The sequence below is a fragment of the Salinicola sp. DM10 genome (genome assembly GCF_017306975.2).
Classification (GTDB): Bacteria; Pseudomonadota; Gammaproteobacteria; order Pseudomonadales; family Halomonadaceae; genus Salinicola.
Genome location: NZ_JAFLEN020000001.1, coordinates 986,563 through 1,101,905 on the forward strand (window position 1 = coordinate 986,563; position 115,343 = coordinate 1,101,905).

Sequence of the window (115,343 nt, forward strand, 5' to 3'; positions counted from 1 at the left end):
GCGCGAGGGCTAGGCCTTCTTGATCTTGGCCACCACCCACAAAAGGATGATGGCACCGATCGTGGCCACCACCAACGAACCGATCAAGCCGTTGGAGGAGAGCCCCAGCAGACTGAAGATGAAGCCGCCGATCACGGCGCCGACGATACCCACGCCGATATTGCCGAGGATGCCGAAGCCGCCGCCGCGCATCACCTTACCCGCGATCCAGCCGGCGATACCCCCGATGATCAGCCACAAGATAAAGCCCATAGAGTCACTCCTTGATTCCGATGAGGGGTGTCGAGGCGGCGCTTGCCGCCGTCGCCTCAAGAATAGACACCCCGGGCACAATCTTCACGGTCGCGACCGCCCATCAACGCAATGGGCCGACGATCGTCGGCCCATCCTGGCGTTCGCCCTGCATCCCTAGCTCAGGCGAACACTGGCACCCGGGTCGACTCGCGCGACGGCATGCCGGATTCGAACCACTCCCGGTGCGCCTGCTTATCGCTCCAGACGCGGAAGTGCAGCTGCGACATCATCACCGGATCGTCGAGAAACGCCAGCCGTTCGAGATTGCCCATCGCCGCGGGCCCACGGGTCGCCGCCGCCGCCACGCGCTCTGCCCGGCGCCGGCGCAGCGGTTCCGCCGTGGCGTGACGCGAGGTGCCCAGCGCCGTGGCCAGCGCATTGGCGACCGGGTCGACCACCACCTGCACGAAGTGCGGAGTGGCCGCCGCCGCATTCATCCGCCCCAGATGGCGCACCATCCGCCGCAGCACGCGTGGCGGATGGGTCTCCTCGGGAATGCGGAACAGCCGCGCGCGGAAGCAGGCGCTGCCCAGGCCCACCCGGCTCGACAGCGCCGAGACCGGGATCGACAGCATCATCGCGCCGACGATCGGCGACAGCCACCACAGGAAGGTCGGCTCCATGAAGTAGACCCCGGTCGCCCACACCGCGCCGATCAGGGTTTGACTCCAGTGGTTGCGGATCGCGTCACCCCAGGTGGTGTCGCTGTTCTCGCGCGATGGCGAGCGCCACTGGATCGCCCAACCCATCAGCGAGGTGAGCACGAAGCGGGTATGGAACAGCATCCGCACCGGCGCCAGCGCCATCGAGAACAGCGACTCCAGCACCATGCTGACGAAGACCTTGAACGGCCCGCCGAACTGCCGGCTGCCCTGGATCCACACCAGCACCACGCTCAGCACCTTGGGCAGGAACAAAAGCGTCGCGGTGGCGCCGAACAGGCCCACGGCCAGGGTCGGATTCCACTGCGGCCAGACCGGGAACATCATCCCCGGCTCGGGGAAGTAGTTCGGCGTGCTCAGGGTATGCACGGCCAGCAGCGCCGTCGACAGCACCAGGAACAGACACCACAGCGGCGCCGAGATGTAGGACATCAGGCCGGTCAAAAAGACCGCACGATGGACCGGGTGGATCCCCTTGGAGAGGAACAGCCGGAAGTTCATCAGGTTGCCGTGACACCAGCGACGGTCGCGATTGAGCTCGTCGAGCAGGTTGGGCGGCATCTCCTCGTAGCTGCCCTCGAGCTCGTAGGCGATCCAGACACCCCAGCCGGCACGCCGCATCAGCGCCGCCTCGACGAAGTCGTGGGAGAGGATCTCACCCGACATCGAGCCCTTGCCGGGCAGCGGCGCGAGCATGCAGTGGCGCATGAACGGCGCCATGCGAATGATCGCGTTGTGGCCCCAGTAGTGCGACTCGCCTAGCTGCCAGAAGTGCAGCCCGGCCGTGAACAGCGGGCCGTAGACACGGGTCGCGAACTGCTGCATGCGCGCATAGAGATTGAGACGCCCCGAGGCGCGCGGCGCGGTCTGCACGATGCCGGCATCCGGATGTGCCTCCATCATCTGCACCAGGCGCGTCAGGCAGGCACCGCTCATCACGCTATCGGCATCGAGCACCAGCATGTAGCGATAGAGCGCGCCCCAGCGACGGCAGAAGTCGTCGAGGTTGCCGCTCTTGCGCTTGACCCGGCGCTGGCGCCGGCGATAGAAGACCTGGCCGAAGGCATCGAGATCGCGACACAGCGCCAGCCAGGCGTGCGTTTCGGCGATCGCCGTGTCGGGATCGAAAGTGTCGCTCAGGATGAACAGATCGAAGTGACGATCATTACCACTCTGGCGCAGCGACTCCAGGGTCGCGCGCACTCCCGCGAACACCCGCGGCACGTCCTCGTTGCAGATCGGCACCAGCAGTGCGGTACGCGCACTCGGGTCGATCGGCTCGTCGCCTACTTCCGAATCGATGGCGTAGCGGTCGCGCCCGCGCAAAAGCTGGAAAAAGCCCATCAGCGCGGTCCAGAAACCCGCCGACACCCAGGCGAACAGCAGCACGAACAGCCCCAGAATGGCCATCTCCAGCCACTGGGCGCCCTGCCCCGGCAGCACCGTGCGCATCTGGTTGGCGGCGATCACGCTCTGGCCAAAAATCAGTACCAGCAGCACCCAGCGACGCCCGGTGGCGACCCACTGCCAGCGCGGCTTGGGCTTGGCCGGGCGCACCCGACGGCGGAAGCCGCGCCCCACCCAGTTGCGAAAGCGCTGCCCGAAACGCACGAACGGGTTGGTCGACCACGCCTCCGGTGCCAGCGGCGTGCGCTGCATCGGCGGTGCGGTCTGCAAGCGGGTGATCCCCGCCGCGTCGGTGGTGAGCACCTCCGGTGGTGCCAACGGCGGCTCGGCATAGGCCAGCGCCAGCCGCCGCCCTACCGATTGCGCCGCAGGGTCCTCAGGGTCCGGCTCGTGCCCACCCAGGGCCGCATGCAGCGCCGCCATGTCGTGAGTATCCAGATCGCTCGCCAGCAGGCGACGGCGCGCGTCGCGGTCCTGGGCCTCGAGCGCCAGGCGCTCGAGGTACTGGTCAGCCGATGCGATCCGCTGTGAGGGAGTCGCATCAGCCATTGGCGGGCAGCCTGTAGTACCAGGTTTCGGAGAGACGCTGGTCGCCCTTGTTGAGGTAGGCGCGGATATCCAGCGGCTTGCTGTTGTCGCTGCGCTTGACCTTGACGAACACGCGCCAGCCGCCGGTGGCCGGGTTGGGCTCGGCGCGGCTGCCGACCAGCTCGCCATTGTCACCCACGCTGGCCTGGACGCTGATATTGGCGTCGTCACCAAGCCCGGAGAGCGCGGCACCGTCGAAATCGATCACGAAGGCCAGCGAGCCATCGGCTTCACGCACCAGATTGTCCTTGAGCACCTCACCGCGCGAGCGGCGGGTCTGCTCGACCCAGGCCAGCGACGGATCGGCGTAGCGGCTCTCGTTCTTGGTCACGGTGAAGCGGTAGTCGTAGTCCAGGGGCGTACCCGGCTCGGGCGCGGTCTCCGGCAGCCACATCGAGACGATGTTGTCGTTGGTCTCGTTGGGGGTCGGAATCTGGATCAGCTCGATCTTGCCCGCGCCCCACTCGTTCTGCGGCTCGACCCAGGCACTGGGACGCAGATCGTAGCGGTTGGCGATATCCTGGTAGGCGGAAAAGTCATGGTTGCGCTGCATCAGGCCGTAGCCACGCAGCCGCGGGGTCGCCTGCTCGTTGATCATCAGCTTGGCCGGGTTGGCCAGGGCACGCCAGGTCCAGCCGTTCTGCGAGTCGCTGATCAAAAGACCGTTGGAGTCATGGATGGCGGGGCGATAGTTGAGCTCGGAAGAGGGCTGCGCCGGGCCATAGAGATACATGCTGGTGAGCGGCGCGATGCCGAGTTTCTCGATCGGACGGCGCAGATAGAGCCGCGACTTGACGTCGACCACGGTATCGGCGCCGGGGCGCAGCACGAAGCGGTAGGCGCCGGTGACGCTGGCCGAGTCGAGCAGCGCGAAGATGGTCAGGTACTGGCTGCTCTTGCTCGGCTTGACGACCCAGAATTCCTTGAAGCGCGGAAACTCTTCACCCGAGGAGAGACCGGTATCGACCGCCAGGCCGCGCCCGGAGACACCGTAGACCTGATCCTTGCCGACCACGCGAAAATAGCTCGCGCCGAGGAAGACCATGGTCTCGTCCTTGCGCGGATTGTCGTTGAGCGCGTAGTTCACCTTGAAACCGGCGATGCCCAGGTCGGTGCTGTTCTTGACCTTGTCCGAGAGCTTCAGGTCGCCGTAGGTGAAATCGTCGGGCTTGTAGGCGAAGTCGTGCACCTCACCCTGCTCGTCGACGCTGTGCAGCTTGATCGCGCTGTCGTAATGCATGCCTTCGTGGAAGAAGCTCAGCGTGAACGGCACCCCGTCGCCGCTCCAGACATCGCGATCGCGCTTGAACTGGATCTGCTCGTACTGGGCGAAGTTCAGGTTGCGCAGCTCATCGGGCAGATTGCGTTCCGGTTCGCTGTAACCCTGCTGGGAGAGCTCTTCGGCCTGCTTGGCGACGTCGTCGAAGCCGAAGGCCAGCACGTTCTGGGCGATGCCGCCAAGCAGCAGCCCGGTCAGGGCCACCGCGGGTATCAGCCCCTTGCGTCGTTCAAGGTTACCTTGCCGGATCGATGCACTCACACTCACACTCCTTTCAAAACTATCTTGTCCGGTAACAACACGCTCATCCGGCGCCACCACGGACACCGGGCCGAACCTGCCGCGGCAGGCGGCAACGAAGCGCGCCGACGACACCTCGCCTTGCCATGGCAAGGGCGACGCGATGATAACTGGCGACGAAAAACGACGGGATAGCGAAGCATCCGTGCTTCTATGACAGCCGCAGTCTAGCATAGGCGCCGCCGCCAAGCCGTGCCGACGTCTCGAGCGCGCCGCCTCGGGCACGCGGCGTAGTGACTGCCACCAGCCTCCGACAAGGTACCCATGGAGGCCGGTATCTGACGTCATGCTGCCATCCCGGCGATGCCGCTGGCTGGGCATAATGGCGTATCTGGCCGTTTTCAGCTACCCCCGGGGCTGTCCCGCCGGGCGCCCGAGCCGCCTGCCACCGCCCTTTTCGGCACGCCTACCGTGCAGCTCTCGTTGCTCGACTCACCTGTCTATCCCCCTGGTCACGCCGACTCCGCCGAGCCCGTGCCCATGCCTAGACATTGCAAAGGCTATGTCAGACAAATGGCGAATAGCGCTTTCCGCCCACTTACCCGACACTCCGCAGCGTAATGCGGCAAGCCCGAGACGGCGCCGCCGGGATGCATTCAACCAGGAACTGCCCCAATGCACGCATGGACTCTGATCTCGTTTCTCTTTTTCACGGGGCTGGTCGCCTTGATCACATGGCGTATCACCCACCGTGACGATCTCAGCAACACCCGCGGCTACTTTCTCGCCGGACGCAGCCTGACCTTCCCGCTGATCGCCGGTTCGCTGCTGATGACCAACCTCTCCACCGAGCAGATGGTCGGGCTCAACGGCGCCGCCTTCGCCGACGGTCTCAGCGTGATGGCGTGGGAAGTGGTCGCGGTGGTTGCGCTGGTGCTGCTGGCGCTGTTCTTCCTGCCGCGCTTTCTGCGCAGCGGCATCACCACCGTGCCGCAACTGCTGCTGGAGCGCTTCGGCCCGACCACCCAGTTGATCTGCAACGTGATCTTCCTGATCGCCTACGCGGTGATCCTGCTGCCGATCATTCTCTACTCGGGCGCCGTGGGCCTGCAGGGGATGCTCGACCTGCCGGTGCTGACCGGCATCGACTCGAGCACGACCCTGCTGTGGCTGACGGTCTGGGGCGTGGGTCTGATCGGCGCGATCTATGCGCTGTTCGGCGGCCTGCGCACGGTCGCGGTGTCCGACACCATCAATGCCATCGGCCTGCTGGTGGGCGGCCTGCTGATCGTCTACCTGGGGCTCGACGCGGTGGGTGGTGGCAATGGCATCGCCGCCGGCTGGCACGCGATCCAAGAAGCTCAGCCGGAGCGTCTGAACTCCCTCGGCGGGCCGGACCAGCAGGTCCCGTGGCCGACGCTGTTCACCGGTGTCTTCCTGATCAACCTCTTCTACTGGTCGACCAACCAGCAGATCATCCAGCGTACCTTCGCCGCGCGCAGCCTCGCCGAAGGCCAGAAAGGTGTGCTGCTGACCGGCTTCCTCAAGCTGCTCGGCCCGCTCTATCTGGTGCTGCCGGGGATCATCGCCTTCCAGCTCTACGCCGGCGACGGTATCGCCCAGGACCAGGCCTACGGCCATCTGGTGTTCCACCTGCTGCCGCCGTGGCTGACCGGCTTCTTCGCCGCGGTGATGGTCGGCGCCATCCTCTCCTCGTTCAACTCGGCACTCAACAGCACCACCACCCTGTTCAGCCTGGGCCTCTACAAGGGCGTGTTCCGCAAGGACGCCAGCGAGGCCGAGGTGGTCAAGTCGGGCAAGGTATTCGGCTGGATCATGGCGGTGGCATCGATGGCGATCGCCCCGCTGCTGGCCGGCCAGGAGAGCCTGTTCGACTATCTGCAGACGATGAACGCGATCTACTTCATCCCCATCCTGGCGGTGGTGATCGTCGGCCTGCTGACCAAGCGCGTCCCCGAGAGCGCCGCCATCTTCGGCCTGATCGGCGGTATCGTGCTGATCGCGCTGGGCTACTTCGTACCGCCGTTCAACGCCATCCTCGACCTGACCAACCAGTACCACTTCGTCGCCGGGGTGTTCGTGCTGCTGATCCTCGGCATGCTGCTGATCGGCAAGATTGCGCCGCGGCGTGAAGCCTGGATCCAGGAAGACGTCAAGGCAGTCGACCTGACCCCGTGGAAAGGCGCGGTGCCGGTGGGCATCCTGCTGCTGGTGCTGGTGTTCGCGATCTACCTCACCTTCGCCAACTGAGTGCGTCGAGGCCGGCCGCATTCAGCGCCCGGCGACGATACGGACTCATCCAGAACGCCCCGCCCTGTGCGGGGCGTTCGCGTATCCGAGCGTCCTTTTTCCGCGCGGCCCTTGCCTGAACAGCGGTTTACCCACACATTTCAGCTACCCTGACGGCGAATGCGTGCGGATAACGAGGCGATGCCCCGAGACCTGACCCAAGAGATTCACAACCTGATCGAGCGCGGCCGCGATCGCCAGCTGCGTCTGGCGGTGACCGGGCTCTCCCGCGCCGGCAAGACCGCGTTCCTGACCTCGCTGGTCAACCAGCTGCGTCATGCCGGTATCGATGCCCGGCTGGACCTGCTCAAGCCGGCCCGCGAAGGCCGCCTGCTGGGCGCCCAGCGGATGTCGCAGCCTGACCTGGGCATTCCGCGCTTCCCCTACGACGAGGCGCTCGCCAGCCTCTCCGGCGAGCCGCCGCGCTGGCCCGAGCCGACCCGCGGGATCAGCGAGCTGCGCCTCAAGCTGCGCTTCAAGACCCGGCGCGCCCGCGGCCTGCTCGGCGATACCGCCAATCTGACCCTGGATCTGATCGACTATCCCGGCGAGTGGCTGCTCGACCTGCCGCTGCTCGGCCACGACTTCCTCGGCTGGAGCGAGACCCAGCTCGCGGCCATGGGCCCCGAGCGCCAGCGCTTCGCCGAGCCGTGGCGCCGCGCGGTCGCCGCCCATCGCCCCGACGAGACGCTCGACGAGACCCGCCTGGCCGAGCTCGCGGGGCTTTATGCCGACACCCTCCGGCAGGCCCGCGAGGCCGGCTTCTCGCATCTGCAGCCGGGGCGCTTCCTGCTCCCCGGCGAGCTCGAAGGCGCGCCGGTGCTGCAGTTCTTTCCCCTGCCCGGCATCGCCGAGGCGGACCGCCGCCAGCTCGAAGCGCTGCCCGCCGAGAGCCTCTACAAGACCCTGACACGGCGCTTTCGCCACTACCAGCAGCACGTGGTCAAGCCGTTCTACCGCGAGCACTTTCGCCGCTTCGATCGTCAGATCGTGCTGGTCGACGTGCTCGGTGCGCTCAACGCCGGCCCCGAACGCTTCGAGGATCTCGCCGCCGCCCTGACCACGCTGATGCAGAGCTTCGACTATGGCAAGCGCGGCCTGATCAACCGGCTGTTCGCGCCGCGTATCGACCGGCTGGCGATCGCCGCCACCAAGGCCGATCACGTCACCCCGGATCAGCACCCCCATCTGGTTGCGCTGCTCGAGTCGCTGCTGGCCGAACCGCTCAAGGATCTGCGCTACGCCGACGTTCCAGTTCGCGCTTTCTCGCTCGCGGCGATCCGCGCCACCGAGAATCGCGAGGTGGAGAGCGACGGCCAGCGCCAGCCAGCGCTGCGCGGCCACGGCCTCGACGACGCCCCACTGCTGCTCTATCCCGGTGATGTCCCCGCGCGGCTGCCCGACGCCGGTTTCTGGCAGCGCCAGGGCTTCACCTTCACCGCCTTTCGCCCGCCGCGGGCCGATGGCGGCGCGCTGCCGCACATCCGTATGGACGCAGCGCTCGACTGGCTGCTGGGAGACAAACTGCGATGAGCGATCCACGCCCCGGCCGCCGCTTCGACCAGCCCGCCGCCAGCGACGAGCGCACCGGCGACGAAGCGACGCTGCGCGGCGCGCACGCCTACCTGCCCGAGCAGGCCTCGACCCCGGCGCCCGAGGAGGAGATGCCCTCGCCGGCGCTGGACGCCGCCCTGGCGCCCCCGCGCAAGCGCCGCTGGGGGCTGCTGGTGCTGTTCAGCGCCAGCCTGGGGTTGGGCACGCTGGAGGCGGGCCAGACCCTCTACCACGCCACCCTGGGCGGCGACTGGCTGGCCGGCGCCTGGAGCGCGCTGGGACTGCTGGCCATCGGCCTCGGCGGCAAGGCGCTGCTGGGTGAGCTGTGGCGACTGCGCAAGCTGCGCCGCCACGCACGCCTGCGCGAGCGTCTCGACGACACCTGGCCGGCCAGCGGCGAAGGCGTCCGGGAAAACGCCGAACCGCTGGCGCTGGCCGAGGCGCTGCGCACCCAGATGGGGCTCGCGCAGGGGCATCCACACTGGCAATCCTTCATCGCCGCGCACGAGGCGCATCACAGCGCCGCCGAGACCCGTGAACTGCTCGCCTGGCACCTGCTGCGCCCGCGGGATCAGGCCGCGCGCCGGCTGATCACACGAATGTCGGGAGAGACCGCAGTGATGGTCGCGGTGAGCCCGCTGACCCTGGTCGACATGGCGCTGATGGCGTGGCGCAACATCGCCATGCTCGATCGTATCGCCGCGCTCTACGGCCTGCAGCTCGGCTACGCCAGCCGCCTGCGCCTGTTCCGCGAGGTGCTGCGTAACATGGCCTTCGCCGGCGCCAGCGAGATGGTCACCGATGCCGGCATGGATCTACTGTCGATGAACCTCGCCGCCAAGCTCTCCACCCGCGCCGGTCAGGGGCTGGGCGCAGGCCTGCTGACCGCGAGGCTCGGCCTGCGTGCCATCGCCACCACCCGCCCGATCGCCTTTACCGCCAACGAGCGCCCGCGCCTGGCCGATCTCCGCCGCGAGGTATGGCAGCAGCTGCGCCGGCTGGACGATTCGGCCCAGAGCGGCCGCGAAACACCCGACCGTTGACATCCACCGCGCCAACCGGCGATGTCGAGCGCGGGCCGGTACCTCCAGAGTGCCTTCAGAGGGCGAAGAAACGCCGCAGCGTATGCGCTACCGCCGCCTCGTGATGGGCGCCGATGCGCTCCGCCCGGGGCAGCCGCGCGATCACCTCGGGATGGGCATTGGCGACCACGAAGGCGTTGCCTGCCAGCGTCAGCATCTCGATGTCGTTGAAGTTATCGCCGAAGGCCAGCGCCTGGGAAGCGGGCATCGCCAGCGCCGCCAGCGTCTGCGCCAGCGCGCTGCCCTTGTCGACCCCGCGCTGCATCACCTCCAGCGAATTGGCCGCCGAATAGGTAATGTGCAGGGCCTCGCCGTAGCGCCCGCGCAGCGTGCGCTCGAGCGGTGCGAGCAGCGCCGGCTCGCCGATATAGAGCACCTTGCTCACCGCCTCCTGACTCAGGTCACGCAGCTCATCGACCTGGTAGGTGAAACCGGTCATCGCATGCAGCGGCAACAGCTCCGGCGCCTCGGCGTCGATCAGCCAGCGCTCGCGGGTATACAGATTGAGCCGCACCGCCGCCGGCCGCGGCAGCGCCACCAGCGCCTCCACCAGCGCCGGCGGTACCGGGCGTTCACTGACCACGCGGTCGTCGGCATCGAATACGCAGGCGCCGTTGCTGCTGATGATCCAGGCGGGGAGTTCGAGCTGGCGCCGGATCGCGGCGATATCGAGGTGATGACGCCCGGAGGCCAGCGCCAGGGTATGGCCGCGCGCGACCAGTTGCGCCAGGGTCTCGCGGGTCAACGCGGCGACACGGTGCTCGGCGTCGAGCAGCGTGCTGTCGAGATCGCTGGCAATCAGATAGGGGGGCATGAGCGCTCCTGTAGCTCTGGCAAATGGGACTCGGGCGAATGGGACTCGGGCGGATGGGACTGGATGCGAGCGCAGCCTGCGCTCGCCGACTCTTACGACGCGCGAACAAAGCGCCGCACCGAGGCGCGGGTGATGCAAGCATCGTCCGCGCCCCAAGATACCACTGTCGCGCCGCGCGTGAGGCTCAGTCAGCCAGACTCCTGGCCACGGCCGCCGCCTGTGGCCCCATCACCACATGCAGGGTACCGTCGGCGAAGCGCTGCACCCCGGCGGCGCCCAGTCCGCGCAGCGTGGCCTCGTCCAACTGCCGACGGTCGGCCAGTTCGAGGCGCAGCCGGGTCGTGGCGACCACGCTCACCTGGCGCAGGTTGTCGTGTCCGCCCACAACCGCCAGCCACGCCGCCCGGGAGTCGGCATCGAGCTCGGCGGTGGCCAGCGCGGCGTGCTCCGCGTCCCCCGCCGCGGGCACCGGCGCGGCATCGACAGCCGCTCCCTGCTGGCGCAGCGCGCTGCGGATGTCGTCGGCCACGGCGTCGGCGATCGGCCCCAGGATCACCTGCAGCCCGCCGCCGCGCAGCCGCAGAATGCCACGCGCGCCGAGCGCTTTGAGCGCCGCCTCGTCGATGGACTCCGCCTCTTTGGTCACCAGGCGCAGGCGCGTGGTGCAGGCGCCTACGCTGAGCAGATTGGCCGCCCCGCCGAGCGCCTCGACGAACGCGGGTCCGCGCGGACCGGCCTGGGTCGCCGCGGTCGCGCTCGCCGTCTCGGGCTCACGCCCCGGCGTGGGCAGATCGAAGCGCACGATGGCCCAGCGGAACACCAGGTAGTAGAGCGCGAAGTAGGCCAGCCCCACCGGGATCATCATCCAGCCGTGGGTCGAAAGCCCGTAGGAGAGCGCGTAGTCGAAGGCGCCAGCGGAGAAGGTGAAACCGAGCTTGACCCCGAGCAGATCCATCAGCGCCATCGACAGGCCGGTCATCAGCGCATGGAAGGCGTAGAGCAGCGGCGCCAGGAACATGAACGAGAACTCGATCGGCTCGGTCACCCCGGTGAGGAAGGCGGTCAGCGCCAGCGACAGCAGCAGCCCGCCGACCTGGGCGCGGCGGCCCCGCGGCGCAGCGTGGTACATCGCCAGCGCCGCTGCCGGCAGCCCGAACATCATCACCGGGAAGAAGCCCGCCATGAAGCCGCCGGCACTGGGGTCGCCGGCAAAGAAGCGGTTGAGGTCACCGGTCGCACCGTCGTAGCTGCCGAACACGAACCACACGAAGCTGTTGAGCACATGGTGGAGACCGGTGACGATCAGAATGCGATTGAGCACGCCGTAGACGAAAAGCCCCAGATCGCCGGCATCGATCAGCCACTGGCCGAGCTGGTCGATGGCGTGCTGGATCGGCGGCCAGATCACCCCGAAAAGCCCGCCGAGCGCCACGGCGGAGAGCCCGGTGACGATGGGGATGAAGCGTCGCCCGCCGAAGAACGCCAGATAGTCCGGCAGCTTGATCGCCTTGTAGCGGTTGTAAAGCAGCCCGGCCACGCTACCGATGATGATCCCGCCGAGCACGCCCATGTTGATCTCGGGGTTGAGCGTCTCGAGCACCGCCTCCAGCACCAGGTAACCGACCACTCCGGCCAGCCCGGCGGCACCGTTGTCGTCATCGGCGAACCCCACCGCCACGCCGATGGCGAAGATCAGCGCCAGGTGGGAGAACACCGCGTTGCCGGCATTGGCGATGAACCCGATATCGAGCAGGTCGGGCTGGCCCAGGCGCAGCAGCAGCCCCGCCACCGGCAGCACGGCAATCGGCAGCATCAACGAGCGCCCGAGTTTCTGCAGTCCGGCCATCAGCCGGATACCCATCTTCTGGAGCATGACCCTCTCCTGGCTATTGTGCTTGTACTAGTGTTGGTGCGTGTGAATATGGCTTCGGCGCGGGGTCACGCCGGTGTCGTGGGCGCCGAGGCATCGAGCCACGCCGCCAGCGCCGCGCGCACCGCCGCACCGTCGTCCAGCGCCAGCAGCTCCGGCACCCGGGCGGCCAGAGCCGCGGCGTCGAGCTCGCGCAGCCAGGCCTTGATAGCGGCGATGCCGGCGGCTTCCAGCGACAGCTCGTCGACCCCCATTGCCACCAGCAGCGCCGCCGCCAGTGGATCGCCGGCGGCCGCTCCGCACACCCCGACCGGGCAGCGGCCTCGGGCCCCCTCGAGGGTGGCCTGGATCAGCCGCAGCACGCCGGGATGGAGCACGTCGCAGTGCGCCGCCAGCGCCGCCACCTCGCGATCCATGGCCAGGGCGTACTGGGTCAGATCGTTGGTGCCGATTGAGAAGAAGTCGGCCTCCCGGGCCAGACTTGCGGCGCACAGCGCCGCCGACGGCACCTCGATCATCACCCCGAGGGCCGGCAGCCGGTCGACCCCGAGTGCGGCGGCGCGCGCCGCCAGGCGCTGACGCACCCAGCGCAGCTCGCCGACATCGCTGACCATCGGCAGCATCAGCTGCAGCGGCGTCGCCGCGTCCGCCGCCGGCGCCTCGTTGCCCGCCAGCAGCAGCGCATCGAGCTGAGTCTCGAACAGCTCGGGGAAGGCCTGCCACAGGCGGATACCGCGCTCGCCCAGGGCCGGATTGGGAGCCGCCGGCAGGCTCAGATAGTCGAGCTGCTTGTCGGCGCCGATATCGAGCAGGCGCACGATCACCGGCTTGCCGCCGAGCGCGGCCAGCGCGGCGGCGTACTCTTGGCGCTGAGCCTCGCGGGTCGGCGCTGCGCTGCGCCCCAGAAACAAAAATTCGCTGCGCAACAGGCCCACGCCATCGGCTCCCGCGCGCGCGGCGGCCTGCGCCTCCGCCGCCGAACCGACATTGGCCGCGACCTGCACCTGGCGACCGTCGCGGGTGATCACCGCCGCACCGGCCTGCTCGGCCGCGCTGCGCGCCTGTGCCTGGCGGCGTTCACGTTCGGCCACGAACGCCGCCAAGCGCTCGGCGTCGGGCGCGCGCTCGAGCACGCCGCGGGTGGCATCGAGTACCGCCTGCTCGGCGTCGAGCTGGAGCAGCGCCTCGCCCAGCCCCATCACGCAGGGGATGCCCCGCGCCCGGGCGAGAATGGCCAGATGCGAAGTGGCACCCCCGGCGGCCAGGCACAGCCCCTGGATGCGCCCGGCCACGGCCACGAACTGCGACGGCGTCATCTCGCGGGCGATCAGAATCGCCCCATCGAGATCGTTATCCGCGGCTTCCGCAGCGCCGTTGTCCGCCGCCAGCACCACCATTACCCGCCGCTGCAGGTCACGCAGATCGTCGACGCGCGCCGCCAACAGCGCGCTGTCGCTCTGGCGCAGGCGCTCGACCTCCGCCTGCAGGGCCGCGTACCAGCCCTGCCCGGCGCTCTGACCGGCGGCGATATGGCGCTCGGCCGCCGCACGCAGCGCCGGGTCTTCCAGCCACGCCAGGTGGGCGTCGAAGATCTCCGCCTCCTCCTGTTGCCCCTGGGTCTCGGCCGAACGTCGGGCAGCTTCCAGCGTCGCGGCGACCGTTTCCAGCGCCACCGCCAGCGCCTGACGCTCCGCCGCCGGGTCGGCGGCCGTCTCGGCGACCCGCGGCAGCGGCGGGTCGTAGCGCCGCAGCGGACCGATCGCGATCCCGGCGCTGGCGCTGATGCCCCGCAGCAAGCCCTCCTCCAGTTGGCGCACGCCGCTCACCGGCGGCGCGGTCTCGGGCGCCGTGGAAACGTTCCCGGTCGGCGCGGCGTCGGGCGCCGTGGACACAGCCTCGGGCGCCAGGGACACATCAGACGCCTCCTCGGCGCCCAGCAGCGCGCTGGCGGCGGCGAGTGCCGCCTGGCGCTGCGCACCCCGGGCCACCAGGGTCACCCGACTGCCCTGAACCAGCCCCAGGTTGAGCAGCGCGCTGACACTCGCGGCGTCGGCCTCACGGCCATCCGCTGTCACCAGCCGCAGGGCGACGTCGTGCGCCCGGGCAATGGCACGCAGACGCGCCGCCGGGCGTGCATGGATACCGCTGGCGGCGGCGACGGTCGCCTCGACGCGGGCCTCGGCGCCTTCGTCGGTACATTCGCCAGTACATTCGTCAGTACATGCATCGGCGCTACTCGCCGCATCACGCTCCGCATCGCTCACCGCCTCAGCGCGGCTCGTGCTGTCTGTGCCCTCGCCGCCGCTAGCCTCGCCACCTTCTCGCTCACCACCCGCACCATGACAGAGCAACAGCGCCTCGCCACGCTCGACCACCTGCCCCGGGGTCACCAGCAGCTCGAGGCGCTGGTCCACGGCGTTGGTCAGCACGATCGGTGTCAACAGCGCTCTGGCCTGGCGCGCCACCTGGTCGGCGTCGAAGCGCAGCAGCGGCGTGCCAGCTGTGACTCGCTCGCCCTCGGCGACCAGCAGGCTGAAGCCGTCGCCGGCCAGATCGACGGTATCGAGCCCCAGGTGCAACAGCCACTCGCCACCGGCGACGTCGCGCAGGGTCAGCGCATGGCGCGTGCGCGCGCACTGGATCACCTCGCCGTCGCAGGGAGCGTGAAGGGTGTCGTCGAGCGGATCGAGCGCAATCCCGGGCCCCAGGGCCTCGGCGGCGAAGACCGGATCGGGTAGATCACCGAGCTCTACCACCAGGCCTCGCAGTGGCGCACTGAGCATGTGGGGAGAAGCAGCCATGAGACCTCCGGCGGCGTGTCAAAGCATGAATGGATGGCGCCTGTCCGCGCCCCCACCCGAGATAGTGAATGGGGGTGACGGGGAGACGGCCGAGCGTAAAATTAGGTTCTGTGCGAAAAGTCAGCGAGCGAAGGCAAGACAAGGCAAAAATTGGCGAAAACGCGGAGTTTACGGGGTGTAAATGAGCATTTTGACCGGGCTGGCGATCCAGCCGATTTTTAACGCCGTATTGCCGAGCGCAGGTAGTTTTCGTACAAAACCTAGAGTGTTCGGGTCACCTTCTGCAGGTGCCGCGGACGATCGGGATCCCCGCCGCGGGCCACCGCCAGCCGCGCCGCCATGACATAGAAGCTCTGGATCACCGCCAGCGGCTGGAGATCGTCGTGGACGGCGTCAACCACGTCCAGCTCGCGCCCGGCGACGCTGGCGTCCGCCGCCAGCAGCACTCTTGCGCCGACCCCGCGCAGCCACGCCGCCAGGTCGAGCAGGCCGGCCTGATCCGGCCCCGGTGGTGCCAATACCAGCACCGGGTAGCCGGGTTCGATCAGCGCCATCGGGCCGTGCTTGACCTCGGCGGCACTGAACGCCTCGGCCTGAATGCCGCAGGTCTCCTTGAACTTGAGCGCCGCTTCCTGGGCGACGGCGAGCCCCACCCCGCGTCCGATCACCAGCAGCCGATCGGCGCCGCTCAATGCCTCCACCGCGGCTTGCCAATCGCAGGCGGCGGCGCTTTCCAGCCGCTCGGGTAGCCGCTCGAGGGCACGCAGCAACTCAGGGTCGCCCTGCCACGTCGCGATCAGATGCGCCGTGGCGGCCAGGGTCGCGAGATAGCTCTTGGTCGCGGCCACGCTGCGCTCGACCCCGGCATGCAGGCCCAGGTGGTGCTGCGAGACCGACGCCAGCTCGGCGTCGGGGGCGTTGACCAGCGCCAGGGTGCGCGCCCCGCCCGCGGCCAGCGCGCGCTGGGTAGCGATCAGATCGGGGCTCGCCCCGGACTGCGAGATCGCCAATGCCAGCTGCCCGGAGACCCGCCACGGCGTCCCGGCGAGGGTGGTCAGCGACGGCGGAATCGAGGCGATCGGCAGCCCGAGGCGCTTCATGCCGAGATAGGCGAAGTAGGCCGCCGCGTGATCGGAGCTGCCACGGGCCACGGTCACGGCCCCATGTAGATCCGCGGCGCGCAGCTCGCGCCCCAGCGCGGCCACCGTGGCGGCATTGGCCTGCCACTGCTCGCGCAGGCGTTGCGGCGCGCTCAGCGCCTCTTCCAGCATCAGCGACATGGGTCTGTCTCCGCGGTAGGCGCCGCATCGCGGCGGTGAACACATTCGCCGCCGACATAGACGGCGTCGAGATCGAGATCGGCGCTCATCACCGCCACGTCGGCGTGGGCGCCGGGGGCGAGCCGGCCGATCTCGTGCTCGCCGAGAAACTCCGCGGGGAAGCGCGACAGCCGCTGGGCGGCATCGGCCAGATCGAGACCGATGGCGACCAGATTGCGCAGCGCCTGATCCATGGTCAGGGTGCTGCCGGCGAGCGTGCCATCGGCCAGGCGCACCCCGCCCAGACACTTAGTGACGCGCTGCGCGCCGAGCCGATACTCGCCGTCGGGCATGCCCGCCGCCGCGGTGGAATCGGTCACCGCGTAGAGCCGCGGAATGCAGCGCAGCGCGGCGCGGATCGCCCCTGGGTGCACGTGCAGCAGGTCGGGGATGATCTCGGCGTACTCGGCATGGGCCAGGGCGGCACCGACCATGCCCGGCTTGCGGTGGTGCAGGCCGCTCATGGCGTTGAACAGGTGCGTGAAGCCACGGGCACCGTGGGCGAGCCCCGCCACGCCTTCTTCGTAGCTGCCCAGCGAGTGCCCCATCTGCACCCGCACGCCGCGCCCGTCCAGATGGCGGATCAGCTCGGCATGCCCGGAGAGCTCCGGGGCCAGGGTCAACAGCCGGATCGGTGCCAGCGCCAAAAGCGCCTCGACCTCCGCGATCACCCCGGGGCGCGCGCAGGGCGGTTGAGCGCCGAGCTTGCCGGGGTTGATATAGGGCCCTTCCAGATGGACCCCGAGAAGGCGCGCGGCGCGCTCGGGGGGCGCAGCGATCCACTCAGCGGCATCGCGCAGAGCGCGCTCGATCTCCGCCGCCGGTGCGGTCATGGTCGTGACCAGCAGGCTGGTAGTGCCGAAGCGCACATGGGTGCGTGCCAGGGTCGCCGCGGCCTCGCCCCCCTCCATGGCGTCGGCACCGCCGCCGCCATGCACGTGCAGGTCGACGAACCCGGGCAACAGCCGCGGATGCGCGTTGTCGTTCGGGTCGACCGCCTCGCCGTCGATCGCTGTCACCCGCCCTGCCTGCCAGCGCAGCCAGCCCAGGCGCCAGCCATCCGGGGTCAGGATGTTGCCGTACAGCATGTACTCTCCTCGGGTGATGCCGCCGCCGGCATCACTGCGTCAGTTCCAACATGAAGTCGTAGTAGTCGGTGCGGCAGTAGGTGACGGTCAGCTCAGCCGCCCGTCCGTCCGCCAGATAGCCCAGACGCGTCATCACCAGCAGCGCCTGGGATTCGGCGACCTCGGCCAGCGCCGCCAGCTCGGCGTCGGCGTTGCACGCCGAGACGTGCTGCAGCGCCCGTACCACCGGGGTGCCCTGGTTCTCGAGATAGCGGTAGAGCGAGTGCTCGACCGCCTGCGGGTCGGCCACCACGCTCAGCGGCAGGCAGCTCTCCTCCACCGCCACCACCACGTCGTCGGCCAGGCGCAGACGCTTCAACCGCGCCACCCGGCTGTCCGCAGTCAGCCCCAGGCGCAGCCCCTCTTCCGCCGTGGGTACGCCCAGACGCCGCTCGAGCCAGCGCGAGCTGGGGCGATGTCCGCGCTGCACCAGCAACTCGGTGAAACTGGTGAGCCGGGTCAGTGACTGATTGAGCCGAGGAGCGATGAAGGTGCCCGAGCCGCGGCTGCGCTGGATCAGCCCCAGCGCCACCAACCGGTCGAGCGCCTTGCGCGCGGTGATGCGGGAAATGTCCAGCGTCTCCGCCAGTACCCGTTCGGAGGGCAGCGCCTCGCCCGCCTCCCAGTCACCCGACTCGATCGCTTCGATCAGCTGCTGCGCCAGCTGCCGATAGAGCGGCGTGGCGCGCGAGGCATCGAGCTGCAGGCGGGAGAGTGACGACGGCATGGCTTGATTCCCCGGGGCTAGGCGTCAGGATGGATACCAGTTCAATACCACTAACATAACCACTGCAATACCACTTCACCAGCCCCCACTTTGGTCGTATCACGCATCCTCTGCCATGCTCGGAGATAGACCCGAAACGTCATCAAGCACGTCATCACGACAGCAAGGAGACATGAGATGAGCAAGACACTGGTCATCGGTGCCAACGGCCAGATCGGCCGCCGCTTCTGCCAGCAGGCCGCCGCCCAGGGCGCGCCGGTGCGGGCGATGCTGCGCGACACCTCCCAGCAGGCTTTCTTCGACGAACTGGGCGTCGAGAGCGTGATCGGCGATCTCGCCGGCGACATGACAGACGCTTTCGAGGGCTGCGACGCGGTGCTGTTCACCGCCGGCTCCGGCGCGTCCACCGGACTCGATCGCACCCTGATGATCGATCTCAATGGCGCCATGCGCGCGGTGGACGAGGCACGCAAAGCCGGCATCCGACGCTTCGTGATGGTTTCCACGCTGCACGTCGACCCGCTGGCAGGACCCGAGAAGCTGCAGCCCTATCTGGTCGCCAAGCGCGCCGCCGACGCCTACCTGATGTCCAGCGAACTCGACTGGACGGTACTGCGCCCGGGGCGTCTCACCGATGAACCGGGCCGCGGCCGCGTCGCGCTGTCGCAGGCGACTGCGGCCAGCGGCGAGATATCACGCGACGACGTCGCCAGCGTTGCCCTGGCGGTGCTCGGGCACCCCGCCCCGGCGCGCGAGTATATGCTACTGGCGGGCGACACCCCGATCGCCGAGGCGATGAGCGCGAGCTGAAGCCCCAGCCACGCCGGCCGGGGGCCTGGGGGCGGCGTGGCGGATTGGCGTGAAAAGGCGGGAATCCGTATAGTGGCGCTCTCGCCCAACGACCGATTCGATACGATGCTGCAGAACAACGCTCTTCTGGCCCAGCTGAAGCAAAACATCCGCGCCCAGACCCCGCGTGCCCAGGGCACGATCAAAGCCACCGACAAGGGCTTCGGTTTCCTCGAGACCGAGGACGGGACCTCCTACTTCATTCCCCCGCCCGCCATGAAGCAGGTTCTGCACGGCGACCGTATCGAGGCCGCGATCAAGGAGGATGGCGACAAGAAGCAGGCCGAACCGGAGAAGCTGATCGAAGCCTCTCTCGATCGCTTCATCGCCCGCGTGCAGCTGCGCGAGGGCCGCCTGGCGGTAATCCCCGACCATCCCTCGATTAACCAGCCGCTCAAGGCGCGCATCAAGCGCTCCCTCGACGAGGCCAGCATCGCCGACGGCGACTGGGTCGTGGCACGTCTGGTGCGCCATCCGCTGCGTGCCGACGACCGCGGCTTTTTCACCCAGATCGACGAGCTGGTGGTCAAGCGCGACGACCCTGCCGTGCCGTGGCGGGTGACCCTGGCGCGCCATGCGCTGGAGCAGGAGTGCCCGCCGGCGGCGGACTCCTGGCCGCTGCAGGAAGAGGGTCTCGAGCGCGAAGACCTCACCGCCGAGCCGTTCTTCACCATCGACGGTGAGAAGACCCGCGACATGGACGACGCCCTGCGCGTCGAGACCAGCGACCACGGCTGGACCCTGACCGTCGCCATCGCCGACCCCACCGCCTATGTCGACGAGACCCACCCGGCCGATCAGGAAGCGCGCACCCGCGCCTTCACCGTCTACCTGCCGGGTCAGAACGTGACCATGCTGCCGGAGGCGCTGGCCGACGATCTGTGCTCGCTCAAGCCCGACGTCGAGCGTCCGGTGCTCGCCTGCCGCCTGCAGGTGGGCCGCGACGGCACCCTCGGCGAATATCGCTTCTTCGCCGCGACCATCCGCTCCCAGGCGCGGCTGGTCTACGACGACGTCTCCGACTGGCTCGAAGGCGTGGATAACGCCGAGACACCGGCGGCGGCGATCGCCCCCCAGCTCGAGGCCCTGCGCGACCTGGCCCAGGCCCGGTCGGCCTGGCGCGAACAGAACACGCTGGTGTTCAAGGATCGCCCCGACTACGTCTTCGATCTCGACGACGCCGGCAACGTGCTCGCTATCCGTACCGAGACCCGCCGCACCGGCCAGCGCATGATCGAAGAGGCGATGATCGTCGCCAACGCCTGCTGCGCCGACCTGCTGTCGCGGGAAGTGGGGCACGGTATCTTCAACGTCCACCACGCCTTCGAGCCGGAGAAGCTCGACCCGGCGCTGGAGTTCCTCGCCGCCCAGGGGATCGAGGTGGAGCGCGAACAGCTCAGCGAGCTGCCGCGCTACCGCGAGCTGCGCCGGGCGCTGGACAGCCGCGAGGACGCCTGGCTCGATGCCCGCCTGCGCCGCTTCCAGGGTTACACCAACATGTCGGCCCGCCCCGGCCCCCACTTCGGCCTGGGCCTGCCGGCCTACGCCACCTGGACCTCGCCGATCCGCAAGTACGGCGACATGGTCAATCATCGCCTGATCAAGCGCGTGCTCAAGGGTGAAGCGGCGCCGGCGGAAGCCAGCCAGCGGCTGACCGAGCAGCTGACCGAACGCCGCCGACTGAACCGAATGGCCGAGCGCGACGTCAAAGACTGGCTCTACGTGCGCTATCTGGGGCAGTTCCTGGATCAAGGCACGGTGTACGACGCCGATATCATCGATATCCGCCGCGGTGGCATGCGCGTCCGGCTGAGCGCCAACGGCGCCACCGCTTTCATTCCCGCGCCGATGCTGCACAGCGACCGCAATCAGGTGGCGATCGACGATAAGGAAGGCCGCATCCAGATCGCCGGCGAGCCGCGCTATCAACTGGGCGGAACACTGCGCGTCAAGCTCGTCGAGGCGCGCGAAGCGACCCGCTCGCTGGTGGCGACACCCGCCGAGTGACACGAACCGAGCCGCGTGCGCCAGGGATGGCGCACTCAGGCTACCACCATGGTGTGAACACCCTGTGACAGCGACGCGATATACTGCTGTCTAGGAAAGACCTTCAACGCGCGGCGCGAGCGATCCGCCGGCACTCCGTCATCCGGTCTTTTCTGGCGTCATCGCCATTCTCGGGAATGCGCCGTATCGACAGGGATCGTTTTTTAGAGGAGCGGCTCGTTGCATATTGCCGACGTCACGATGTTCTATGCCCCTGCCAGTGGCGGGGTCCGTACCTACCTCGACGCCAAGCACCGGCGCCTGGCCAAACTTCCCGGGGTCACCTGCAGCCTGCTGATTCCCGGCGCCGAGCGCGTCTCCCATGACGGCGTCTACGAAGTCCCCTCGCCGCCGCTGCCGTTCAGCCAGGGCTATCGCTTTCCGCTGCGCCGTCGCGGCTGGAAACGCGAGCTCCTGCGGGTCAAGCCGGACATCATCGAAGCGGGCGACCCCTACGTCACCGGCTGGGCAGCGCTCGATGCCGGGCGCCAGCTCGACGTACCGGTGGTCGGCTTTTACCACTCGGACCTGCCGCGCCTGATCAGCAACCGCCTCGGCAGCGGCACCGACCGCCTGGTCGAGCGCTATGTCTATCGCCTCTACCGCCGTTTCGATCAGGTGCTGGCGCCCAGCCGAGTGATGGCCGAGCGGCTGACCCGACTGGGGATCGAGCAGGTCGCGGTACAGCCGCTGGGCGTGGATCTCGAGAGCTTCCATCCGCGTTTTCGCGATCCGGCGCTGCGCGCCAAGCTCGGCCTCGACGACGACACCAAGCTTCTGATCTTCGTCGGTCGCGGCTCGCGCGAGAAGAACCTGCATCACCTGCTGGAGATGGCGCGTCAACTGGGCAAGGGCTATCACCTGCTGCTGATCGGCCCCAGCATGCCCAGCCAGACGCCGGACAACGTCAGCGTGATCGATCGCTATACCCCGACCGAGGAAGTTGCCGGCTGGCTCGCCTCCAGCGACGCCCTGGTTCACGCCGGCACCCAGGAGACCTTCGGCCTGGTCGCGCTGGAAGCGATGGCCAGCGGCATTCCGGTGATCGCCGCGCGCGCCGGCGCGCTGGCCGAGAACGTACCGCTGGGCTGCGGCCTGCTCAGCGAGCCGCACTCCCCTGCCGACATGGCCCGCGCGGTGCGCGAACTGTTCACCCAGCAGGATGCCGAACAGGCCGGACGCCGCGCGCGGCGCTACGTCGAGCGCCACCACGACTGGGACATCGTCATCGATGGCCTGCTCACGCACTATCGCCGCCTGACCAATGCCACCACCAGCGCCACGGCAGCGCAGCATGGGTCGCAGCATGGTTGAACGGCATTTTTCCCTGGTCCTGCACGACATCGCCCCGGAGACCTGGCCCGACTACCAGGGCTTCGTCGAGGCGATCGACCGTCTGAGCGAGCGTCTCGGCCCGATTCCCATCACCTGGCTGGTAGTACCCGACTTCCACGGTCGCGGCGAATGCCGCTATAGCGACGAGCTGCGCCGGGTCCTGGACAGCCGCCTCGCCCGCGGCGACGAACTGGTGCTGCACGGCTACTTTCACCGTGACGATGCGCCCCGACCGCGCACCCTGCACGACTTCTACATGCGCCGCATCTACACCTGGGAGGGGGAGTTCTATACCCTCGACCAGGCCACCGCCGGCGCCCTGCTCGACCACGGCATGGCGCAGTTCGACGCCTGTGGCTGGCCCCACGGCGGCTTCGTGGCACCGGCCTGGCTGATGAGCCAGGGCACCCGTGTCGCGCTGCGCCAGCGCCCCTTCACCTACACCAGTGACCCGCAGCAGCTCTACCGCTTGCCCGGTTTCGAGCCGATCAAGGCGCCGAGTATCGTCTGGAGCGCGCGCAGTGCCTGGCGACGCGGCATGTCGCGGGTGGTCAGTGCCGTCCAGCAGCGCCGCTTCAAGCAGGCCGCACTGCTGCGCCTGGCCCTGCATCCGGTCGACATGCGCTACCGCGTCTCCTACGACTACTGGTATCGGCTGGTGGAACAGCTCATGGGTGAAGGACGCCAGGCGGTGACCAAGCAGCACTGGCTGGATCATCACGCCCCCGACCTCGCCATGCGCAAGGATCGTTCGGCGGCATGAAACGGATCATCTGGTGTCTGGTGCTGGGCCTGGTGGCAGCACTGGCGATTCCCCTGCTGATCGGCGGGCGAGGTATCGTCACCGAGCTGCGCGGCTTTCCCACCTCCACGCTGCTGCTGATGCTGGGCATGATCTTTGTGTGCTGGAATCTCAACGCCCTGCGCCTGCGCCTGCTGCTGGCCGGGCGCGCCGGCAAGCTGTCCCAGGCGCGCGCCTTCTCGATCGTGATGGCCACCGAATTCGCCATCTGTGCCACCCCGGGTGGTACCGGCGGGCCGCTGACCCTGCTCGGCCTGCTCGCCCGGCGCGGGGTGCGCCCGGCGCAATCCTCGGCGATCTTCGCCGTCGACCAGCTCACCGACCTGCTGTTCTTCCTCTCCGGTCTGGTCGGCGTCGCCGCCTATGTGCTGATCGAAGCGGTCGATCTGCAGTTGGGCTGGCTGGTGGGCCTGCCCACCACGCTGCTGGTCAGCGCGCTGGCGATCCTGTGGCTGACGCTGAGCCACTACAACCGGGTGATGCAGGTGACCGGACGCTGGCTCGAGAAGCTCAACGTCAAGCGCCGCTCGCGCTTCGGCCTGGCGCGGCGTCTGCTGCACTTTCGCAATTCGCTGGTCGAGACCCTGCGCCTGCCGCGCTGGCTGCTGTTCGCCATCTTCTTGCTCTGCTGCGCCCACTGGCTGGTGCGCTACAGCGTACTGTTCCTGGTGGTGCAGGGGCTGGGGCAGCATATCGACTGGGCCTGGACCTTCCTGGTGCAGATGGTGTCGATGGCCGCCGGTCAGTTGAGCTTTTTGCCCGGCGGCGCCGGCGGTGCCGAACTCACCTCCTCGGCACTGCTGACGCCGCTGATCGGGGCCCAGGCAGCGGCTGCCTCGGTGCTGATCTGGCGCTTCGTCACCTACTACTTCTATCTGCTGGCCGGCTTCCCGATCTTTCTCGCCACCGCCGGCCGCGCCTTCCTGCGCATGATGGCGCGCCGCCAGCAGCGGCGCTGAGCGCCGCTGCCGTGATCGGCGCCGCACAGGCCTGATCTAGCGCCCGGGAGATTGCCGGGGCCAAGCTCGTCGCACTGTTTCCCAGCCACGCTCTGTTTGCCAGTCAACTAATGGCGCCCAGCGCCGCCGGCGATCGATCTCCGATATAGCCGACCCATAACGCAAACGGCCCGCCAGGCAGTGCCTGGCGGGCCGTCGTCGCAGCGCAAACCTCGCGCCGTGAAGCGATTACCAGCCGGTAACGGCTTTCAGCGCATCACCGATCTCGGCGAGCGAACGCACGGTCTTGACCCCGGCGTCTTCCAGCGCGGCGAATTTCTCGTCCGCGGTGCCCTTGCCACCGGAGATGATCGCACCGGCGTGGCCCATGCGCTTGCCCGGAGGGGCGGTGACACCAGCGATGTAGGAGACCACCGGCTTGGAGACGTTGGCTTTGATGTAGGCCGCAGCTTCCTCTTCGGCGGTGCCGCCGATCTCGCCGATCATCACGATCGCTTCGGTCTGCGGATCCTTCTCGAACATCTCGAGGATGTCGATGAAGGTGGACCCCGGAATCGGGTCGCCGCCGATGCCCACGCAGGTAGACTGGCCGAAGCCGTGATCGGTGGTCTGCTTGACCGCTTCGTAGGTCAGGGTGCCGGAGCGCGATACGATACCGACCTTGCCCGGCTTGTGGATGTGACCCGGCATGATGCCGATCTTGGTCTCACCCGGGGTGATCACGCCGGGGCAGTTGGGGCCGATCAGGCGCACGCCCAGCTCGTCACACTTGACCTTGACGTCGAGCATGTCCAGCGTCGGGATACCTTCGGTGATGCACACGATCAGCTTGATGCCGGCGTTGGCGGCTTCGAGGATCGAGTCCTTGCAGAAAGCAGCGGGCACGTAGATCACGCTGGCCTCGGCGCCGGTCTGCTCGACCGCTTCCTTGACGGTGTTGAACACCGGCAGGCCCAGGTGCTCCTGGCCGCCCTTGCCCGGGGTGACGCCGCCGACCATGTTGGTGCCGTAGGCGATCGCCTGCTCGGAGTGGAAGGTCCCCTGGCCACCGGTGAAGCCCTGGCAGATGACCTTGGTGCTCTTGTCGATCAGGATACTCATTACTTGCCCTCCGCCGCTTTGACGACCTGCTGAGCCGCGTCAGTCAGGCTGGTAGCAGCGATGATGTTCAGACCGCTGGAGGCCAGCTTCTCGGCACCCAGCTCGGCGTTGTTACCTTCCAGACGCACCACCACCGGTACGTTGACGCCGACCTGCTCGACGGCACCGATGATGCCTTCGGCGATCATGTCGCAACGCACGATGCCGCCGAAGATGTTGACCAGCACGGCCTTGACGTTGGTGTCGGAGAGAATGATCTTGAACGCTTCCGCCACCCGCTCCTTGGTCGCGCCGCCACCGACGTCGAGGAAGTTGGCCGGGCTGCCGCCGTTCAGGTTGACGATGTCCATGGTACCCATGGCCAGACCGGCACCGTTGACCATGCAGCCGATGTTGCCGTCGAGCGCGACGTAGTTGAGCTCCCACTCCTGGGCGTGGGCTTCGCGCTCGTCTTCCTGCGACGGATCGCGCATCGCCTGCAGGTCCGGGTGACGGTAGAGGGCGTTGGCGTCCAGGTTGATCTTGGCGTCGAGGCAGTGGAGGTTGCCTTCGTCGGTGATCACCAGCGGGTTGATCTCCAGCAGGGCCAGATCCTTGTCGTGGAACAGCTTGGAGAGACCCAGGAAGATCTTGGTGAACTGCTTGATCTGGTCCTTGTTCAGGCCCAGCTGGAAAGCCAGCTCACGCGCCTGGTACGGCTGTGCGCCGACCAGCGGATCGATCTCGGCCTTGAGGATCTTCTCGGGCGTCTCCTCGGCGACCTTCTCGATCTCGACACCGCCCTCGGTGGAGGCCATGAAGACCACGCGACGAGTGGCGCGATCGACCACCGCACCCAGGTAGAGTTCGCTGGCGATGTCGGTGCAGTTCTCGACCAGAATCTTGGCGACCGGCTGACCTTTTTCGTCGGTCTGGTAGGTCACCAGGTTCTTGCCCAGCCACTGCTCGGCGAACGCCTTGGCGGCTTCCGGGCTCTCGACCAGCTTGACACCGCCGGCCTTGCCGCGACCGCCGGCATGGACCTGGGCCTTGACGACCCACTTGTCGCCACCGATTTTCTTGCAGGCCTGTGCCGCTTCTTCGGGGGTGTCGACGGCGAAGCCTTTGGACACCGGAAGACCGTAATCGGCAAACAGTTGCTTGCCCTGATACTCGTGAAGGTTCATCGATTCATGCCATTAGGTTGCATGTGACTCGAATGGCAGGGGCCGCTGAAAGGCCCCCGCCCCCGTGCCGCTCCGAAACCAGAACGGCACCTCTGGCAAGACGCGCGAATAATAGGACTTACTTGCGCTTCTTGCGGTTGGCCATGTGAATGGCGTGACCGTCGACGGCCAGCGCCGCTTCGTGGACCGCTTCGGAAAGTGTCGGGTGAGCGAAGCAGGTCAGGGCCAGATCCTCGGCGCTGGAGCCGAACTCCATGGCGATGACGCCCTGGGCGATCAGTTCGCCGGCGTGCTGACCGAGGATATGCACGCCGAGGATGCGATCGGTCTTGGCGTCGGCGACGACCTTGACCATGCCTTCCGGGGCGTTGTTGGCGAGCGCCCGGCCGCTGGCGGAGAACGGGAAGGTGCCGGTGTTGACCTCGATCCCCTGCTCCTTGGCCTGCTGCTCGTTCATGCCGACCCAGGCCACTTCCGGCGCGGTGTAGATGACGCTGGGGATGGTGTCGTAGTTCATCTCCGGCTTCTGGCCGGCGATGATGTCGGCGACCATCACGCCCTCTTCCGAGGCCTTGTGCGCCAGCATCGGGCCGCGCACCACGTCACCGATGGCGTAGACGCCGGAGACGCTGGTACGGCACTGGTCGTCGACGAAGATGAAGCCGCGCTCGTCGAGCTTCACGCCGGCGCCATCGTCGAGCAGCTTGTCGGTGTAGGGCTTGCGGCCGACACACACGATCAGCTTGTCGAAGGTCTGCTCCTGGTCGCCGTCGCTGTCGGTGTACTGGACCACGACTTCACGCTTGTCGCCCTTGCCCTTGACCTCGGAGCCGGTGACGCGCGCGCCCAGCTTGATGTCCAGGCCCTGCTTCTTGAGCAGCTTCAGGGTCTCCTTGGAGATCGCCTGATCGACCATCGGCAGGAAGCTGTCGAGCGCTTCGAGCACGGTCACTTCACTGCCCAGACGGCTCCACACGCTGCCCAGCTCGAGACCGATGACGCCGGCCCCGATCACGCCCAGGCGCTTGGGCGCTTCACTGAATTCGAGCGCACCGGCGGAGTCGACGATGATGTCATCGGTCATCGGCGCCGGTGGAATGTTCACCGGCACCGAGCCGGAAGCGATGATGACGTTGTCGGCAGTGTAGGTCTGGCTCTTGCCGTCGTGGCCGGTCACTTCGACCTGCTTGCCGTCGAGCAGCTTGCCGGTACCTTCCAGCGCGGTGACGCCGTTGGACTTGAACAGCATGCTGATACCGCCGGTGTTCTTGGCGATGACGCTGTTCTTGAACTCCATCATCTTCTTGACGTCGGTGGCGACGTCGCCGACGTTGATGCCGATCTCGGCATAGTGATCGCGCGTCTCGACGAACTTGTGCGACGTCTCGAGCAGCGCCTTGGACGGGATACAGCCCACGTTGAGGCAGGTGCCGCCGTGGACGGTCTTGCCTTCCTTGTTCACCCACTTCTCGACACAGGCCGTCTTGAGGCCCAGTTGTGCGGCGCGGATCGCGGCCACGTAGCCGCCAGGGCCGGCGCCAATGACGATCACATCGAATTTATCGGCCATGAAAGATTTCCTGTTCGTCTCGTGTGCCATCCGCCGGGGCGCGCCCCGGCGGATCCGGATGTCGGGCGGTCAGATGTCCAGCAGCAGACGCGCCGGATCCTCGAGCAGCGACTTGATCGCCACCAGGAACTGGACCGCATCCTTGCCGTCGATCATGCGGTGGTCGTAGGAGACCGCCAGATACATCATCGGGCGAATCTCGACCTTGCCGTTGACCGCCATCGGGCGCTCCTGGATCTTGTGCATGCCCAGGATCGCGGTCTGCGGCGGGTTGAGGATCGGCGTCGACATCAGCGAGCCGAAGATACCGCCGTTGGTGATGGTGAAGGTACCGCCCTGCATGTCTTCGATGCCGAGCTTGCCGTCACGACCGCGGCTACCGAAGTCGCCGATCGCCTTCTCGATGTCGGCCAGCTTCATGCTGTCGGTATCACGCAGGACCGGCACCACCAGGCCCCGCGGGGTGGAGACGGCGACGCCGATGTCCTGGTAGCCGTGATAGACGATGTCGGTGCCGTCGATCGAGGCGTTGACGTCGGGGAAGCGCTTGAGCGCTTCGGTCGCCGCCTTGACGAAGAAGCCCATGAAACCGAGCTTGACGTCGTGGGCCTTCTGGAAGGTGTCCTTGTACTGGCTGCGCAGGGCCATCACCGCGCTCATGTCCACCTCGTTGTAGGTGGTGAGCATGGCCGCGGTCTGCTGGGCCTGGACCAGACGCTTGGCGATGGTCTGACGCAGACGGCTCATCGGCACGCGCTGCTCGGGACGCTCGCCCTCGACCGCCGGTGCGGCCTTGGCGCCGCCGGCCGGCTTGTCGGCCTTGGGTGCGGCGGACTTCTTGGCGGAGCCGCTGTCGATGGCCTTCTGCACGTCTTCCTTCAGAACACGACCGCCCTTGCCGGTGCCTTCGATCTTGGCCACATCGAGATCGTTCTCGGCCGCCAGCTTGCGCGCTGCCGGCGCGAGGATCTTGCCGTCGACCTTGGCATCCGCCTCGCCGTCGTCGTCGCTGGAGGCCTGCTCGGCGGGCGCGTCATCGCTGGCACCACCCTCGGCACCTTCGCTGAACACCGCCAGCAGGGCCTCGGATTCGACCTGCTCGCCCTCCTGGACCTTGATCTCGGCTAGGGCGCCATCGGCCGGCGCGACCACTTCCAGCACGACCTTGTCGGTCTCGATCTCAGCCAGCACCTCATCGCGCTTGACCGCTTCGCCGACCTTCTTGGTCCAGCTGGCGACGGTGCCTTCCTGTACCGACTCCGGGAAGCTCGGCGCCTTGACATCGTGCTGCTTGCCGCCGCCGGCCGGCTTCTTGGCAGACGACTTGTCGTCGCCCTTGGCATCGTCGGACTTGGTGTCGCTGGACTTGGCGTCGTCGGCCTTGGTGTCACCAGACTTGGCTTCGCCGCCCTTGCCACCTTCGCCGGCGGCGCCGAGCACGCCCAGCACCTGCTCGGACTCGCAGGTGTCACCCTCTTCGATCTTGATCTCGGAGAGCGTGCCGGCTTCCGGCGCCACCACTTCCAGAACCACCTTGTCGGTCTCGATCTCGACGATCAGTTCATCGCGCTCGACGCTGTCGCCCACCTTCTTGTGCCAGGTGGCAACGGTTCCCTCGGCAACGGATTCGGGGAAAGTCGGCGCTTTGATATCAGTAGCCATGTCGTATCCTTAATCTCTTCTCTGTCGCATCTGTTCCGGCAGCATGGCGCCTCAGGCGTTGAAGGCGTCGTCGACCAGCTGGCTCTGTTGTGCCACATGGACCGACATGTAGCCCGCGGCGGGCGCGGCGGATGCCGGACGACCCGCGAACTTGAGGCTGTGGTCCAACCCTTCGCGCACCATGCTCGCCACCAGGCGAAGATGATGCTGGCTCTGATACCAGGCGCCCTGGTTGAGCGGCTCTTCCTGACACCAGACGACCTGTTCCAGGTTCGGAAAGGCCTTGAGCGCGTCGAACAGTTCTTCCTTGGGGAAGGGGTAGAGCTGCTCGACACGAATGATCGCGGTATCGTCGCGCTGGTTCTCGGCACGGTAGCTGGCGAGATCGTAGTAGACCTTGCCCGAGCAGATGACTGCCCGCTTGACCGCCTGCGGATCGCGCTCGCCGACGTCCGGGATGACCATCTGGAAGCGGCCGTCGGACAGCTCTTCCATGGTCGACGTGGCATCCTTGTGACGCAGCAGACTCTTGGGCGACATCACGATCAGCGGCTTGCGCAGCGGACGGATCACCTGGCGCCGCAGCAGATGGAAGATCTGCGCCGGGGTGGTCGGCACGCACACCTGCATGTTGTGCTCGGCGCACAGCTGCAGGAAGCGCTCGAGGCGCGCGGAGGAGTGCTCCGGCCCCTGGCCTTCGTAACCGTGCGGCAGCAGCAGCGTCAGCCCGCACAGGCGCGCCCACTTCGACTCGCCCGAGGAGATGAACTGGTCGACCACGACCTGGGCGCCGTTGAAGAAGTCCCCGAACTGGGCCTCCCAGATGATCAGCGCATTGGGCGTGGTGGTAGCGTAGCCGTACTCGAACGCCAGCACCGCCTCCTCGGAGAGGAAGGAGTCGTGGATGGTGAAGTTCGGCTGCCCTTCCTTGATGTGCTGCAGCGGAATGTAGGTCGAGCCATCTTCCTGGTTGTGGACCACGGCGTGACGATGGGAGAAGGTCCCGCGGCCGGCGTCCTGGCCGGTCAGCCGCACCGGATGGTCGGCGTCGACCAGGGTGGCGTAGGCCAGGGTCTCGGCAAAGCCCCAGTTGAGCGGCTGGTTGCCGGCGAGCATCTTGCGACGCTCTTCGTAGACCCGTGAAACCTGACGCTGAACCTCGACCCCATTGGGGATCTCGCTCATCTTCTGCGCCAGCTGGCGCAGGTGCTCGAGGTCGCAGCTGGTATCGGTGTCACCGCTCCACTCGTGGCCCAGGTACGGCGTCCAGTCGACGAACAGGCCGGTGTTGGGCTGTTTCACCAGGGCGTTGGCCACGTGATTGCCGGCCAGCAGATCGTCGCGATACTGCTCGCCCATCTGCTTGGCCTGCTCCTCGGTGAGTACGCCCTCCTCGATCAGCTGCTCGACGTAGAGCGTGCGCGTCGACTTGTGCGACTTGATCTTGGCGTACATCAGCGGCTGAGTGCCGGAGGGCTCGTCGGCCTCGTTGTGACCGCGCCGGCGGTAGCAGACCAGATCGATGACCACGTCGCGCTTGAACGCCTTGCGATAGTCCACCGCCACCTGGGTCGCATGCAGCACCGCTTCCGGGTCGTCACCGTTGACGTGGAAGATCGGCGCCTGAACCATCTTGGCGATGTCGGTGCAGTATTCGGTGGAGCGCGCGTCGTCGGGCCGCGAGGTGGTGAAACCGACCTGGTTGTTGATCACGATGTGCAGCGTGCCGCCGGTCTTGTAACCGCGGGTCTGTGACATCTGGAAGGTCTCCATGACCACGCCCTGACCGGCGAAAGCAGCGTCGCCGTGGATCACCACCGGCAGCACCTGCTCGCCGTCGACGTCGTCGCGACGGTCCTGACGCGCGCGCACCGACCCCTCGACCACCGGGGAGACGATCTCCAGGTGGGAGGGGTTGAAGGCCAGCGCCAGGTGCACTTCGCCGCCCGGCGTCATGACGTTGGAGCTGAAACCCTGGTGATACTTGACGTCACCGGAGCCGCGCTCGAGCTGTTTCTTGCCGTCGAATTCGTCGATCAGCTCAGACGGGCTCTTGCCGAGGATGTTGACCAGCAGGTTGAGGCGGCCACGGTGGGCCATGCCGATGACCACTTCCTTGACGCCGTAGGTGCCACTACGCTGGATCACCTCGTCCATCATCGGGATGAAGGACTCACCGCCTTCCAGTCCGAAGCGCTTGGTGCCGGGATACTTGGAGGCGAGATAGCTCTCCAGCCCTTCGGCGGCGGTGAGGCGCTCGAGCAGATGCTCGCGATCGCTCTGGCTGTACTTGGGCTTGGAGCGCACCGACTCGAAACGCTGCTGCAGCCAGCGCTTCTCTTCGGTGTTGACGATGTGCATGAACTCACAGCCGATCGACCGGCAGTAGGTCTGATCCAACGCCTCGACGATCTCCTTGAGCGGTGCCTCGTCCTTGCCCAGGAAGAACGAACCGGTCTGGAACACGGTGTTCATGTCGGCCTGGGTGAGGTCGTGGAAGGAGAGATCGAGGTCAGGCACGGTCTCGGCCTGACGCAGACCGAGGGGATCGATGTCAGCGCGCTGGTGGCCACGGAAGCGGTAGGCGTTGATCAGCTGCAGTACCTTGACCTGCTTACGATTCTCGCTGCTGCCGGCGGTACTGGGGGCGGCTTGCCCGGGACGACGCTCGCGCGCCAACTGATAGAACTGCTCCCGGATGGGGCTCAGGGGGACATCATGAGCGGGGGTACCTTCCAACCGGGGCAACTGATCGAAGGCCTGGCGCCACTCGTCGGGCACGGTCGAGGGATCGTTCAGGTACTGCTCGTAGAGCGCTTCCACGTAGTGAGCGTTACCGCCGCTCATGTGGGAAGTGCGCCACATCAACTCCATTATGCCTTCTTGCATATCTCGTTCACCCTGCACTGATGGGGTGTTGTCGGCGCCGGTCGCGATCTGCGTCACGGCGTCACTCCGTCACCGTCGCGAGACGGCGTAACGACCATGTAGGCGAAGCGGCGTCATGATCGTTAAAAGCCGGTGCACGAGGCACCGGCCAGCATTCTGATAATCGGCTCGACTGCGACACGGTGTCGCAGTCGGCGAGCGCGGCACATGATAACAAGCCGCGCGCTACGATTTAAGTCGTAGATGCCCGCACCCGCGCTCAGGTGGCGTTGGACAGCAGCATTTCCCGAATCTTGCCGATGGCACGGGTCGGATTGAGACCTTTGGGGCACACCGAGACGCAGTTCATGATGCCGCGGCAGCGGAACAGGCTGAACGGGTCCTCGAGCTCGGCCAGACGCGCCTGGGTGGCGTTGTCACGCGAGTCGGCGAGGAAACGGTAGGCCTGCAGCAGGCCGGCCGGGCCGACGAACTTGTCCGGGTTCCACCAGAACGACGGGCACGAGGTCGAGCAGCAGGCGCACAGGATGCACTCGTAGAGGCCGTCGAGCTTGTCGCGCTCCTCCGGCGACTGCAGGCGCTCGATCGCGGGTGCCGCGGTGTCGTTCTGCAGATACGGCTGCATGCGCTCGTACTGCTTGTAGAACAGCCCCATGTCGACCACCAGATCGCGCATGACCGGCAGACCCGGCAGCGGACGCAGCACCAGCTTGTTGTCCTTGACCACCTCGGACAGCGCGGTGATGCAGGCCAGGCCGTTCTTGCCGTTCATGTTCATGCCGTCGGAGCCGCAGACCCCTTCACGGCAGCTCCGGCGAAAGGCCAGCGAACTGTCCTGATCCTTGATCATGGTCAGCACGTTGAGGACCATCAGATCGCGCCCCTGGGTGTCGATCTGGAACTCCTGCATGTAGGGCGCGGAGTCGGTCTCGGGGTTGTAGCGGTAAACGGAAACCTGAAGACTGGACATGAGTGACAACCCCCTCAGTAGGTACGGATTTTCGGCTCGAAGGTATCGACCGTCTTCGGCGTGAAGTTGACATCACGCTTGGTCACGCGCTTGTCGCCCGGATGGAACAGCGAGTGCTTGAGCCAGTTGACGTCGTCACGATCCGGATAGTCGTAGCGCGAGTGAGCACCGCGGCTCTCCTTGCGCTCCAGTGCCGCGATGGCGGTCGCTTCGGCCACTTCGAGCAGGTTGTCTAGCTCCAGCGCTTCGACCCGCGCGGTGTTGAAGGCGTTGGACTTGTCACTCAGGTGGGCCTTACCGATACGCTCGCGCAGCTCGGCCAGCTTGCTCACACCCTCTTGCATGTTGTCTTCCTGACGGAAGACCCCGAAGGCGTTCTGCATGGTGTTCTGCAGCTCGGCCTTGAGTTCGGAGACCGATTCGCCGCCGCTGGACTCGTTCCAGCGCGACAGGCGCGCCATGGCGCTGTCGACGTCCGACTGCGAGGCGTCTAGGTATTCGATACCTTCGTTGAGCGCCTTCTCGATGTAGATGCCCGCAGCGCGACCGAAGACCACCAGGTCGAGCAGCGAGTTGCCGCCCAGACGGTTAGCGCCGTGAACCGAGACGCAGGCCGCCTCGCCACACGCGAACAGCCCGTTGATGATGGCGTCGTTGCCGTCCTTGTCCTGGGTCAGCGCCTGGCCGTGAACGTTGGTCGGAATACCGCCCATCATGTAGTGGCAGGTCGGGGTGACCGGGATCGGCTCCTTGACCGGATCGACGTGAGCGAAGGTCTTGGAGAGCTCGACGATGCCGGGCAGGCGCTTCATCAGCACCTCTTCACCCAGGTGGTCGAGCTTGAGCATGACGTGGTCGGCGTTCTCGCCGCAGCCGCGCCCTTCCAGCACTTCCATGACCATGGCCCGGGCGACCACGTCGCGGCCTGCGAGGTCCTTGGCGTTGGGCGCGTAGCGCTCCATGAACCGCTCGCCGTCCTTGTTGATCAGATAGCCGCCCTCGCCACGACAGCCCTCGGTCACCAGACAGCCGGCACCGTGGATACCGGTCGGGTGGAACTGCCACATCTCGATGTCCTGCACCGGGAAGCCGGCGCGCAGCGCCATGCCGATACCGTCACCGGTGTTGATCAGGGCGTTGGTGGTGGAGGCGTAGATACGGCCCGCGCCGCCGGTGGCCAGTACGGTGGCCTTGGACTTGACGTGCACGATTTCACCGGTCTCGATGCACAGCGCGATACAGCCGACCACGTCGCCGTTGGCGTTCTTGACCAGATCGATGGCGTACCACTCGTCGAGGAACACCGTGTTGTTCTTCAGGTTGTTCTGGTACAGCGTGTGCAGCAGCGCGTGGCCGGTACGGTCGGCCGCGGCACAGGTACGTGCCGCCTGGCCGCCCTTGCCGAAGTCCTTGGACTGGCCGCCGAACGGACGCTGATAGATGCGGCCGTTGTCGAAGCGTGAGAACGGCAGCCCCATGTGCTCGAGTTCGAAGACCGCCTTGGGGCCCTCGGTGCACATGTATTCGGCGGCGTCCTGGTCGGTGATGTAGTCACCGCCCTTGACGGTGTCGTACATGTGCCAGCGCCAGTCGTCGTTGGGATCGGCGGAGGCGATGGCACAGGTGATGCCACCCTGGGCGGAGACCGTGTGCGAGCGGGTCGGGAAGACCTTCGACAGCACCGCCGTCTTCTTGCCGGACTTGGCCAGCTCGAGTGCTGCGCGCAGGCCGGAACCGCCACCGCCGATGATGATGGCGTCGAATGTCAGGTTTCGCATGGTAGACATGGATCAGGCTCCCCAGAGGACTTGTACGCCCCACACCAGAAAAACGAAGATGGCGAGAATCACGACGGCCTGGAATCCGAAACGTGCGCCGGTGTGCTTGAGGTAGTCGGTGGAGATGGTCCACAGACCGACCCAGGCGTGTGCGGCCATCGAGATGAAGGCCAGCAGCGAGAAGATACGCATCCAGGTCTGCGCGAACAGTCCGCTCCAGGTGACGTAATCGAGGTTGGGATGGAACAGCAGATAAGCGACCAGGAACAGCGCATAGACCGCCAGGACGAGCGCCGAGACGCGCTGGATCAGCCAGTCGGAAAGGCCGCTGCGACCGAGATTCGTGATGTTGGTTACCATACCCAGACTCCTGCCAGAACCACCAGAACGGCACTGATCACGACCGTGATCTGCGCCTTACGCGTACCGCCTTCGAGATCGACGCCGTAGCCTGCGTCCATCAGCAGGTGCTTGATACCGGCCACGAAGTGGAACCCGAGCGCTGAGAGCAGACCCCAGGCGACCAGCTTGGCCAGTACGTTGTGCGCCAGCACATCGCTCACTGTCTCGAACCCCTGCGGCGAGGAGAGCGACTTATCCAGGGCCCAGAAGCCGAAGATCAGCCCGACGAACAGGATGACGCCGGTAACGCGGTGAGTGATGGAGGTCAGTGCGGGGAGTGGAAAGTGGATGGTAGACAGGTCGAGGTTTACTGGACGTTTGCTATTCACGGCTGTTCAACACTCTCTTGACCCAGACGGGTCTGGCCCGTTTGGGCTGTGGTTTTTAGAAGCAGGATCTCGGTCGCGGAACTGGTTTCCCTGCGGCCCAGGCCGAGCTGACGATGCCATATCGCGCGGGAGAAGATTATAGGGTTTGAGGGCCGGCATGACAAACGGCTACAACTTTGGTCATGCCCAGAACGACCCCAGAAAGCCTGCCTGCGGCACCCGCCACAAGCGCAGACATGGCACTATGACTCCCCTTCTCCCGCAGTGAGACACAGACGTCACGGCGACACCCGGTATCACAGCGGCTACACTCCAGGTCCCGGCCGCAAAAGACGCAGCACGGACTCTTTCACCTGCCGATCGGGCAGAGCCGCCTCGGCCGAAGCGACTCTGCCTGTATCAGTATAGCGACAATCCTGGCCGCGCCCGGCATCTCGGCACGGAATATGGCCCGCCAGCCTCATCCATGGAGCGGCGCGCCCAGCAGGAGCAGATCACGGGACGCATTGACCGAGCAAAGTGTCGACAATGCGCGAAACCGCCTATAGAAGCCGTTGTCAAAGCCGCTTGGGCGAATTGACAAACCTTTGCGGAAACCTATAGTGGGCGAACTCTTTTTGCCCGCATAGCAGGAAAGACAAAGGGTTATGTCACGATAGGGAGGCCTACATGGCTGACAGAAAAGCGAAACTTTCCGTCGATGGTGTCGACAAGACGATTGAATTCCCGGTTTATTCCGGCACCCTCGGACCGGACGTCGTCGATGTGCGCAGCCTGACCGGCGAGGGACTGTTCACCTACGACCCGGGCTTCGTCGCCACCGCCGCCTGCGAGTCGGGCATCACCTACATCGATGGCGGCGCCGGCGTACTGCTCCACCGCGGCTACCCCATCGAGCAGCTGGCCGACAACTCCAACTATGTGGAACTCAGCTACCTGCTGATGTTCGGCGAACTGCCCACCGCCGAGCAGTACCGCGACTTCTCCGAGACGGTCAGCCGTCACACCATGGTTCACGAGCAGATCGTCAACTTCTACAAAGGCTTCCGTCGCGACGCCCACCCGATGGCGATCCTGTGCGGCGTGGTCGGCGGGCTGGCCGCGTTCTACCACGACAACCTCGATATCACCGACGCCGAGCAGCGCCATGTCAGCGCCATCCGCCTGATCGCCAAGATGCCGACGCTGGCCGCCATGTGCCACAAGTACAACATCGGCCAGCCGTTCATGTATCCGCGCAACGATCTCAACTACGCGGAAAACTTCCTCCACATGATGTTCGGCAACCCGTGTGAGAACTACGAGGTCAATCCGATCATGGCCAAGGCGATGGATCGCATCTTCATGCTCCACGCCGACCACGAACAGAACGCCTCGACCTCGACGGTACGCCTGACTGGCTCCACCGGCGCCAATCCCTTCGCCTGCATCAGCGCCGGCATCGCAGCCCTCTGGGGCCCGGCCCACGGCGGCGCCAACGAAGCGGTACTGGCAATGCTCGACGAGATCGGCGACGACTCCGAAGAGAACATCCAGCGCTTCATCGACAAGGCCAAGGACAAGAACGATCCGTTCAAGCTGATGGGCTTCGGCCACCGGGTCTATCGCAACTTCGACCCGCGCGCCAAGGTGATGAAGGAGACCTGCGACGAGGTGCTCAAAGAGCTCGGGATCGCCGACGACCCGCAGCTCAAGATCGCCAAGCGCCTCGAACAGATCGCGTTGGAGGACGAGTACTTCATCGAGCGCAAGCTCTACCCCAACGTCGACTTCTATTCCGGCATCATCCTCAAGGCCATCGGCATCCCGACCAACATGTTCACCGTGATCTTCGCGATGGCGCGTACCGTCGGCTGGATCTCGCACTGGAACGAGATGATCAGCAACGGCTACCGCATCGGTCGCCCGCGCCAGCTCTATACCGGCCACGCCAAGCGCGACTACCCCAGCTCGAACTGAGATTCGCGCCCCGGGGTAGCGCTCACCCTACCGTAACCGCCGATCCCATCGGCGGTTTTTTTGGCCGCGGAAGATGTCCACACATTCTGTGGATAACCCTGTTCAAAACCATCATACAATGTCACGCAGGCCCCCTGACAGGCGCCCTGAAGACAGATCGTTCAATTTTTGATCAACCGCAACGCACTGATTTATAAGAAAAAAGCAGGATATATACGCATTTCAGCCGCTTACCCGCAGGCCTCGGCGGCACAGCGGGACGCAGTGGACAATCGACCACGTTGTCAAGCGTTATGAAGCGATCAAAAACGAGTTATCAACAGCCAGCCACATAGGTTGACGGTCGAAATGGGAAGGATGAGGAAAAGCAGAAGTGGCGTCCCATAGGGGGTTCGAACCCCTGTTACCGCCGTGAAAGGGCGGTGTCCTAGACCACTAGACGAATGGGACGCAAAGGCGCGACATCGGTCGCGACGTTCCTTGGTGGAGCCTAGCGGGATCGAACCGCTGACCTCGACACTGCCAGTGTCGCGCTCTCCCAGCTGAGCTAAGGCCCCGTCTCAGGAACGGGGCGAACTATACGGGTATCTAACTGATCCGTCAACACTTTATTTGAGCGCCGACGGATCCGGCCAGGATTCGCATCAAAGCTCGCGATAGCGCTTCTCGAGCCGCTTGGCCTGCTTCTTGGAGACCCCGCCGAGCACCTCGATGGCGTGACGCAGACGCGCCCGGGTCATGTCGGAGCCGATGATCGCCATCGCATCGAGTACCGAGGTGGAGTGGGCGCTGCCGGTGACGGCGATGAACACCGGGGCCAGGAACGCCTTCATCTTGAGTTCTAGCGCCGCCGAGAGTGACTGGCACACCTCCAGCAGCTCGGCCTTCTCCCAGCGGCCGACCGCCTCGAGGCGCCAGGTCAGGAACTGCAGTAGCTCGACCAGTGACTCCCGCTCCAGGGCCACCCCATCGAAACTCTCGGCACTGATCGAGGGCAGCCCGGAGAAAAAGTGCCCGGCCAGCGGAATGGCGTCGGACAGGGTCGAGATCCGCGGACGAATCTGCGGCAGGATCTGGTCCACGTACTCCTCGTTGAAAGCCCAGCTGCGCAGCGCTTCGAGCAGCCCGGCATCGTCCAGGTCCTCACGGATATAGACGCCATTGAGCCAGGTGAGCTTATCGAGATCGAACACCGGCCCACCCAGCGACACGCGCTGGATATCGAAATTGGCCATCATCTCGTCGAGCGAGAACTTCTCACGCTCGTCCGGCATCGACCAGCCCATGCGACCCAGATAGTTGGTCAGCGCCTGGGGCAGATAGCCCATGCGCCGGTAGTAGTTGATCGAGGTCGGGTTCTTGCGCTTGGACAGCTTCGACTTGTCCGGGTTGCGCAGCAGCGGCATGTGGCACAGCACCGGCATTTCCCAGCCGAAGTAGGCGTAAAGCAGCTGATGCTTGGGCGCCGAGTTGATCCACTCCTCACCGCGCAGCACATGGGTGATCCCCATGAGATGGTCATCGACCACATTGGCTAAGTGGTAGGTGGGCATGCCGTCGGACTTGAGCAGAATCTGAGCGTCTACCTGGGCCCAGTCGACCTCGATCCGACCGCGAAGCATGTCGTCGATCTCGCAGGTTCCACTGTCCGGCACGTGCATGCGGATCACGTAGGGGTAGCCTTCCGCTTCGCGGCGGGCGCGCTCCGCTTCGTCCAGAGCCAGATCGCTGGACTTGAGCGCCAGATGCTGGCCCGCCTCACGCCGCGCTTCGCGCAGCGCGTCCAGCTCCTCGCTGGTGCGATAGCACTTGAAGGCATGACCGGCATCCAGCAACTGCTGGGCGTGCTCGGCGTAGATCTCACCACGCTCGCTCTGGCGGTAGGGGCCGTGCGGGCCACCCACATCGGGGCCTTCGTCCCAGCTCAGCCCCATCCAGCTCAGCGAATCGAGGATCATCTGCTCCGACTCCAGCGTCGAGCGCTGGCGATCGGTATCTTCGATCCGCAGGATGAACTGCCCGCCATGCTGGCGCGCGAAACAGAGATTGAAGAGCGCAATATAGGCCGTCCCGACATGGGGGTCACCGGTCGGGGAAGGCGCGATACGCGTGCGTACAGTCATGAATCCAATCCGTTGATGAAAAAGCGGGCCTGGGCCCGTAAAGAGACCCCCACGCGACTCGCGCGAGGGCTTCCCGATCTCGCTAGTATACGCGCCCTCAGCGGCCACCTGCAGGCCCAACCCGTCAAGGCAGCGCCGGGAAACTTCGACACAAATTGTTCAAGTGGCACGAAAGGCACTAAGATTCATTATCGTGCAGAACGATTGCCCTGTCCCGAGCGTCTCGTCCAACGCTCGGCCATGGCGGTCCGAGACTTTCCGGCACCTCCTCGACAGCTGGAATTTTTCTTACATTCCGACACGTTGCAATAAATGTCGAGAACGTCGCTCCAACCAACCCGAAACAAACTTCGGTGATGAGTGGATATGCTAACGCATCATTATGCAGGCGAGATGTACGGATGGACGGGCTAGGACCAAGAATCAAACAACTTCGACTCCAGGCCGGACTGAGCAAAGCCGCGTTGGCACGCCGGGTCGGTGTTTCCGACGTCACGATCTCCTACTGGGAATCCGGCACCATCAAGCAGATCGGCCACGCGCGCCTGGTCGCCCTCACCTCTGCGCTCGACTGCTCGATTCGGCAATTGCTCGACGACGACTCCCTCAACGCCCTGGCAGTGGATGCCCCGACCAAGCCGCAAGGGCTACTGGCGTTGCGCTCACGCGTCTGTGCGCCCTGGGAAGCCGCCTCCAGCAGCGCCGACCTCGATGCCGAGCTGTCGACTGCGCAACTGCTGACCAGCGACTGTTTCATGGTCACACCCGCCGAGGGTGAGACCTTCGACTTTCTCTATGAGGGTGATCTGGCAGCGGTGCTCCCGAGCGAACGCTTCCAGCAGGACGGGCTCTATCTGATCGAACGCGAGGGTCGCCTGCAGATCCAGTATCTGGAGCGCCTCACCTCAGGACGCATCCGTGTCAGCGGCGAGCAGCTCCAGAGCGTCAGCGTAGAGAACATGCGCACCCCGCCGTTTCGCGTCGTAGGCTACCTACGCGCCCGCTGGAGCCGCCAATGAGCCGCGGCGATCGTCACCTGCCCCAACGTTAGAATCTCGGGGCGCGTTAGCCCTACCCCAGCTACTGTCATGCCATTCGAGACATCCGTTCGATGTCTCGTCACATATCTCCTCTCGCCCGACCAGCAGCTATCCTGACATACAAGACCAAAGTCGCATCCCGGCATGCTTTCCCGTTAGACTCCTAACGGCACTCTGAGCCATTCCGATGAGGAGACGAACAATGGATATGTTCACCCTGACACAGACGAGCGATCGTTGGATTGCCTGCTGCCGCGCCTGTGGCCATGAACAGGCGCTACCGGAAACCAGCGCTATCGAGCTATCCGCCGAGGGTGTCGCCATTCAGTGCGAACGCTGCCCCAGCCAGGAACCCTGCGTTTACCCCACCGAGAACGCCGCCGCACCGATCGACTGACGCGCCGCCAAGGTTCCGAAACGCCCCCGTGCCAACGTGCCGGGGCGTCTGCCGTTCAGGCTTCATTCGAGGCGCGACGCGGCTCCTGCCAGCGCGCCAGCGCATAGATGAGAAGACCTCCCAGCGCCATGACTGCGCCAACAATGCCGGTGGAGGTCCAGCCATAGCCCGCGGTGATCGCCAGGCCGCCGAGCCAGGGGCCGAGCGCATTGGCCACGTTGAAAGCGGCGTGATTGGAGGCCGCGGCCAGGGTCTGGGCATCTTTGGCCACGTCCATCAGCCGAATCTGCAGCGGCGGCGACAGCGCCACCATACCGCCGACCGCCAATACCGCCAGCCATACTGTCCATACCGAATGGGCCGCCAGCGGGAACAGCAGCAGGATGATCGCGCTGAACCCCAGTATCCAACCCACCGAGCGGAACTGCAGGCGGTCGAACAGCCAGCCGCCGGCCATGTTGCCGAGGATCGCCCCCACGCCGAACGCCGCCAGGATCACCGGCACCCAGTGATCTTCCAGGCCAGTGACCTGGATCAGCGTCGGCGCCAGATAGCTGAACACGCAGAACATGCCGGCAAAGCCGATCGCGCCGATGCCCAGCGTCAGCCAGACCTGACGGCGGCGCAGCGCGGTCAGCTCGCGCAACGGGCTGTTGCGCACCTCATCGCGGTTGAACGGCAGGTAGATGAAGACCAGCACCACCGTGACCAGGCCGATCGCGCCCACCAAGCCGAAGGCGTAGCGCCAGCTAAGCAACTGCCCCAGCCAGGTCGCCAGCGGGTTGCCGATCAGCATGGCGGTGGTGATACCGAGCATCACCCGACTGACCGCCTTGGCACGCTTGTGCGGCGGCACCATCGACGCCGCCACTAGCGCGGCGACCCCGAAGTAGGCTCCATGGGGCAGCCCCGAGATGAAGCGGAACAGCATCAGCGAGGCGTAGCCGGGGGCCAAGGCACTGGCGAAGTTGCCGATGGCGAAGAACGCCATCAGCAACAACAACAGGTGGCGCCGATAGAGATAGGCGCCGAAGACCGCGATCAGCGGCGCGCCCACGACCACGCCCAGCGCATAGGCGCTGATCAGGTGGCCGACCTGGGTCTCGCCGACGCCGAGCGCCTGGGCGACGTTCGGCATCAGCCCCATGATGGCGAATTCACCGGTACCGATCGCAAAACCTCCCACGGCCAGCGCCAGCTCGATGAGTATCGCGACGCGGGCATCGGGACGCCCGTTCGTAGCTGCGTTCATAGCGCCCTCTTAATACTTTCGTCTAATAACGGAGATCGCGCCATTATCCCTGCTCCCCGAGACCTTGAGAACCGCTGACGCATGTCAATTTCCCACGTGTGGGCGATTTACCGTCACGCAGGCAACGCAGCAAAGCCCCCTGGGAACTTTTCACGCCCCCCGGACTCATAACAGGCATGAGATTCCTGCGATGGGATCTCTAGCTTACTGTTAGCGATCGTTGGTCGCCGCGCTCACTGCGCGGCGACTTTTTTTGTGGTCATTTTTTGTGATCGCTTTTTTGTGGCCACTGTCCCTGGCGCCCTCCCCTCGGGCCGTCGGCGGAACCGACGTCAAAAACCGCTCCCGGTGTTTTTGTGTCTTCGACACGCGCTTGCGCACCTTCGACCTCTCTGCCGCCCACCCGTCCTGGGGGTCGGTGGCGTGGCGCTGGGGCAGGCCGCGGCGAACGTGATAGACTGCGGCTCTGGTCGCAGGTCTTGGTCATTCCGCCGCCGGGAGCGTCCTCGTGCAGCTTTTCTTTATCGTCTTCGCCGTCTGTCTACTGGTGAGCCTGGGCACCGTGGCCGCGCTGATGCTGTCGCGCACGCCGCGCTATCGTACCGGCGCCGAGGATCTGATCGCCCTGTTCGATGCCGTGCTCGACAACCGCGCCGATCAGGCGCGCTGGGACAGCGTCATCGGCTACCCCATCCGCCACGATGCCTATCTGGAGAGCCTGCGCCGTCGCTGCCAGCATTTGATGGAAGCCCATGGACGCCCCTGGCAGGTGGCACAAGGCGGGTCGCTGTTCTCGCGCCAGGGGCGCGAGGAGCTGAGTGCATTGCGCGCCCATCTCGCCGCCCATCAGGCCCTGCACCAGGGCGAGTATTCGGCGTGAGCCGGCGGAGCGCAGCATGACCGATACCATCCGCCTGGCACCGCTGGACAACGCGATCCAGCACCATCACCACGACTACCATCAGATCGTGATCGGGCTCTCCGGCTATGCCGAATTCGAGGTCGGCGGCCACGGTGGCGTGGTGGCCCCGCTATCGGGCTGCCTGGTGCCGGCCAACGTCGAGCACTACTACGAGGGTATCGGCGACAACCGGCAACTGATCATCGACCTTCCCGACGACGCCGCCTCGCTCACCGGCAGCCAGCGCGAGCTGCGGCGGCTGTTCGATCGCCCCGGCTACTTCAGCCTCGACGAGTCGTTGCAGCACTTCGTCCAGTTCCTGCTCCACGAGATGGCGCGCCCGCAGCACGCCCCGGGCGATCTGCTGATCACCACCCTGCTGAGCTCCCTCGACGCGCGACGTGAGCCGGCCGAGGCGGTCTCTTCACGCCTGGCGCGTACCCTCGACGTGGCACGTCTGGAGCGTTTCGTGCATGCCCATCTCGACCGCCGCATCAGCGTCGCCGAGCTGGCTCGGGTCGCCTGTCTCAGCGAGGCTCATTTCAGCGAGCGCTTCCGCCAGCAGACAGGTCTTTCACCCTATCAGTTCGTCATGCGCCAACGCCTGGAAGCGGCGCGGCATCTGATCACCACCTCGGACACGCCGCTGTCGGAGATCGCCGAACGTACCGGATTCGCCAATCAGAGCGGCCTGAGCCACGCCTTTCGTCGTCACTTCGGCTATCCGCCGATCACGCTGCGTCGTCAGACTTTAGTCTAAGCCCTTTGGCTACAGCGCGGCCGACGACCTTCCCGAGGGTTCGCCACCCCGGATTTTTGACAAATCTCTCCGCGGAATTGGCAAGTCGCCGCGCTCTGTTTCACGCTAGAGTCACCCACCATCCTTCCCTCCGTGCCGGAGACGGACGCCTGGTGACAGGCGATCACACGTCCCGCCGATGTCCATTCAGGGGTTGAACAATGTTAAAAGCCGATCAGATGTTGAAGCCCGAAACGTGGCAGACCTCGCTCGATGAGCTGTTCGCGCGGATCAGCGAACACTATATCGTCGCCGAGGACACCTACGTCGCGGAACTGGTCACCCTGCTGGGGGCCGATCAGGCCGAGTTCAAGCGCATCGGCGACAAGACCGCCGAGCTGGTACATGACGTGCGCGAGATGGACACGGCGGTCGACTCGATCGACGAGCTGCTGCAGCAGTACAGTCTCGACACCCAGGAGGGCGTGCTGCTGATGTGTCTGGCCGAGGCGCTGCTGCGCGTGCCCGACAAGGCAACCGCCGATGCGCTGATCGAAGACAAGCTCGGGGTCGCGGACTGGAAGCGCTATGTCGGCCAGAGCGAGTCGTGGTTCGTCAACGCCTCCACCTGGGGCTTGCTGATGACCGGCAACGTGATCCAGCTCGACAAGCCCCGAGACGGCAAGCCGGCCAACTTCATCAATCGCATGGTCAATCGCATGGGCGAGCCGGTGATCCGCAGCGCCATGTACCAGGCGATGAAGATCATGGGCCAGCAGTTCGTCCTCGGGCGCACCATCGATGAAGCCCTGAAGCGCTCCAAGCCCCTGTTCAACAAGGGCTACACCTACTCCTACGACATGCTCGGCGAAGCCGCGCGCACGCGTGACGACGCCAAGCGCTACTTCGACGACTATGCCGCGGCGATCCGCCAGGTGGGCGAGACCAGCCGCCGCCTGGACGCCAAGACCCCGGCGCCTTCGGTTTCGATCAAACTCTCGGCGCTGCATCCGCGCTATGAGTTCGGCCGCCGCACCCAGGTGCTCGAGGAGCTGGTGGGTACGGTCAAGCAGCTGGTCGAGATGGCCCGCGAGCGGCAGGTGGCACTGACCATCGATGCCGAGGAGGTAGACCGCCTGGAGCTCTCGCTGGAGGTGTTCCGCGCGGTCTTCGAAAGCGACGTCTGTCGCGGCTGGGGCCACTTCGGCCTGGTCGTGCAGGCCTACTCCAAGCGCTGCCTCACGGTGCTCCACTACGTCAACCGGCTGGCCGACCAGCAGGGCGACGAGATCCCGCTGCGGCTGGTCAAGGGCGCCTACTGGGATACCGAGATCAAGGAGTCGCAGAAACTCGGCGTGGCCGGCTATCCGGTCTATACGCGCAAGGCCTGCACCGACGTGGCCTACCTAGCCTGCGCCAAGTTCCTGCTCTCCGAGAACACCCGCGGGCGGATCTTCCCGCAGTTCGCGACGCACAACGCCCACACCATCACGCACATCCTCGAGCTGGCCAACGAGGCCGATCGTGCGTTCGAGTTCCAGCGCCTGCATGGCATGGGCGAGGCGCTCTACGAGGCGGCGCTCAAGCGCGCCCCCCAGGGCACCTACTGCCGCATCTACGCCCCGGTCGGCGCGCACAAGGACCTGCTGCCGTATCTGGTGCGCCGGCTGCTGGAGAACGGTGCCAACTCCTCGTTCGTGCACCAGCTGGTCGACCCGCGCGTGCCGGTGGAGTCGCTGTGTGTCCACCCGGTCGCCACCCTGGCGCACTACGACACCTATGCCAACCCGCGCATCGCCCTGCCCCAAGACATCTATGGCCCGGCCCGCAAGAACTCCAAAGGCGTCAACTTGAACATCAACAGTGAATACCAGCCGCTGATCGCGCGCATGCAAGAGTTCATGGAGCGCGACTACCACGCCAAACCGCTGCTCGGGGTCGAGGTCAGCGCTGACGAGTCCCAGCGCCAGCGCGTTACCAGCCCGTTCGATCGGCGCCAGGTGGTGGGCAGCGTGCAGTGGGCAACCCGCGACCAGGCCGAGCAGGCGGTGGAGATCGCCTGGCAGGCCTTCCCGCGCTGGAGCGAGACGCCGGTCGACGAGCGTGCAGCGATCCTCGAGCGTCATGCCGATCTGATGGAGACTCACCTGGCAGAGCTGATGACGCTATGCTCGCGTGAAGGCGGCAAGCTGCTCACCGATGGCGTCGACGAGATCCGCGAGGCGGTCGACTTCTGCCGCTACTATGCCGCCCGCGCCCGCGAGCTGTTCGCCGAACCCACCAGTCTGCCCGGACCGACCGGCGAGTCCAACGAACTGATGCTCGGCGGCAAGGGCGTGTTCGCGGCGATCAGCCCGTGGAACTTCCCGGTGGCGATCTTCACCGGGCAGCTGGTGGCGGCCGCTGTCGCCGGCAATACCGTGGTGGCCAAGCCGGCGGAGCAGACTTCGCTGGTCGCCAACCGCGTGATCGAGCTGCTGTATGAGGCCGGCATGCCGCGTGACGTGGTTCAACTGCTGCCGGGCGATGGCCCCACCGTGGGTAGCGTGCTGAGCAGCGATCCGCGCATCACCGGCGTGGTCTTCACCGGCTCCACCGGTACCGCGCAGATCATCAACCGCGCCCTGGCGGCGCGCGACAATGCGCCCCTGCCCACGCTGATCGCCGAGACCGGCGGCATGAATGCGATGATCGTCGACTCCACCGCGCTGCCCGAGCAGGTGGTGGCGGACGTCGTCCACTCCGCCTTCCAGAGCGCCGGTCAGCGCTGCTCGGCGCTGCGCGTGCTCTATCTGCAGGATGACATCGCCGATCGCGTGATCGAGATCCTGCGCGGGGCGATGGCGGAGCTGCGTATCGGCGACCCGCGCGATCTGGGCACCGACGTCGGCCCGGTGATCGACGAAGAGGCCCGCGAGGGGCTGCTCGCTCATGTCGAGAAGATGAAGGCCGAGGGTCGCCTGCTGGCCGAGGCAGAGCTCGATCCGGCACACACCGAACACGGTACCTTCGTCGCACCGATGGCGTTCGCCATCGACGGCATCGCATCGATGGAGAGCGAGCAGTTCGGCCCGCTGCTGCACATCGCCCGCTACCCTGCCGACAAGCTCGATGCGGTGATCGATGCCATCAACGCCAAGGGCTTCGGTCTGACCTTCGGCGTGCACAGCCGCAACGAGAGCTTCACCGACTATGTCGCCAGCCGCATCCGTGTCGGCAACGTCTACGTCAACCGTGACATCATCGGCGCGGTGGTCGGGGTGCAGCCGTTCGGCGGCCAGGGCTTCTCCGGTACCGGCCCCAAGGCCGGCGGTCCGCACTACCTGCTGCGCTTCGCCACCGAGAAGACACGTACCATCAATACCGCGGCGCTGGGCGGCAACGCCTCGCTGCTGGCCATGGGCGACGACTGAACCCGGCGCCCCGGGTGATCACCCGAGAAGGAAATCGCTCATGCTCGACCGCACTCGGCCGTCCCCGATAACAACAGCAACCGATATACTCCCCCCGCGATGCGCGCGGGCGGGAGGCGTGCTCACCCGAGGACGTCGCCGCGTGCCTGCCGATGCGACGGCGTCCGGAGTGAAAATCGCTGATGTGCCGGAGCCGCGCTCCGGCCTAGCGCCCGTCGATCGAGGAAGCCGATGCAAGTCGCGTTGGCTTCCTCGATCGATCTCTATCCCCTCCAGCCTAATAACTACGTAACAGGAGACGCTTCTATGGCTATCGGTGTCTGGATCAGCCTGTGTGCCTACTTCGTGCTCATGATCGCCATTGGCCTCTACGCCATGCGCACGTCCACTGCCACTTCCGAAGACTATATGCTCGGAGGACGTACTCTGAGTCCGCAGGTCGCCGCGCTTTCGGCCGGCGCCTCGGACATGAGCGGCTGGTTGCTGCTGGGCCTGCCCGGGGCGATGTTCATCTCCGGTCTCGCCTCGGCATGGATCGGTATCGGCCTGTTCGTCGGGGCCTTCTTCAACTGGCTGCTGGTGGCACCCAGGCTGCGCGAGCAGACCGTGCACTACGGCAACGCCATCACCATCCCGGCGTTTCTGGCCAACCGCTTCCCGACCCGCGCGCTGTCACTGCGCACGGTCTCGGCCATCGTCATCGTGGTGTTCTTCTCGGTCTACACCGCGTCGGGCCTGGTGGCCGGCGGCAAGCTGTTCGAGAGCGCCTTTGCCGGCGTCATCGACATCGGCGGGCTGAGCGACTACGCCACCGGGGTGATCCTCACCCTCGGGGTGGTGCTGGTCTATACCGTGGTCGGCGGGTTCCTGGCGGTGAGCATGACCGACTTCGTCCAGGGCTGCATCATGATGCTGGCGCTGGTGATCATGCCCGCGGTGGTGCTGTTCGGTGAGGGCGGTGGCGGCTTCAGCCAGGCTCAGCAGACGCTCAACCAGGTCGATCCCACGCTGCTCTCCTGGACCGACGGGCTGACCATCGTCGGCTGGCTCTCCGCGGTGACCTGGGGCCTGGGCTACTTCGGCCAGCCGCACATCATCGTGCGCTTCATGGCGATCCGCTCGGTCAAGGACGTGCCCACGGCGCGTAACATCGGCATGAGCTGGATGTTCATCTCGCTGGTCGGCGCGATCTCGGTCGGCATCTTCGGCCGCGCCTATGCGATCCGCAACGGCCTCGACGTGCAGGACCCGGAGACGATCTTCATCATCCTCTCCAACCTGCTGTTCCATCCGCTGATCACCGGTTTCCTCTACGCGGCGCTGCTGGCGGCGATCATGAGCACCATCTCCAGCCAGCTGCTGGTGGCCTCCTCGTCGCTCACCGAGGACTTCTACCGGTTGTTCCTGCGCAAGGAGGCGAGCGAGAAGGAGACCGTCACCATCGGCCGCCTGAGCGTAGTCGCGGTGGGCGTGGTGGCAGCGATCATCGCCTCCAACCCCGACTCCCAGGTGCTGGGGCTGGTCAGTAACGCCTGGGCTGGCTTCGGCGCCGCCTTCGGCCCGCTGATCCTGCTCTCGCTGATGTGGTCGCGGACCAACGGCGCCGGCGCCATCGCCGGCATGGTGGTGGGCGCGGTGACGGTGATCGTGTGGATCGCGCTGGGCTTCAGCAGCTCGTTCCTGGGCGGCCCCGGGGTCTACGAGATCATCCCCGGCTTCATCGCCTCCTTCCTCGCCATCGTAGTGGTCAGCCGTATGACCAGCGACGCCGGCGAGTATCGTCAGATCACGCGCTGAGCGTGCTCGACCGCCAAGATCAAGGGCTCCTGCGGGAGCCCTTTTTCGTGCCCGCGCACCGACGTCCTACCACACCTGGAGAAGCGCCCTGACGAGACGCTGGCGTAACCTTCGCGCAGCTACTAGGTTTACTGAGAGGACACGCGGGACATGCGTGTGGCCTCGGTCCGGTCAACAAGAAAACACTGTTTCAAAATTTTACTGGACTTATAGAACAGCGTTTCCTATCATCCCCATCGTTGTCTCATAGAATGTGAAAGCCGGTAACACGGCTGCATGATGTAAAGAAAGGAGTCCTTGATCATGACCAAGACCAAACTGTTCTCTGCCATGGTTGTTGCCGGCGCTTGCGCATTCGGAACCCAGGCTGCATTCGCTTACGGCGCTGGTGATTTCTTCGCCCGTGCCGGCGTCGCCAAGACCGACGTCGACACCGGCTACGCCGATCGCGACACCGGCGCCTACCTGGGTCTGGGCTACATGTTCCATGACAAGCTGGGCGTAGAGCTGAGCTCCATGACCGAAACCAAGGTCCACGCCGAAGGCGGCACCTTCAAGCAGGTTCCGGTCAACCTGATGGCGCAGTACTACCCGCTGGGTGGCATGGATTCCCGCGTGCAGCCGTACGCAGGCGTCGGCGTCAACTACACCACGTTCTCCAGCGAAAGCGGCGTGGGTAGCGTCGATGACTCCTGGGGCGCCACGGGTGAGCTGGGTGTCGACCTGAACGTGACCCAGAACTTCGGCTTCAACGCCTTCGCCCAGTACACCGACGTCAACGCCGACATCAGCGGCGGCCGCGACATCGACCTCGACCCGGTCACCGTGGGTGCCGGCGCGATGCTGCGCTTCTAAGCGTCACCAGAAAGACAAAACCGGGCCAATGGCCCGGTTTTTTTATGCCCGCTCGTCTTGCAGGCTCACGGGATGAGCGCCGCCCGCAGGCAGCGCGACGCACCCGGCGTCACCCCTCGGTGACGAGCCGGTCCACTCGCTGCAGCGCCTCTACGACCACCGTCTTGTGCGGCCCCGAGACATCCTTCAGCCATACTTCCAGTGCCGGTGCCACCTCGCACTTGGCGGGTAGCGGCGCGCGCGCGTCCACCAGCGCTTGCAGTCGCGCCACGAACACGTAGCGCAGCCACTGGGGCAGCGTCATGCTATCGACGCAGAACGGCTGCTGACTCTCGAAGGCGTCCGCCGGCGGCGCTGACACCTCCCACAGCTCGGCCTCGTCCAGTGCGCTTTCCAGCTGGCGCAGCGCCTGCGCCAGTGCATCATGTGAAGTCATTCAGGCTCCTTGCTTGCCGGGTCCGGGACGGTTCGCCGTCGGCGTCCGGGCGCCGCTGCGATGGCGAACCTGTCGCGCGCTACGGCGGTACCGCCCCCGGTATCTTTGCGCGCCCATTGTGACCCATTCGGGTTGCTCACAGATACCTTGAAAGAGGCTGTGGATAAACCCTGAACAGATCGCCCTTGGCGGCTCGCCATGAGATATCGCGCGGCATGCTCAATTTTTGTCCAGCCTCTGTTCACTCCCGAGCAGGCGCGTTACAGTGCGCGCCTCTCTTCACTGGCTAGCGACGATCGATGCAGACGCTGAGCGACTTTTTCGCCCAGAGCGGCGCCGAAGTGGCGCTTGCGAACCTGGGCCGGCGCGTGGCGCCGTTGACCCGCGACACCTTCGAAGCCTTCGAGCGCGAGCGCCAGGCCTGGCCCCTGCCGTGGAACGCGCAGGCGCAGTTCGCCTGCGCCCTGCGCTGGCCGGCGGCGGGTAACGATCCGGTGGTCTGGTTCCTGGCTCTGCCGCTGGACGAGCAGGGCATGCTCAGCCCGGCGTCACGGGATGCTTTTCTCGAGCGCCTGCTGCTGACCCTGGGCGCCAGCGGCGAGGCCGTGGACACCTCGGCGCCGGATAACCTGATGCAGGACAACCCGGTAGCGCTGGAGCCGGAGTTGCATCAGCGCGCCCTGCTCCACGCGAGGCTGTCGCGCCACTTTGCACAGCCGCCCTCGCCCCAGCGTGAGCTGGCCGCACGCTATCTGGCCGGCGATGCCGAGGTGCACTGGCAACTGCTCGGGCTACAGGGGCTGGCGGACTGGGTCGTCGACCCCGATCCGGCGACCTGCGCCGCCCTCGCCCCGCGGCTGGGTCAGCTACCGCGGGAGGTGCTGATCCCGCTGTGCTATCTGATGGAGCACGGCGACCTGCCCACGTCCCTGCACGCGCCGCTGACCGGCTGCCTGGAGCAGGCCCAAGCAGACCAGGATCTGGAGCGCTACTGCGCACTGCTGCGGGCCCTGCTGGGCAGTCACGATGCCACGGTGAGCGCCTGGCTGGGGCAGTGGCTCGAACGCGACGAGCTGATGGCGGCCGACTGTCTGGTCGCGGTGGCGGCACGTGGCTGGCACCACCTGGAGGATGAGGGTCGGCTGGGGAGATTCCTCGAGCGCCTGGCGGCGAACGAGCAGCTTCACTTTCGTCGTGTGGTGCGCGATCTGGCATTGATCCCACGCCTGAGACTGCCAATATTGATGATGTTGCGCCAGGCGCCGCGGGACTCTGCCCTCGGCCGGCGCGTTGCAGAGTGGAACGTCTGAGCTCATGAAAGCACTGCCCTACCAGGCCAAGGCGGTGATCGGACGCCGCGAGATGGTCGCGCTGCCCGATCTCGACCTGACCCTTTGCTGCAAGGCGGATACCGGCGCCCGCACCTCGGCGCTGCACGCCGAGCTGATCGAACCGTTCGAGGAGCACGGGCACCCCTGGGTGCGCTTCGTCACCCGCACCAGTGGCCATGCCACGCCGCCGCACGAGTGCCTGCAGCCGCTGCACGACCGACGCAAGGTCAGAAGCTCCAACGGCCAGGAGGAGTGGCGCTACGTGATTCGTACGCGGCTGGTGCTGGGTAACCTGGACTTCCCCATCGAACTCACCCTGACCGACCGCAGCGACATGCGTCATCCCATGCTGCTGGGACGGCGCGCGATGCGGCGACTGCTGGTCGCCCCCGGTGCCGCTTTTCTGCACGGCGAGCCCTGACTCGCCGGATCGTTCACTCTGGAGCCCTCGCTCATGCACATCGGCATCCTGTCCCGCAATCGCAATCTCTATTCGACGCGCCGTCTGATCGAGGCCGCCGAGACGCGGGGCCACACGGTCAGGGTCATCGATACCCTGCGCTGCTACATGAACATCGCCTCGCACCGCCCCTCGATCCACTACAAGGGGCAGGAGCTGGAGACCTTCGACGCCATCGTGCCGCGGATCGGCGCCTCGGTGACCTTCTACGGCTGCGCGGTGCTGCGTCAGTTCGAGATGATGAGCACCTACGTGCTCAACGACTCGGTGTCGATCACCCGCTCGCGGGACAAGCTGCGCTCGCTGCAGTTGCTCTCGCGCAAGGGCCTGGGGCTACCGGTGACCGGATTCGCCCACTCGCCGGATGACATCCCCGACCTGATCACCATGGTCAAGGGCGCACCGCTGGTGATCAAGCTGCTGGAGGGCACCCAGGGCATCGGCGTGGTGCTGGCCGAAACCAACCAGGCGGCAGAGTCGGTGATCCAGGCCTTCATGGGCATGAAGGCCAATATCATGGTGCAGGAGTACATCAAGGAGGCCAAGGGCGCCGATATCCGCTGCTTCGTGATCGGCGACAAGGTGGTGGCGGCGATGAAACGCCAGGCCGCCGATGGTGAGTTCCGCTCCAATCTGCATCGCGGCGGTACCGCCAGCGTCATTCGTATCACCCCCGAGGAGCGCTCCACCGCGATCCGCGCAGCCAAGGCGATGGGCCTGCGCGTGGCCGGGGTCGACCTGCTGCGCTCCAATCACGGGCCGGTGATCATGGAGGTCAACTCCTCGCCCGGGCTCCAGGGCATCGAGACGGCCACCGCGAAAGATATTGCCGGGCAGATCATCGAGCATCTGGAGAAGAACGCCGCAACGCCGCGCAAGGCGCCGCCCAAACCCAATGGCTGACGCGTGAATCTCAACAAATAGCCGGAAAACCTAAAAATTTATCCCCGCAGGGGTAGAAAAACAGTGTTTCCGGCCGCACAATTTGTGTCACCTCAGGAGGTGACCGCACATGTTTCTCGACAATCGCCAGGTGGCGATGGACAGCGTCTTGGAGGCGCTGGCCGACAGTCTCGACTATTTTCAGGACAACCTCGATCGCCTGCGCCCGGCGCTGCGCAATGCCCTGAAACCCCATTACGAGGAACGTGGTGCGGCGATGCGCGAGCTGCAGGATCTGGTTCGCGAACACCTCGCCATGCTGCCCCGCGACGCCGACGTCGAGCGCGACGACTACCTGTGGCTGTGGAGTCGCATCAAGAGCTTCGTCGGCAACGACAGCGCGGTGCTGCTGGGTGAGCTGCTGGAACAGGAGCGCGTGCTGATGCAGGCGCTGGGCAACGCCTTCACCCACCCCCTGCCGGACCCGCTGGAGCCCGCACTGGAGCGCTGCTGGAAGAATTGCCGCGCGCTGATCCGCGAGATCACCAAGCTGCAGCAGCGCCAGCGCTGAGCTTTGGGTCGCCGCCATAGATGGCGGCTCTCAGCGCTATTCTACGCCCCACCCGCCTGACCTATACGCTCGGCTGACACGCTGATCCCGCCCTCGGCCGCAGCCGACATCCTGGCGTGCCGCGCCAATGCCAATGCTCTGATAACGCAGACGCCCCGCGGTCACGGCGATAGCTGGATCGGTTCCAGCGGGCCGAGAAAGTAGGGCTCGCGCCCCCATAGATAGAGATCGCCGAAGGTCGCCGCCCGCGCCAGCCACTCACGCAGCCTGAGCTGCCACTCGCCGGCGATTCCCTCGTCGGGCACCGCGCAGCCGGTGGCTTCGAGCCCCAATGCATCGGCGATGAACAGTGCCCGCGGCAGATGCCACGCCTGCGAGATCAGCATCAGACGCTTGGCCCCGAAGACCTCCTTGGCCCGTACCACGCTATCGAAGGTGCTGAACCCGGCGTAGTCGAGGGTCATGTGCGTGTCCTCGACGTTACGGTGGCGCAGCGAGCGCCACATGCTCACCGGCTCGTTGTAGTAGCGAGTGCGGTTGTCGCCGGAGAGCAGCAGGTGCTGCACGCGATTGAGGCGTAAAAGCTCCGCGGCGGTCTCCATGCGTGCCCGATAGTAGGGGTTGGGCCCACCCGCGCGCAGCCACTGGGCGGTACCGAAGACCAGCCCCACCGGCTGCGCTCGGCACAGCAGCACGTCGTGCTCGATCCGCGGCTGGGTCTGGTGGAGCACCCACAGATTGATCGCGACGACACCGAGAACGAGCAGCAAGAGCCCGGCCAGCAGCGTCTTGAGCAGGCCCTTCAGTAACCGCAGCATAGCGCGCCGCGGCCGCATAGACAGCGAGGCGACCGTCGGCGGTCGCCTCGATGAGGGTAAAGACAGGGTCGGAAACAGCAGGCTAAGCGGCGAGAGTCGGTGTCGATCTGCATCTTGCGTTCGTCTTGCGGTCGTTGCCTTGTGGGAAAGCCGGCACGTCTGCACGACGCGGCGCCACCCTCGCACGCTCAAGGTCCAATCGTGGTGCCCGCGCCAGGCCGGTTCAGAACATGCCCAGTTCCAGGCGCGCCTCTTCGCTCATCATCTCACGGCTCCAGGGGGGATCAAACACGATTTCCACGTGCACCTTGGAGAACTGCGGCGCGCCCAGAATCTTGCGCCGGGCATCTTCGGCGATCACGTCACCCATCCCGCAGCCGGGCGCGGTCAGGGTCATGCGGATGGTCACCATGCGCTCGCCGCTGAGCAGGCGCTCGATACGACAGCCATAAACCAGCCCCAGCTCGACGATATTGACCGGGATCTCGGGATCGAAGCAGGTGCGCAGCTGCTCCCACACGAAGGCTTCCATCTCCTCCTCGGAAGCCGCCGGGTCGAGCGTCGGCCGCGGTGTCGGCGTCAGCCCCAGGGCATCGAGGTCCTGGCCCTCGATCAGATAGAGCCGCCCCTCGTAGGAGACGCTGACCGAACTCCCCTTGGCCTGCATCACCGCCACCACGCTGTCCTCGGGCAGCGTGATGGTCTTGCCGAAGGGGATCGAGATCACCTCGACATCGCGCTGCAGGGGCATCTCCTGCCCCTTGTAGAGCCCGTGCTTCGCATCCATCGCCATCAGCGCAGCATCCCCAGCACCCGCTCGAGCGCCTCGACGAAGGCATCGACCTCTTCCGGCGTGTTGTACACCGCCAGCGAGGCGCGGCAGGTTGCCTCGACCCCGAAGTGCTGCAGCAGCGGCTGAGCGCAGTGGTGGCCGGTACGGATCGCCACACCCAGTTGATCGATCAGCAGACCGATGTCCTGAGCGTGGGCGCCATCGACGACGAACGAGATCACGCTCGCCTTGTCCGGTGCGGTGCCGATGATCCGCAGCCCATCGATGCCCTCGAGCTTGCGCGTGGCGTGCTCGAGCAGCCACTGTTCCCACGCCGCCAGGCGCTCGATGCCGATGCCGTCGACCCAGTCGAGCGCAGCGCCCAGCGCCACCGCCTCGGCCACCGCCGGGGTTCCCGCCTCGAAGCGATGGGGGATGGTGGCGAACTCGGTGCCACGGTCGAAGGAGACCCGCGAGATCATCTCGCCGCCGCCCTGCCACGGCGGCATCGCCTCCAGCAGCGACGCCCGAGCATAGAGCGCACCGATACCCATGGGGCCGTAGACCTTGTGCCCGGAGAAGGCGTAGAAATCGACATCCAGTGCCTGCACGTCGACCCGCTGGTGCGGCAGCGACTGGGCGCCGTCGACCAGGATCAAGGCGTCGTGGGCATGGGCGTCGCGGGCCATCTCGGCCACCGGGTTGATCGTACCCAGGGCGTTGGAGACATGGTTGACGCACACCAGCCGGGTGCGCTCGCCGAGCAGATCACGGTAGGCGGCGAGGTCGAGCACGCCGCGCTCGTCCACCGGGATCACCCGCACCACGATCCCCAGCGCCTGCGCCAGCAGCTGCCACGGCACGATATTGGAGTGGTGCTCCATCAGCGACACCAGCACCTCGTCACCCGGCTGGAGGTTGGCCCGCCCCCAGCTGTTGGCGACCAGGTTGATCGCCTCGGTGGTGCCGCGGGTGAACACGATCTCGCGCGGCTCGAAAGCATTGAGGTGCGCCTGGATCCGTGCCCGTGCGCCCTCGTAGGCGGCGGTCGCTTCGTCGGCCAGGGTGTGCAGCCCGCGGTGGATGTTGGCGTTGTAGCGGCGATAGTAGTCGCTCAGGCTCTCGATCACCGCCGTGGGCGTCTGGCTGGTCGCCGCGTTGTCGAGATAGATCAGCGGCTTGCCGTGGACTTCCCGCTCCAGGATGGGGAAGTCACGGCGCACCGCGGCCAGATCCAGGGTCAAATCGGTGATCGCGGTCATCAAGCCTCCTGTACCGCCTCGGCGGTCTCGACCAGATCGGCCAGGTTGAAGCGTTCCGGCAGGCGCCCGGCCACCGCGCGCTCGACGCGCTCGGCGATCTCGCTGAGCTTGACCTGTTCCATCACCTCGCCGGCGAAGGCCAGGGTCAGCAGGCCCCGCGCCATCGCCGCATCGATACCGCGGGTGCGCAGCGCATAGACCGCGTCTTCGTCGAGCTGACCGGTGGTGGCACCGTGGGAGCACTTGACGTCGTCGGCATAGATCACCAGCTCCGGCTTGGTATCGATCTCGGCGCGATCCGACAGCAGCAGGTTGGCGTTGTTCTGATACGCCTCGATCTGCTGGGCGTCCTTCTTGACGTAGACCTTGCCGTTGAACACGCCGTGGGAGCGATCGTCGAGGATGCCCTTGTAGCTCTCGTTGGAGAAGGTGCGCGGCGCGTTGTGATTGACCAGCGTGTGGTTGTCGACGTGCTGACGCCCCTGCAGAAAGAACAGCCCGTAGTAGGCCGCCTCGGCACCCTCGGCGTTGAGATCGGTGACCAGATCGGTACGTACCAGGCTCCCACCCAGATTGAGATTGAACGAGTTGAAGCGGCTGTCGCGGCCCTGATCGGCATGGATGCTGGCCACGTGCAGGTCGCCGGAAGCGGCCTCCTGCAACTTGTAGTGATTGACGATGGCACCGCGTTCGAGCAGCACCTCGGTCACCACGTTGGTGAAGTTGGCCGCGCCCTCCTCGCCGGTGTAGTGCTCGATCACCGTCGCTTCGCTGCGCGCGCCGGCCTCGATCAGTACCCGCGGGTGGCTCATCACCGCCTGCGCGTTGGCGCGCGAGACCAGCACCACGTAGATCGGCTTGTCGACCACCGTGCCCGGCGCCAGACGCACCACTGCGCCTTCGTCGGCGAAGGCGGTATTGAGCGCGGTGAAGGCGGAGAAGTCGACCCCGGCCAGACGCCCCAGGCTGCCGCCGACCTGCTCGTGGTTGCTCTCCAGCGCCTGCGACAGCGGCGTCACGCTGACGCCGGCGGGCAGCGCGTCGAGCGACGACAGCTCGGCGTTGAAACGGCCGTCGACCAATACCAGGCGGTGAGCGTCGAGTTCGAGGGCGCAGGCGGCCAGGCGCTCGGGCGAGAACTCGGCATCCGCGGCCAGGGCGAAATCACCGTCGGCGATGCTGCGCACGTCGGTGTACTTCCACGCCTCGTCGCGCCGGGTCGGGAAGCCGACCGCCGCGAAGCGCGCCGCGCCGGCCTGGCGCCGCGCCGCCACCCAGCTCGGATCGTTCTCGCGACGCGCGTTCAGACGCTCGAGAAAGCGTTCCGGTGCATTCATGCGACGGACTCCTCCAGTACCCAGTCGTAACCCCGCGATTCGAGCTCGAGCGCCAGGCTCTTGTCACCGCTCTTGACGATACGGCCGTCGACCAGCACGTGGACCCGGTCCGGCTCGATGTGGTTGAGCAGGCGCTGGTAGTGGGTCACCAGCAGGATCGCGCGATCGGCGCTGCGCAGCGAGTTGACGCCCTTGGCGACGACCTTCATGGCGTCGATGTCCAGCCCCGAGTCGATCTCGTCGAGCATCGCCAGCTTGGGCTGCAGCACCAGCATCTGCAGGATCTCGTTGCGCTTCTTCTCACCACCCGAGAAGCCTTCGTTGACCGCGCGCTGCAGGAAGCTGGTGTCCATCTGCATTTCGGCGCTCTTCTCGCGCACCAGCTTCATGAACTCCGGTGCCGGAATCTCGCCCTCGCCACGCGCTTCACGCGCGGCGTTGAGCGCGGCCTTGAGCAAATAGATGTTCTTCACCCCGGGAATCTCGATCGGGTACTGGAAACCCAGCAGCAGGCCGGCACGGGCGCGCTCCTCGATCTCCATCTCGAGCACGTCCTGACCTTCGAACAGGATGCTGCCCTGGGTGACTTCGTAGCCATCCTTGCCGGCGATGACCGCAGACAGGGTGGATTTGCCGGCACCGTTGGGACCCATGATGGCGTGAACTTCGCCGGGCTGGACCGTCAGGTTGAGGCCCTTGAGGATGGCCTTGTCTTCGACCGTGACGTGAAGATCCTTGACTTCGAGCATGAAAAAACCCTTGAAACGATGAGCGCCGCCGCGCGGCCGCTCGATGATGACGATAAACGGCTCGGGTGACGCGGCCTCAGCCGACCGACCCCTCGAGGGTCACGTTGAGCAGTGCCTCGGCCTCGACGGCGAACTCCATCGGCAGCTCCTGGAAGACGTCCTTGCAGAAGCCGTTGACGATCATGCTGACGGCGTCCTCTTCGTCGATTCCGCGGGCGCGACAGTAGAACAGCTGATCGTCGGCGATCTTGGAGGTGGTCGCCTCGTGCTCGACGGTGGCGCTGGAGTTGCCGATCTCCTGATACGGGAAGGTGTGCGCACCGCACTGGTCCCCGATCAGCAGCGAGTCGCACTGGGTGTAGTTGCGTGCGCCCTTGGCTCGCGGGCCGATCTTGACCAGACCGCGGTAGGCCTGATCGCTGCGCCCGGCGGCGATGCCCTTGGCAACGATGGTCGAGCGCGTGCCCTCACCGATATGGATCATCTTGGTGCCGGTATCGGCCTGCTGGCGGCCGTTGGTCACCGCCACCGAGTAGAACTCGCCGATGCTCTCCTTGCCGCGCAGCATGCAAGAGGGGTACTTCCAGGTGATCGCGGAGCCGGTCTCGACCTGGGTCCAACTGATGCGCGAGCGGTCGCCGCGGCAGTCACCGCGCTTGGTGACGAAGTTGTAGATACCGCCCTTGCCCTCTTCGTCGCCGGGGTACCAGTTCTGCACCGTGGAGTACTTGATGTAGGCGTCTTCCAGCGCCACCAGCTCGACCACCGCTGCGTGCAGCTGGTTCTCGTCGCGCATCGGCGCGGTGCAGCCCTCGAGATAGGAGACCTGAGCCTTGTTGTCACACACGATCAAGGTGCGCTCGAACTGCCCGGTGTTGGCGGCGTTGATGCGGAAGTAGGTGGAGAGCTCCATCGGGCAGGTCACGCCCTCGGGGACGTAGACGAAGGAGCCGTCGGTGAACACCGCCGAGTTGAGCGCGGCGAAGTAGTTGTCGCTGCGCGGCACCACGGTGCCCAGGTACTGACGCACCAGCTCGGGGTAGTCGCGGATCGCTTCCGAGATCGAGCAGAAGATCACGCCCGCCTCGAACAGCTTCTCCTTGAAGGTGGTGGTCACCGACACCGAGTCGAACACCGCATCCACCGCGACGCCGGCCAGCGCGGCCCGCTCGTGCAGCGGAATGCCCAGCTTCTCGTAGGTCTCGAGCAGCTTGGGGTCGACCTCGTCCAGGCTCTGCGGGCGATCCTCGGGCTTCTTCGGCGCACTGAAGTAGGAGATCGCCTGATAGTCGATCGGCGGGTAGTCCAGGTGCGCCCAGGACGGCGGCGTCATCTTCAGCCACTGCCGGTAGGCTTCCAGGCGCCACTCGAGCATCCACTCGGGCTCGCCCTTCTTCTGGGAAATGAACGCGATCACGCTCTCGTCCAGGCCGGGCGGCACGGTCTCGCTCTCGATGTCGGTCACGAATCCCTGCTTGTATTCGCGACGGACCAACTGCTCCATCTCTTCGCTAGCCATGGTCTCCTCTCCTCTCACTCGAGAGTCTTGTCGCGCCAGCCTCTTCTCCACGATGCGCCCCTTGCGTTCGTGCCACGGGCCCCGGGAGTCGTGCTGACTGTTCTAGCGCCGGCCCTCGCTCACGCTGGGTAGCGTGACGCTCTGGATCGGCATCAGTACGGGTAACTTGATCGGCGCTTCCTGGGCCAGATGCGCGAGCGTCACACCATCGAGCAGCGTGCGGATCGCCTGCGACACGCGCTGCCAGTTGTCGGCCACCCCGCAAGTGCCGATCAGCTCGCACTCACCGTCGACATGGCTGCACTCGGTCATGCCGATCGGCCCTTCGATCGCCGCGATGATATCGCTGGCGGCGATCTCCACCGCGGGGCGTGCCAGCACATAGCCACCGTGGGAGCCCCGCCGCGAGATCAGCAGCCCTTCCTTCGCCAGCATCTTGAGCGTCTTGCCTACGGTCGGATGCGGCAGATGCAGCCGCTGAGCCAGCTCGGAAGCCGTATGCGCTTCCTCGGGCGCCCGCGCGATCTGCGCCATCATCATCGCGGCGTAGTCCGTCAACTTGGAAAGCTTCAGCATGCGCCGGGCCTGCACTCGACGACTCGAGTCGTCTTGGGTGAAACGGTCCGATCATCGGCTGTTGTCGAGGGCCGATACGGGCAACCGCGCCCGCGAGATCATATAGGACCATTTTAGTCCCCTTTGCACAGAGTGTGAACCCTCGCCATACGTCCCACGCCCGCGCTGCCGGGCCTTGCGGCAGGCTCCGACAGTGTCACCGCTCGCCATCTGGCGGCAGCATCCACATACGGTGCCAGACCGCGCCACGCGCGGCCCCGCAGCGAAACGCAATGGTACAAGTGAGGAGACACACCAGGGGCACTCGGCTCGGGAAACAGACTTTGCCTATCACCGGAATTGAAACAATTGTGGGCAATAAAAAACCCGCTGCCGAGGGAGGCAGCGGGTCGAGAGAACGAAGCGCGACTCGACTCAGTCGAACGGATTGCGCAGCACGATGGTTTCGTTGCGGTCCGGACCGGTGGAGATGATATCGATCGGCGTGCCCACCTCCTGCTCCAGGAAGGCGATATAGGCGCGCGCATTGGCCGGCAGCTCCTCGACGCGTTTGACGCCCAGGGTCGACTCGTTCCAACCCGGCAGGTCGTGATAGACCGGCTCGATCACCTCGTAGCCTTCGGAATCCACCGGGTTGTCGATGGTGTCGCCATCCTTGCTGCGGTAGCCGACGCAGACGCGGATGTTCTCGAGCCCATCGAGCACATCGAGCTTGGTCAGACAGATACCCGAGACCGAGTTGATCTGTACCGCATGGCGCAGCGCCACCGCATCGAACCAGCCGCAGCGACGCGCGCGCCCGGTGGTCGCGCCGAACTCGTGCCCCTTCTCGGCCAGGTGGCGGCCGAATTCGTCGAACAGCTCGGTGGGGAAAGGACCGGAGCCGACACGGGTGGTGTAGGCCTTGGTGATCCCCAGCACATAGTCGAGATACAGCGGCCCTACACCGGAACCGGTGGCGGTACCGCCGGCGGTGGTGTTGGAGCTGGTCACGAAGGGATAGGTGCCGTGGTCGATGTCGAGCAGCGAGCCCTGGGCGCCTTCGAACAGGATGTTCTCGCCCGACTTGCGGATGTCATGCACCAGGGTCACGGCGTCGCACACCATCGGCCGCAGCTCTTCGGCGAACGCCATGGCCTGATCCAGCACCTCCTGGAAGTCCACCGCCGGCTCGCCATGGTAACGGGTCAGCACGAAGTTGTGGTAGTCGAGCACTTCACCCAGCTTGGAGGCGAAACGCTCGCGATGCAGCATGTCGCCCAGGCGCAGGCCGCGACGCGCGACCTTGTCCTCGTAGGCGGGGCCGATGCCGCGGCCGGTGGTGCCGATCTTGGCCACGCCGCGAGCCTTCTCGCGGGCCTGGTCGAGGCGCACGTGATAGGGCAGGATCAGCGGGCACGCTGGCGACAGGCGCAGACGCTCGCGTACCGGTACACCCTTGGCCTCGAGCTCCTTGATCTCGTCGATCAGCGCTTCCGGCGAGAGCACCACGCCATTGCCGATCACGCAGATCTTGTCATCGCGCAGCACCCCGGAAGGGATCAGGTGGAGCACGGTCTTCTGACCATCGATCACCAGCGTGTGGCCAGCATTGTGCCCGCCCTGGAAGCGCACTACCGCCGCGGCGGACTCGGTCAGCAGGTCGACGACCTTGCCCTTGCCTTCGTCACCCCACTGGGTACCCAATACGACTACGTTCTTGCCCATTGCTCTCGTCTCTCGCTCGACTCGTTGCGACGCGTGCGTCGGAATCCCGTTCGTCTCAGTTCAACGGCGCGATGCGCCACTCGCCCGCCTCGAACGCCAGTTGGCGATCGCAGCGGTGAGCGCCCGGACCGGTGTGCTGTCCGGGCAGTGCCTGAATCACGCGCTCTCCCTGAGCGCGCAGATGATTGATGGTCTCGGTGAGCGCAGCGCTGTCATCGTCGGGCGCCCAGATGCCATTCACCGGCGGTTCGCGCTCGGCCAGCGTCGCCAACTGCTTGAGATCCATGGAGAACCCGGTCGCCGGCCGGGCCCGGCCGAAGGCGCGGCCGGTGTCATCGTAGCGCCCGCCCTTGGCCAGCGCCTGACCATAGCCGGGCACATAGGCGGCGAAGACCATACCGGTGTGGTACTGATAGCCACGCAGCTCGGCCAGATCGAAGTAGATCGACACCTCGGGGTGCTCGGCGGCCACACCCCGGTGCAGACGCACCAGTTGGGCCAGCGCCTCGGCCACCGCTGCCGGCGCCCCGGCAAGCGCATCGCGCGCCGCCTCGAGCACGTCGGCGCCGCCGTGCAGACGCGGCAGTTCGCCGAGCATGCGCGCCAACGCCGGGTCACTGACGTGCGCTGCCACCAGCGCATCGACCCGATTGAACGCCTTGCGCTCGATGGCCTCGAACAGCGCCCGCTCCACCTCGTCGGTACACGCCGCCGCCTGGGTCAGCGCGCGGTAGATGGCGATGTGACTGAGCGCCAGATGAACCTCACCGGCGCCAGCCGCCTCGAGGCTGGAGAGCGCCAGGCGCAGTACTTCGATATCCGCCTCGAGGCCGGCGTGGCCGAACAGCTCGACCCCCACCTGCATCGGGCTGCGGCCGCCCTGATGCTTGTCCGCCTGAGCGCGCAGCACGGTGGTGCAGTAGCACAACCGCACCGGGCCCTGGCGCTTGAGCGAGTGAGCGTCCATCCGCGCCACCTGCGGGGTGACGTCGGCGCTGGCGCCCATCATGCGCCCGGTGAGCTGGTCGGTGAGTTTGAACGTCTGCAGATCGAGATCGGTGCCGGTGCCGGTCAGCAGCGAATCGAGGAACTCGACCGGCGGCGGCATGACCAGGTCATAGCCCCAGCGGTCGTACAGGTCGAGCAGCGTCCGACGCAGCTCCTCCATACGGGTTGCCTGCGGCGGCAGGATCTCGTCCATGCCGTCTGGAAGCAGCCAGCGGTCAGCGATCGTCATGAGCCTGTCCTGCCAAGCGGTAAGTCGTGAGGATCGAGGGCACCGGCGCGCGGCGCCGCCCGACAACGTCATCTGTATGCGGCCGTGTCCACGCCTCGCCTGCCCCTTGCGGCCGGCGACGGCACGAACCTCTCGCACAAAAAAGCCGGGCAAGACCCGGCGACGAAAATGGTACCACGAAACGCCCGCGGAGAAATCCCGCGGGCGCGGGTTTCTCATGCGCTCACTGCGCTGCCCCCGGCTGCGGGTTCTTCAGGTAGCGGAAGAACTGGCTGTTTTCCGGGCTCAGCACCAGCAGATCCTTGCCTTCGCCGTTGAAGCTGTCGCGGTAGGCCTGCATCGAGCGGTAGAAGGCGTAGAAGTCCGGGTCCTTCTGGTAGGCGCTGGCGTAGATCTTGGCCGCCTGAGCATCGCCCTCACCGCGCGTGGTCTCGGACTCCTGACGCCCACTGGCGAGGATCTCCTGACTCTGGCGGTCGGCGTCGGCACGAATCGCTTCGGCCTGCTGCGCCCCCTCGGCGCGGTAAGTGCGCGCAGCCTGCTCACGCTCGGAGTTCATGCGCTCGTAGACCGCCTGGGTCACCTCGGTGGGCAGTTCGATGCGCTTCACCCGGATATCCAGGATATGCACGCCAAGCTCTTTGCGCATGGCTGCATCCAGCTGCTGAACTGGCTCGACCATCAACTCTTCGCGGGCGCCCTCGACGGTATCCGGCCCCTTGCTCTTGCCAGCCAGATCCTCTTTCTTGCTCTCGGCGGCGATGCGCTCCTGGATGATGTCGGACATCTGGGTCTGACCGAACTTGTTACGCAACGCCTCGTCGGTCCGCGGCGCGATCAGGTTCTCGGCGACCTGAATATTGCCGCGGGTGGCTTCGTAGAACTGCTTCGGATCGGCGATCTTCCACTTGACGAAGGAGTCGACGATGACCGCCTTGGAGTCGGCGGTCAGATAGCGTGTGGCGCCGGAGTCCACCGTCTGTACGCGCACGTCGAAGATGCGCACGGTATTGAATACCGGCAGCTTGAAGTGCAGCCCGGGACCGATATTGTTCTCGATCACCTCGCCGAAGCGCAGCTTGATGGCGCGCTGGGTTTCGTTGACGACGTAGAAACTCGCGCTGGCGAACCACGCCAGCAGCGCCAGGACGATGACGCCGATCAGGGCACGATTGTTAAACATTAACGGCCCTCCCGCAGGCTGGAACTACGCGTCTGCTGCTGCGAGTTGCTGCTGCTGTTCATGTGATCGACCACCTCACGCGAAATCTGTTCGAGTTGCTGCATGCTCATCTTCGACGCGTCGCTGCTGCCGTTACCGCCGGCCTGCATCTGGTTGAGCGGCAGCACGGTGACCGCGCTGCTGTCACCGAGGTCGACCAGCGCCTTGGGCGTCTGGCTCAGCACCTGACTGATCGTCTCCAGATAGAGACGTTCACGGGTGACCTGCGGCGCCTGCTGGTACTCGCCCAGCAGCGAATTGAAACGATTGGTCTGACCGGTGGCATCGGCCACGGCAGCCGCTTTGTAACCCTGAGCTTCTTCGACCAGCCGCTGCTTCTGACCCTTGGCCTCGAGCACGACGGCCTGACTGTAGGCATTGGCCTGGTTGATCGAGCGCTGGCGCTCTTCGCGCGCACGGATGACGTCGTCGAAGGCGTTCTGGACCTGATCCGGCGGCGCCGTCGACTCGACGTTGACGGTCTGCAGACGCAGGCCGGTGCCGTAGGCTTCCATGTAGGCGCTGAGGCGATCGAAGACGCGCTGCCCCAGGCGATCACGCCCGGTGGTCAGGATCTGCTGCAGCTGCATGTTGCCGACTTCCTGGCGCAGGGCCGAGTCCATCGCGTTTTGCAGCGTCATCTCCGGCTCGTTGACATTGACCAGGAAGGCATGGGCATCGCTGACCACGTACTGAGTGGAGACGCTGACGCGAACGATGTTCTCATCGCTGGTGAGCATCGAGTCGGTCTGGTTGGCCGAACGGATACTGGTCACGTTGACATTCTTGACCTGATCCACGATCGGCGGATTCCAGTGCAGCCCGGGATTGAGGGTGGTGGTGTACTTACCGAAGCGGAACACCACGCCGCGCTCGGACTGGTCGATCAGGTGGAAGCCGGAGCCGGCCCACACCACCGCCGCGACGATCACCACCAGCACTGGCAGCACGAACGGGTTGCGCTTGCTGCCACCGCCGTCCCCGCCACCGCTGCCGCCGCGCTTGCCGCGACCACCGAACAGACGGTTGATCTTGTCCTGAAACTTCTTCAGCGCTTCATCCAGATCCGGCGGCCCCTGATTGTCGCCACCACCGCGATTGTTACCACCATCGTCACCACCATTCCCGCTCGGGCGGCGGCCCCCCCCGCCGCTCCAAGGGTCCTGCTGGTTGTTGCCACCACCTGGCTCGTTCCAAGCCATACCTAAGTCTCCACTCGATGCGATCAAAGCGTTGCGTCAGGCGTGGGGAGTACGAGCCGCCGAGGCGGTTGGCGTCGGCGCGCCGGGCGTGTTCGGCCTGATGTCGAATCGTCTCGCCCTGTGCGAATCGGGCCCGCGGGCCACGAAGCTCCCCTGCGTATTCGGTTCCCGCGTCAGACCCGTTCCCAGTCGTCGATCGGGGTCTGCTCGTGTACGGGCAAGTAGTCGTCGGCGCTTTCGCCCAAGCGAGCCATCATCTGCATAAACTCCCGTCGGGGCAAGCGAATCTGGAGAATCGTCCGGCCATCCTCGGCGAACGACTCCTCGCGTACCGCCTGCAGTTCATGCAGTGCCGCTCGTAGTCGACCTTGCTCCGGCGTCAGCGTCAAGCGGGTGTCGAGAATGTCCTCCGCCAGCCACTCGCCGATCGCCTCCCGCAGCAGCTCGAGCCCCTGGCCGTCACGCGCCGAGAGCCACACCACCTGCGGGCGCCCCTGACCGTCGCGCTCGATGCGCGGCGCGGTGTCCATCAGGTCGATCTTGTTCATCACCAGCAGGCGCGGTACGTCGTCGGCATCGATCTCGGCCAGCACGCTGTCGACTTGGGCCACGTTGAGCTCACGGTCGGGATCGGCGGCATCGATCACATGCACCAGCAGGCTCGCCTCGGTGGCCTCCTGCAGGGTGGCCTGGAACGCCTCGACCAGCTTGTGCGGCAGGTGACGGATGAAGCCCACGGTGTCCGCCAGCACCACCTCGCCCACGTCGGGCACGTCGAGACGCCTGAGGGTCGGGTCGAGGGTCGCGAAGAGCTGATCGGCGGCGTAGACCTCGGCTGCGGTGATGGCGTTGAACAGCGTCGACTTGCCGGCGTTGGTGTAGCCCACCAGCGAGACGCTGGGCACCTCGGCCCGGGCCCGTGCGCGGCGGTTCTGATCGCGCTGTTTGCGCACTTTCTCGAGGCGCTTGTGGATCGACTTGATGCGTGCGCGCAGCAGTCGGCGGTCGGTCTCGAGCTGGGTCTCGCCGGGGCCGCGCAGACCGATACCGCCCTTCTGCCGTTCCAGGTGGGTCCAGCCGCGTACCAGGCGGGTCGACATGTACTCGAGCTGAGCCAGCTCGACCTGCAGCTTGCCTTCGTGGGTTCGCGCGCGCTGCGCGAAGATATCCAGGATCAGCCCCGTACGATCGAGCACGCGGCAGTTGAGGCTGCGCTCGAGGTTGCGCTCCTGGGAGGGCGACAGGGCGTGGTTGAAGATGACCAGTTCGGCGTGGTGCGCGGTGAGGGCGTGCTTGACCTCGTCGAGCTTGCCACTGCCGATGAAGGAACGAGGGTCGGGACGGCGCCGGCTGCCCTGGATCAGGGTCGCCGGCACCGCACCAGCGGATCGCACCAGCTCCAGGAGTTCACCTGGATCCTCACGATCCTGCTCGTCCTGAAAGTCCACATGGACCAGAATCGCCGTTTCGCCGGCGTCGGGACGTTCGAAAAACAATCACTACCTCTCGATCAATTGTCGAGCCCGGGCGCTGCATTGGGGTCCTGCGGCGGCAACCGGACGTTACGGGAGGGCACGACCGTGGAGATGGCGTGCTTGTAGACCATCTGGCTCACGGTATTGCGCAGCAGGATGACGAACTGATCGAAGGACTCGATCTGACCCTGCAGCTTGATGCCGTTGACGAGGAAGATGGAAACCGGGATGCGCTCCTTGCGCAGGATGTTCAGGTACGGGTCCTGAAGGGACTGCCCTTTGGACATGTTGCTCTCCCATAATGTGAAAACTCATCGCTTTGGCGAGATGAGCCATACTGTTTTTGACTTGCTGTTCTGTTGTCGGCGACGCCGCACTCGGTTCCGGCAGCGTGGCGCGGCAGCGACCGCCGCTCGCCATCGTCGTGACGAAGCTTCCTATTTTACGCTAACTCCCATGGGCACGCACGATTTTCACGACCTGCGCCAGCGCGTCCGGCGCGCTGCTGTCGATCCAGACCAGCTCGGGCCAGCGCCGCAACCAGGTCAGCTGGCGCTTGGCCAGCTGGCGGGTTGCTGCCACCCCTCGCGACCGCAGGCCGTCGCGGTCGTAGGCGCCGTCGAGATGCTCCCACGCCTGACGATAACCGACGCTGCGCATGGAAGGCAGATCGAGGTGCAGGTCACCCCGCTGTTTCAATGTAGCCACTTCCTCGATGAATCCGCCATCCAGCATCGCCTCGAATCGCACCGCGATGCGCCGGTGGAGCTCGGCGCGATTGGCGGGTGCGAGAGCAATGGACAACAGTCGCCACGGAAAGTTTTCCCGCTGCTGCCGACGCCAGTGCTCGCTCAGCGCGATGCCGCTCACCCGCTGCACCTCCAGCGCCCGGATCAGACGCTGGCGGTTGTGCGGATGGATCGCCGCCGCGGCCTCGGGGTCGACCGCCGCCAGCTCGGCGTGCAGCGCCGCGTAGCCGTGCGTCTCACCGCGCTGGCGCAGCGTTTCGCGCAGCACCGGGTCCGCTGCCGGCATCTCGGCCACCCCCTCCACCAGGCGCTTGGCGTACATCATGGTCCCACCGACCAGCAGCGGCGTCTTGCCGCCGGCAGAGATCGCCTGCATGGCGCTCAGGGCATCCTCACGGAAATCCGCCGCCGAATAGCGCTCGGCCGGATCACGGATATCGATCAGCCGGTGGGGCGCGCGTGCCAGCTCCTCGGCACTGGGTTTGGCAGTGCCAATATCCATGCCGCGATAGACCATCGCCGAGTCGACGCTGATCAGCTCGCAGCCGCACTGCTCGTGGAGCGCGATCGCGGTGTCGGTCTTGCCGGCGGCGGTGGGCCCCAGCAGCAGGATCGCCGTCGGGCGGTCATCTCGGGTCACGTATGATCTCTACAGAACGGTTCACTGGCCGCGCAGAAACAGCTTGTCCAACTGCGCCATCGACATCTCGGTCCAGGTCGGACGGCCATGGTTGCACTGACCGCTGCGCTCGGTGCGCTCCATATCACGCAGCAGCGCATTCATCTCCGGCAGCGTCAGCGCGCGGTTGGCGCGCACACTGCCATGGCAGGCCATGGTGCCGAGCAGCTGGTTGATGTGCGTCTCGAAGCGGTCGGAGCGCCCGTAGCGCTCGAGATCGCCGAGCATGTCGCGGATCAGCGGCTCGATATCGGCATCGGCGAGCAGCGCCGGCACCTGGCGCACCAGCAAGGTCTCCGGGCCGGCGGCATCGAGCTCGACACCCAGGCGCGAAAACGCCTCGCGCTCGCGTTCGGCGGTCTCCGCCTCGGCCGCACCGACGGCGATCGAGACCGGGACCAGCAGCGGCTGGGCATCCAGGGCGCCGGCGTGGATCTGCTGTTTCATGCGCTCGTAGACGATGCGCTCGTGGGCCGCGTGCATGTCGACGATCACCATGCCGCGCTCGCTCTGGGCCAGGATATAGACCCCATGCAGCTGCGCCACCGCATAGCCCAAAGGCGGTGCCTGGGTATCGTCGTGCGCCGCCAGCGTGGCGACGTCCGGCGCCGGGCGCTCGCTGCTGGCGAGCGCGGCGGCACTGCCACCGGGGCCCTCTGCCGCCGCCTCTACCGCGGTCTCGTCTGCCGCCTGCCGAGGCGTGAGCAGGGTCGACTCATGATCCGGGTGCAGGGCGTGGTAGCCGGCCATGAATTCGCGGATACGCTGGGCCGGCGGCCGCGGACTGCCGTCCTGGCGTGGGGCGTAGCCGCTACCCGCACCGCTGCGCTCGTGCTGGCCGGAGAGCGACATACGCTGCTGCTGCCATGCCGGCAGCGCCGCGTCATCGCCCCCTGCGGGCGCGCCTTCCGGTTGCCGTGCCTCCCCGCTATCCACGCCTGCGGACGCTTGCGCATCGGCATCGGCCACGCCCTGAGGGTTGGGGCGCACTTCGGCCAGCGCGCGATGCAGGCTCGAGAACAGGAAGTCGTGGACCAGACGCCCATCGCGGAAGCGCACCTCATGCTTGGTCGGGTGCACATTGACATCGACCACCCGCGGATCGAGTTCGAGATAGAGCACGAACACCGGATGGCGACCGTTGAACAGCACGTCGCGGTAGGCCTGGCGGATGGCGTGGGCGACCAGGCGGTCGCGCACCACGCGCCCGTTGACGAAGAAGTACTGCTGGTCGGCCTGGGCCCGCGAGTGGGTGGGCAGCCCCACCCAGCCCCACAGACGCAAACCGGAAGCCTCGAGGTCGAGATGCAGCGACTCGTCGATGAAGCGCTTGCCCAGCAGCGCGGCGATGCGGCGCTCGTGACCGCGCTGATCATCGGCCGCCGCCGGCAGCTGATGGACCACCTTCTGGTTGTGGCGCAGCAGCCAGGCAATATCGAAGCGCGACAGCGCCAGGCGGCGGAAAGCCTCCTCGACGTGTCCGAACTCGGTCTTCTCGGTGCGCAGGAACTTGCGCCGCGCCGGCGTATTGAAGAACAGATCGCGCACCAGCACCGAGGTGCCGCGGGGGTGCGGTGCCGGCGTCACCCTCGGGGCCATCTCGCGGCCTTCGGCGACCACCCGCCACCCCCCGGTGGGGTCGTCAGCGGCGTTGGAGATCAGCTCCAGCCGCGACACCGCACTGATCGAGGCCAGCGCCTCGCCGCGGAAGCCGAGGCTGGCGACATCCTCGAGGTCATCGAGCGAGGCGATCTTGCTGGTGGCGTGGCGCGACAGCGCCAGTGGCAGATCCTCTTCGCCGATGCCGCTGCCGTCGTCACGCACCCGGATCAGGCGCGTGCCGCCGGACTCCAGCTCGATCTCGATACGCCGCCCACCGGCGTCGATGGCGTTCTCGACGATCTCCTTGACCACCGAGGCCGGCCGTTCGACCACCTCCCCCGCCGCGATCTGGTTGGCCAGGCGGGGGTCGAGAACGCGGATACGTGACGCCTCGCTCATCTGTCAGCTCTCCTCGTCCGATATCGCCTGTTCACGGAATCGTCAGCACCTGACCCACGCGCAGGATGTCGCTGTCAAGGCCATTGGCCTGCTTCAGCGCGCGCATGCTAATGCCGTGGCCCGCCGCCACCTGCGACAGGGTATCGCCGGCGCGCACCCGGTACTCGTTGCTGGCGCTGCCACGCCCCTGATCGCGCTGCCACGCCAGCAGGCTGGCGGGCGGCGGATGCTGACGGAAATGCGCCACGATCCCGGCGTAGATCGCCTGGGCGAGCTCGGCCTGATGCTTCGAGGAGCGCAGCTCCGCCTCCTCCCGGGGGTTGGAGATGAAGCCGGTCTCCACCAGCAGCGAGGGGATATCCGGCGACTTGAGTACCACGAAGCCCGCCTGCTCCACCTTGGACTTGTGCAGCTTGTTGATCCGCCCCAGCTTGTCGAGCACCTGACCACCGGTGGCCAGCGAGTCGTTCATGGTCGCGGTCATGGTCAGATCGAGCAGCACGCCGCGCAGCACCTCATCCTTGTCGTCGAGGCTGAGATTGCCGTCGACGCCACCGATCAGATCCGACTGGTTCTCGCTCGCCGCCAGCCAGCGCGCGGTCTCGGAGGTCGCCCCGCCCTGGGAGAGCGCATACACCGAGCTGCCCGAGGGCTGCCGGCTGCGCACCGCATCGGCGTGGATCGAGACGAAGAAGTCCGCCTTCTGCTGGCGCGCCAGCAGGGTGCGCTGGCGCAGGCCGACATAGTAGTCGCTGTCACGGGTCATGAAGGCCTTGAACCCCGGGGTCTGGTCGAAGCGCTGCTTGAGCTTGCGCGCGATCCCCAGCACCACGTCCTTCTCGCGCGTGCCGTTGGGGCCGATCGCCCCCGGATCCTCGCCACCGTGCCCAGGGTCGACGGCGATGATGATGTCGCGCTTGGGATGCGGCTGCGCCTCCACCGTGGCGGCGACCGCATCGGCCTGCTCTGGATTGCCCTCGGCCACCGCCTCCTTCTGCGCCCGCTGCGCGGCGATCTCCTGATCGCGGATCATCGCCTCGATGGGATCGATCGGATCGGCCACGGCGCTGGCGCCGGGATAGTCGAGATCGACCACCAGACGGTCGCTGTACTGCTTGTTGGGCGGCAGGGTGAAGCTCTTGGGCACCACCGCCCGATTGACGTCGAGCACCACGCGCAGCCCGCCGCTCTCGCGAACCCCGGTACGCACCTTGTCGATGGCACTGGCGTCGAGGTCGAGCTTGTCGATGTCGACGTCTAGCTGGGTGCTGTCGAGATCGATCACCACCCGGCGCGGATTGTCCAGGGTGAAGACGTTGGCCTGCGCCGGCCCCGAGAGATCGAACACCAGGCGCACGTGGTCGGGCGCCGACCACAGCCGCAGATTATTGACCTTGGCCGCCTGCGCCGCCGAGGTCGGCAGCAGACAGACGAGTGCCAGCAGCAGACAACCGAGCGCCAGCAGCGCCGCGCCGCCGCAGCGACGCCAGCCGCGCGCCGGCGTGCCGGCTACCGCGCCCACTGACGCTGTGTCCCTGTGTGCCACATCCTTCAGCATGCCTCTTCCTTGTCGCTCAACGCCGCCGGCAGCGAGGCCAGCACGTCACGTCCATGTTGAGTGTGCGCTACCGCCGCGACCTGGCGCCCGCTCTCGGCCAGGCTCAGGTGCAGTTCGAGATCGGGTCGCGGCAGCCATCCTGCGCCGCGGCTGGGCCACTCGATCACGCTGAGAACGCTGTCGTCCAGCATGTCGCGGGCGCCCATGAACTCGAGCTCCTCGGGATCACCGAGGCGGTAGAGGTCGAAATGGTAGACCCGGTAGCGGCCCAGTTCGTAGGGCTCGACCAGGGTATAGGTGGGACTCTTGACCGCCCCCGCATGACCATGGGCGCGCAGGATACCGCGCGTCAGCGTGGTCTTGCCGGCGCCCAGCTCACCGATCAGATGAATCTGGCCGCGCCCGGCGAGGGCGTGTCCCAGGGATTCGCCGAAGGCCACCTGGGCGGCTTCGTCTTGCAGTAGGATCGGCATGGTTGCACTAACTTCGTCAAAGTTCGGGCCGCATCACGCAGCGGCCTCGAGTCAAGGAACGGCCGCGGTAGAGCGGCGGCGGCAGCGTGGCTGCGGCGTAACCGCCAGGGCGCACGCTGCCGGCCGTCAGGGGTTGGCCAAGCGTCGCGCATAGGATGCCAGATCACTCGCCAGCAGACCACGCTGACCGCCAGCGGCGCTCGCCGCGTCCGCGGCCAGGGCATGGATCAGCACCCCCAGCCGCGCCGCCCTTGCCGGCTCGCCGAGCTGCCCCAGCAGACCGGCGACGATGCCGGTCAACGCATCGCCCATCCCGCCACTGGCCATCCCCGGGTTGCCGTAAGGGCACAGGTCGAGTCGCTCGCCGTCGTACACTAGCGTCCCGGGGCCCTTGAGCACCACGCAGCCACCCCAGCGCTGCTGCAGCGCGATCACCGCGCCACGCCGGTCACGCTGCACCGCCGCCGTGCTCCAGCCGAGCAGGCGTGCGGCCTCGCCGGGATGCGGCGTCAGCACCCAGGCGTCGCGCCGAGTCGGTGACTCGCGGGCGGCGAGCAGATTGAGACCATCGGCATCGACCACGCACGGCTTGTCGACAGCCAGCGCCTGTTGCAGTGCGGCCTGGCCCCAGGCGCCGGTGCCGATACCCGGCCCCACCGCGATGACATCGGCGGCCGCCACCAGCGCGGCGAGATCAGCGCCCCCGCGAACGCCGTGGGCCATGACCTCGGGAAACCGGGTGAGACTCGCGGCGACGTGGGCGGCATCGGTTGCCAGGCTCACCTTGCCGGCACCGACCCGCGCCACCATCTCGCTGGTCATCAGTGCTGCCCCGCCCATGCCGGGCGCCCCGGCGATCACCAGCACATGGCCGTGGGTCCCCTTGTGGTCGCTGGGGCGGCGCGGCGGCAGCGCCGTGGCCAGACACTGCGCGTCCTGGCACCACGCCACCGGCGCCAGATCGGTGAAGGCAGGCGCGTCCACCCCCAGATCGGCCAGGGTCAAATCGCCGACATGATCCAGCGCGGCGCCGGTGTGCAGGCCGAACTTGTCGGCGATGAACGTGAGCGTGAGCGTGGCACGCACCGCCGCACCCTCGACATGGCCGCTGTCGACATCGACCCCGGAGGGGACGTCCAGCGCCATCACCGGCCTGCCGGCAGCATCGAGCTGGGCGATCGCGGTGGCGACGTCGCCGCGTGGCGCGCCCCGGGCGCCGGTGCCGAGCATGGCGTCGATCATCACCTCGCCATCCAGGGTCAGCTCATCACGCCAGCCGAGCGCATCGAGCCCGGCTTCTGCAGCGAGTTCATAGGCCCGGCGCGCATCGCCCGCGAGTTTATCCGGCGGGGTCAGCGCGATCAGCTGTACGGTCAGGCCGTCGGCGGCGGCCAGCGCCGCCAGCACATAGCCGTCGCCGCCGTTGTTGCCACCACCGCAGAGCACGCACAGTCGCCGCGCCCTGGGCCAGCGCGCACGCAACAGCGCATAGGCAGCCTCACCCGCCTGGCGCATCAGCCAGAACCCCTCGCCTCCCTCGGCGATGACGCGTCGATCCATCTCGCGTACCTGGGCCGCGAGATAGAGCGGCCTCGCCTCGATCCGTGTCTGCATGTCGCCTCCTGAAGAGCCCATGGCGGCGCGCGCGGCCTGCCGTTGCGGTTAGATCTGGTGTAGGGTAGCGCACCCGAGCACCGCTCGCGGCCCGAGCCACCCGAGACGAGCAGGAAGACGCATGAGCGAGCAGCACCCGTGCTCCGCGCGCACCCCGTCCGCCGAGATCGACACCGCCGCTCTCGCCACCCAGATCAAGCAGTGGGGGCGCGAACTCGGCTTCCAGGCGGTGGGGATCACCGATACCGATCTCGCCACCCATGAGCGCTATCTGGCACGCTGGCTGGAGGCCGGCCACCACGGCGAGATGGCCTACATGGCCAAGCACGGCACCAAGCGTACGCGCCCCGCCGAGCTGGTCCCCGGCACCCTGCGCGTGATCAGCGCGCGCATGGACTACCTGCCGCCCGAGGTGGAGACCACCCGCGTGCTGGGGCAGCCGCAGCGCGCCTATATCTCGCGCTATGCCCTCGGCCGCGATTACCACAAGCTGATCCGCAAACGCCTCGACCAGCTGGCGCGGCAGATCGAGACGGCTGTAGGGCCTTTCGGCTACCGCGCCTTCGTCGATTCGGCACCGGTGATGGAGCGCGCCCTGGCGCACAAGGCCGGCATCGGCTGGTTCGGCAAGAACGCCATGCTGCTCGACCCCAAGGCCGGCTCGCTGTTCTTTCTCGGCGAGCTCTATACCGATCTGCCGCTACCGCTGGATGCGCCCTTCGCCCGCGAGCACTGCGGCTCCTGCTCGAGCTGCCGGAGCGCCTGCCCCACCGGCGCCATCGTCGAGGACAAGGTGATCGATGCACGGCGCTGCATCTCGTATCTGACCATCGAGCTGCATGGCGCCATTCCTGTCGAGTATCGCCGCGCCATGGGCAATCGCGTCTACGGCTGCGACGACTGCCAGCTGTTCTGCCCCTTCACCCGCTTCACCCGCGCCAGCGACGAGCCCGACTTCGCTCCGCGCCACGACCTCGACCGAGCCGAGCTGGTGGCGCTGTTCGCCTGGAGCGAGACGGAGTTTCTCAAGCGCACCCAAGGCAGCCCGATCCGGCGCATCGGCTACGAGCGCTGGCTGCGCAATCTCGCCGTGGGGCTGGGCAATGCGCCCTGGAGCGAGCGTGTCGAAGGCGCCCTGCGCGCGCGACTGGCCTACCCTTCGGATCTGGTGCGCGAGCACGTGCGCTGGGCGCTCGCCGAGCAGCGCCACAAGCGTCAGGCGCGGATCGTCAGCGCCTAGGAGCTGTTTGAAAAGTCGACGAGCGACGCGGGCTCATTCGGCCAGCTTGAGGAAGGTCTGGCGATAGTGCTTGAGCTCGGCCAGGGATTCGCGGATGTCATCCAGTGCCTGGTGGGTATTGCGCTTGCTGAAGCCACTGGCCGCCGCCGGGTTCCAGCGCTTGGCCAGCTCCTTGAGCGTCGACACGTCGAGGTTGCGGTAATGGAAGAAGTCGTTGAGCGCCGGCATCTCGCGCTCGAGGAAGCGGCGGTCCTGATGGATGCTGTTGCCGCACACGGGTGATGTGCCCGGCGCCACGTAGCGGCGCAGGAAATCGAGCGTACGCCGTTCGGCCTCGGCGGTATCGATCTCGCTGCGCTTCACGCGCTCGATCAGCCCGGAGTCACCGTGGGTCTTCTGGTTCCAGGCGTCCATGCCGTCGAGCAGCGCTTCGGGCTGGTGCACCGCGAGCACCGGGCCCTCGGCGATCAGCTCGAGGTCGCCGTCGGTGATCAGCGTCGCCACCTCGATGATGCGCTCGCGGTTGGGGTCGAGCCCGGTCATCTCGAGATCGATCCAGACCAGCAGGTCGCTGCGCGGGGAGGCTTCGGGGGTCGCCGACATGACTATCTCCAGTGGGGTCCGCCCTGGTGCCGACCGAGATGGGCGGACACGACGGACAGGGATGGCTACAATGCCCGCCATTGTAAGCCCGTGCCGCCCGAGCGGCCATGACCCGAGGACCGACGCCACCGATGAGCCGACGCAAACTGACCCGACAGCAACGCTGGCGCGTGGAAAAGGTCCAGGCCGAACGCGCCGCCCGTGCCGATCGCCGCGCGGCGCGCGACGAGCGCACCCTCGAGGGCGGTGAGTACGGCGCCGAGCGCCCGGGACGCGTGGCCGCCCACTTCGGTCGCACGCTGGAGGTCGAAGCCGTCGACGGCGAACGGGTCTCGCGCCACCGCTGCCATCTGCGTGCCAATCTCGAGGGGCTGGTCACCGGCGACCGCGTGGTCTGGCGCGAAGCCCAGGACGGCAGCGGCGTAGTGGTCGCCCGCGGCGAACGCGACAGCGTGCTCGAACGCCCCGACGCCCACGGCCAGCTGCGCCCGGTGGCCGCCAACATCGATCAGATCCTGGTGGTGATCGCCGCCGAGCCCACGCCCTACGCCAATCTCGTCGATCGCTACCTGGTCGCTGCGGAGAGCACCGGCATCGCCCCGGTGCTGGTACTCAACAAGAGCGACCTGCTGCCGGCGCAGGCGGGCGAGGTGCGCGCCATGCTGGCGCGCTATCTCGATCTCGGCTATCCGCTGATCGAAGCCTCGGCCAAGCGCGACCATGGGCTCGACGCCCTGCACGCGCGGCTCAAGGGGTGCACCTCGGTGTTCGTCGGCCAGAGCGGGGTGGGCAAGTCGTCGCTGATCGATCGTCTGCTGCCGGACGAGACCCTGCGCATCGGCGCCCTCTCGGAAGAGACGCGCAAGGGCAAGCACACCACCACCACCGCACGCCTCTATCCGCTGCCGGAAAACGGCGAAAGTGGCCGGCCGCGCGAGGGCGACCTGATCGACTCACCGGGTATCCGCGAATTCGGCCTCTGGCACCTCGACGAGCGCGAGCTGGCCGAGGGCTTCATCGAGTTCCGCCCGCTGCTCGGCCGCTGTCGCTTCCGCGACTGTCGCCATCGTGAGGAGCCGGGCTGCGCTCTGCTCGAGGCGGTCGAACGCGGTGAGATCCACCCCGAACGCTTCGCCAGTTTTCAGCGTATCCGCGACGACATCGCCAACAGTTGAGTCTATGGGCCAACAGCTAGGTCTAAGGGCCAACGGCTAGGTCTATGGGCCAACAACTAGGTCTACGGGCCGACAGCTAGGTCTATGGACAGTATCGTCGCGTCGATACGCGACGATCTTCTACCGCAATGACGCGACCGGCCCGGGTCAGCCCTCGAACAGCATCAGAATCGAGAGCAGGAACAGCACCCACATCGCCGGGCGCACTTCGTTCGCCTTACCCACACCGACCTTGACCACCACGTAGGTCAGGAAGCCGAACACCACCCCGTGGGTGATCGAGTAGGTGAGCGGAATCAGCATCATCGCCACGAACGCCGGGATGGCATCGTCGTACTGCTGCCAGTCGATGGTGCGGATCGGCGAGAGCATGAACACCCCGACCATGATCAGCGCCGGCGCGGTGGCGATCGCCGGCACCAGCGCCAGCAGCGGTGACAGGAACAGAAACGGCAGGAACAGCAGCCCCGAGACCACCGCCACCAACCCCGAGCGGCCGCCCTGGCTGATGCCGGCAGCGGACTCGACGTAGGCGTTGGCAGGGCTGGTGCCCAGCGGCGCCGAGATCAGCGCCGAAAAGGCGTCGACCATCATCGAACGGCGGATATTGCGCGGTTCGCCGTTCTCGTCGAGCAGATTACCCGCCTGGCACACGCCGATGAAGGTCGACATGGCATCGAAGAAGGTGGTGAACAGGATGACGAAGATGAACGGCCAGTAGGCCACCGCCAGCGCACCGCTGAAGTCGACCTGCCACAGCGCGCTGAAGTCGGGCCAGGCGAAGATACCCTGGAAGTTGACCAGCGTCGGGGTGGCGATCGCCTCGGGGAAATAGACGCTGCCGTCGCCCCACAGACGCCCGATCGGCACCGCCGCCAGGGTGGTGAAGACGATACCCAGGATCAGCGCGCCCTGGATGCGTCGTGCCACCAGCACCGCGGTCACCCCCAGGCCGATCAGAAAGGTCAGCAACGCCGGCGTCATCTCGCCCAGGCCGACCACGGTGGCCGGGTTGGAGACCAGCAGCCGTGCATTGACCAGCCCGATCACGGTGATGAACAGCCCGATACCGCAGGCGATGGCGTGGCGCAGCGTCGCCGGAATGGCGTCGACCACGTAGCGGCGCACGTTGAACAGCGCCAGCACCGCGAACAGCACCCCGGACCAGAACACGCAGCCCAGCGCGGTCTGCCACGGAATGCCCGCGCCCATCACCATGGTGTAGGTGAACAGCGCGTTGATGCCCATCCCCGGCGCGACCAGGATCGGGTTGCGCGCATAGAGACCCATCATCACGCTGCCGAAGAAGCTGATCAGCACGGTGGCGGTCAGGGCCCCGGCGAAAGGCACGCCGGCCGCGGAGAGAATCGACGGATTGACCACGATGATATACATCGCCGCCAGGAAGGTGGCCACGCCCGCCAGCACCTCGGTCTTGAGGCTGGTTCCCAGCGAGCGCAGAGAGAAGTATTTGTCGAGCACGCAGCAATCTCCTGGCTGAGTCGATTATTGTTGGCACGCGAGCGCATCGCGTCTGACAACTTGTATACACAAAGCGGGGGCTTGGAAAGCCGTGAAGGGCTCGGGCGGCGGCCGAGCGGGGCGCAGTATATCGAATCCACCGCACAGCGCCATCCGCCGAGGCCGGCAGCTATACCAGGGGCCGGCAGCTATGCCACATTCCGGCAGCTATGCCATGATGAGAGGAACCCGGCGACCCCCTCGCCTCTCGACCCGGGCGCTGTTCTGCCAGAGACAGCCCCCATCTCAGCCAGGAGCCCCCATGAGCTCGGAAAAGCCGCAGCTACCGCTGATTCTGGAACCGGACACCCTCGCCGCACACCTTGGCGAGGCGCATCTGCTGATCGTCGACGTGCCGCTCAAGGCCGAGAGCTATCGCGACGGCCACGTTCCCGGCGCCTGCTTTCTCGATCATCGCCGGCTGCTCGCCGGCAGCGGCGACGTGCCCAACGACGTGCCCTCCCCCGAGGCCCTCAGCGCGCTCTTCTCGGACCTGGGGCTGACCCCGGAAACCCATGTGGTGGCCTATGACGACGAAGGCGGCGGCTGGGCCGGGCGCCTGCTGTGGACGCTGGAGCTGATCGGCCACCCGCGCTACTCCTATCTCAACGGCGGTATACACGCCTGGCGCGCCGACGGCCACCCGGTAGATACCACGCCCACCGCCCCGACACCCAGTGACTACCAGGCCGAGTATCTCAACCCTGGCGTACAGATTCGCCGTGAGGAGTTGCTCGAGCGCCTGGGCTCCCGCGATCTAGCGATCTGGGACGCTCGCTCCGATGCCGAGTATCGCGGCCTCAAGGGCGACAACCGCAAGCTCGGCCACCTGCCGGGGGCGGTCAATTTCGACTGGCTGGAAGTCATGGACAGCCAGCGCGACCTGCGCCTGCGCGACTATGCCGAGCTGGTAGCGGAACTCGAAGCCCGCGGCATCACGCCGGACAAAGAGATCGTCACCCACTGCCAGAGCCATCACCGCAGCGGGCTGACCTGGCTCGCCGCGCGCGCACTGGGCTACGACAAGGTGCGCGCCTATCCCGGTTCGTGGAAGGAGTGGGGCAATCGGGACGATACGCCGGTCGAGCGCTAGGCTTTGTTCGAAAACTACTGCGCTCGGCAATGCGGCGTTAAAAATCGGCTCACTGAACAACGTTCAGAACGTCCGTAGGACGGCCCGAAGGGCGAGCGGAGCGAGTAATATGCTCATTTACACCCCGTAAACTGCGCGCTTTCGCCAATTTTTGCCTTGTCTTGCCTTCGCTCGCTGACTTTTCGTACAGAACCTAGGCTCGCCTGAACGCAGCGGTGCGGTCGGTACAGTGGGCTATTGCGCCCGCGCGGTACGGCCGCTACCTTGTGCGCCTTTCCGACTCGAGGGGCAGTCATACCGTGGATCGCCAGGAACTCTTCGCCAAAATTCAGTATCCGCTGCCCCAGCACGCGATCTCGCGCCTGATCGGCAAGCTCGCCGAGAGCCGCGTCGGCTGGATCAAGGATCCCTTCATCCGCCACTTCATCAAGCACTACGGTGTCGACATGAGCCAGGCCCGGGAGCCCGACCCCGGCGCTTACGCCTGCTTCAACGACTTCTTCACCCGCGCGCTCAAGCCCGACGCCCGCCCTATCGGCGAGGGGCTGATCTCCCCTGCCGACGGCACGCTTTCGCGCTTCGGCCGCATCAACCACGGCACACTGATCCAGGCCAAGGGCCAGGCCTACTCGCTCAATGCCCTGCTCGGAGGCGACAGCGCCCGCGCGGCACCGTTCCGCCAGGGCAGTTTCGCCACCGTCTACCTCTCCCCCAAGGACTACCACCGCGTGCACATGCCGCTCACCGGTACCCTGCGCGAGATGACCTATGTGCCGGGCCGGCTGTTCTCGGTCAACCAGGCGACCGCCAACCACGTGCCGGGGCTGTTCGCGCGCAACGAGCGCCTGGTCTGCGTGTTCGACACCGAGCGCGGGCCGCTGGCGATGGTACTGGTGGGTGCGATGATCGTCGCCGCCATCGAAACCGTCTGGGCGGGTCAGATCACGCCGCTCAGCGGCCGCGTGCAGACCACCTGTTTCGATACCCCGGTGGTGATCGAGAAAGGCGCCGAGATGGGCCGCTTCAAGCTCGGCTCCACGGTAGTGGTGTGCCTGGGCCGCGAGGCTCAATTCCACGACTTCGATCCCACCGGCACGCCGGTCAGCATGGGCCAGAGCCTCGGCGCCTGATTCTCGGCGTCTGGTTTTCAGCAACTGGCCCAAGACGACGAACGCCGCGGTCGGCCGACCGCGGCGTTCGTCGTCTATCTCTCAGCGCTCGCCACCTACCTCTGGGCTTTCGCCATCTCTCTGAGCTTTCGCCAACTACTTCTGGGTTCTTGCCACCTATCTATGGGCTTTTACCACCTGTCGATGGGCCCTCGCCATATGCAGGCGCTCCCGCGGCGCTCGCCTTGTTGGCTCAGCGCCCCCCTTCGATGAGATAGGGGCCGAGCACGCGCATCACCACGGTCTCGACGAAGTCACGATCGATCTCGCTGAACGACACCGACAGCCGGTAATAGATCGCCCCGTAGATCAGATCCATGCTCAGCCCAGGGTCGATCTCGGCAGCCAGCTCCCCGCGCGCCACCGCGTGCTCGATCGCCTCGCGCCCCATCTGCCGGCGCGGGCCGATCCAGCGCTCGACGAAGGCACGGCTGAGTTCGGAGTCCGACTGAGCCGCCCCCAGCAAATGCTGCAGCAGGCGTCCGTGAGGCCCGTTGAGCACCTCGGAGAGTCCGGCCACGCTGCGCCGAAAGTTGGCCAGGATCGGCAAGCTGTCGTCATAGGCAATAGCCGGGCCGACGACATCGAGGAAGGCGTCCATGAGGATGGCGCCCGCGTTGGGCCAACGCCGATAGATGGTCGACTTGGCGACCCCGGAGACGCTGGCGATACGCTCGATGGTGGCATAGGGCAAGCCACCTTCCAGCGCCAGCTCGAGGGCGGCACGCGTCACCTTGGCCGAGGCCGTGGCGCTGCGCGGTCGACCGGGGCGAGCCGGTGAATCGGTAGATGTAGACATAGATGAGGTAGATGCGGACATAGACGATGTAGACGCAGACATGGGAGACATCCTTGTCAAAAACAGCTCCTGGAAAATACGATACTATCTGATACGCAGCGGTTCGTATCACTTTTTGGTCAGGAATTGTAAAACACTACCATGAAACGGTGTACGCCACCCTCAATGAAGCGGCACTCTACACGAGGTGTCGACTCTTTCCATCTTTCGCCACCGTGCGACTGGAGGCTCCAGTGACAGATTACGACAGCGTCATTGTCGGCGCAGGCCCTGCCGGACTCGCCGCCGCCAGTCGTCTTGCACATCGCGGGTTGCGCGTACTGTTGGTCGACCAAGGCCACGCGATAGACCGCCGTGACCACCAGACCGAAGCCGAGCTGACCCAAGGCCACGGCGGTGCCGGCCTATACTCCGACGGCAAGTTCTCGTTCTACCCTTCAGCCACCGAACTGTGGCGCTTGCCACGCCGGGCGCCGCTGCACCAGGCCTATGCCTGGACCCGCGAGCTGCTGAATAGCCACGGGATGAAGACCCCGCCGTTTCCCGATCGCGCCGATGTCTACACGCCGTGTCACGATGCCTGGTCGCTCAAGCACTACCCCTCCTACTATCTGCCGCTGACCCAGCGCGAGGCGATGATCGCCGAGCTGATCGCCGCACTCGATGTCGATATCGTCAGCGACACCCAGGTGATCAGCCAGCGCTACGACGAAGACGAGACGTGCCATCATCTCGAACTGCGCGCCGCCGACGGCACGCCGAGCGCGCTCACCGCGACCACCCTGATCTGGGCTGCCGGGCGTTTCGGGCCGCTGGGGCTAGGTGACGGCATCAACACGCGCTTTCGCCGGCTGGAAGTGGGCTTTCGTATCGAGCAGCCCAGCGAGCGCGCCTTCTTTCAGGATTTCGTCGATCTCGATCCCAAGCTGACCCTGCACGCCGCCGACAAGGCGACCGAGTGGCGCACCTTCTGCGCCTGTCGCCACGGACGCACCGTATTGACCCGAACCCAGGGGCTATGGACGGTCTCCGGACACTCGGATGGCCCGCCCACCGAGCGCTCCAACGTCGGCTTCAACACGCGCATTCTCGATGAGGCGCTGGCCCGCGAGACCATCACTGCGCTGACCCGCACGCTAAGCCGCGCGGATTCGCATTTCGATCTCCCGCTCAGTGCCTGGCTCGCCGACGATCCCGACGCCACGGCGACCATGGAGCGGGTCTATGGGGCGCCGCTGGCACAGGCGATGCAGCGCGGGCTACGCCAACTGGTCGACAACTTCCCCCGGCTAGAGGACGAAACCACACGCCTGATAGGCCCCACCCTCGAAGGCGTCGGCTGGTATCCGGAGGTCGATGACAGCCTGCGGCTGGTCGACCGGCCCACCTGGGTGGTGGGTGACGCCTGCGGACTGTTCCGCGGCATCGTCGCCGCCTTCGTCAGCGGCCACTACGCCGCCAGTGCCGTGGCCGAGGCACTGACCCAGCCGGCACGCCTCCAGGAGCGTGCCTGATGCCGGCCCCTGCCTCGAGAATCGGCGTCGGCCTGATACTCACCCGCGGCGCGGGTGAGATCCTGCTGGGTTACCGTATCAAGGCGGGCGAGACGCCCTGCTGGTGCATGCCCGGCGGCCATGTCGAACCCAACGAGACCTTTGCCGCGGCGGCGCGGCGGGAGCTACACGAGGAGACCGGCATCCTCACCGAGGCAACCATCGAGATCGGCGCCTTCCTGCATCAGTTGAATCCCGACTGCACCGCCATCACCGTCGCCGCGCACCTGCATCTGCAAGCCCCCCCCACGCCGCGGGTCACCGAACCCGAGGTCTTCGACCAGTGGCGCTGGTTCCCCTGCGATGCGCTGCCCCGGCCGCTGTTCCCTGCCAGCGCGGCGCTGCTGGCGCAGACTGCGGGCCAGCCCCTGCCGGATGGCTGGCATGCCTATCCACTAAAGGCTCCCTGATCCGGCCTCGATAACGACACCCTCGGCGTCGAGTTCACACTCTCTGCAGCACTCGGTATCGCGCCATCGCCTCGTCTATTGCACTCAGCGGGTGGCGCCGCTACCTTGTCTCGCCCCTCTTCCCCGGGGCGAGATCATCATGGCGCACCAGCGCCGCTTCGCCAGACACCCGTCCCCGCTGCCACGCCGTGCGATCTCGCCCCTGTTATCATTTCCCGCGACACGTGAGGTCCCGTGAATGGCACTAGAGATTTCGCGCAACGTCTCGATCCCCGACCACGAGATCGAACTCATCGCCGTGCGCGCCCAGGGTGCCGGCGGCCAGAACGTCAACAAGGTCTCCTCGGCGATTCATCTGCGCTTCGATATCCGCGCCTCCAGCCTGCATCCCGGGTTCAAGGAGAAGCTGCTGGCCCTGAGTGACAAACGCATCACCCGCGATGGCATCATCGTGATCAAGTCGCAGGAGCACCGGACTCAGGAGCTCAACCGGGAGGCGGCACGCGTCCGGCTGAAACAGCTGATCAAACCCGTGCTCTACGGCGACAAACCGCGCCAAGCGACCAAGCCTAGCCGCAGCGCCAAACGCAAGCGAGTCGATCAAAAGACCAAACATGGCCAGAAGAAACGTCTGCGCGGGCGAGTCGATGATTGAAGCGCTGTGCAGCTCGGAAGGTACTGATGCATCGCGCCGATCGCCTCGCCAACGCAGGCGCCGCTACCGACGGGATGGTGATAGCGCCATGGCCGGTCAGCAGCGGGGCGTCGGGAACGCCATGACCTCGGCAATCGACGCCTTGCCCAGCGCCAGCTGAATCAGACGGTCGATCCCCAGCGCCACCCCGCTGCCCGCGGGCATGCCGTGGGCCAGAGCAGCGACGAGCCGGCAGTCGACATCCACGACCGGCTTGTGAAGCGCCGCGCGTTGGCGATTGTCATCCTGAAAACGGGCGGCCTGCTCCCGGGCATCGGTCAGCTCGTCATAGCCGTTGGCGAGTTCGATACCCTGCAGGTAGATCTCGAAGCGAGACGCAACCTCGGTGCCCTCCTCATCGACCCGCTTGCGCGCCAGCGCCGCCTGACTGGCGGGATAGTCCACCACCACGTCGATGCCGTCTTGCCCCAGCGTCGGCTCGATGACCAGACTCATCAGCAGGTCGAGACAGCCGTCGCGGTCGCTGTCTGACATATCGAGCCCGCCGCGCTCGCCCGCCACCCGCTGCAGCTCGGCCAGCGGCGAGGTGAAGGGGTCGAGCGCCAGCGCCTCACGGAACAACTCGCGATAGCGCCGCCGGCGAGCAGGTCCGGCCGCCGGCATCAGCGCGCGGATCAGCGCCTCGCACTCGTCGATCAGCGCCGCCAGCGAGAAACCGGGGCGGTACCACTCGAGCATGGTGAACTCGATATTGTGGCGCCGCCCCACTTCGCCATCGCGAAAGCTGCGGGCGAGCTGGAAGATCGGGCCGCTGCCCGCCGCCAGCAGGCGCTTCATGTGGAACTCCGGCGAGGTCTGCAGCCACAGCGTCTCGCGTCCGGCGGGGGTAGTCGCGCTCAGGGAGAGCGAATCGAGATGCGGGTCGGTACTCCCGGCATGGCCGAGGATCGGGGTCTCCACCTCGAGCACGTCACGCGCGGCGAAGAAGGCGCGCACCGCCGCCAGCAGCCGTGCTCGCTGGCGCAGTGTCTCGCGCGTTGCCGAGGGCTGCCAGTCGTCCGGGCTGGGTGTCACCGTCACGTGTGATAGACCTGGCTGCGGCCACCGTCGATCAGGATATCGGTGGCATTGATGAAACGCGCCTCGTCGCTGGCCAGGAACAGGGCGGTGTTGGCCACCTCCTCCGCTTCGCCGATGCGCTGGCACGGCAGCAGCGCAATCTGGCGCTGGCGCTCGCTGTCGTCGAGGCCATTCAGCCACGCCTGGGCCGAGGGGGTACGGATCAGCCCCGGCGAGATCGAGTTGAAGCGCAGCCCGCGGGCGGCGTACTCGATGCCGAGCGCGCGGGTCAGCCCGATCAGACCATGCTTGGCCACCGGGTAGGGAAAGGCGCCGGGAATGATCTTGTGGCCGTGCACCGAAGCGATATTGACCACGTGGCCATAGCCGCGTGCCAGCATCTCCGGCAGCAGCGCCTGGATCACATGCCAGGCACCTTCCAGATTGATCGCCAGGCAGCGCCGCCAGCTCGCCTCGTCGGTGGTCAGCGGGTCGCTGAAGACGTTGACCCCGGCGGCATTGACCAGCAGTTCGAGCGGCCCGAGCGCCGCTGCTACCTCGGCCACCCCACGGGCGACGTCATCGGCCTCGGCGACGTCGGCCTCGATGCCCACCACTCGGCGGCCGCTCTCCCGCTCGACACGCTCGCAGGCGCGCGTCAGCGCCGCCCGGTCGCGATCGAGCAGCACCAGTGCCGCGCCCTCGGCGGCAAAGCGCAACGCCGTGGCCAGGCCGATGCCGCTGGCCGCGCCGGTGATCAGGGCAGTTCGCCCCGTCAGTCTACCCATCCCGATCTCCTCCCACGGCGCCGCCGCGATCAACGGCTCGAGCTCGCCGGCCATTCCGCCCCGCGGTCGCTGCCAGCAGAAAACGCAGAAGGCCACGCCGAAGCGTGGCCAATCTGGCTGATACTCCGCCTGCGCCGGTGCGATCTCAGCGCCGGTGCGGCGCCAGCATCAGGCGCGGGAGACGTACTCGCCGCTGCGCGTATCGATCCGGAGCACTTCGCCCTGGTTGATGAACAGCGGGACACGAACCACCGCACCGGAAGAGAGCGTCGCCGGCTTGGAGCCGCCCTGGGCGGTGTCACCCTTGAGGCCCGGGTCGGTCTCGACCACTTCGAGCTCGAGGAAGTTGGGCGGGCTGACGGCGATGGCGTTGTCGTTCCACAGGGTGACGGTGTAGACCGCCTGCTCCTTGAGCCACTTCTCGACGTCGCCGATGGCTTTCTTGTCCACCGCGTACTGCTCGAACGAGCCATCGGTTTTCATGAAGTGCCACATGTCACCGTCGGTGTAGAGGTACTCCATGTCGAGGTCCATGACGTCGGCGCCCTCGAGCGACTCGCCCGACTTGAAGGTACGCTCCCAGACCCGACCGGTGATCAGGTTGCGCAGCTTGACGCGGTTGAACGCCTGGCCCTTGCCGGGCTTGACGAATTCGTTCTCGAGAATGTTACACGGGTCGCCATCCAGCATGACTTTCAGGCCGCCCTTGAATTCGTTGGTAGAATAGTTCGCCATGTTTCCTCACTAATGAACGATCGCGGGGCGTCCGCGACGAGAATTCCGTAACAGCGCTGCCAGGGCGCGTTCTAACTCAGGTGGTCCGCATGATAACCCGAACCCCGATCGCCGTGCATCGTGAAGCCGAATCGCGCGCTCCCGCGGCTTGGCAGCACCAGCTGCGCGAGGTGATCCGCGACCCGCGGGTGCTGTGCCAGCGCCTCGGCCTCGACCCGGCGCTGCTGCCCGGCGCCAGCGCGGGTCATGCGCTGTTCCCGGTACGGGTGCCCGAAGCCTATCTGGCGCGCATCCGCCACGCCGATCCCGACGACCCGCTGCTGCGTCAGGTGCTGCCGCTGGCGGCGGAGCAGGATACGGTGGGCGGCTTCGTCGCCGACCCGCTGGCCGAGCGCGAGCATACCCCGCGCCCCGGGCTGATCCACAAATATGCCGGGCGCGTGCTGCTGATCGCCAGCCCGACCTGCGCAATCAACTGCCGCTACTGCTTCCGGCGCCACTTCCCCTATGCCGAGCATGCCCCCTCGATGCGCGAATGGGACGCCAGCCTCGACTATCTGCGCGGCGACGCCTCGATCCGTGAGGTGATCCTTTCCGGCGGCGATCCGCTGGCCTCGCCGGACCGGCGCCTTGCCGAACTGGTCGCGCGGCTGGAGGCGATCCCCCATCTTCAGCGCCTGCGCATCCACTCCCGCCTGCCGGTGGTGATTCCCGACCGGGTCGACACCGCGCTGCTCGACTGGCTCGGCGGTACACGCCTGCAGAAGGTGATGGTACTGCACATCAATCACGCCCAGGAGATCGACGCCGCGGTGGTCGACGCCTGCCGACGCCTGGCGACCGCCGGCGTCACCCTGCTCAACCAGAGCGTGCTGCTGCGCGGGATCAACGACCGGGTGGACACCCTGGCCGAGCTGTCGGAACGGCTGTTCGCCGCCGGTGTGCTGCCCTACTACCTGCACGTGCTCGATCCGGTCAGCGGCGCGGCCCACTTCGATGTCGATGACGACAGCGCCAGGGCCCTGGTGGCAGCGCTGCGCGAGCGCCTGCCGGGCTTTCTGATGCCACGGCTGGTGCGCGAGATCCCCGGTGAGGCGAGCAAGACCCCGCTATGAGCGCGTGCGCCGCTGCTGGGCTCGCCAGTCACGCCAGCCGCGCAGGGTCAGATAGGCCAGCGGCCCGGCCGAACCGAAGCAGAAGGTGATCACGTAGAACACCATCAGATAGCCCATCCCGTGCCCCCGGCGCCGGGCATCGAAGAACATCCACACCGCCAGCATCAGCAGTGCCAGGTAGACATCGAACACCACCAGCGCGGTGGTCGGCTTGCGCATCAGCTCGCCGGCGAAGGCACTCAGGCTCTGGTCACTGGTGGCAATGGCATAGGCGGTATAGGCCGAAAAGGCGATCAGTGCCGTCAGCGGCACCCAGAAACGCAGCATCTCTCATCTCCCGTTCACGGGTGCGGTGGCCGGGCCGCACCACCCCGACGGGTAGCGCCGCGAGCGCTCGCGGCGCTACCGCTCACGTTCAGGATAGCGGTAGATAGACATGAACGCTGAGACCGCTGGCCGCCGGCAGCGAGGTGTCGTCGAGGCGAATCTCGCCCTCCAGACGCTCGACCAGCTCCTTGACGATCGACAGCCCCAGGCCCGAGCCGCTGGTCTTCTGCCCGGCCAGACGCACGAAGCGCTCGAACACCCGCTGGCGATCCTGCGGCAGGATACCGGGGCCGGTGTCGGCGATCTCGATATGCAGCCGCGTCGCTTCGGCGGCCATGCGCAGATGCACCTGGCCACCGCTGGGGGTATAGCGCATGGCGTTGTCGAGCAGATTGCGCAGCAGCACATAGAGGCCATTCTCGTAGCTCTGCACGCTGAGCCCCTCGGGGAGCTGCTGGGTCAGATGAATATCGCGCTGCGCGGCCAGCGGCTGGGTGTCGCGGGCCAGCTCGCTGCCCAGCCGCGCCAGGCGCACGGTCTGGCGGGTGATCGCCTGGCCACTCTCCAGCCGCGACAGCGTGAGCAGCTGCTCGACCACCCGGGTCATGCGGTCGACCCCATTGATGATCGACTGCGCCGCGCGCCGCGCGCTTTCGGTGTCGGTCTCGCTGAGCAGATTCTGGGCGTGGACCTTGACCGCCGCCAGCGGCGTGCGCAGTTCATGGGCGGCGTTGGCGGTGAAGCGTCGCTCCTTCTCCAGGGTCTCGGCCAATCGCGCAAACAGACCATTGAGCGCATCGACCATGCCGCGAATCTCCTCCGGCACCTGGCTTGCATCCAGCGGCTCGAGGAAGTTGGGCTGGCGCGCGGTGATCTGCCGGCTGACTCGCAGCAGCGGCGAGAAGCCGCGGGCAATGGCGAACGGAATCAGCAGTGCGATCAGCAGCACCCCGATGACCGGCGGCATCAGGTTACGCAGCGCGATCTGCCAAGTCAGCTCGTCGCGCACGTCATCGCGCTGGGCGGCGCTGGCCCACACGCCGCGGGTTTCGTCGTGCAGGGTGAAGGTGCGCCAGTCGTGACCGCCGCTGCGCGCATGGGAGTAGCCGGGGCGCCGTTCGAGCGCCGGCAGCGCCCCGGTCGGCTGCATGCCGAACAGCGCGCGGCCCTGCTCGTCCCATACCTGGAACCCCAGCTTCTTCTCATAGGGATGGCCCAGGGCGGTCGGCGCATCGGTGGCGTTGTCCGGCACCAGCGGCGCCTCAAGCTGAATGTCCACCGGCGCGGCCTGGTCGTTTTCAGAGCCGGCGCGATAGGCGAAGTAGAGCGCCACCATGGTGCGCGTGGTCTGGGCCAGCTCGGCATCGAACAGCTCGTCGATCTGGTCGCGGGTGTCGTAGTAGCTCCACAGCGCCGCCACCGCGGTGATCGACGTCACCGAGATCAGCAGCACGCGCCGCAGATAGCGTCTGATCGAAATCAACCGGTCTCCCCCATGCGATAGCCGACATGCCGCACGGTGGCGACGACGCGACTGCCAAACTTGCGTCGCAGATGGTGGACATGCACCTCGATGACGTTGCTTTCGACCTCGGCATCCCAGCCGTAGAGCACCTCCACCAGCTGGTCGCGGGAAAACACCTGGCCCGGATGGGTCATCAGATAGGCCAGCAGATCGTGCTCGCGCCGCCCCAGCGGGATCAGCTCTCCCGCCAGACGCACCTCGTGGGCGGCCGGATCGAGACTGAGCAGGCCATGGGTCACCTGTGGGGAGGCGCGCCCGGCGCTGCGCCGGACCAGCGCGCGCAGACGCGCCAGCAGCTCGCCACTGTCGAACGGCTTGACCAGATAGTCGTCGCAGCCGCCGTCGAGCCCGCGGATGCGATCCTCGACGCCGTCCCGCGCGGTGAGCATCAGCACCGGTATCTGGCATTGGGCCTCGCGCAGCCGCTTGAGCACCTCGAACCCGTCGATATCGGGCAGGCCGACATCGAGGATCAGGGCGTCGAAAGCCGAATGCGCCAGCGCCTCGCACACGCCCTCCCCCTCGCCCAGCCACTCCGGCGTGATGTTCTCGCGCCGCAGCACCTCGACCACCCCCTCACCGAGCAGGGGGTCGTCCTCCACCAGCATTACCCGCATAGCTTTCTCTCTCGTCTTGCCCCGGCTCGCTTCGAGACGGCATCTCATGTCTACCCCACTCGCCCCACGGCGGTGCTCGGCGCGGTGTCACATGCACGGTTTCAGCATACCGCGTCATCCGCTCGCGTGTCCGGCAGTGTCATCACCGAGTCATCGGCAGCGCGCAGCCTGGCGCCGCGGAAGTGGACGAGCACATCCAAGGCCCGTTTCTAAGCCTGAGTTAAGGAAACCCTGTCACAGTCGATCCCGACCGTGGCCAGGTCCGTCAAACGATCCGCTGCGCAAGCCACCCACGCCCAGGGAGACCACGATGCTCGCACTGCCCAAGCTCTCGCTGATCGTCTTCGCCACTGCCCCCGCGGCCCAGGTCGCGGCGCTGATCGAAGAGGCTTCGCACGCGCTGGTGCACGCCCGGGCGCTGGAATTCCTGATCCTCGACAGCCGGCGCGATGCGCGTCTCGCAAAGGCACTCGAGGGGCTATTGCTGGAGACCGACCAGATCAAGGTGCTACCAGGCGCCAGCGATATCGACGCTGCCCTGGCCCAGGCGGCACGCCAGGCCCGGGGCGACTGGCTGGTGACCCTCGACAGCAGTGGCCGCGCCGACCCCCACGACCTTCCCGAGCTGCTCTGCGCGGCACGCCATCAGGGGTTGGCACTGGTGCAGGGGCGAGCGCACCACGCTTCAAGGGCGAGGCACTGGCTGGCACGGCTGGCGGCGCCGTTCACCGCCGTCGACGCACAACCCCAAGGGCTGTATCTGATCGAGCGCGAGGCCATGTGCGCCCTGCCGCCGCTAAAAGGCCTGATGCGTTTTCTGCCGCTGCTGATCCGCCGCGGTGGCGGTCGCGTGGGTCAGCACCCGATCCACTGGCGCACGCCGGGTGACGTCATCGCGATATCCGCACCGCGGCCTTCATTCGCGACACTCGGCGAGACCCTGAGGCAGTGGCGCCAGGCCCGCCGCTGGCGTCCGCGCCAGGTCTCGCGCCGCCCGGCGTAACCACCTGGCGTCAGCGCGGCACGGCGTCAATTTCCTAGCGGTAACGCCGACCGCTCCATTCCAGCCAGCCACCCGGACGCTCGCCGCGCGGGTCGCGATGGGTCCAGTGCACCACGCCCCCCTGAGCATTCCAGACATACTCGCCACGAAAGCGCACCGCATCCCCGCGCGCGAGCCCGTCGAGCCGTAGCGCCAGATCGATATTGTGGGCCATCAGCAGCGTCTGGCCATCGCCGAGCGCGAGGATGAAGCGCTGATGCCGGCTACCGTCGTCGTCATCGGGCAGCAGGCGCTGCACGCGCCCGTCACCCTCGACCCAGACCGCCTGGCGTTGCGCCTCGAAGGCCGCCCGCGGCGTCATCGTCGAAGATACCGGCGCCTGCCAGTGGGCCAGCGTCGGCACCAGCAGTGCCGCCAACAGCAGCGCGATCACGGCACCGCCGATTCTGCGTCTCATCATCCGGGTCATGGCCCCTTTTCTTGCCAGAGAGCCACTGTGACACCGGGCCGCTGTGCGATAAAGCCTGGGCGGTGATCCGCAGCGCAAGCTGTAGATCCGCGCACGCGCCGGAGGCATACCACGTGCGCGCCGGACGCAAAAAAAGAGGCCGAACCCCAAAGTCCGGGCTCGGCCTACGCTGTGTGCCCGTCCTGGGCTACTCAATCAGAGTACGATATACCGCTAGAGTTCCTGAAAAAGAAAAATAGCCGGTCGCGTTCAGGTCTCCGGCTCGTCCAGCGCCCCGGGGCCGTGCTGCCACAGCCCCACCACGCCGCGCGGCGCCTGCGCCTCGTCGAGCGCGCACTGCCAGCATTCGGCTTCCGGCTGCTCAAGAGACAGCCGGAAGACACGCCGGTCGGCGCCCGCTGCGGGTTCGGCCGACGCCTGGCGGTCGATCTCGTCGAGCAGCCGCTGTAGCCGTTCGCGCTGGGGTTCACTGAGTTCACGGCACTCGATGCGTCGCGGGCGCTCAAGCCCGGGCATGGCGGCAAAGCCCCCTTCGCGCACCACCGCCAGCACCGCCGTAGGTGCCAGTCGCGGTACGCCACGCGCGCTCACCGCAGCACTCCCACATCGACCCAGGCTTGGCGCACGGCATCGCTCACCGGGCTGTCAGCGCCGAAACGCTGCTGCGCGCAGCGCACGGTGATCTCGGCGAAGGTGGCGAAATCCGCATCACGCGCCAGGCGCGGATCACGCAGCGCGTCGAACCATACCGGCCCGGCGGCCTCCCAGGAGAAGCCCCCAAGGCGCGTCGCCGCCAGGTAGAAAGCGCGATTGGGAATGCCGGAATTGATGTGCACGCCGCCGTTGTCGGAGGCCGTATTGACGAAGGCGTCCATATGCCCCGGCTGCGGGTCCTTGCCCAGCACCGGGTCGTCGTAGGCGCTGCCAGGACTGGCCATGGAACGCAACGCCCGACCATTGACGCGGTCGGTGAGCAGACCCTCGCCGATCAGCCAGTCGGCCTCCTCGGCCGCCTGCTCGAAATGGTGCTGCTTGACCATGACGCCGAATACATCGGCCAGGGATTCGTTGAGCGCACCGGACTGATCGGCATAGATCAACCCCGCTTCACGCTCGATCACCCCGTGGGTCAATTCGTGGGCGACCACGTCGAGGGCCGCGGTAAAGCGATTGAACAGCTCGCCATCACCATCGCCGAAGACCATCTGCGCCCCGTTCCAGAAGGCGTTGTCGTAGTCTTCACCGTAGTGAACGGTACCCAACAGCGCCATGCCCTGGGCGTCGATGGAATCGCGAGCAAAGACCCCCCAGTAAAAGCGATAGGTGGCACCCAGCCAGCGATACGCCTCGTCGACGGCGACATCGCCGCTCTCCGGATCGCCCTCACTGCGCACCCGCTCCCCCGGCAGGATCTCCTGCTGAGCGGCGGTATAGATATAGCGGGCGGGCTCGCCGCCACGTCTTCCATCGGCGGGGCGTGCCGCAGGCTGCGTCGCGTTGCGCAGACGAAACTGGGCATCGGCCTTGAGCGTGGCCTGAGCGCAGCGTTGCAAGCGTGCGTTGCCGTGGGAAAGAAGACGTTCCAATACATGGGGCGGCATGAAGCTGTAGGCTTGACTCGGGCGCGTCGTCGCTGGCATCGGACACCTCCTGTGATGAGATCAAGGTCACAGTCAGTGTGGTTCAGGCTCGGCAGGCATGCCGTTATGACCCTGTTGCGTTTTGTCACTGCCCCGAGGTGACATGCACTCAGCTCAACGACAGTCCATAACTCGCTTCGGACACCACGCCCTCGAATTTGCCGAGCTGGGCGATGTCGTTGTCATTGAGCATCTGATCGAGGCGCCGGCGTGGGCTCTTGGCATTGAGCACCAGGTGCACCTGGGCCGGCAGCCCGCGATCGTCGATACGCTGCACCCAGGCCAGCGCACCGCTGGAGAAACGCGCCAGCGAACCCACCGGCGCCGTGCCGAAGCGGCGCACGTAGCGCTGCGCCCAGGTGGCATCGAATAGCGCCGGATGGCCCAGCACATGGCGGTAACGCTCGAGCAATGGCCAAGCATCACGATCCGCGCGGGGTTGGCCCAGCGCATCGATCACGTCGACCACCGCCATCATGCGCCCAAGCGCGCTCAATTGGGTGTCGTCCAGGCCCGCCGGATAGCCGCTGCCGTCGAGGCGCTCGTTGGCCTCACCGACGATGGCACGCGCGATCTCCGGGGACAACCAGCGGCATGTCTCGAGCTGTGTGAGCAGCCCCGGCACGTGTTCGGCCAGACGCGCGCGCGCCTCGGCATCGAGTGGCTCACGGCTCTCCAGAATCGACGCCGGCAGCCAGCACTTGCCCAGATCATGCACCAGCGCACTGGCCGCCACCGCCTTGATCACGTCCTCGGGATGGCCCTGCCAGCGAACCAGGTCGGTGGCGCGTATCGCAACGCCGAGCGAGTGGCGTACTAGCGGCGTTTCCCCATGCAGATAGCCGAGCGCATAGAGCAGCGCCTGGTCTCCCTGGCTACTCAGCGTGACCAGGGTATCGGCGTGACGCGACAGCAGCGACGACGCGATCGAGCCGCCGTTCTGCAGCGTCAGGATCTGTGCACTGAGATAATCGGCAATCTTCTTGAGCCGCCGCGCGGTGGCGTTGCCGACCGGCAGCGAGGCCGTCTCGGGCTGCCGCGGCACTGGACGCTTGCCGTCCGGCCCCCGAAACAGCGGCGAGGGCGAGAGCGCCTTGTCACGCGTCGTCACGCTGCGCGCACTCTCGCGCTCGGCCTCCTTGACGCAGTACCACAGCAGCCGTTCGGTATCGATGCCGGGGTCGTCGAACTCACAGCCGACCAGCGCCTCGCGCCACTCCTCATCGCTGCGCACGTGGCGAATACAGCCACTGAGGCGCAGCGACTGGCGGCTGGGAAAGTGCAGCTCGAGCGGCGCGAAACGCTGATTTTCCAAGAGCGAGACGGCATGCGTCAGCGGCATCGCCAAAAGGCAGCCACCCAGGGAGAGATTACGCAGCTCCGCGGTTACCGGTATGTCACGATCTTCCAGCCTTAGACGCGCATCGACGCCCATCTCGGCGCGAATCGGCGCGCGGAAGCTATTGCGCCGATGCACCGTGCTCAGCCACTCGGGGTAACTGCAGCGCAGACGCTGCCGGCCACCCTCGCCCTCTTCGGGGTCGAGCCACTCGATCAGCGCCAGGGTCGAGGTGCGCACCATGGCACCATTGACATGCCCGAAGAGATGAAAGGCATCGCCCCGCTCCAGCTGCTCGGCCAGCGCGGGGACTGCGCTGATGTCGACGATCAGCGCGCGATCGCGCTCGATGTCATCGAGCAGCACCGGCCACGATGTGCCGCCCAGGTCGAACGCCAGATTGACGCTGCCCTGGATGCAGAGTGGATCGAGCCACTCCCACTTGGCCAAGGGGTTGACGATATCGGTCGAAGCGGAGGTACTCATGCGAGATCTCGGGCTGGCTGCAAATCGTGGATACAATTTACAACATTCGGTTGCCGAACGCTGCTACCGGAACTGGCGCGGGACAACTTTATTTAATCGCCAAGGCAACTTTTTTTGACCACCGACGTCAACTTGATTTGGCCGCCAGCCGCAACTTGGTTCAACCACCAGCGGCAACTTGATTCGACCGCCAGCGGCCACGCTGTCTGTGACCGCCGGCGGCGACTGGCAACGCCTTTCACGACTACTAGGCGACGTGGACTTCTCCGGCGGCAGGGCTTGCGCGTCGGCGCGTCACTCTCCCTCCAGCGCGTGCTCGGGATACCCCAGCAGATAGAGCAGACCATCCAGGCCCAGCGTCGAGACCGACAGCGCGGCCTCGCGACGCACCAGCGGCTTGGCATGGAAGGCGACACCCAGCCCCGCCCGGGCCAGCATCTGGAGATCGTTGGCGCCATCCCCCACGGCCACGGTCTGGGCCAGATCGAGCCCCTCGCGCTCGGCGATCTGCTCGAGCAGCTGCGCCTTGCGCGCGGCGTCGACGATCGGTTCGGCGACCTCACCGGTCACCTTGCCATCGCGAACCACCAGCTCGTTGGCATGGATCTCGTCGAAGCCCAGCCGCTGCTGCAGGTAGCGTGCAAAGTAGGTGAACCCGCCGGAGAGAATCGCGGTGCGATACCCCAGCCGCTTGAGATGGTGCATCAGGCGCTCGGCCCCGGGCATCAGCGGCAGCGACTCGGCGATCTCGGCGAGTACCGACTCGTCCAGCCCCTCCAGCTTGCGCATGCGCTCACGGAAGCTCTGCTGAAAATCGAGCTCGCCGCGCATCGCGCGTGCGGTGATCGCCGCCACCTCGTCGAACACACCGTGGCGCCGAGCCAGTTCGTCGATCACCTCGGCCTGGATCAGGGTCGAGTCCATGTCGAAGCAGACCAGACGGCGATGCCGCGACCAGAGATCGGCGGGCTGCAGGGTGACGTCGACCGCGAAACGCTCGCTCAGCGCCAGCATGCGTTCGCGCAGTGCCTGCGGATCGGCGGACTCACCGCGCAGACGCCACTGCAGGCAGGCGCCATGCGCCAGCACCTCGGGTCCCGCGTCGAGGCTCGGTGGTGCCGAGAGCCGTTCGATGCGCTCGATGGTCAGCCCTTCACTGGCAGTCAACGTCGCCACCTCAGCCACCACTTCGGCACTGATGCACGGCCCCAGAACGCTGAGCACCCACCGCGGTGAGGCAGCCTCCTCGGCCCAGCCGAGGGTGACCTCAGGGGTGATCGCCTCGACCCGGCAGTCGAGCCCGCAGATGTCACCGGCACTCGGCAGCAGCGCGGCCACGTCGACCTCGTCGTCGGTCTCGACCAGCGCCTCCAGGCGCACCTGACCGAAGGCCACGTGCTGGTCCATGTCCAGTAGCCGCAGCCCCGCCGTCGCCAGCGCGGTACTCAGGGTAGCGGTCTGCCCCGGGCGCGCCGGGCCGGTGGCTCTTATCACGAAACGTCGTGCCATTGTCTCCCCACGGGGCGCCGTCGACGCCCCTCTTGTCGGTGGCGCGGCCTGCCGCAGCGGGCCACGCGTGTCAGTCTAGCGCTGTCCTGGATGGTGCTAGGCGAGGTGCTCAGCCTTCGACCGCGAGCCGGTCGACCTTCTGGAAGCCCCGCGCCAGCTTGCTGCCGCGCCGTCCGCGCTCGCCGACGTAGTAATCAAGATCGGCCGCCTTGAGCGTCTGCTTGCGCTTGCCGGCATGCACCACCAGCGCCGCGCCCTCCGGCAGCAGCACCAGATCGCGCACGAACTCCTCGCGGTTGGCGGCGCGCTGGCCGGGAATCGCGATCATCTTGTTGCCCTTGCCCTTGGCCATCTCGGGCAGCTCGGAGAGCGCGAACACCAGCAGCCGGCCCTCGTTGGAGACCACCGCCACGCGCAGCGTGTCGCCTGCGGGAATCGGCTGCGGCGGCAGTACGTTACAGCCCTGGGGCACCGTGAGCACCGCCTTGCCGGCCTTGTTCTTGCCGAGCAGATCCTCGAGCTTGACCACGAAGCCGTAGCCGGCGTCGGTGGCGAGCAGATAGCGCGCCTCGGGCACATCGAGCATCACCCCGATCATGCTCGCCCCCGCCGGCGGATTGATCCGCCCGGTGATCGGCTCGCCCTGCCCCCGCGCCGACGGCAGGTTATGAGCGCTCAGGGTGTAGCTGCGGCCGCTGTCGTCGAGCAGCACCAGCGGCTGGTTGGTCTTGCCGCGGGCGGCGAGATGGAACTTGTCACCCGCCTTGTAGGAGAGCCCCGCCGGGTCGATGTCGTGCCCCCGCGCGGCGCGGATCCAGCCCTTCTCGGAGAGCACTACGGTGACCGGGTCGGCACCGAGCAGCTCGACCTCGGAGAGCGCCTTGGCCTCGCTGCGCTCGACCAGCGGCGAACGGCGCTCGTCGCCATAGGTCTTAGCGGCCTCGCGCAGCTCCTTCTCGATCAGCTTGGTCATCGCCGCCTGGCTGCCCAGCAGCTTCTGCAGCCGCTGGCGCTCGGCCTCGAGCTCGTCCTGCTCGCCGCGGATCTTCATCTCCTCGAGCTTGGCCAGATGGCGCAGGCGCAGTTCGAGAATCGCTTCGGCCTGGCGCTCGCTGAGCCCGAACGCCGCCATCAGCGCCGGCTTGGGCTCGTCCTCCTCGCGGATGATGCGGATCACTTCATCGATATTGAGATAGGCCGCCAGCAGACCCTCGAGGATATGCAGGCGTTCCTCGACCTTGTCGAGACGATGCTGGCTGCGCCGACGCACCGTCTCGCGGCGGAAACTGAGCCACTCGCCGAGCATATCGTTGAGCGGCATTACCCGCGGCCGGCCGTCGAGGGCGATCACGTTGAGATTGACGCGTACGTTCTTCTCGAGATCGGTGGTGGCGAACAGATGCGCCATCAAACCTTCGACATCGATGCGGTTCGAGCGCGGCTCGATCACCAGCCGGGTCGGCGTCTCATGGGTCGACTCGTCGCGCAGATCGGCCACCATCGGCAATTTCTTGGCCTGCATCTGGGCGGCGATCTGCTCGAGCACCTTGGCCCCGCTGACCTGATACGGCAACGCGGTGATGACGATGTTGCCATCCTCGCGCACATAGCGCCCGCGCAGTTTGACCGAGCCGCGGCCGCTCTCGTAGAGCTTGCGCAGGTCGGCGGCCGGCGAAATGATCTCGGCCTCGGTGGGGAAATCCGGCGCCGGCACATAGGCCATCAGATCGGCGACGCTGGCGCCGGGATGGCGCAGCAGATGACAGGTCGCCTCCACCACTTCGCGCACATTGTGCGGCGGGATGTCGGTCGCCATGCCCACCGCAATGCCGGTGCCGCCGTTGAGCAGCACATGCGGCAGGCGCGAGGGCAGCACCGACGGCTCGTTCAGGGTGCCATCGAAGTTGGGGGTCCAGTCGACCGTGCCCTGCCCCAACTCGGCGAGCAACGTTTCGCTGAACTTGGAGAGCCGCGCCTCGGTGTAGCGCATCGCGGCGAACGACTTGGGATCGTCGGGGCTACCCCAGTTGCCCTGGCCGTCGACCAGCGGATAGCGGTAGCTGAACGGCTGCGCCATCAGCACCATCGCTTCGTAGCAGGCGCTGTCGCCGTGGGGGTGGAACTTGCCGAGCACGTCGCCGACGGTACGCGCCGACTTCTTGTACTTGGCGTTGGCGGTCAGCGACAGCTCGCGCATGGCGTAGACGATACGCCGCTGCACCGGCTTCATGCCGTCACCGATGTGCGGCAGCGCGCGGTCGAGAATCACGTACATCGAGTAGTCGAGATACGCCTTCTCGGTGTACTCCTTGAGCGACAGGCGTTCGACGTCGCCCTCCGCCACCTGGATATCCATGGTCATTTATCGATTCCTATTCAACGATTCGAGCTACCGATCGTTGCCTCTCGACATCCCTCGAGGGCATCGCCGAGCGTGACTCAGACAAGGCGAACGATGAGCGACGAAGCGGAGTTGACTGGGTGTCAATGAGCATTCGGCGCTCAGCGTTCAACGCCGTATGAGCCACGCGCAGGCATGCTCATACTTCGATATCCGCCAGGTTGCCGTAATCCTCCAGCCAACTCTTGCGATCGCTCGCCCGCTTGCGCGCCAGCAGCATATCCATCATCTCCAGCGTGCCGTCGTCGAGCTCGCGGGTGAGCTGCACCAGCCGCCGCGTGTCCACCGCCATAGTCGTCTCGCGCAGCTGCAGCGGGCTCATCTCGCCCAGGCCCTTGAAGCGCTGGACATTGGGCGTGCCGCGTTTGCCCTCCAGGCGCTTGAGAATCGAGGCCTTCTCGCTCTCGTCGAGGGCGTAGTGGACCTCCTTGCCCAGGTCGATGCGGTAGAGCGGCGGCATGGCGACGAAGACGTGACCGGCATCCACCAGCGCCGGGAAATGGCGCACGAACAGCGCGCACAGCAGCGTGGCGATATGCAGGCCGTCGGAATCGGCGTCGGCGAGAATGCACACCTTGTGGTAGCGCAGCTTGGAGAGGTCGTCGCTGCCGGGGTCGAGGCCGATCGCCACGGCGATGTCGTGGACCTCCTGCGAGCTGTAGATATCCCCCGACTCCACCTCCCAGGTATTGAGGATCTTGCCGCGCAGCGGCAGGATCGCCTGGGTTTCACGATTGCGCGCCTGCTTGGCGCTGCCGCCGGCGGAGTCGCCCTCGACCAGGAACAGTTCGCTGGCCACCGGGTCCTGGCCCGAACAGTCGGCCAGCTTGCCCGGCAGCGCGGGGCCGGAAGTGATCTTCTTGCGCGCCACCTTCTTGGCACTCTTCTGGCGCCGCTGGGCGGCGCTGATCACCAGCTCGGCCAGCGCTTCGGCCTGATCGGTATGGTGGTTGAGCCACAGCGAGAAGGCGTCCTTGACCACCCCGGAGACGAAACCGGCCACGGTCCGCGACGACAGCCGCTCCTTGGTCTGACCGGCGAACTGCGGGTCGAGCATCTTCACCGAAAGCACGAACGAGACCCGCTCCCACAGATCCTCGGGGCTCAGCTTGACCCCGCGCGGCAGCAGATTGCGGTACTCGCAGAACTCGCGCACGGCGTCGAGCAGGCCGCTGCGGAAGCCGTTGACGTGGGTGCCGCCGAGGGGGGTGGGGATCAGGTTGACGTAGGACTCGAGCAGCGGCTCACCGCCCTCCGGCAGCCACTGGATGGCCCAGTCGACCGCCTGCTCGTCATCCTCGAAATGGCCGGTGAAGGGCGCTGCCGGCAGCACCTCGAAGCCATCGGTGGCCTGGGCCAGATAGTCACGCAGGCCGTCGGCGTACTGCCATACGCTCTCGTTGCCGTCACTCTCCTTGAGCGAGACCTTGAGCCCCGGGCAGAGCACCGCCTTGGCTCGCAGCAGATGCTTCAGCCGCGGCAGCGACAGCTTGGGGCTGTCGAAGTAGCCGGCTTCCGGCCAGAACCGCACCACGGTACCGGTGGCGCGCTTGGCGCAACTGCCGATCACCGCCAGCTCCTCGACCTTCTCGCCCTTCTCGAAGGCGATCCGGTAGCGGCTGCCATCGCGGCACACCTCGACCTCGAGCCGGGTCGACAGGGCGTTGACCACCGACACCCCGACCCCGTGCAGGCCGCCGGAGAAGCGGTAGCTCGACTGCGAGAACTTGCCGCCCGCATGCAGCCGGGTCAGGATCAGCTCCACCCCGGAGACCCCGTGTTCGGGGTGCAGATCGATCGGCATGCCGCGGCCATCGTCGGAGACCTCGATGCCGCCGTCGTCGAGCAGCACCACGCGGATATCGTGGGCGTGGCCCGCCAGCGCCTCGTCGACGCTGTTGTCGATCACCTCTTGCGCCAGATGGTTGGGGCGGGAAGTGTCGGTGTACATGCCCGGCCGCTTGCGGACCGGATCGAGCCCCGAGAGGACCTCGATGGAGCTGGCACTGTATTGCGTCATGCAGTGTCTCGCCGTATTTGCAGAAACGAAGGGGTGATGCCGCAGCGGTCCCACGGCGTGGACGCCGCCGCCAGCGATAGCGCCGCTATCGACGGAATCGGCCACCGCGGCGGACATCATACACCACTGTTCAAATCATCAGTACCGGGTCACGCCAGGCGCTGACACCCGAGGGGCCCAGCGGTCGGGGTCAGACCCTCGGCGGCAGCGTCCAGCCGCCGTGCGCGAACAACGCCGGCAGATAGCGCGCCAACTCGCTGAAACCGTGGTCGCCACCGGGATGGATCAGCATGCGACAGCCGGCGTAGGCGCGTAGCGCATCGCGGCAGTCGAGCGTTTCGTCGGCGCTGCCCAGCAGCAGCAGATAGCGCTGAGGATGTACCAGGCGCGACCACTGCAGCGCGAGCAGCTGCTCGTGGTGGGCCGGACCGATGACGAATGACTCGCCGGTGTAGGCGTTGACCAGGTGCTGCCCCTGATAATCGGCCACGAAGCGCGCCGGCTGAACCGCAGGGTTGATCAGTACCGCCGGCAAGCCGTGGCGCTCGGCCAGACAGGTGGCGAGAAAGCCGCCCATGGAACTGCCCACCAGCAGCGTGGTGCCGGGCAGCGCGTCCAGGCACGCCGCGGCGTGATCGAGGGCGGCCTGGGGATGGTGCGGCAGGTCAGGCGTGGCGCAGATCAGCTCGCGTTCGCCCGACGCCGTCAGCGTCGCGCAGGCGGCGGCCACCAGCTGCGCCTTGGGCGAGGCGCCGGCACTGTTGAAGCCGTGCAGGTAAAGCAGCGAATCCACCGGCGCCGACGCGCCGGCGGGCTCGCTCACCGGCGCGGCAGATGACGATGACATCCGCTCAGGCCTGCTGCTGGCCGCGCCAGATCGCCTCGATCAGGCCACGGCTGGAGTCGTCGAGGGCATCGAGCCCGGTCTGGGTAGCGATGATCTCTTCGGTCTCGGTGGCGATCTTCTTGCCCAGCTCCACGCCCCACTGGTCGAAGGAGTCGATATCCCAGATCACCCCCTGGACGAACACCTTGTGCTCGTAGAGCGCGATCAGCGCCCCCAGGGTGGCCGGGTTGAGGCTGTCGAAGAGCATCGTGGTCGAGGGCTGGTTGCCGCGGTAGCGCTTGTAGCTCGGCGGCGTGGTCTCGGACTTGATCGCGTCGTCACCCAGCATCAGCACCCGCGACTGGGCGAAGCAGTTGGCCAGCGCCAGGCGGTGCTGGGCCATCAGGTCGTCACGGAAGCGCTCATCCTCGACGTCGTTGTAGCGGTTGATCGGCGCCAGGAAGTCGCACGCCACCGGCTGGGTGCCCTGGTGCAACAGCTGATAGAAGGCGTGCTGACCGTTGGGGCCGATCTCGCCCCAGATCACCGGGCAGGTGGAGTAATCGACCACGGCATCGTCATTGGTCACCGACTTGCCGTTGGACTCCATCTCCAGCTGCTGGAAGTAGCCCGGCAGATGCTTGAGCCGGCCATCGTAGGGCAGCACCGCGTGGGAGCGGATATCCAGGAAGTTGACGTTCCAGATCCCGATCAGCGCCAGCTGCACCGGCAGATTCTCGGCCAGCGGCGCGGTGCGGAAGTGCTCGTCCATGGCGTGGGCGCCGGCGAGCAGACGCCGGAAGTTGTCCATGCCGACACGAATGGCGATCGGCAGGCCGATGGCGCTCCACAGCGAGTAGCGCCCGCCGACCCAGTCCCAGAACAAAAGCTGATTGGCCGGGTCGATACCCCACTCGCTCATCTTGTCCGGCTTGGTCGAGACGCCGACGAAGTGGAAGCGCTTGATCAGCTTCTCGTCACCGCCCAGGCGCGAAGCGATCCAGTCGAGTGCCGTGGAGGCGTTGGAGAGCGTGTCGATGGTGCCGAAGGACTTCGACGACAGGATGAACAGCGTGGTTTCGGGATTGAGCCAACTGAGGAAATCCGCAAGCTGGGAACCATCCATGGTCGAGGCGAAGTGGGTCGCCACCTCATGGGCGTGGTCCGGCTCGAAGTCGGCCAGCGCCGAGGTCACCATCAAGGGGCCGAGGTCGGAGCCGCCGACGCCGAGGTTGACCACATCGGTGATCGGCTTGCCGGTGGCACCGCGCCACTGCCCGTCGAGCAGCTTGCCGACCAGCGTCTCCATCTTGTCGAGGGTCGCATGCACCTCGCTGACGACATCGACGCCCTCGACCTCCAGCTTGGCCTCACGCGGCAGTCGCAGCGCGCTGTGCAGCGCCGGCCGATCCTCGGTCTGGTTGACCCGCTCACCGCTGAGCAGCCGCTGGATGGCCGCGGGGACCCGAGCCTCCTCTGCCAGCGCGATCAGTCGCTCGCGCACCGCCGGGGTCCAGCGCTGCTTGGACAGATCGAGATGAATGCCCGCCGCTTCGAGGGCGAAGGTCTCGAAACGCGACGGCTGCTGGAACAGGGTCTTGAGGTGGACATCGCGCATGCCATCCTCGAGCTGCTGCTCGAGTGCCTGCCATGCCTGGGTCTCACGGATCGACATCGATTGACTCTCCTTGTATCGGGAACGGGTGTCGCGCGCGGCGTCGCCAAATGGATCGGCGCCAATCAAGCAGGCCGGCGCGCCCTCCCGGCGTGCGCCGGTCACGTGCAGCCGGGGCGCGCAAAACGTACACTACGCCCAGCGCTCAGCGTCGTCCGCGACCCATCGCTCGCGTCACGCGCTCCCGATGAAAATGATCTTCCACGATGAAACGGATCTTCCACGTAGTCTTCCGACAATGACTGACGCATCTTACCGTGACGCCATCTTTTCGACACCCCTCGATCGTGTGGCCAGTTTTTCGTTCGACGAGCAGGTCGTGGCGTGTTTTCCCGACATGGTGCGCCGCTCGATTCCCGGCTACGGCCAGATCCTGGGCATGCTCGGCCTGCTCGCCGAGCGCCACCTGCGCCATGGCGCCCACGTCTACGATCTAGGCTGCTCGCTGGGCGCGGTGGGGCTGGCACTGGCCGGGCGCCTGGCGCCGGAGGCGTTCGCCCTGACCGGCGTCGACCTGTCACCGGCGATGCTCGCCCGCGCCCGCGCCACCGCGCAAAGCGAGGCCCCCAACCATCGGTTGGCGTTCATCGAAAGCGATATCCGCAAGCTCGACTACCGCCCTAGCGGGATGATCGTGCTCAACTTCACCCTGCAGTTCCTGCCGCCGGCGGACCGTGATGCGGTGATCGCGCGGCTCTTCGAAGCACTCGAACCCGGCGGCATCCTGGTGCTGTCAGAGAAGATCGTCGCCCCCGACGAACAGGAGAACGCCTGGCTGGTGGAGCGCTATCACGACTTCAAGCGCGCCAACGGCTACAGCGACATGGAGATCAGCCAGAAGCGCACCGCGCTGGAGAACGTACTGGTGCCCGACACCCTGGCGCAGCACCAGGCGCGGCTGCAAGCGGCCGGTTTCGGCCGCGTAACGACCTGGTTCCAGTATCTCAACTTCGCCTCCATGATCGCCTTCAAGGAGCGCGAGGCCAGCACCCGGGCCGAGACGAGCGCCACCCACGCAGGCGATGACCCCGCATGAGCCAGCCTTCCACTCCGTCCACCCCTATCCTGTCCACCGCCAGCCGCGACGCCGCCACCACCCTGGCCGAGGCCGAGCGCCGTCTCTATCTGGCCTTTCTCGATCAGGGGCTGACCCGCTGGCTGGCCGCCCTGCCCGAACAGCTCGCCCGCGGGCTCGACCGCCAGCGCCACGGCGATCTGCCCGCGTGGGAGAAGGCGGTGGCCAAGCTGCCAGCGCTGCCCGCGGCGCGCCGGGTCGTGCTCGATGCCGACACGGTCAGCGTCGAGGTCGATCTCGATGACGCCGATCGCCGCCGCTGCGAGAACCTGCTGCGCATTCTGATGCCGTGGCGCAAGGGGCCCTACCGGCTCGGCGACCTCACCATCGACACCGAGTGGCGTTCGGACTGGAAGTGGCAGCGCGTGGCCCCGCACCTCTCCCCGCTGGCCGGGCGCCGGGTGCTCGACGTCGGCGGCGGCAGCGGCTATCACGCCTGGCGCATGGCCGGCGCCGGTGCCGCCTTCGTGCTGGTGATCGACCCCTCGCCGCGCTTCTACTATCAATTCCAGGCGCTGCGGCACTTCGTCGGCGATGCCGACGACCACCGCACCCACTTTCTGCCGGTGGGCATCGAAGACGTCCCGCCGCGCCTCGCCGCCTTCGATACCGTGTTCTCGATGGGCGTGCTGTACCATCGTGCTTCGCCGCTGGAACATCTGCAGCAGCTCAAGGATGCCCTCGCCCCCGGCGGCGAGCTGGTGCTGGAGACGCTGGTGGTCGAGGGTGACGAACAGACCGTGTTCATGCCCGGCGAGCGCTACGCGAGCATGCCCAACGTCTATTTCCTGCCGTCGTCGCGGGCGCTGGCACACTGGCTCGCGCGCTGCGGCTTCGAGGCGATTCGCTGTGTCGACGAGACCGTCACCAGCCTCGACGAGCAGCGCACCACCGACTGGATGAGGTTCCACTCGCTGGCCGACTTCCTCGACCCGCAGGACCGCACTCGAACGATCGAAGGCTACCCCGCCCCACGCCGGGCGACCTTGGTGGCGCGCAAGCCGCAACGCTGACCCTGGCCGGCCTATGTCCTGGGATAGCGGTAGGCACCAGCGGCGCACCAAGCTCGCCACACGAGAGGCCTAGGTGCTACCTGAAAAGTCGACGAGCGAAGGCCAGGCAAGGCAAAAATCGGCGAAAACGCGGAGTTTACGGGGTGTAAATGAGCATTTTGAACCGATTTTTAACGCTGCATGGGCGAGCGCAGTACTTTTCAGACAGTGCCTAGCAACAAGAACGCCCGCTGATAAGCGGGCGTTCTCACGCATGGCCACCAGACGCATTGAGTGAGTCTGGACAACCTTCTAGGTTTGCAGCCTAGCGCTCTTCGAGCTTGTCCAGATCGCGCACCGCACCGCGGTCGGCCGAGGTCGCCAGCATGGCGTAGGCCTTGAGCGCCGCGGAAACCTTGCGCTCGCGCTGAATCGTCGGCTTCCACGCCTTGGCGCCGCGATCCTCCATGGCCTGGCGGCGATGCGCCAGCTCCTCGGTGGAGAGCAGTACCTCGATGGTGCGATTGGGGATGTCGATACGGATGGTGTCGCCGCTCTCGACCAGCCCGATGGCCCCGCCGGCGGCAGCCTCCGGTGAGACGTGACCGATCGAGAGCCCCGAGGTACCGCCGGAGAAGCGGCCGTCGGTCATCAGCGCGCACGCCTTGCCGAGCCCTTTCGACTTCAGATAAGAGGTCGGGTAGAGCATCTCCTGCATGCCCGGGCCGCCCTTGGGCCCCTCGTAGGTGATGACCACCACTTCGCCCGCCTTCACCTGACCACCGAGAATGCGCTCGACCGCCTGGTCCTGGGATTCGACCACGTGGGCCGCCCCCTCGAACACCAGAATGGAGTCGTCGACGCCGGCCGTCTTCACCACGCAGCCGTTCTCGGCGATGTTGCCGTATAGCACGGCCAGGCCGCCCTCGCGCGAGAAGGCGTGCTCCAGGCTGCGGATACAGCCCTCGGCGCGGTCGCCGTCCAGCGACGGCCAGCGCGCCGCCTGCGAGAACGCCTGCTGGGTCGGCACGCCGCCGGGGCCGGCCTTGTAGAACTCGACCACTTCCGGGGTCGGGTTGCGCATGATGTCCCACTCGTCGAGCGCCGCCGCCAGGGAGTCGCCATAGACGGTGGGCACCGAGGTATCCAGCACCCCGGCACGGTCGAGCTCGCCCAGTATCCCCATGATGCCGCCGGCGCGGTGGCAATCCTCGATATGGTACTTCTGGGTGTTGGGCGCCAGCTTGCAAAGCTGCGGCACCTCCCGCGACAGGCGGTCGATATCGGCCATGGTGAAGTCGACCTCCGCCTCCTGCGCCGCCGCCAGCAGGTGCAGGATGGTGTTGGTCGAACCGCCCATGGCGATATCCAGCGTCATGGCGTTGCGGAAAGCGGTCTTGGAGCCGATGGCGCGCGGCAGCAGATGCGCCTCGTCGCCCTCGTAGTAGCGCTTGGCCAGCGAGACGATGCGCTCGCCCGCGGTCTCGAACAGCCGACGGCGGTCGGCGTGGGTGGCGAGCATGGTGCCATTGCCGGGCAGCGCCAGGCCCAGCGCCTCGGTCAGGCAGTTCATCGAGTTGGCGGTGAACATGCCCGAGCAGCTGCCGCAGGTGGGGCAGGCGCTGCGCTCGATCTCGGCGATCTCGTCATCGCTGTACTTGTCGTCGGCGGCGGAGATCATGGCATCGATCAGATCGAGGCCGTGGTCGAGCAGCTTGGTCTTGCCGGCTTCCATCGGACCGCCGGAGACGAAGATGGTCGGCACGTTGAGGCGCATGGCCGCCATCAGCATGCCGGGGGTGATCTTGTCGCAGTTGGAGATGCACACCAGCGCATCGGCACAGTGGGCGTTGACCATGTACTCGACGCTGTCGGCGATGATATCGCGGCTCGGCAGCGAATAGAGCATGCCGTCGTGGCCCATGGCGATACCGTCGTCGACCGCGATGGTATTGAACTCCTTGGCCACACCGCCGGCCTTTTCGATTTCACGCGCCACCAGCTGGCCCATGTCCTTCAGGTGCACGTGGCCAGGGACGAATTGGGTGAAGGAGTTGGCGACGGCGATGATCGGCTTGTGGAAGTCGTCGTCCTTCATCCCGGTGGCGCGCCACAGGGCGCGGGCACCGGCCATGTTGCGGCCCTGGGTGGTGGTTCGCGAGCGATACTCGGGCATGCTGTCCTCATCTGTCTGGGTCGGGGCCGGTCTCGCCGGGCCCGGGGCGTGTCAGGGTCTCAGCGGCGGGCGTCGAACGCCCGCACAGGACGACGCGGCGGCAGGGGTGCGCGTCGAAAGGTGTCGCTCAAGTTCAAGGACACGGACCACTCTGGATGTTCGCCTGAGTGATATTGCTGCCGGGTTCCACGCTGCAGGTGAGCCAGACGTTGCCCCCGATGATCGATCCCCGGCCGACGGTGATACGGCCAAGAATCGTGGCGCCGGCGTAGATCACCACGTCGTCCTCGACGATCGGGTGACGCGGCAGGCCCTTCTCCAGATGCCCCTTTTCGTCGGCCGGGAAGCGCTTGGCCCCGAGGGTCACCATCTGATAGAGGCGCACGCGGTCGCCGATGATCGCGGTCTCGCCGATCACCACGCCGGTGCCGTGATCGATGAAGAAGCCTTCACCGATCTGTGCGCCGGGGTGAATATCGATCCCGGTGTCGGAGTGGGCCAGTTCGGCAATGATCCGCGCCACCAGACCGGCGCCGGCGCGATAGAAGTAATGCGCGATCCGGTGGTAGATCACCGCATGCACGCCGGGATAGCAGAGCAGGACTTCGTCGACGCTGCGCGCGGCGGGGTCACCGTAGTAGGCCGCCATCACATCGCCATCGAGGCGCCGACGCAGCGCCGGCAGGCTGTCGGCGAAGCCCTGCACGATCTGATTGGCGCGCTCGGTGGGATCGCTGTCGCGCTCACCGTCCAGACGCGCCATGTAGCGCAGCTCCAGGAGCACCTCTTCGTGCAGCGCGTTGAGCGCCCGGTCGAGGGTGTGACCGACGTAGAAGTCCTCGCTCTCCTTGCGCAGATCCGATGGCCCCAGGCGCATCGGGAAGAGCGCGCCGCTGAGGACATCCAGGGTATCGCGCAGGCGATGCCGCGACGGCAGCTCGCGGCAGCCACGCTCTTTCTCGCGACCGTTCTGGGCGCGCCACTGTTCGCGGGTCGCGCGAAGCTGGGTGACGATGCCATCGAGCTGCCAGTTGACGTGTTGCATCAGCGTGTCCTTTGAATCTGCGCGCGGGCCGGAGCGATATCATACGACTCGAGGCCGCGTTGACCAACCACGGCGAGGGTCGCGCCCCCGGCGTGGCGGCCTCGCCCACCCGCGCAACGCAAAAAGGCGGCCCCGCTACCGGGGCCGCCATGGTGTACGACAGACGTCGCGTGGGCGCGTCTCAGCGCTTCAGCAGCTCGCGCACGTCCTTGGCTTCCCAGTGCGGGAAGTGCTTGCGGATCAGCGCGTTGAACTCGACCTCGAAGGCCTGCCAGTCGACCTCGCCGCTCACCTCGCGGCCCGCCGCCGCGCCGCGGATCAGCCCCGCGCCCACGGTGACGTTGCTCAGCCGATCGATCACCACGAAGCTGCCGGTCCCCGGGCTGCGCCGGTAGTCGTCCAGCGGCACGCTCGCGGTCAGCTCCACCCGGCAGCGCCCGATGGCGTTGAGCGCCAGCTGCTCCGCCGGCAGCTGCGCCAGGCTGTTGACGTCGATCTGATAGTCGATCTCCGCCACTCGCCCGGCCACTTCCTGGGTGCCCAGCTTGAAGTCGTAGAGCCGACCGGGTTCGAGGGCGTTCTCGTGCATCCACACGATGTCCGCCTCCAGCGCGCTGGCCTGGGTCACCTCGGCATCCGCCGCCACCAGCCAGTCACCGCGGGAAAGATCGATCTCGTCTTCCAGGGTCACCGTCACCGCCTGCCCGGGGTACGCCTCTTCGAGGTCGCCGTCGAAGGTGACGATACGCGCCACCCGCGAGCGCTTGCCCGAGGGCAGCGCCTTGACCGCCTGACCGGGGCGCAGGATGCCGGCCTCGAGCGTGCCGCAGTAGCCGCGGAAGTCGAGGTGCGGGCGGTTGACGTACTGCACCGGCAGACGCAGATCGGAGAGGTTGGCGTCGTGGGCGATCTCGACCGTCTCCAGCAACTCGAGTAACGGCGGACCGGCGTACCAATCCATCTGCTCGCTGGGGTTGACGACGTTGTCGCCCTCCAGCGCCGAGAGCGGCACGAAGCGGATGTCGCGGGCGTCGAGCTTTTCGGCGAAGGCGCGATACTCGGCGACGATCTCGTCGAAGCGCGCTTCGGCGTAGTCGACCAGATCCATCTTGTTGACCGCGATCACCAGGTGCTGGATACCCAGCAGGTCGGCGATGAAGCTGTGCCGGCGGGTCTGCGTCTGCACCCCGTGGCGGGCGTCGATCAGGATCACCGCGAGGCTGGCGGTGGAGGCACCGGTGGCCATGTTGCGGGTGTACTGCTCGTGCCCCGGGGTGTCGGCGATGATGAACTTGCGCTTGTCGGTGGAGAAGAAGCGGTAAGCGACATCGATGGTGATGCCCTGCTCGCGCTCCGACTGCAGGCCGTCGACCAGCAGCGCCAGGTCGACCTTGTCACCGGTGGTGCCGCTGGTCTTGGAGTCGCGGGTGATGGCGGCGAGCTGATCTTCGTAGATCATCTTGGAGTCGTGCAGCAGCCGCCCGATCAGGGTCGACTTGCCGTCATCGACGCTGCCGCAGGTGATGAAGCGCAGCAGATCCTTGTTCTCGTGCTCGTGCAGGTACTGCTCGATGTTGTCGGCGATGAGCGAAGACTGGTGGGCCATGTTGAAATCCCGAAATTCAAGAATCAGACGCTGAGCGAAAAGTCAGCGAGCGATGGCCAGACAAGGCGAACAGCGGCGAAAGCGCGGAGTTTACGGGGTGTAAATGAGCAGCTTGAGCCGATGTTCAACACCGTCTGGCCGAGCACAGCGAGTTTTCGCCAGCGGCTAGAAGTACCCCTCGCGTTTCTTTTTTTCCATCGAGCCGGCTTGATCGCGGTCGATGGCCCGACCCGAGCGCTCGCTGGTGCGGGTCAGCAGCATCTCCTGGATGATCTCGGGCAGCGTCGCCGCCCGCGACTCCACCGCCCCGGTGAGCGGATAGCAGCCAAGGGTGCGAAAACGCACCCACTTCTCTTCCGGCACTTCACCCGGTGCCAGTGGCAGGCGCTCGTCGTCGACCATCACCTGCATGCCGTCACGCTCGACCACCGGGCGCGGCGCGGCAAAGTAGAGCGGCACGATGGGGATCGATTCGAGATAGATGTACTGCCAGATATCCAGCTCGGTCCAGTTGGAGAGCGGGAAGACGCGGATCGACTCGCCCTGGTTGACCTTGCCGTTGTAGAGCCGCCACAGCTCCGGGCGCTGGTTCTTGGGGTCCCAGCGGTGGTGCTTGTCACGGAAGGAGTAGACCCGCTCCTTGGCCCGGGACGCTTCTTCATCGCGCCGCGCGCCGCCGAAGGCGGCATCGAAGCCGTACTTGTCCAGCGCCATCTTCAGCGACTGGGTCTTCATGATGTCGGTGTACTTGGCGCTACCGTGATCGAAGGGGTTGATGCCGGCGGCGCGCCCCTCCTCGTTGATGTGTTCGATCAGCTCCATGCCCACGCTGGCCGCCATGCGGTCGCGGAACTCGATCATCTCCTTGAACTTCCAGGTGGTGTTGACGTGCATCAGCGGAAACGGCGGCGTCCCCGGATAGAACGCCTTGCGCGCCAGATGCAGCATCACCGAGGAGTCCTTGCCGATCGAGTAGAGCATCACCGGGTTGCGGAACTCGGCCGCGACCTCACGGATGATGTGAATCGACTCCGCCTCGAGCTGCTTGAGGTGGGTTTGACGTTGTGCGCTAACCAATCGATCTGCCATGGGGGAATCTCGCTGTCACGTGCTTCGTGAAGGCACGGCTCGGAATCGTAGAGTCGTCACCCTAGCGAGAGATCGGTAATAACGTCAAAGAATGAAAGCTAATCTCAAAATCTGATTTAGTTATAAAGAAGCGCAGCCGGATGCTGCGCTTCACACCACGAAGGGCGCTGCCGCCGGGCGACGCTACAGCTCGACACGCTCGATCCAGGTCGACAGCCGATCGCCTTCGAGGTCGACCACGCGCAGCCCGGGGCGGGCGGCTTCGTCGACACTGAACTCGTGGCTACCGGGCAGGAACTGATCGGAGGTGGCGGGACATCCATAGACCGCCACCAGCCCTTGCCAGGCGGCAAAGGCCTGGTGGATGTGGCCGCACAGAACCGCCCGCACCTGCGGATAGGGCGCCAGGGTCTGCCAGAAAGCGTCACGATCCTCGAGACCTATCGCATCCATCCACACCGAACCGATGGCGAGCGGCGGATGATGCATCGCGATCAGCGTGGGCCTGTCGTCATCTTCGAGCTGCGCGGCCAGATGCTGTAGCTGGGTCTGCCCGACCGCCCCGCCCGGCTGCCCGCTGATTCGCGTGTCCAGCAGCAGGATGCGCCAGTGCTCGAGGTCGATCTCGTCCAGCGCCGGCTGCCACTCCGCCATCAGCTCGGGCTGATCGTGATTGCCGGGAATCCAGAACCAGGGGCAGCCCAACCGCGCGAAGGCCTCACTGGCCAGACGGTAGGTCACGGAGGTCTCGTCCTGGGAGACATCACCCGTGACCAACAGCACATCGGGACGCAGTTGGGCCGCCCGGCGCAATACGGCCTGGAGCTGTCGTAGCGGGAACCCCTTGCGCGAGGTGCCTTGGGGGTCGGCCAGCAGGTGGCAATCGGTAATCTGAATCACGCGCATCAGGGGGCTTCCGGGACACCGGCCGCGTGACCATGGGCGAGACCGTGCTGCAGCCACTCCCCCAGAAAGCGGTTGATCTGGAGCTTCTCGTCGGGCTGGTGCATGCGCGGATTGGGATAGCGATAACGCCCCTGGAAGTGGCGCTGGCGCTGAAAATCCGTGACCTCGGCCATATTGGCATCGTGATAGAGATGCACGGTCATGCGCGGCGAGTCGATGAAGCCATCCAGCACGCCAGTCTGCGAAACCCGGGCGATCGTGGTGTAGGGTGCCTGTTCCAGCACTTCGAGCCACAGCGTGCCGAAGCGCGCACGCTCCCCTGCCAGAGGCACTTCGCGCACCTCGCCCGCGGCCATGTCGGCCACCAGCCGGCACAGCCTCACGTAGTTGCTGCTGCACTCCGCCTGCAGTGCCTTGAGGTCGGTGACATAGGCGGTCTTGACCATATTTTTCTCCTGCTAGGGCCTGGCGTCGACCGCGATGAAGCCGCTATGACCGTGCTCTCAGCCCTGCGCGCTCGCGCGCCAGCCAGTGAAAACCGATCAACGCCATGGCATTGTCCAAATCACCCGCCATCAGCCGGTCCCAGGCTTCCGGGAACGGCATGACGTGAACCAGAATGTCTTCGTGCTCGATGTCGAGTCCGTGCACGCCGCCTACGCCCGAGCTATCGATCAAACCACAGAACATCGTCACTTGCTCGGTGCAGGCACCTGGACTGGGATAGTACCGGTGTAGCTCGATCAACTCATCAATCTCGCACCCGGCTTCTTCTTTAGCCTCACGGCGTGCCACCTCGGCCGGCGACTCACCGGCCTCGACCAGCCCCGCCACGGGCTCCAGTTTCCAGGGCGAGCGCGCGTCGTCGAGCGCTCCCGCCCGGATCTGCTCTACCAGCACGACGCGGTCGAGCGCCGGATCGTAGAGTAGTACCCCCACCGCATCGCGGCGAACATGGACCTCGCGGTCCATGGCCTCGCTCCAGCCGCCGTTGAAGAGGCGGTGACGCAGACGGCGCTTCTCCAGCGCAAAGAACCCGTCATAGATCAGCTCGGTTTCCAACCGCTCCACGTCATCGGCGTCGAACCGACCCGGCTCTTGGGGATGCTGCGCCATGCTTGTGCTCCTGTCATCGGTAGCCTCCCTCTATTGAGGCAGATAACCGGGTTTCCAACCACCGCTACCGGCGTGGCCAAGCCACTCGAGGTGATGCTTGCGCGCCAGCCGGGAAGAAAGCGCGCTCGGCCGACGCTAGTACGGCCAAGTGCATCAATGGCACCAGCACCTCGCCTACGTTTGTCAGGCTAGAGAAAGCGCCCCACCCAGTTAATAGAAACCTCTATCTCATCTACATATTTATACAATAACCCTGGTCAATTTTATTCAGAAACTACTAATAAGAAGAAGACGAGACTGTTTTTGAAAGAAAAATCCGACCCTTTACATCAGGTAACACTTATTTACCAATCACACCATTGAAGGGGCCGCACAGACAAACTAAGTGTAATTAGCAGCAACTAATAAGCATGACCTTACGCACTTATAATTCAAACATATAAATCATTATCTCACGCAGGGGTAAGCCACATGACCGTCTCCGCCAGGGTTAGCGCTCGCTCAGAAGATCTGAACCAGGCCCCGTTGATCAACGTCGATAACGGCAC

96 protein-coding genes and 2 tRNA genes (1 of these 98 running past the window's edge) are annotated in these 115,343 nt (G+C 66.3%); 32 read left to right on the forward strand and 66 right to left on the reverse strand.

What is annotated here, in order from left to right; genetic code table 11:
* Positions 1 to 9: 9 nt before the first annotated feature.
* The 3 genes from J0A90_RS04405 to J0A90_RS04415 form a co-directional block, all read right to left on the reverse strand.
* Complete coding sequence (locus tag J0A90_RS04405) at positions 10 to 252, reverse strand: GlsB/YeaQ/YmgE family stress response membrane protein (protein WP_035473219.1); 243 nt, start codon at positions 250 to 252, stop codon at positions 10 to 12.
* A gap of 161 nt (positions 253 to 413) precedes the next feature.
* Complete coding sequence (gene mdoH, locus J0A90_RS04410) at positions 414 to 2,912, reverse strand: glucans biosynthesis glucosyltransferase MdoH (RefSeq protein WP_207030992.1); 2,499 nt, start codon at positions 2,910 to 2,912, stop codon at positions 414 to 416.
* Positions 2,905 to 4,491: a glucan biosynthesis protein G gene (locus J0A90_RS04415; protein ID WP_233076485.1), complete on the reverse strand. Its 1,587-nt coding sequence runs from the start codon at positions 4,489 to 4,491 to the stop codon at positions 2,905 to 2,907. Before J0A90_RS04415 ends, mdoH begins: the two co-directional genes overlap by 8 nt.
* A 654-nt stretch (positions 4,492 to 5,145) precedes the next feature.
* Here J0A90_RS04415 and J0A90_RS04420 point away from each other — a divergent pair.
* The 3 genes from J0A90_RS04420 to J0A90_RS04430 all read left to right on the forward strand — a co-directional run bounded on the left by J0A90_RS04420 (position 5,146) and on the right by J0A90_RS04430 (position 9,377).
* Positions 5,146 to 6,741 (forward strand): solute:sodium symporter family transporter, encoded by a 1,596-nt coding sequence (locus J0A90_RS04420; RefSeq protein ID WP_207030996.1) that lies wholly within the window; start codon positions 5,146 to 5,148, stop codon positions 6,739 to 6,741.
* A 180-nt stretch (positions 6,742 to 6,921) separates the two neighbouring features.
* Positions 6,922 to 8,313, forward strand: coding sequence for a YcjX family protein (locus tag J0A90_RS04425; protein ID WP_207030998.1), 1,392 nt, complete (start codon positions 6,922 to 6,924; stop codon positions 8,311 to 8,313).
* Positions 8,310 to 9,377, forward strand: a complete 1,068-nt coding sequence (locus J0A90_RS04430) for a YcjF family protein (RefSeq protein WP_207031000.1) — start codon at positions 8,310 to 8,312, stop codon at positions 9,375 to 9,377. Before J0A90_RS04425 ends, J0A90_RS04430 begins: the two co-directional genes overlap by 4 nt.
* A gap of 55 nt (positions 9,378 to 9,432) precedes the next feature.
* Here the strand turns inward: J0A90_RS04430 and J0A90_RS04435 are convergent, their stop codons facing one another.
* The 6 genes from J0A90_RS04435 to J0A90_RS04460 all read right to left on the reverse strand — a co-directional run bounded on the left by J0A90_RS04435 (position 9,433) and on the right by J0A90_RS04460 (position 18,074).
* Entirely contained in the window at positions 9,433 to 10,230 is a 798-nt protein-coding gene (locus tag J0A90_RS04435; protein WP_207031002.1) for a Cof-type HAD-IIB family hydrolase, read from the reverse strand.
* A 184-nt stretch (positions 10,231 to 10,414) separates the two neighbouring features.
* Complete coding sequence (gene nagE / locus J0A90_RS04440; RefSeq protein WP_207031004.1) at positions 10,415 to 12,103, reverse strand: N-acetylglucosamine-specific PTS transporter subunit IIBC; 1,689 nt, start codon at positions 12,101 to 12,103, stop codon at positions 10,415 to 10,417.
* Positions 12,104 to 12,168: 65 nt separating this feature from the next.
* On the reverse strand, positions 12,169 to 14,901 hold the full coding sequence (gene ptsP, locus J0A90_RS04445) for a phosphoenolpyruvate--protein phosphotransferase (protein ID WP_207031006.1): 2,733 nt from the start codon (positions 14,899 to 14,901) through the stop codon (positions 12,169 to 12,171).
* A gap of 260 nt (positions 14,902 to 15,161) precedes the next feature.
* Positions 15,162 to 16,181, reverse strand: coding sequence for an SIS domain-containing protein (locus tag J0A90_RS04450; protein WP_207031008.1), 1,020 nt, complete (start codon positions 16,179 to 16,181; stop codon positions 15,162 to 15,164).
* The gene (gene nagA, locus J0A90_RS04455) at positions 16,172 to 17,308 is read right to left on the reverse strand and encodes an N-acetylglucosamine-6-phosphate deacetylase (protein WP_207031019.1); all 1,137 of its coding nucleotides are present in this window, start codon (positions 17,306 to 17,308) and stop codon (positions 16,172 to 16,174) included. The genes J0A90_RS04450 and nagA overlap by 10 nt, the downstream gene beginning before the upstream one ends.
* Positions 17,309 to 17,339: 31 nt before the next feature.
* Entirely contained in the window at positions 17,340 to 18,074 is a 735-nt protein-coding gene (locus J0A90_RS04460; protein WP_207031021.1) for a GntR family transcriptional regulator, read from the reverse strand.
* A 177-nt stretch (positions 18,075 to 18,251) separates the two neighbouring features.
* Here J0A90_RS04460 and J0A90_RS04465 point away from each other — a divergent pair, with 177 nt between their 5' ends.
* The 5 genes from J0A90_RS04465 to J0A90_RS04485 all read left to right on the forward strand — a co-directional run bounded on the left by J0A90_RS04465 (position 18,252) and on the right by J0A90_RS04485 (position 24,065).
* Complete coding sequence (locus J0A90_RS04465) at positions 18,252 to 18,884, forward strand: NAD(P)-binding oxidoreductase (RefSeq protein ID WP_207031023.1); 633 nt, start codon at positions 18,252 to 18,254, stop codon at positions 18,882 to 18,884.
* Between the two features lie 105 nt (positions 18,885 to 18,989).
* On the forward strand, positions 18,990 to 20,930 hold the full coding sequence (locus J0A90_RS04470; RefSeq protein WP_207031025.1) for an exoribonuclease II: 1,941 nt from the start codon (positions 18,990 to 18,992) through the stop codon (positions 20,928 to 20,930).
* Between the two features lie 219 nt (positions 20,931 to 21,149).
* Entirely contained in the window at positions 21,150 to 22,283 is a 1,134-nt protein-coding gene (locus J0A90_RS04475) for a glycosyltransferase family 1 protein (protein WP_207031026.1), read from the forward strand.
* Positions 22,276 to 23,067: a DUF2334 domain-containing protein gene (locus J0A90_RS04480; protein WP_207031035.1), complete on the forward strand. Its 792-nt coding sequence runs from the start codon at positions 22,276 to 22,278 to the stop codon at positions 23,065 to 23,067. The genes J0A90_RS04475 and J0A90_RS04480 overlap by 8 nt, the downstream gene beginning before the upstream one ends.
* The gene (locus J0A90_RS04485) at positions 23,064 to 24,065 is read left to right on the forward strand and encodes a lysylphosphatidylglycerol synthase transmembrane domain-containing protein (protein ID WP_207031037.1); all 1,002 of its coding nucleotides are present in this window, start codon (positions 23,064 to 23,066) and stop codon (positions 24,063 to 24,065) included. Before J0A90_RS04480 ends, J0A90_RS04485 begins: the two co-directional genes overlap by 4 nt.
* A 228-nt stretch (positions 24,066 to 24,293) precedes the next feature.
* On the opposite strand, the gene sucD is transcribed toward J0A90_RS04485, so the two are convergent.
* The 9 genes from sucD to sdhC form a co-directional block, all read right to left on the reverse strand.
* A complete protein-coding gene (gene sucD, locus J0A90_RS04490) occupies positions 24,294 to 25,166 on the reverse strand; it encodes a succinate--CoA ligase subunit alpha (protein WP_207031038.1) in 873 nt (290 codons plus the stop codon).
* On the reverse strand, positions 25,166 to 26,332 hold the full coding sequence (gene sucC / locus J0A90_RS04495; RefSeq protein ID WP_035470658.1) for an ADP-forming succinate--CoA ligase subunit beta: 1,167 nt from the start codon (positions 26,330 to 26,332) through the stop codon (positions 25,166 to 25,168). The genes sucD and sucC overlap by 1 nt, the downstream gene beginning before the upstream one ends.
* A 118-nt stretch (positions 26,333 to 26,450) precedes the next feature.
* Positions 26,451 to 27,902: a dihydrolipoyl dehydrogenase gene (lpdA, locus tag J0A90_RS04500; RefSeq protein WP_207031040.1), complete on the reverse strand. Its 1,452-nt coding sequence runs from the start codon at positions 27,900 to 27,902 to the stop codon at positions 26,451 to 26,453.
* Positions 27,903 to 27,971: 69 nt separating this feature from the next.
* On the reverse strand, positions 27,972 to 29,564 hold the full coding sequence (gene odhB, locus J0A90_RS04505) for a 2-oxoglutarate dehydrogenase complex dihydrolipoyllysine-residue succinyltransferase (RefSeq protein WP_233076488.1): 1,593 nt from the start codon (positions 29,562 to 29,564) through the stop codon (positions 27,972 to 27,974).
* A gap of 51 nt (positions 29,565 to 29,615) precedes the next feature.
* Entirely contained in the window at positions 29,616 to 32,453 is a 2,838-nt protein-coding gene (locus J0A90_RS04510) for a 2-oxoglutarate dehydrogenase E1 component (protein ID WP_207031042.1), read from the reverse strand.
* A 259-nt stretch (positions 32,454 to 32,712) separates the two neighbouring features.
* A complete protein-coding gene (locus J0A90_RS04515; RefSeq protein WP_035470655.1) occupies positions 32,713 to 33,423 on the reverse strand; it encodes a succinate dehydrogenase iron-sulfur subunit in 711 nt (236 codons plus the stop codon).
* Positions 33,424 to 33,437: 14 nt separating this feature from the next.
* The gene (gene sdhA, locus J0A90_RS04520) at positions 33,438 to 35,210 is read right to left on the reverse strand and encodes a succinate dehydrogenase flavoprotein subunit (RefSeq protein ID WP_035470654.1); all 1,773 of its coding nucleotides are present in this window, start codon (positions 35,208 to 35,210) and stop codon (positions 33,438 to 33,440) included.
* A gap of 3 nt (positions 35,211 to 35,213) precedes the next feature.
* Positions 35,214 to 35,561, reverse strand: a complete 348-nt coding sequence (sdhD, locus tag J0A90_RS04525; RefSeq protein ID WP_035470653.1) for a succinate dehydrogenase, hydrophobic membrane anchor protein — start codon at positions 35,559 to 35,561, stop codon at positions 35,214 to 35,216.
* Complete coding sequence (sdhC, locus tag J0A90_RS04530) at positions 35,555 to 35,932, reverse strand: succinate dehydrogenase, cytochrome b556 subunit (RefSeq protein ID WP_035470652.1); 378 nt, start codon at positions 35,930 to 35,932, stop codon at positions 35,555 to 35,557. The genes sdhD and sdhC overlap by 7 nt, the downstream gene beginning before the upstream one ends.
* Positions 35,933 to 36,601: 669 nt before the next feature.
* Between sdhC and gltA the strand changes: the two genes are divergently transcribed.
* Positions 36,602 to 37,891 carry a citrate synthase gene (gene gltA, locus J0A90_RS04535; protein WP_207031044.1) on the forward strand — a complete coding sequence of 430 codons (1,290 nt, stop codon included), beginning with the start codon at positions 36,602 to 36,604 and terminating at the stop codon, positions 37,889 to 37,891.
* Between the two features lie 374 nt (positions 37,892 to 38,265).
* On the opposite strand, the gene J0A90_RS04540 is transcribed toward gltA, so the two are convergent.
* The 3 genes from J0A90_RS04540 to gltX all read right to left on the reverse strand — a co-directional run bounded on the left by J0A90_RS04540 (position 38,266) and on the right by gltX (position 40,014).
* Positions 38,266 to 38,341: transfer RNA gene (locus tag J0A90_RS04540), tRNA-Glu, on the reverse strand.
* A 31-nt stretch (positions 38,342 to 38,372) separates the two neighbouring features.
* Positions 38,373 to 38,448 (reverse strand) — tRNA-Ala (locus J0A90_RS04545).
* Between the two features lie 87 nt (positions 38,449 to 38,535).
* Entirely contained in the window at positions 38,536 to 40,014 is a 1,479-nt protein-coding gene (gene gltX, locus J0A90_RS04550) for a glutamate--tRNA ligase (RefSeq protein WP_207031046.1), read from the reverse strand.
* A gap of 464 nt (positions 40,015 to 40,478) precedes the next feature.
* On the opposite strand from gltX, the gene J0A90_RS04555 reads away from it, so the two are divergent.
* Both J0A90_RS04555 and J0A90_RS04560 read left to right on the forward strand, forming a co-directional pair.
* Positions 40,479 to 41,033 (forward strand): helix-turn-helix domain-containing protein, encoded by a 555-nt coding sequence (locus J0A90_RS04555; protein ID WP_233076491.1) that lies wholly within the window; start codon positions 40,479 to 40,481, stop codon positions 41,031 to 41,033.
* Between the two features lie 223 nt (positions 41,034 to 41,256).
* Entirely contained in the window at positions 41,257 to 41,451 is a 195-nt protein-coding gene (locus J0A90_RS04560) for a hypothetical protein (protein ID WP_207031050.1), read from the forward strand.
* 55 nt (positions 41,452 to 41,506) lie between these two features.
* Here J0A90_RS04560 and J0A90_RS04565 read toward each other — a convergent pair whose 3' ends face one another.
* Positions 41,507 to 42,703 (reverse strand): MFS transporter, encoded by a 1,197-nt coding sequence (locus tag J0A90_RS04565; RefSeq protein WP_207031052.1) that lies wholly within the window; start codon positions 42,701 to 42,703, stop codon positions 41,507 to 41,509.
* Positions 42,704 to 43,211: 508 nt separating this feature from the next.
* On the opposite strand from J0A90_RS04565, the gene J0A90_RS04570 reads away from it, so the two are divergent.
* The 5 genes from J0A90_RS04570 (at position 43,212) to J0A90_RS04590 (ending at position 50,408) form a co-directional block, all read left to right on the forward strand.
* Positions 43,212 to 43,583 carry a hypothetical protein gene (locus J0A90_RS04570; RefSeq protein WP_207031054.1) on the forward strand — a complete coding sequence of 124 codons (372 nt, stop codon included), beginning with the start codon at positions 43,212 to 43,214 and terminating at the stop codon, positions 43,581 to 43,583.
* 16 nt (positions 43,584 to 43,599) lie between these two features.
* On the forward strand, positions 43,600 to 44,364 hold the full coding sequence (locus tag J0A90_RS04575) for an AraC family transcriptional regulator (RefSeq protein WP_207031056.1): 765 nt from the start codon (positions 43,600 to 43,602) through the stop codon (positions 44,362 to 44,364).
* A 200-nt stretch (positions 44,365 to 44,564) separates the two neighbouring features.
* The gene (putA, locus tag J0A90_RS04580; RefSeq protein WP_207031059.1) at positions 44,565 to 47,756 is read left to right on the forward strand and encodes a bifunctional proline dehydrogenase/L-glutamate gamma-semialdehyde dehydrogenase PutA; all 3,192 of its coding nucleotides are present in this window, start codon (positions 44,565 to 44,567) and stop codon (positions 47,754 to 47,756) included.
* A 306-nt stretch (positions 47,757 to 48,062) separates the two neighbouring features.
* Positions 48,063 to 49,553 carry a sodium/proline symporter PutP gene (gene putP, locus J0A90_RS04585; protein ID WP_035470644.1) on the forward strand — a complete coding sequence of 497 codons (1,491 nt, stop codon included), beginning with the start codon at positions 48,063 to 48,065 and terminating at the stop codon, positions 49,551 to 49,553.
* A 303-nt stretch (positions 49,554 to 49,856) separates the two neighbouring features.
* Entirely contained in the window at positions 49,857 to 50,408 is a 552-nt protein-coding gene (locus J0A90_RS04590) for an OmpW family protein (RefSeq protein WP_207031061.1), read from the forward strand.
* A gap of 109 nt (positions 50,409 to 50,517) precedes the next feature.
* On the opposite strand, the gene J0A90_RS04595 is transcribed toward J0A90_RS04590, so the two are convergent.
* Positions 50,518 to 50,844: a YqcC family protein gene (locus J0A90_RS04595; RefSeq protein WP_207031063.1), complete on the reverse strand. Its 327-nt coding sequence runs from the start codon at positions 50,842 to 50,844 to the stop codon at positions 50,518 to 50,520.
* Positions 50,845 to 51,143: 299 nt separating this feature from the next.
* On the opposite strand from J0A90_RS04595, the gene J0A90_RS04600 reads away from it, so the two are divergent.
* The 4 genes from J0A90_RS04600 to J0A90_RS04615 all read left to right on the forward strand — a co-directional run bounded on the left by J0A90_RS04600 (position 51,144) and on the right by J0A90_RS04615 (position 54,088).
* Entirely contained in the window at positions 51,144 to 52,154 is a 1,011-nt protein-coding gene (locus J0A90_RS04600) for a DUF3549 family protein (RefSeq protein WP_207031065.1), read from the forward strand.
* Between the two features lie 4 nt (positions 52,155 to 52,158).
* Positions 52,159 to 52,596 carry a RimK/LysX family protein gene (locus tag J0A90_RS04605; RefSeq protein WP_035470640.1) on the forward strand — a complete coding sequence of 146 codons (438 nt, stop codon included), beginning with the start codon at positions 52,159 to 52,161 and terminating at the stop codon, positions 52,594 to 52,596.
* Between the two features lie 33 nt (positions 52,597 to 52,629).
* Positions 52,630 to 53,538 carry a 30S ribosomal protein S6--L-glutamate ligase gene (gene rimK / locus J0A90_RS04610; RefSeq protein WP_207031067.1) on the forward strand — a complete coding sequence of 303 codons (909 nt, stop codon included), beginning with the start codon at positions 52,630 to 52,632 and terminating at the stop codon, positions 53,536 to 53,538.
* Positions 53,539 to 53,647: 109 nt separating this feature from the next.
* Positions 53,648 to 54,088, forward strand: a complete 441-nt coding sequence (locus J0A90_RS04615; protein WP_035470638.1) for a hypothetical protein — start codon at positions 53,648 to 53,650, stop codon at positions 54,086 to 54,088.
* Between the two features lie 161 nt (positions 54,089 to 54,249).
* Here J0A90_RS04615 and J0A90_RS04620 read toward each other — a convergent pair whose 3' ends face one another.
* The 18 genes from J0A90_RS04620 to J0A90_RS04705 form a co-directional block, all read right to left on the reverse strand.
* On the reverse strand, positions 54,250 to 54,906 hold the full coding sequence (locus tag J0A90_RS04620; RefSeq protein ID WP_233076493.1) for a vancomycin high temperature exclusion protein: 657 nt from the start codon (positions 54,904 to 54,906) through the stop codon (positions 54,250 to 54,252).
* 223 nt (positions 54,907 to 55,129) lie between these two features.
* Positions 55,130 to 55,693: a putative Fe-S cluster assembly protein SufT gene (gene sufT / locus J0A90_RS04625; protein WP_370635761.1), complete on the reverse strand. Its 564-nt coding sequence runs from the start codon at positions 55,691 to 55,693 to the stop codon at positions 55,130 to 55,132.
* 5 nt (positions 55,694 to 55,698) lie between these two features.
* Positions 55,699 to 56,940, reverse strand: coding sequence for a cysteine desulfurase (locus tag J0A90_RS04630; protein ID WP_207031089.1), 1,242 nt, complete (start codon positions 56,938 to 56,940; stop codon positions 55,699 to 55,701).
* On the reverse strand, positions 56,940 to 58,277 hold the full coding sequence (gene sufD, locus J0A90_RS04635) for a Fe-S cluster assembly protein SufD (RefSeq protein ID WP_207031091.1): 1,338 nt from the start codon (positions 58,275 to 58,277) through the stop codon (positions 56,940 to 56,942). The genes J0A90_RS04630 and sufD overlap by 1 nt, the downstream gene beginning before the upstream one ends.
* Positions 58,274 to 59,026, reverse strand: a complete 753-nt coding sequence (gene sufC, locus J0A90_RS04640) for a Fe-S cluster assembly ATPase SufC (RefSeq protein WP_035470632.1) — start codon at positions 59,024 to 59,026, stop codon at positions 58,274 to 58,276. Before sufC ends, sufD begins: the two co-directional genes overlap by 4 nt.
* Before the next feature lie 76 nt (positions 59,027 to 59,102).
* On the reverse strand, positions 59,103 to 60,545 hold the full coding sequence (gene sufB / locus J0A90_RS04645; protein ID WP_035470631.1) for a Fe-S cluster assembly protein SufB: 1,443 nt from the start codon (positions 60,543 to 60,545) through the stop codon (positions 59,103 to 59,105).
* Positions 60,546 to 60,647: 102 nt separating this feature from the next.
* Complete coding sequence (locus J0A90_RS04650) at positions 60,648 to 61,121, reverse strand: SUF system Fe-S cluster assembly regulator (RefSeq protein ID WP_207031093.1); 474 nt, start codon at positions 61,119 to 61,121, stop codon at positions 60,648 to 60,650.
* Between the two features lie 414 nt (positions 61,122 to 61,535).
* On the reverse strand, positions 61,536 to 62,828 hold the full coding sequence (locus J0A90_RS04655; RefSeq protein WP_035470629.1) for an adenylosuccinate synthase: 1,293 nt from the start codon (positions 62,826 to 62,828) through the stop codon (positions 61,536 to 61,538).
* Between the two features lie 55 nt (positions 62,829 to 62,883).
* The gene (locus tag J0A90_RS04660) at positions 62,884 to 64,065 is read right to left on the reverse strand and encodes an ATP phosphoribosyltransferase regulatory subunit (RefSeq protein ID WP_207031095.1); all 1,182 of its coding nucleotides are present in this window, start codon (positions 64,063 to 64,065) and stop codon (positions 62,884 to 62,886) included.
* A gap of 223 nt (positions 64,066 to 64,288) precedes the next feature.
* Complete coding sequence (hflC, locus tag J0A90_RS04665) at positions 64,289 to 65,248, reverse strand: protease modulator HflC (RefSeq protein WP_207031096.1); 960 nt, start codon at positions 65,246 to 65,248, stop codon at positions 64,289 to 64,291.
* Positions 65,248 to 66,489, reverse strand: coding sequence for an FtsH protease activity modulator HflK (hflK, locus tag J0A90_RS04670; RefSeq protein ID WP_207031098.1), 1,242 nt, complete (start codon positions 66,487 to 66,489; stop codon positions 65,248 to 65,250). The genes hflC and hflK overlap by 1 nt, the downstream gene beginning before the upstream one ends.
* 173 nt (positions 66,490 to 66,662) lie before the next feature.
* A complete protein-coding gene (gene hflX, locus J0A90_RS04675) occupies positions 66,663 to 67,985 on the reverse strand; it encodes a ribosome rescue GTPase HflX (RefSeq protein WP_035469969.1) in 1,323 nt (440 codons plus the stop codon).
* Between the two features lie 14 nt (positions 67,986 to 67,999).
* On the reverse strand, positions 68,000 to 68,251 hold the full coding sequence (gene hfq, locus J0A90_RS04680; RefSeq protein ID WP_035469968.1) for an RNA chaperone Hfq: 252 nt from the start codon (positions 68,249 to 68,251) through the stop codon (positions 68,000 to 68,002).
* A 160-nt stretch (positions 68,252 to 68,411) separates the two neighbouring features.
* Entirely contained in the window at positions 68,412 to 69,353 is a 942-nt protein-coding gene (miaA, locus tag J0A90_RS04685) for a tRNA (adenosine(37)-N6)-dimethylallyltransferase MiaA (RefSeq protein WP_207031100.1), read from the reverse strand.
* A 21-nt stretch (positions 69,354 to 69,374) separates the two neighbouring features.
* Positions 69,375 to 71,393, reverse strand: coding sequence for a DNA mismatch repair endonuclease MutL (gene mutL / locus J0A90_RS04690; protein ID WP_207031103.1), 2,019 nt, complete (start codon positions 71,391 to 71,393; stop codon positions 69,375 to 69,377).
* A 31-nt stretch (positions 71,394 to 71,424) separates the two neighbouring features.
* Entirely contained in the window at positions 71,425 to 72,951 is a 1,527-nt protein-coding gene (locus J0A90_RS04695; RefSeq protein WP_207031105.1) for an N-acetylmuramoyl-L-alanine amidase, read from the reverse strand.
* Positions 72,945 to 73,424, reverse strand: coding sequence for a tRNA (adenosine(37)-N6)-threonylcarbamoyltransferase complex ATPase subunit type 1 TsaE (tsaE, locus tag J0A90_RS04700; protein WP_207031114.1), 480 nt, complete (start codon positions 73,422 to 73,424; stop codon positions 72,945 to 72,947). The genes J0A90_RS04695 and tsaE overlap by 7 nt, the downstream gene beginning before the upstream one ends.
* A 126-nt stretch (positions 73,425 to 73,550) precedes the next feature.
* On the reverse strand, positions 73,551 to 75,038 hold the full coding sequence (locus tag J0A90_RS04705; protein WP_207031117.1) for an NAD(P)H-hydrate dehydratase: 1,488 nt from the start codon (positions 75,036 to 75,038) through the stop codon (positions 73,551 to 73,553).
* 121 nt (positions 75,039 to 75,159) lie between these two features.
* On the opposite strand from J0A90_RS04705, the gene queG reads away from it, so the two are divergent.
* The gene (gene queG / locus J0A90_RS04710) at positions 75,160 to 76,278 is read left to right on the forward strand and encodes a tRNA epoxyqueuosine(34) reductase QueG (RefSeq protein ID WP_233076495.1); all 1,119 of its coding nucleotides are present in this window, start codon (positions 75,160 to 75,162) and stop codon (positions 76,276 to 76,278) included.
* Between the two features lie 33 nt (positions 76,279 to 76,311).
* Here the strand turns inward: queG and orn are convergent, their stop codons facing one another.
* The gene (orn, locus tag J0A90_RS04715) at positions 76,312 to 76,881 is read right to left on the reverse strand and encodes an oligoribonuclease (protein WP_207031119.1); all 570 of its coding nucleotides are present in this window, start codon (positions 76,879 to 76,881) and stop codon (positions 76,312 to 76,314) included.
* 131 nt (positions 76,882 to 77,012) lie between these two features.
* On the opposite strand from orn, the gene rsgA reads away from it, so the two are divergent.
* A complete protein-coding gene (gene rsgA / locus J0A90_RS04720) occupies positions 77,013 to 78,056 on the forward strand; it encodes a small ribosomal subunit biogenesis GTPase RsgA (protein WP_207031129.1) in 1,044 nt (347 codons plus the stop codon).
* 147 nt (positions 78,057 to 78,203) lie between these two features.
* Here the strand turns inward: rsgA and J0A90_RS04725 are convergent, their stop codons facing one another.
* Entirely contained in the window at positions 78,204 to 79,538 is a 1,335-nt protein-coding gene (locus J0A90_RS04725; RefSeq protein WP_207031131.1) for an NCS2 family permease, read from the reverse strand.
* A gap of 301 nt (positions 79,539 to 79,839) precedes the next feature.
* Here J0A90_RS04725 and J0A90_RS04730 point away from each other — a divergent pair, with 301 nt between their 5' ends.
* Both J0A90_RS04730 and asd read left to right on the forward strand, forming a co-directional pair.
* Positions 79,840 to 80,670: a sulfurtransferase gene (locus tag J0A90_RS04730; RefSeq protein ID WP_207031133.1), complete on the forward strand. Its 831-nt coding sequence runs from the start codon at positions 79,840 to 79,842 to the stop codon at positions 80,668 to 80,670.
* Positions 80,671 to 80,969: 299 nt separating this feature from the next.
* A complete protein-coding gene (gene asd, locus J0A90_RS04735; RefSeq protein ID WP_207031135.1) occupies positions 80,970 to 81,800 on the forward strand; it encodes an archaetidylserine decarboxylase in 831 nt (276 codons plus the stop codon).
* 232 nt (positions 81,801 to 82,032) lie between these two features.
* On the opposite strand, the gene J0A90_RS04740 is transcribed toward asd, so the two are convergent.
* On the reverse strand, positions 82,033 to 82,572 hold the full coding sequence (locus J0A90_RS04740) for a TetR/AcrR family transcriptional regulator (RefSeq protein ID WP_207031137.1): 540 nt from the start codon (positions 82,570 to 82,572) through the stop codon (positions 82,033 to 82,035).
* A gap of 299 nt (positions 82,573 to 82,871) precedes the next feature.
* Between J0A90_RS04740 and J0A90_RS04745 the strand changes: the two genes are divergently transcribed.
* From J0A90_RS04745 to arfB, 3 genes are all read left to right on the forward strand, one after another.
* Complete coding sequence (locus J0A90_RS04745; RefSeq protein ID WP_233076497.1) at positions 82,872 to 84,152, forward strand: FAD-dependent oxidoreductase; 1,281 nt, start codon at positions 82,872 to 82,874, stop codon at positions 84,150 to 84,152.
* On the forward strand, positions 84,152 to 84,601 hold the full coding sequence (locus J0A90_RS04750) for an NUDIX hydrolase (RefSeq protein ID WP_207031140.1): 450 nt from the start codon (positions 84,152 to 84,154) through the stop codon (positions 84,599 to 84,601). Before J0A90_RS04745 ends, J0A90_RS04750 begins: the two co-directional genes overlap by 1 nt.
* A 238-nt stretch (positions 84,602 to 84,839) precedes the next feature.
* Positions 84,840 to 85,256 carry an alternative ribosome rescue aminoacyl-tRNA hydrolase ArfB gene (gene arfB / locus J0A90_RS04755; protein WP_035469956.1) on the forward strand — a complete coding sequence of 139 codons (417 nt, stop codon included), beginning with the start codon at positions 84,840 to 84,842 and terminating at the stop codon, positions 85,254 to 85,256.
* Between the two features lie 96 nt (positions 85,257 to 85,352).
* On the opposite strand, the gene epmA is transcribed toward arfB, so the two are convergent.
* From epmA to efp, 3 genes are all read right to left on the reverse strand, one after another.
* Positions 85,353 to 86,336 (reverse strand): EF-P lysine aminoacylase EpmA, encoded by a 984-nt coding sequence (epmA, locus tag J0A90_RS04760; protein WP_233076499.1) that lies wholly within the window; start codon positions 86,334 to 86,336, stop codon positions 85,353 to 85,355.
* Positions 86,333 to 87,103: an SDR family oxidoreductase gene (locus J0A90_RS04765; protein ID WP_207031150.1), complete on the reverse strand. Its 771-nt coding sequence runs from the start codon at positions 87,101 to 87,103 to the stop codon at positions 86,333 to 86,335. The genes epmA and J0A90_RS04765 overlap by 4 nt, the downstream gene beginning before the upstream one ends.
* Before the next feature lie 168 nt (positions 87,104 to 87,271).
* Positions 87,272 to 87,838: an elongation factor P gene (gene efp / locus J0A90_RS04770; protein WP_035469951.1), complete on the reverse strand. Its 567-nt coding sequence runs from the start codon at positions 87,836 to 87,838 to the stop codon at positions 87,272 to 87,274.
* A gap of 89 nt (positions 87,839 to 87,927) precedes the next feature.
* On the opposite strand from efp, the gene epmB reads away from it, so the two are divergent.
* The gene (gene epmB, locus J0A90_RS04775) at positions 87,928 to 88,953 is read left to right on the forward strand and encodes an EF-P beta-lysylation protein EpmB (RefSeq protein ID WP_207031152.1); all 1,026 of its coding nucleotides are present in this window, start codon (positions 87,928 to 87,930) and stop codon (positions 88,951 to 88,953) included.
* On the opposite strand, the gene J0A90_RS04780 is transcribed toward epmB, so the two are convergent.
* From J0A90_RS04780 to J0A90_RS04790, 3 genes are all read right to left on the reverse strand, one after another.
* A complete protein-coding gene (locus J0A90_RS04780; RefSeq protein ID WP_207031155.1) occupies positions 88,948 to 89,280 on the reverse strand; it encodes a DUF2834 domain-containing protein in 333 nt (110 codons plus the stop codon). The two genes, epmB and J0A90_RS04780, sit on opposite strands and share 6 nt — an antisense overlap.
* A gap of 88 nt (positions 89,281 to 89,368) precedes the next feature.
* Positions 89,369 to 90,763, reverse strand: a complete 1,395-nt coding sequence (locus J0A90_RS04785; protein ID WP_207031157.1) for an ATP-binding protein — start codon at positions 90,761 to 90,763, stop codon at positions 89,369 to 89,371.
* On the reverse strand, positions 90,760 to 91,422 hold the full coding sequence (locus J0A90_RS04790) for a response regulator transcription factor (protein WP_207031160.1): 663 nt from the start codon (positions 91,420 to 91,422) through the stop codon (positions 90,760 to 90,762). Before J0A90_RS04790 ends, J0A90_RS04785 begins: the two co-directional genes overlap by 4 nt.
* A 310-nt stretch (positions 91,423 to 91,732) precedes the next feature.
* On the opposite strand from J0A90_RS04790, the gene J0A90_RS04795 reads away from it, so the two are divergent.
* The gene (locus J0A90_RS04795) at positions 91,733 to 92,425 is read left to right on the forward strand and encodes a glycosyltransferase (RefSeq protein WP_207031162.1); all 693 of its coding nucleotides are present in this window, start codon (positions 91,733 to 91,735) and stop codon (positions 92,423 to 92,425) included.
* Positions 92,426 to 92,459: 34 nt separating this feature from the next.
* Here the strand turns inward: J0A90_RS04795 and J0A90_RS04800 are convergent, their stop codons facing one another.
* The 9 genes from J0A90_RS04800 to pgi all read right to left on the reverse strand — a co-directional run bounded on the left by J0A90_RS04800 (position 92,460) and on the right by pgi (position 104,790).
* Positions 92,460 to 92,882 (reverse strand): DUF3465 domain-containing protein, encoded by a 423-nt coding sequence (locus J0A90_RS04800; RefSeq protein ID WP_233076501.1) that lies wholly within the window; start codon positions 92,880 to 92,882, stop codon positions 92,460 to 92,462.
* Positions 92,883 to 93,143: 261 nt separating this feature from the next.
* Positions 93,144 to 93,485 (reverse strand): protealysin inhibitor emfourin, encoded by a 342-nt coding sequence (locus J0A90_RS04805; protein ID WP_207031165.1) that lies wholly within the window; start codon positions 93,483 to 93,485, stop codon positions 93,144 to 93,146.
* Positions 93,482 to 94,534 (reverse strand): M4 family metallopeptidase, encoded by a 1,053-nt coding sequence (locus tag J0A90_RS04810; RefSeq protein ID WP_207031171.1) that lies wholly within the window; start codon positions 94,532 to 94,534, stop codon positions 93,482 to 93,484. The genes J0A90_RS04805 and J0A90_RS04810 overlap by 4 nt, the downstream gene beginning before the upstream one ends.
* A 109-nt stretch (positions 94,535 to 94,643) precedes the next feature.
* Complete coding sequence (locus J0A90_RS04815) at positions 94,644 to 96,359, reverse strand: HD domain-containing phosphohydrolase (protein WP_207031183.1); 1,716 nt, start codon at positions 96,357 to 96,359, stop codon at positions 94,644 to 94,646.
* A 294-nt stretch (positions 96,360 to 96,653) separates the two neighbouring features.
* Positions 96,654 to 97,868: a phosphoserine phosphatase SerB gene (serB, locus tag J0A90_RS04820; RefSeq protein WP_207031185.1), complete on the reverse strand. Its 1,215-nt coding sequence runs from the start codon at positions 97,866 to 97,868 to the stop codon at positions 96,654 to 96,656.
* A gap of 109 nt (positions 97,869 to 97,977) precedes the next feature.
* Positions 97,978 to 100,230 carry a DNA topoisomerase IV subunit A gene (gene parC, locus J0A90_RS04825; RefSeq protein WP_207031187.1) on the reverse strand — a complete coding sequence of 751 codons (2,253 nt, stop codon included), beginning with the start codon at positions 100,228 to 100,230 and terminating at the stop codon, positions 97,978 to 97,980.
* A gap of 178 nt (positions 100,231 to 100,408) precedes the next feature.
* The gene (gene parE / locus J0A90_RS04830; protein ID WP_207031189.1) at positions 100,409 to 102,289 is read right to left on the reverse strand and encodes a DNA topoisomerase IV subunit B; all 1,881 of its coding nucleotides are present in this window, start codon (positions 102,287 to 102,289) and stop codon (positions 100,409 to 100,411) included.
* 190 nt (positions 102,290 to 102,479) lie between these two features.
* The gene (locus J0A90_RS04835) at positions 102,480 to 103,136 is read right to left on the reverse strand and encodes a YqiA/YcfP family alpha/beta fold hydrolase (protein WP_207031191.1); all 657 of its coding nucleotides are present in this window, start codon (positions 103,134 to 103,136) and stop codon (positions 102,480 to 102,482) included.
* Positions 103,137 to 103,140: 4 nt separating this feature from the next.
* Entirely contained in the window at positions 103,141 to 104,790 is a 1,650-nt protein-coding gene (pgi, locus tag J0A90_RS04840) for a glucose-6-phosphate isomerase (protein ID WP_035469939.1), read from the reverse strand.
* Between the two features lie 238 nt (positions 104,791 to 105,028).
* Between pgi and cmoA the strand changes: the two genes are divergently transcribed.
* Together cmoA and cmoB are read left to right on the forward strand one after the other, a co-directional pair.
* Entirely contained in the window at positions 105,029 to 105,826 is a 798-nt protein-coding gene (gene cmoA / locus J0A90_RS04845) for a carboxy-S-adenosyl-L-methionine synthase CmoA (RefSeq protein ID WP_207031201.1), read from the forward strand.
* Positions 105,823 to 106,878 (forward strand): tRNA 5-methoxyuridine(34)/uridine 5-oxyacetic acid(34) synthase CmoB, encoded by a 1,056-nt coding sequence (cmoB, locus tag J0A90_RS04850; protein WP_207031211.1) that lies wholly within the window; start codon positions 105,823 to 105,825, stop codon positions 106,876 to 106,878. Before cmoA ends, cmoB begins: the two co-directional genes overlap by 4 nt.
* A gap of 304 nt (positions 106,879 to 107,182) precedes the next feature.
* On the opposite strand, the gene ilvD is transcribed toward cmoB, so the two are convergent.
* From ilvD to J0A90_RS04885, 7 genes are all read right to left on the reverse strand, one after another.
* A complete protein-coding gene (ilvD, locus tag J0A90_RS04855; RefSeq protein ID WP_207031214.1) occupies positions 107,183 to 109,033 on the reverse strand; it encodes a dihydroxy-acid dehydratase in 1,851 nt (616 codons plus the stop codon).
* Between the two features lie 133 nt (positions 109,034 to 109,166).
* Positions 109,167 to 110,078 carry a serine O-acetyltransferase EpsC gene (epsC, locus tag J0A90_RS04860; RefSeq protein ID WP_207031216.1) on the reverse strand — a complete coding sequence of 304 codons (912 nt, stop codon included), beginning with the start codon at positions 110,076 to 110,078 and terminating at the stop codon, positions 109,167 to 109,169.
* A gap of 181 nt (positions 110,079 to 110,259) precedes the next feature.
* Positions 110,260 to 111,684: a sulfate adenylyltransferase subunit CysN gene (cysN, locus tag J0A90_RS04865; protein WP_233076503.1), complete on the reverse strand. Its 1,425-nt coding sequence runs from the start codon at positions 111,682 to 111,684 to the stop codon at positions 110,260 to 110,262.
* A 165-nt stretch (positions 111,685 to 111,849) separates the two neighbouring features.
* Positions 111,850 to 112,773: a sulfate adenylyltransferase subunit CysD gene (cysD, locus tag J0A90_RS04870; protein WP_233076505.1), complete on the reverse strand. Its 924-nt coding sequence runs from the start codon at positions 112,771 to 112,773 to the stop codon at positions 111,850 to 111,852.
* 183 nt (positions 112,774 to 112,956) lie between these two features.
* Positions 112,957 to 113,679 carry a phosphodiesterase gene (locus J0A90_RS04875; RefSeq protein ID WP_207037304.1) on the reverse strand — a complete coding sequence of 241 codons (723 nt, stop codon included), beginning with the start codon at positions 113,677 to 113,679 and terminating at the stop codon, positions 112,957 to 112,959.
* Positions 113,679 to 114,125, reverse strand: coding sequence for a DUF1249 domain-containing protein (locus J0A90_RS04880; protein WP_207037305.1), 447 nt, complete (start codon positions 114,123 to 114,125; stop codon positions 113,679 to 113,681). The genes J0A90_RS04875 and J0A90_RS04880 overlap by 1 nt, the downstream gene beginning before the upstream one ends.
* 43 nt (positions 114,126 to 114,168) lie before the next feature.
* Positions 114,169 to 114,795, reverse strand: a complete 627-nt coding sequence (locus J0A90_RS04885; RefSeq protein ID WP_207037306.1) for an NUDIX domain-containing protein — start codon at positions 114,793 to 114,795, stop codon at positions 114,169 to 114,171.
* Between the two features lie 471 nt (positions 114,796 to 115,266).
* Between J0A90_RS04885 and J0A90_RS04890 the strand changes: the two genes are divergently transcribed.
* Positions 115,267 to 115,343, forward strand: partial view of an Ig-like domain-containing protein gene (locus tag J0A90_RS04890; protein WP_233076507.1) — the 5' portion only. It continues 15,061 nt past the right edge of the window; only the first 77 of its 15,138 coding nucleotides appear in the window; the start codon lies at positions 115,267 to 115,269; the stop codon falls past the right edge of the window.

Excerpts from the sequence above, each read along its gene's own strand:
- J0A90_RS04650 (WP_207031093.1), bottom strand. The coding sequence starts at position 61,121 with ATGCTGAAGCTTTCCAAGTTGACGGACTACGCCGCGATGATGATGGCG.
- J0A90_RS04765 (WP_207031150.1), bottom strand. The coding sequence starts at position 87,103 with ATGGGTAGACTGACGGGGCGAACTGCCCTGATCACCGGCGCGGCCAGC.
- J0A90_RS04515 (WP_035470655.1), bottom strand. The coding sequence starts at position 33,423 with ATGTCCAGTCTTCAGGTTTCCGTTTACCGCTACAACCCCGAGACCGAC.
- J0A90_RS04485 (WP_207031037.1), top strand. The coding sequence starts at position 23,064 with ATGAAACGGATCATCTGGTGTCTGGTGCTGGGCCTGGTGGCAGCACTG.
- epmB (WP_207031152.1), top strand. The coding sequence starts at position 87,928 with ATGATAACCCGAACCCCGATCGCCGTGCATCGTGAAGCCGAATCGCGC.
- J0A90_RS04790 (WP_207031160.1), bottom strand. The coding sequence starts at position 91,422 with ATGCGGGTAATGCTGGTGGAGGACGACCCCCTGCTCGGTGAGGGGGTG.
- epsC (WP_207031216.1), bottom strand. The coding sequence starts at position 110,078 with ATGCAACACGTCAACTGGCAGCTCGATGGCATCGTCACCCAGCTTCGC.
- J0A90_RS04810 (WP_207031171.1), bottom strand. The coding sequence starts at position 94,534 with ATGCCAGCGACGACGCGCCCGAGTCAAGCCTACAGCTTCATGCCGCCC.
- J0A90_RS04875 (WP_207037304.1), bottom strand. The coding sequence starts at position 113,679 with ATGCGCGTGATTCAGATTACCGATTGCCACCTGCTGGCCGACCCCCAA.
- J0A90_RS04705 (WP_207031117.1), bottom strand. The coding sequence starts at position 75,038 with ATGCAGACACGGATCGAGGCGAGGCCGCTCTATCTCGCGGCCCAGGTA.
- J0A90_RS04815 (WP_207031183.1), bottom strand. The coding sequence starts at position 96,359 with ATGAGTACCTCCGCTTCGACCGATATCGTCAACCCCTTGGCCAAGTGG.
- cysD (WP_233076505.1), bottom strand. The coding sequence starts at position 112,773 with ATGGCAGATCGATTGGTTAGCGCACAACGTCAAACCCACCTCAAGCAG.
- J0A90_RS04780 (WP_207031155.1), bottom strand. The coding sequence starts at position 89,280 with ATGCTGCGTTTCTGGGTGCCGCTGACGGCACTGATCGCCTTTTCGGCC.
- J0A90_RS04630 (WP_207031089.1), bottom strand. The coding sequence starts at position 56,940 with ATGACCGCGATCACCGATTTGACCCTGGATCTGGCCGCGGTGCGCCGT.
- parE (WP_207031189.1), bottom strand. The coding sequence starts at position 102,289 with ATGACGCAATACAGTGCCAGCTCCATCGAGGTCCTCTCGGGGCTCGAT.
- J0A90_RS04480 (WP_207031035.1), top strand. The coding sequence starts at position 22,276 with ATGGTTGAACGGCATTTTTCCCTGGTCCTGCACGACATCGCCCCGGAG.
- J0A90_RS04435 (WP_207031002.1), bottom strand. The coding sequence starts at position 10,230 with ATGCCCCCCTATCTGATTGCCAGCGATCTCGACAGCACGCTGCTCGAC.
- J0A90_RS04695 (WP_207031105.1), bottom strand. The coding sequence starts at position 72,951 with ATGCTGAAGGATGTGGCACACAGGGACACAGCGTCAGTGGGCGCGGTA.
- efp (WP_035469951.1), bottom strand. The coding sequence starts at position 87,838 with ATGGCGAACTATTCTACCAACGAATTCAAGGGCGGCCTGAAAGTCATG.
- J0A90_RS04800 (WP_233076501.1), bottom strand. The coding sequence starts at position 92,882 with ATGAGACGCAGAATCGGCGGTGCCGTGATCGCGCTGCTGTTGGCGGCA.
- hflC (WP_207031096.1), bottom strand. The coding sequence starts at position 65,248 with ATGTTTAACAATCGTGCCCTGATCGGCGTCATCGTCCTGGCGCTGCTG.
- J0A90_RS04885 (WP_207037306.1), bottom strand. The coding sequence starts at position 114,795 with ATGGCGCAGCATCCCCAAGAGCCGGGTCGGTTCGACGCCGATGACGTG.
- J0A90_RS04450 (WP_207031008.1), bottom strand. The coding sequence starts at position 16,181 with ATGTCGCTGATGCTGGAAGAGGCGCTGAGCGCGCCGCAACGCCTGCGC.
- sdhD (WP_035470653.1), bottom strand. The coding sequence starts at position 35,561 with ATGGTAACCAACATCACGAATCTCGGTCGCAGCGGCCTTTCCGACTGG.
- mutL (WP_207031103.1), bottom strand. The coding sequence starts at position 71,393 with ATGAGCGAGGCGTCACGTATCCGCGTTCTCGACCCCCGCCTGGCCAAC.
- rimK (WP_207031067.1), top strand. The coding sequence starts at position 52,630 with ATGCACATCGGCATCCTGTCCCGCAATCGCAATCTCTATTCGACGCGC.
- J0A90_RS04575 (WP_207031056.1), top strand. The coding sequence starts at position 43,600 with ATGACCGATACCATCCGCCTGGCACCGCTGGACAACGCGATCCAGCAC.
- J0A90_RS04465 (WP_207031023.1), top strand. The coding sequence starts at position 18,252 with ATGAGCAAGACACTGGTCATCGGTGCCAACGGCCAGATCGGCCGCCGC.
- J0A90_RS04605 (WP_035470640.1), top strand. The coding sequence starts at position 52,159 with ATGAAAGCACTGCCCTACCAGGCCAAGGCGGTGATCGGACGCCGCGAG.
- hflK (WP_207031098.1), bottom strand. The coding sequence starts at position 66,489 with ATGGCTTGGAACGAGCCAGGTGGTGGCAACAACCAGCAGGACCCTTGG.
- J0A90_RS04565 (WP_207031052.1), bottom strand. The coding sequence starts at position 42,703 with ATGAACGCAGCTACGAACGGGCGTCCCGATGCCCGCGTCGCGATACTC.
- J0A90_RS04660 (WP_207031095.1), bottom strand. The coding sequence starts at position 64,065 with ATGACGATCGCTGACCGCTGGCTGCTTCCAGACGGCATGGACGAGATC.
- ilvD (WP_207031214.1), bottom strand. The coding sequence starts at position 109,033 with ATGCCCGAGTATCGCTCGCGAACCACCACCCAGGGCCGCAACATGGCC.
- gltA (WP_207031044.1), top strand. The coding sequence starts at position 36,602 with ATGGCTGACAGAAAAGCGAAACTTTCCGTCGATGGTGTCGACAAGACG.
- J0A90_RS04560 (WP_207031050.1), top strand. The coding sequence starts at position 41,257 with ATGGATATGTTCACCCTGACACAGACGAGCGATCGTTGGATTGCCTGC.
- nagE (WP_207031004.1), bottom strand. The coding sequence starts at position 12,103 with ATGCTCCAGAAGATGGGTATCCGGCTGATGGCCGGACTGCAGAAACTC.
- arfB (WP_035469956.1), top strand. The coding sequence starts at position 84,840 with ATGGCACTAGAGATTTCGCGCAACGTCTCGATCCCCGACCACGAGATC.
- gltX (WP_207031046.1), bottom strand. The coding sequence starts at position 40,014 with ATGACTGTACGCACGCGTATCGCGCCTTCCCCGACCGGTGACCCCCAT.
- J0A90_RS04795 (WP_207031162.1), top strand. The coding sequence starts at position 91,733 with ATGCTCGCACTGCCCAAGCTCTCGCTGATCGTCTTCGCCACTGCCCCC.
- cmoA (WP_207031201.1), top strand. The coding sequence starts at position 105,029 with ATGACTGACGCATCTTACCGTGACGCCATCTTTTCGACACCCCTCGAT.
- sufC (WP_035470632.1), bottom strand. The coding sequence starts at position 59,026 with ATGCTCGAAGTCAAGGATCTTCACGTCACGGTCGAAGACAAGGCCATC.
- putP (WP_035470644.1), top strand. The coding sequence starts at position 48,063 with ATGGCTATCGGTGTCTGGATCAGCCTGTGTGCCTACTTCGTGCTCATG.
- J0A90_RS04430 (WP_207031000.1), top strand. The coding sequence starts at position 8,310 with ATGAGCGATCCACGCCCCGGCCGCCGCTTCGACCAGCCCGCCGCCAGC.
- J0A90_RS04470 (WP_207031025.1), top strand. The coding sequence starts at position 18,990 with ATGCTGCAGAACAACGCTCTTCTGGCCCAGCTGAAGCAAAACATCCGC.
- J0A90_RS04590 (WP_207031061.1), top strand. The coding sequence starts at position 49,857 with ATGACCAAGACCAAACTGTTCTCTGCCATGGTTGTTGCCGGCGCTTGC.
- serB (WP_207031185.1), bottom strand. The coding sequence starts at position 97,868 with ATGGCACGACGTTTCGTGATAAGAGCCACCGGCCCGGCGCGCCCGGGG.
- parC (WP_207031187.1), bottom strand. The coding sequence starts at position 100,230 with ATGACCATGGATATCCAGGTGGCGGAGGGCGACGTCGAACGCCTGTCG.
- sufB (WP_035470631.1), bottom strand. The coding sequence starts at position 60,545 with ATGGCTAGCGAAGAGATGGAGCAGTTGGTCCGTCGCGAATACAAGCAG.
- putA (WP_207031059.1), top strand. The coding sequence starts at position 44,565 with ATGTTAAAAGCCGATCAGATGTTGAAGCCCGAAACGTGGCAGACCTCG.
- cysN (WP_233076503.1), bottom strand. The coding sequence starts at position 111,684 with ATGGCCCACCAGTCTTCGCTCATCGCCGACAACATCGAGCAGTACCTG.
- mdoH (WP_207030992.1), bottom strand. The coding sequence starts at position 2,912 with ATGGCTGATGCGACTCCCTCACAGCGGATCGCATCGGCTGACCAGTAC.
- J0A90_RS04730 (WP_207031133.1), top strand. The coding sequence starts at position 79,840 with ATGAGCTCGGAAAAGCCGCAGCTACCGCTGATTCTGGAACCGGACACC.
- lpdA (WP_207031040.1), bottom strand. The coding sequence starts at position 27,902 with ATGGCCGATAAATTCGATGTGATCGTCATTGGCGCCGGCCCTGGCGGC.
- J0A90_RS04835 (WP_207031191.1), bottom strand. The coding sequence starts at position 103,136 with ATGTCATCGTCATCTGCCGCGCCGGTGAGCGAGCCCGCCGGCGCGTCG.
- hfq (WP_035469968.1), bottom strand. The coding sequence starts at position 68,251 with ATGTCCAAAGGGCAGTCCCTTCAGGACCCGTACCTGAACATCCTGCGC.
- J0A90_RS04880 (WP_207037305.1), bottom strand. The coding sequence starts at position 114,125 with ATGGTCAAGACCGCCTATGTCACCGACCTCAAGGCACTGCAGGCGGAG.
- sufT (WP_370635761.1), bottom strand. The coding sequence starts at position 55,693 with ATGGATGCGAAGCACGGGCTCTACAAGGGGCAGGAGATGCCCCTGCAG.
- J0A90_RS04405 (WP_035473219.1), bottom strand. The coding sequence starts at position 252 with ATGGGCTTTATCTTGTGGCTGATCATCGGGGGTATCGCCGGCTGGATC.
- ptsP (WP_207031006.1), bottom strand. The coding sequence starts at position 14,901 with ATGGCTGCTTCTCCCCACATGCTCAGTGCGCCACTGCGAGGCCTGGTG.
- J0A90_RS04595 (WP_207031063.1), bottom strand. The coding sequence starts at position 50,844 with ATGACTTCACATGATGCACTGGCGCAGGCGCTGCGCCAGCTGGAAAGC.
- pgi (WP_035469939.1), bottom strand. The coding sequence starts at position 104,790 with ATGTCGATCCGTGAGACCCAGGCATGGCAGGCACTCGAGCAGCAGCTC.
- J0A90_RS04420 (WP_207030996.1), top strand. The coding sequence starts at position 5,146 with ATGCACGCATGGACTCTGATCTCGTTTCTCTTTTTCACGGGGCTGGTC.
- nagA (WP_207031019.1), bottom strand. The coding sequence starts at position 17,308 with ATGCTGTACGGCAACATCCTGACCCCGGATGGCTGGCGCCTGGGCTGG.
- rsgA (WP_207031129.1), top strand. The coding sequence starts at position 77,013 with ATGAGCCGACGCAAACTGACCCGACAGCAACGCTGGCGCGTGGAAAAG.
- J0A90_RS04750 (WP_207031140.1), top strand. The coding sequence starts at position 84,152 with ATGCCGGCCCCTGCCTCGAGAATCGGCGTCGGCCTGATACTCACCCGC.
- J0A90_RS04615 (WP_035470638.1), top strand. The coding sequence starts at position 53,648 with ATGTTTCTCGACAATCGCCAGGTGGCGATGGACAGCGTCTTGGAGGCG.
- J0A90_RS04425 (WP_207030998.1), top strand. The coding sequence starts at position 6,922 with ATGCCCCGAGACCTGACCCAAGAGATTCACAACCTGATCGAGCGCGGC.
- queG (WP_233076495.1), top strand. The coding sequence starts at position 75,160 with ATGAGCGAGCAGCACCCGTGCTCCGCGCGCACCCCGTCCGCCGAGATC.
- sufD (WP_207031091.1), bottom strand. The coding sequence starts at position 58,277 with ATGAATGCACCGGAACGCTTTCTCGAGCGTCTGAACGCGCGTCGCGAG.
- J0A90_RS04655 (WP_035470629.1), bottom strand. The coding sequence starts at position 62,828 with ATGGGCAAGAACGTAGTCGTATTGGGTACCCAGTGGGGTGACGAAGGC.
- cmoB (WP_207031211.1), top strand. The coding sequence starts at position 105,823 with ATGAGCCAGCCTTCCACTCCGTCCACCCCTATCCTGTCCACCGCCAGC.
- odhB (WP_233076488.1), bottom strand. The coding sequence starts at position 29,564 with ATGGCTACTGATATCAAAGCGCCGACTTTCCCCGAATCCGTTGCCGAG.
- sdhA (WP_035470654.1), bottom strand. The coding sequence starts at position 35,210 with ATGTCTACCATGCGAAACCTGACATTCGACGCCATCATCATCGGCGGT.
- J0A90_RS04600 (WP_207031065.1), top strand. The coding sequence starts at position 51,144 with ATGCAGACGCTGAGCGACTTTTTCGCCCAGAGCGGCGCCGAAGTGGCG.
- J0A90_RS04510 (WP_207031042.1), bottom strand. The coding sequence starts at position 32,453 with ATGCAAGAAGGCATAATGGAGTTGATGTGGCGCACTTCCCACATGAGC.
- orn (WP_207031119.1), bottom strand. The coding sequence starts at position 76,881 with ATGTCGGCGACCCCCGAAGCCTCCCCGCGCAGCGACCTGCTGGTCTGG.
- tsaE (WP_207031114.1), bottom strand. The coding sequence starts at position 73,424 with ATGCCGATCCTACTGCAAGACGAAGCCGCCCAGGTGGCCTTCGGCGAA.
- sucD (WP_207031038.1), bottom strand. The coding sequence starts at position 25,166 with ATGAGTATCCTGATCGACAAGAGCACCAAGGTCATCTGCCAGGGCTTC.
- sucC (WP_035470658.1), bottom strand. The coding sequence starts at position 26,332 with ATGAACCTTCACGAGTATCAGGGCAAGCAACTGTTTGCCGATTACGGT.
- J0A90_RS04460 (WP_207031021.1), bottom strand. The coding sequence starts at position 18,074 with ATGCCGTCGTCACTCTCCCGCCTGCAGCTCGATGCCTCGCGCGCCACG.
- J0A90_RS04620 (WP_233076493.1), bottom strand. The coding sequence starts at position 54,906 with ATGCTGCGGTTACTGAAGGGCCTGCTCAAGACGCTGCTGGCCGGGCTC.